The sequence below is a fragment of the Dolichospermum heterosporum TAC447 genome, from assembly GCF_024584745.1.
GTDB classification, from domain to species: Bacteria; Cyanobacteriota; Cyanobacteriia; order Cyanobacteriales; family Nostocaceae; genus Dolichospermum; species Dolichospermum heterosporum.
The window spans coordinates 5,315,066-5,430,408 of sequence record NZ_CP099464.1 but is presented as its reverse complement, the minus strand read 5'-3'; the positions used below and the strand labels follow the sequence as shown (position 1 = coordinate 5,430,408).

The following is a 115,343-nucleotide window of genomic DNA, read 5'->3' as shown; positions in this document are numbered from 1 at the left end:
AAACAAGTCTTCATTCCCAATAGGCATAAACTCAATAAATCGGACGTGCCATTGTTTATCAATAGTTAAAGCAGCTAAATCTAAAATTTCATGGTCATTAACACCAGGAATTACTACCACATTTAGTTTTAATGGGTCAAATCCTACATTATACGCAGTTTGGATACCTTGCCATACTTGTTGCCAACGTCCACGCCCATGATTACCGCTAATTTCTTCAAATATATGTGGATCTAAAGAGTCTAAACTAATATTAATTCTTGTTAAACCTGCATCATAGAGGCTTTGAGCAATAGGAGCGAGTAAAAACCCATTTGTAGTCATTGCTAAATCTTGAGTTTGGGGAAGATGAGCAATTTTTTCAATTAAATCAACTAAGTGGGGACGGAGTAAAGGTTCACCACCAGTTAAGCGAAAGCGGGTAAAACCGACAGGGATAAATACTTCTTGAATGAGGGTAAGCAGTTCTTCATCAGTTAACAATTGTTCCTTGACAATATAATCAAGTTCTGCACCTGATGGCATACAGTATTGACAACGAAAATTGCAGCGATCAATTAAACTGATGCGGAGATAGTCCACCTTGGTTATAATATCGCTAGTTGTCATAAGAACACCCGGTAAGTGGGAAACTCAGCGTCTTTAGACCTGAGAGGGAAACGACACGAGCGGTTTTAACCGCTGTGGATATTAAAATTGAAACCAGATTTTTGATTGGAATCTGGAAACCAACTCCCATTTCTGGGGTAATGTTAGCTAGATGCCTCCGGCACGCTGGCGCGAACGACCTGTTATAAGAGCTTGTTAGGCTTGCAACACTGTTCCAGTGACCTTAGAACTGTTTAATCACAAGCGACAGAGCAGGGAACTAGCTATGCCTGACGGCACGCTGGCGCGAACGCATTCCGGGGTGTCGTGACTCAAATAACGGCTACCATGAGAGTAAACTCAGGGTGGTCTGGTCAGTACGGCTTGCTTGATTACTCTTGCAAGCCAAGTCCCTTTAGGGCTGGGTTACTGACATTGATAAAAGGGGTTATAATTCAAACTATTTTATTATAGAGCCTTAATCATAAAATGAACCATTTATGATCAAATATAGAAATGTTGAATATGAAGAATAAAAGAGAAGTTATCTAAACCTAATCCAATTTAAATATATAATTATTTTGGGTAATTTATAGTTTTTTAGTGGGCATTGTTCACCCTACAAAGATGGAAAATAATAATTTGCAAATTCAAGAATATGTTCATCAAATGTCGTTATTATTGGATTTACCAATAAATGATGAATACAAAAATAGTGTAATTGCCAATTTTGAGAAAATCAAAGACATAGCTGAAATCGTCAATAACTTCCCTTTGCCAGAATCAATGGAAATTGCACCTATTTTTGAACCATAAATGAACCATGAAAGATGCTGTATCTATCGCCGAAAATGTGTTATCAGGTAAAATTAGCGCAGTGGATATTACCCAAGCTGCATTAACTAGAATTGCTGATAGAAATGATGAATTAAATTGCTTTACAACTATTACCACAGAAACAGCTTTACAAGATGCAGCAAATATTGATCAAGAAATTGCAGGAGGGAAAAATCCCGGTGTTTTAGCTGGTGTACCTTTTGCAGTGAAAAACCTATTTGATATTGCAGGTTTGACAACATTAGCAGGGGCAAAAATCAATGCTGAAAATCCCCCCTCTACCCAAGACGCAACCGCAATTAAGAGATTAAAAAAAGCCGGTGCGGTGTTAGTTGGGGCGTTAAATATGGATGAATATGCTTATGGATTTGTCACAGAAAATGCCCATTATGGCACAACTCATAACCCCCATGATTTAAACCGTGTTGCGGGAGGTTCTTCTGGTGGTTCTGCTGCTGCGGTTGCTGGGGGTTTAGTTCCTTTTACTTTGGGTTCAGATACTAACGGTTCTATTCGTGTTCCTGCGGCTTTATGTGGTGTTTTTGGGTTTAAACCTACTTATGGCAGGTTATCCCGTGCAGGTGTAAAATTATTTTCTAGTAGTTTAGATCATATCGGTCATTTTGCTAATTCAGTCCGAGATATTGCCACAATTTTTGATGTTTTGCAGGGTGAAGATGAAAAAGATCCAGTTTGTACAAAACGTCCGATTTCTAAATGTTTACCACAAATAAATCATGATATCTCTAATTTGAGAATTGCGATCGCCGATGATTATTTTACCCAAAATGCAGATATAGAGGCTTTGGAAGCCGTTCTCAAGGTGGCTAATGCTTTAAATGTAAGTGAACATATAACTATTCCCGAAACAAAAATTGCCCGTGCTGCGGCTTTTATCATTACCGCTTGTGAAGGAGCGAATTTACATTTAGATAAATTAAAAAGCCGTCCCCAAGACTTTGATTTTGCGACGCGAGATCGTTTTTTAGCAGGTGCATTAATTCCTAGTAGTTGGTATTTGCAAGCGCAGCGGTTTAGAAAATGGTATCGAAATCAAGTTAGAGAAATATTTGCAAATGTAGATATAATTATTGCCCCGACAACACCCATTACTGCGCCCTTAATTGGTCAACAAACTATGATATTAAATGGTGAGGAAATTCTGATTCGTCCTCATTTGGGTTTATTCACTCAACCATTATCTTTTATTGGTTTACCTGTTTTATCTGTTCCTATTCATCAAGAAAATTATTTACCTTTAGGAGTACAATTAATAGCAGCACCCTATAATGAAGCTTTAATTTTACGGGTTGCAGCAATTTTAGAAAAATATGGTATAGTTCAATAGGTTTCTGTTAGGAATAAAACTCTTTTTTAAAACAAACCGCAGAGGCACAGAGGACACAGAGAAAAAGCATTTTTAACTTAACTGTATTGTGGTGTAATTTATTTTAAATCTTAAATATCGAAATTATGAAAATTTACGACTGGATTGTTATTGGTGCGGGAATTACTGGTGCTGCACTTGCTTATGAACTAACAAAAGTCGGATTTTCTGTCCTTTTGTTAGAACAATATGAAATATCTCAAAATGCTACTCGTTATAGTTATGGTGGAATTAGTTTTTGGTCAGGAAAAACACCAATTACACAACAATTATGTGAGGAAGGTATTACCCGTTACCGTATCTTATCACAGGAATTAAATGCAGATACTCAATTTCGGGAATTAGATTTATTAATGACTATTCCTGTGGATATGAATCCTGAAATTATGCTTCAATCTTATCAAGAAGTTTTGACTCCTCCGCGGTTAATTACTATTCAAGAAGCTTGTGAATTAGAACCTTTATTAAATCCTCAAGTCATATCTGGTGCATTAACTGTTAAACATGGTCATGTTCACCCAGAAAAAATTACTCAAGCTTACATTCAAGCTATGGTAAATTTAGGAGGAGAAATTGAATTTGGGAATTTTTTAGAATTGATCACGACACCTTCCAAAAAATGTACAGGTGTGAAAACAAATACCACTACTTTTTATGGTGATAATGTTGTTATTTGTGCTGGAGGAATTAGTCGAAAATTACTAAAATCAATGGGTATTACTGCGAAAATATATTTTTCTCATGCAGAAATTATTGAAACACCACCTTTGGATATTAAATTACATACCTTAGTATCACCAGCAAATTTGCAAAGATTTCAATTAGAAGCAGAATCTACTCAAATTGATGAATTATGGGATAACCCAGATACTGAAATACTACCACCAATTTTAGATGTTGGTGTGGTGCAATTGTTGGACGGTAGTTTGCGCTTAGGTCAAGTTAGCCGATTTTTAGTAAATCCGCAAGCAGAAATTAACTCAGCAGCAAGTGAACAATGGTTACGAGAAAGCATCACGAAAATATTACCAAGTTTAGGAAATGTACTAGGAATATGGCATCATTGTTTAGTCGCATTTACTCAGGATAAATTACCTTTAATTGGTGCTATTTCTGAATTTTCAGGACTGCATATATTTTCAGGTTTTACTAGTCCTTTTATTTTTGTTCCTCCTTTAGCTGTCCGGTTTGCTAAGTTTGTATCTGGTTATGAAGATGAGATAATTAAACAGATGTCTCCTCACCGTTGGCATGATTAATAGTATTTTGTGAATCTGATTTTATGAGTTTAGCAGCTTCTTGTAATAAGTAATTGGACAAAAATATTTACAGTCATTGCGAGCGAAGGGAAGCAATCACAACCCTTGGAATTGCTTCATTTCACTTCGTTCCATATGGCTAACGCCACGCAACGTTTACGCAATGACATTGTGTAATTAATTTTGTCTCACTACTTAGTGATTGTTCTTGTTGATGAATAACTTCTAAACGAGGGGAAATTTCCGCTAAACGTTGCTATTTCCTGTTCTTGCACTTTTAGATCCCACAAGGGGATTGCGGGAAGGCTGGGAGCCGCGTCTCTTTAGAGCGCGGGGGAAAGCCTACCCGTGCGGTTTTAACCGCTGCCAATATTCTCAACTATGATGCGGGTCATTAATATATCTTTCTATTGTGTCGGCGGCAACACTCCCCGCAGTTGAAAAGAAATAGCTACTAGTCCAAAGTGACGGTAGCTTTTTTAATTCTGGAAACTCTTTTCTTAGATAATTAGATGAGCGTCCTTTAAATGCTTTAACTACCTGAAATATTGCATCGGTTGGATGAATCTCTACAAATAAATGAATATGACCTGGCGCAACTTCTAACGCACGAATATTCCAGTCTTTTTCAATAGCTAATGCCGAAAATATCTCAAAAATCCTATCTCTGATTTTCCCAACAAGTACCTTCTTTCGGCGTTTAGGTATCCAGACTAGATGAATCACGCTCAACCCGACAGCGTGATTATAATGCCGATATTCATAAGAACTTTTTTTCATAGATTTTAGCTATTGACTTCCTTTTAATTGGAGATTAACATAGTTATATCATCAATTACATCAACAAAATAAACCTGTGCAAATACGCTGGAGATTCAAGCTACAACCGAATATTGGGCAACAAGCCTTAATGTCTGAGTGGCTTGTTACTTTGCGGAAACACAGAAATTATTGTTTGGCAGAACGTCAGCGCGGTTTTGAGACTAATAACCAGAAATCAGATGAGTCCGTGATGTACTATTATGGTGCATTCTCAGACTTAGATAGTCGAATTGAATATGGTTCTTATTGCCCTTTGACCTGCCCTATTGTTAAACATGGCATCATGTATGCTGAGTTAACAAAAAATAGCAATGAAGTCCCGCTGCAAACCCAAAAGGCAGCAAGGACGATTTATGGCTAATGGTCAATCTGCAAAACGTGGATTAAATCGCTCTATTTCTGATGCCAGTTGGGGCGAATTATTTTCTAAGATTGCTTGGCTGGCATTGAAGTCTGGTAAACCAGTATTATCCGTTAATCCTCAATTTACTTCTCAAGAATGTTCGGCTTGTCATCATATTAGTAAAGCTAATAGAGATGGCGAAAAGTTCATTTGTGAACATTGTGGTCATATTGACCATGCTGATACTCAGGCTTCTCGGACAATTTTACGAAGAGCTAATTTAAAATTTGTCAGCAAAGACATTAAAAACCTACCGGGGGACTCTTTTGAAAGTTACGCTTGTCAGAGATGATTCTGCCAGTAATGGCAAACAGGATCAGGGCAAGAACCGTACATCTAAGGTAATACCTGAAAAGCGGATATTATTCGAGCAGTTGTCTTGACAATTATTCGATTAAGAATCCCCGCGTCTTTAGACCGGGGAGGGTCAAATTCAGCAGGTAAAACCAGAAAAAAGGTATTTTAATCTAAGTGGACTAAGGGACTTCCAATTAAAAAAATACCCGAAAATTTCTCGTGGTGCGGGCATACTATGGCTAACGCCACGCTATCGACAAGCTCAGTACAAGTCTTGCCTGCTAATCATCAAGGACGGGCAGGATGCCCATCCCACAAAATTGGGTAATTTATTTTTTGGTGTTCCCTTATGACTTCGACTTTTTGATAACATTAGTACCAAGACCAGCAGTAATCACATCAATACCGTCGCCATAGTAAATCGTATCATTACCAGAACCAGTAGTAATTCTGTCATTACCAGAGCCAGTAGTGACAGTATTATTGCCATGACCAGCATTAACAGTATTATTACCATCACCAGCATTAATTATATCATTACCACTTCCAGCAGTGATACTGTCAATACCAGAACCAGTCGTGACAGTATTATTGCCATTGCCGACATTAATATTATTGTCACCATTGCCAGCACTAATAACATCATCACCGCTACCAGTAAAGATATCATCACGTCCATCACCACCAGTAATATTTTTATTACCATCCCCAGTCGTGATGTAGTTGTAACCATTACCAGCGACGATTATATCCTTACCAATACCAGTGGTAATTCTATCATTACCAGCCCCAGTAGTAATCTCATTATCACCATTGCCAGCATTAATCGTATTATTGCCATCACCTGCCTGAATGATGTCCTTGTCACTGCCAGATGTGATGGTATCACTACCAGAACCAGTAGTAATTGTGTTTAGTCCATTACCAGCACTAATAATATTGTTACCTTCTCCAGCATTGATATTATCGTTACCAGACCCTGTAGTAATGTTATCATTGCCGCTACCAGCAGTAATAACATTACTACCATGCCCAGCATTGATAGTATTAGTACCTTCACCAGCCAGAATCATATCATTGCCACTACCACTGGTGATAATATCACTACCAGCACCACTATCTATGTAGTTATCACCGTCACCAGCATTAATTTGGTCAATTCCAGAGCCAGAAGAAATTGTGTCATTACCAGCACCAGTGAAGATGTTGTTATCGCCGTCACCTGCTTTGATATCATCGTCTCCAGAGCCGGTAAAGACATCATCTCGTCCTGTACCGCCAGTAATCTTATTTAGCCCATCCCCGGCAGTAATGTAGTTGTAACCATCCCCAGCAATGATCACATCATTGCCTGTTGTGGTAGTAATTGTGTCATTGCCAATGCCAGTAGTAATGTCATTTGCACCTGAACCAGCATTAATCGTATTGTTACCATCACCAGCCTTAATGATGTCATCGCCTGTGGTAGTGGTAATGCTGTCACTACCAGAACCAGTATAAATTTTATTATTACCAGCGCCAGCATTGATGATGTTGTCACCTCCGTAGGCGTAGATTACATCATTTCCTGAGCCTGTGGTGATTGTATCTTTACTACTACCACCGTAAATGGTGTTATTACCTTCCCCGGCATTAATGACGTTAATCCCTTCCCCAGCGTAGATAATGTCATCACCTGCTCCTGTAGTAATATTATCGTTACCATCACCGCAGTAAATCGTATTGTCACCAATACCAGCGGTGATAAAGGTGTTGATACCGCTACCTCCTTCCATGCTACTGCTACCCGTAGAACTGAGGAAATCAGCCCCATCACCACCATAGATTTTGTTGTTACCATCGAGTCCGTATAATTTATCATCTCCTCCTAGTCCAGATAAGAGGTTATCTCCTGCATCTCCTGTGGGAATTTCATTGTACTGTGATCCCAGCTTTGCGGAAGAGGAGGGGGAATCTCCTGTGAGAATGTCATTGTACTGTGAGCCTTCTAAGTTTTCTACCCCTGTATAGCGATCTCCATTAGCATCTCCTAACAAGCCGATACCAGTACTCAAATCAGCAATTACTCCCATGGTTGAGGTGTAGTAAGAGGCGGTATCAATGCCTGCTCCTCCATCTATTTGGTCAGTAGGTGAGTAAGATAGAAAATTATCGCCTATACCAGTACCACTGACAAGGAAGTCATCACCAGCTTCACCTTTGAGGATGTCGTTGCCATCTTCACCATAGAGTTCATCGTTACCATCACCACCGGAGATGATGTCGTTGCCGGCACCGCCGTAAATCCGGTTCTTGACTGTATTACCTGTCAATTGGTCGTTATAGGCACTACCAATTAAGTTTTCAATGTTGGTGAGGCTGTCGGTATTGGCAAAGCCATCAGTAGCAATGCCAGTGGTGAGGTTAGCAATTACTGCTAGTGGGTCGCGGCGGTAGCTGACGGTATCAGTCCCTTCGTTGCCTTCTAAGCTGTCATTGCCGGCGTTACCGATGAGGATGTCGTCTCCTGCTAAACCTTCTATTTTGTTATTAAGGGCATTACCAATGAGGATATCGTTATAGTTTGAACCGGTGATGTTTTCAAAGTTGGCTAGTTGGTCAAGGTTGCCAAAGCTGTCTTGGGCTGTGTTAGCGGCTATGTTAAAGACTGGTTCTAGGTTGGTAACCAGTGATGTGGACTGGGTGAGTGAGGTAAAGGTTATACCACCTGTGCCTTGATAGCCTTTGGTGCTGTCGATGTTGACGATTACGCCACTGGCAGAGCTTTGGTAACTCATGCGGTCTGTTCCTGCACCACCATCAATAAAGTCAGATCCTTCATCACCGCTCAATACATCGTCTCCGGCTTCTCCGTAGAGGCTGTCATCTCCTGCTTGACCATAAATGATGTCGTTACCATCCCCTCCTCTGAGAATATCGTTGTCTGTTCCTGTACCAGAGATGAAGGTGATTAAGGAGTTCCAAACACCGTTGAAGATGCGACGGATGCGGGCGTTACCTCCTGTGATTAGGTCGTTGCCTTTACCTGTGGTGATGTTGTCATTACCTATGCCACCTACTACTACTTTTTGGGCATTGTCTGGGGCTTGTACTGTGTCGTTACCACCGTTGTTGGGGTTAATGGAGGTGATATCGTAGCCGTCGTTGGTGACGATGAGGTCGGCTTCGTCTGTAAAGATGACATCGCTGTCATTGTTGCCTCTGTTACCTGGTGTAGCGTTTGTAATTGTGTCGCTGCCAGCCCCACCGATGACTAGGTTTTCTGTTCCTCCGTTCAACTGGATGATATCTTGACCACCAATGCTGTTATCTGTGCTGGTAATTTGGGTGAGGTTGCCGGTGCTGAATTTAGCTGTACCGTTGTCTCCTAGAAGAATGTTGCGGTTTGTGCCGTTGTTGGTCGTAATGGTGTCGGTTCCTGCACCTGCGAGGACTGTATTTTTGCCACTGTTTAGTGTAATGGTGTCGTTACCATTACCACTGTTACTGGTAATTTGACTCAGCCAACTATCTGTGTGTTGGATGCTGGCTTCATCTCCTACTAGGATTGTGTGGGTGTTGGTGGATTGCTGAACTGTGAGGCTGTCATTTCCGATTCCCCCGACTACGACTAGCTGATTCAAGCCGTTGATGTTTGTTACTTGCAGGTTATCGTTACCAGCACCAGCGTTAATTATGACTAAGTTACTGACGTTGGCAGTGGTGCTGTTAATGGTGAAGTTGTCTGCACCTGAACCTAAGTTAATATTCAGAGTTTCCGCATTGCTGTAGGTAATACTTCCAGCCATATCTAAACCAGTTACATTGGTGCTGGTTAATATGCCTGTATTATCGTTGGTATCACTAGAATCATTAACAGTGATGGTATCAGTTCCCGCATCCCCACTAATTGTTAATGAAGCAGCAATATTATCTACTGTGTTGCTGTCGTTGCCAACTGTGATGGTATCGTCTTCTGTACCTGAATTCACTGTTGTCGCGGCATTAATAGACTTGATGCGAATACTATCTTGTCCAGCAACAGTATCAATGTTAGTCGTAGCGCGAGTTGCATTGACTATTAGGTTATCATTACCATCGCCACTGTTAACTGATAATATACCACTCGCGTCATTAATCGTTACCGTATCTGCACCTGCGTTGGTATTTAGATTGGTTTGTCCAGTGTGGGTACTGTTAATGGTGAAGTTGTCTGCACCTGAACCTAAGTTGATATTCAGAATTTCCCCATTGCTGTAGGTAATACTTCCAGCCATATCTAAACCAGTTACACTGGTGCTGGTTAATATGCCTGTATTATCGTTGGTATCACTAGCATCATTAACAGTGATGGTATCAGTTCCCGCATCTCCACTAACTGTTAATGAAGCAGCAATATTATCTACTGTGTTGCTGTCGTTATAAATCTGGATATTATCGTCTTCTGTACCTGTGGAAACGTTGGTTGCACCACTGATGGTCTTAATGCGGACTGTATCAGCACCTGCATTAGTATTCAAGTTGGTTTGATTTGTGTGGGTACTGTTAATGGTGAAGTTGTCTGCACCTGAACCTAAGTTAATATTCAGAATTTCCCCATTGCTGTAGGTAATACTTCCAGCCATATCTAAACCAGTCACATTGGTGTTACCTGAGTTCGACGGAAGAGAATAACTTACAAGTGTTGACTGGAAAGAGTTTCAGGATTAAATGAATTTTTAGCGGTTATCAATAATTTCCGGTTATTGACAATTTCTTGGGAATAAATAATATAAATTGTAAATTTTTCTTAAAAACCATTAAATAACATTACTAATCATACTCAAGATTGCACCAAAGATTTAAGAATAAAGTAGTTGTTTGAGCAAGGAAAAATGGACAATGGAATTAGAACAATTATTTTGTGCAATAGATGATTTCTGTTTGGATTTTGAAGCAAAATTGAACTCAGAACTAATTTCGAGCCAGTCACAAAAAAGAAAAAGAAAAAGTCGCTTATGTTTAAGTGAAGTCATGACTATTATTGTTCATTTTCACCAATCAAGTTATCGTAATTTTCAGGACTATTATCAAAAAAGCATTTTAACAATCTACCACAGATATTTTCCATCTTTAGTGAGTTATAATCGCTTTGTTGAATTAATGCCTGATGCTTTACTGCCTTTAATTTGTTATCTTAATAGTCGAAAAGGTCAATGTAGTGGCATCTCTTTTATTGACAGCATGGGTATTCCTATTTGTCATAATAAAAGAGCAAAAAGAAATAAAGTTTTCCGTGGCTTATCGGGCTGGGGCAAGAGTTCTGTGGATTGGTACTTTGGATTTAAACTTCATTTAATTATTAATGAACAAGGCGAATTATTAGCTTTTCAAGTTACTCCCGGAAATGTTGATGACCGGAAACCAGTTCCTACTTTGGCACAAAATTTATGGGGAAGACTTTTTGGAGATAAAGGATATATTTCTAAAAGTTTATTTCAGGAACTATTGGAAAATGATGTGAAATTAATTACTCCTTTTAAGAAGAATATGAAGAATAAATTAGTTGAATTGTGGGAAAAACTTATGTTAAGAAAAAGAGCTTTAATTGAAACTGTCAATGACCAACTTCAAAATATTTCCCAAGTTGTTCATTCTCGTCATCGCAGTATTTCTAATTTTATGGTTAATATTATTGCTGGTTTAATTGCTTATACTTGGCAAGATAAAAAACCTTCTTTAAAATTAGATAAACATGAAGTAACTTCTCTACCAGCTTTATTAATTTAATTATTTTCATGCAATTAAATTGTGAGTCCAAAATATTCAATTTTGGATTGTTTTCTCTTGTTTATTTATTGTCAATAATCATTGCTAATTGAGAAAAGCCCGATATAATTAGTTTTCAGGATGATTATTTATATCGAACTCAGGTGGTGTTAGTTAATATGCCTGTATTATCGTTGGTATCACTAGCATCATTAACAGTGATGGTATCAGTCCCCGCATCTCCACTAATTGTTAATGAAGCAGCAATATTATCTACTGTGTTGCTGTCGTTATAAATCTGGATATTATCGTCTTCTGTCCCCGAATTTACTGTTGTTGCACCACTGATGGTCTTAATGCGGACTGTATCAGCACCTGCATTAGTATTCAGATTGGTTTGATTTGTGTGGGTGCTGTTAATGGTGAAGTTGTCTGCACCTGAACCTAAGTTAATATTCAGAGTTTCCGCATTGCTGTAGGTAATACTTCCAGCCATATCTAAACCAGTTACACTGGTGCTGGTTAATATGCCTGTATTATCGTTGGTATCACTAGAATCATTAACAGTGATGGTATCAGTTCCCGCATCTCCACTAATTGTTAATGAAGCAGCAATATTATCTACTGTGTTGCTGTCGTTGCCAACTGTGATGGTATCGTCTTCTGTACCTGAATTCACTGTTGTCGCGGCATTAATAGACTTGATGCGAATACTATCTTGTCCAGCAACAGTATCAATGTTAGTCGTAGCGCGAGTTGCATTGACTATTAGGTTATCATTACCATCGCCACTGTTAACTGATAATATACCACTCGCGTCATTAATCGTTACCGTATCTGCACCTGCGTTGGTATTTAGATTGGTTTGTCCAGTGTGGGTACTGTTAATGGTGAAGTTGTCTGCACCTGAACCTAAGTTGATATTCAGAATTTCCCCATTGCTGTAGGTAATACTTCCAGCCATATCTAAACCAGTTACACTGGTGCTGGTTAATATGCCTGTATTATCGTTGGTATCACTAGCATCATTAACAGTGATGGTATCAGTTCCCGCATCTCCACTAACTGTTAATGAAGCAGCAATATTATCTACTGTGTTGCTGTCGTTATAAATCTGGATATTATCGTCTTCTGTACCTGTGGAAACGTTGGTTGCACCACTGATGGTCTTAATGCGGACTGTATCAGCACCTGCATTAGTATTCAAGTTGGTTTGATTTGTGTGGGTGCTGTTAATGGTGAAGTTGTCTGCACCTGAACCTAAGTTAATATTCAGAATTTCCCCATTGCTGTAGGTAATACTTCCAGCCATATCTAAACCAGTCACATTGGTGTTAGTTAATATGCCTGTATTATCGTTGGTATCACTAGCATCATTAACAGTGATGGTATCAGTCCCCGCATCTCCACTAATTGTTAATGAAGCAGCAATATCATCTACCGTGTTGCTGTCGTTATAAATCTGGATATTATCGTCTTCTGTCCCCGAATTTACTGTTGTTGCACCAATGATGGTCTTAATGCGGACTGTATCAGCACCTGCATTAGTATTCAAGTTGGTTTGATTTGCGTGGGTGCTGTTAATGGTGAAGTTGTCTGCACCTGAACCTAAGTTGATATTCAGAGTTTCCCCATTGCTGTAGGTAATGCCACCATTGGTCATTCCCAGTCCTATTAATGTGGTGCTGGTGAGGATTCCGGTGTTAGCTGTGGTGTCTCCTGAATCTGTAATGGTAATCGTATCTGTATCATTTCCACCGATGAGAGTCAGGGCAGCCGCGATATTGTTGACAGTATTACTATCATTGTAAATCTGGATTGTATCATTTCCAGAACCAGCATCTACTGTTGTATCCGCATTAATGGCTTTCACCTGAATGATATCACTTCCTGCTTCTGTATTAATGAGGGTTTTACCTTGGCTACTGTTGAGGGTAACGGTATCGTTACCACTGCTGGTGTTTAATTCCAAATTGTTCGTGAAGTTGTTGGTGAGATTAATCATATCTGCACCGGCACCCAATTGTATTTTGAGAGTTTCAATTGTGGTGTATTGTAGACGGGTATCTAGTCCCAACCCACTGACGTAGCTGCCATTAACTGTGATTGCTTCATTAAAGCCTGATGTATTGGCAGAGAAGTCTAGGTTGAGGCGATCGCTACCTGCATTCCCTACAATAGAGAACATGGAATTAGATTTGAGGATAGGATTAACCAGCGTCACAGTATCATTACCAGAACCCAAAATCAGCCCAATTTGCTCAACATCGGCGTAATCAATGGTACTAGGGATAAAGTTTTGCAAATCAACAGTCAGGTTTAAATCATCAGTGCGGAGGGAGAAATCCTGTCCAAATGTATCTGTACCACCATTACCATCTACAAAGATAGCCGCTGTAACTGTGTTATTTGCTGTGATGGCATCATTGCCAGAGCCTAAGTACAGGTTGACTTTTTGCACGCTGTTGTAGTTGACTCCAGCCCCCACACCATTAATTGTTGTGGCGGTAAGACTGATATTCCGCCCAATGGTGTCCCCTTGATTAAGGATATTTAAGGTATTTACACCTATGCCACCATTAACAGTGACAGCGACAGTAAAGTCGTTGAGAGTATTACTAAAGTTACTCAAAGTGATGATGTCGTGACTCGCACCTGCATTAATAGTGGTAGCAGCTTTATTACTGTAGAGAGTAATCCTATCACCATCATCTCCTGTAGTAATGTTCACTGTTGCAGCATTAACAGTTCCATTTCCATAAAGATTGACATTGCTACCAACACCTACATCTGTAACACCCTGATCCGTGATGATATTTACTGCACCTGGCGTAGTCAATCTTGCAGTGCTAGTGAGGGTCAAATCATCTCCAGCTTTTAAGGTGATTGTGCCACCAGCACTAATACTTACGTTGGTATAAATGGTAAGGTTATCTCCAGCAGCAGCCGAGTCTCCAGCTTCCAGATTGATAGTGCCACTAGCGGACATATTGCCATTCTGCGCTAGCGCTAATAGACCCTGAGTAAATATTGCCAGATTACCACTATTAACTGTGACAGCACCCACCGTCAAAGCTCCCCAGTTTTCCAAATCTAGAGAACCAGTAGTGAGACTAGCATTATTAACCGTCAGTACGCCGACGTTATCAAGATAGATATCACCACTGCTAGGTGCAATTGTCAGAGTATTAACAGATGTTTGTAGAGCATTATTAGTTGTAGCAATACCAGCACTAGTCTTAAGGGTTAGTGCATTGGCGCGAATATCCGTAACCTCAGTACCGCCGAGAATACTGTTAGCAGTCAAAGTCACTGCGCCAGTATCAGTAGTGACATTTCTTATGGTTAAACCACCTCCTGCTGTGATAGTGACAGCACCATCATTAGCGATGACATTATTCAGGGTCAGGTCATTAGTCTCATTTACCGTAATTGTGCCACTGCCCATTACTGAAGCGTTTAAAGTATTGGCATTGGTAGCAATACTAATATTCTTAAGAGCCGAAACGTTGATATTGTTAGAATTTAACACTGTGCCACTGGAAGTGCTGATGCTACCACCCATTAAATTAGCACCATCATAATAACCCAGGGAACTAAGTACCAAGTTATTAGACACAGGAGAACCAGTTAAGACCATGTTATCCCCAGTGGTGATCTCTACATAACTAGCAGTAGTGATCATTTGCTGGAAGTTTAAACTACCTAAGTCTTTTTGAGCATTCAGAATTAAGTTATCAGCAGATAAGCCGAAACTCGTTTGTGCTGTTGCTAATTGCCCCGCAGATTGAGATAGTTTAATAGCACCTGCTAACTCAGACTGTAATTTTGCTTGCAGATTCAAACTACTAGCATTAGTTATCTTAGTAAAGTAAATCTGGACATCACTATAGGTTGGGTTTTGTTGTTTCAACAACTTATAGTCAGACTGGGTGGAGTAAATAATCTTATTAACAGGCACTTGTCCAGTAATATTTTCCGTGACAGCGTAAGCATAATAACCAGCAGCTAAATAAGCCCCAGATTGATTAATTTGACGACTGTAGATATTACCACTGAGGTTTGTATCTGCATAATATTCTCGTCCATCATTGCCAGTATAGATAAACTTACCGCTTTGAGGTTCACGCAGTTGATATTGCACGGTATTCAAGACAGGTGCGAGGGCAACATTTGCTTGTTCAGCAGGTGTTAGTGCCACCAAGGCAGAATTGTAAACCGTAGACTGAGAAATATCACCTTTATCGAGGTAATAATCAACTTGGGTAGCAGTATCACGGTATTTGTAATAACCAGCATAAGTACCCGTAATTTGTAAATTACCTCTAGCCTTCAGACTAACTGTGGTGGTACTTCCTGATGTTTTCTCCGTAAATTTGGCAAAGGATTCCGGGGAAATAATGATGTTATCAGAACCCACCTCAAAGGTGAGGTTATCTGTCTTAACAATCGGCAGTTTCACCCCACCTTGAACAACTCCAGAATCGCCAGCACTGAGGTTAACGTTAATAGCATCAAGGGTAATACTTGAATCAATTGTTAAGGCTTGAGTAGCACGAAGACTGATGCTTTGAGCATTTAAAAGTACATCCCCATTAATGACAGTAATTACTAAATCACCTTGCTTACTATTTAAGTCAATAATGCCTGTACCAGGGGCAACACTTAATTGAGCCGATGAAGTTAGAGAACCCAAGTTGGAAACCAGAATATTCCCTGTATTAGAAGTCATCTGAGGCATATTTAATGCCCGATTAGCAGTGCCGATTTTACCGATACCTTCAATTTGGATATTGCCATCAGCAAAGGCGGTAATTTCGGCTAAATCCACTTCTAATAAGCCAATTTCCCCACCTGTACCCGTAGCAGACAGGTTCGCTTTTACTGCAATTAAGTCAGCAATATCATCATTGGAATTGAGGGCGAGAATGTCACCTCCACCGTTAGCCGTGAGGTTAATTTGACTGTAGCTGACCAAATTACCGTTAGCATCATAGTCAGCGTAATTTCCAGCATCAATTTGACCAATGGTCAGATTACCAACGGAAGTTAAAGTAACATTCCGTCCCTGACTATTGTTAATTACTTTGACGAGATTAGCAGTGAGGATACCTGATGTGTTTAGGGTAAAGTTACCATCACCAATCAGCGCCGAAGTCAAGCTGAGATTGGCGGCTTTATTGTCAATGCTGACATCACCCGCAGCACCTGTTGTTAAGCTGAGGGTACTGACTTGAGTATATAGATTGAGACTACCACCAGATTTGATATCTAAAGTGGGGACATTAATCCGATTTGTGTTATTGCGGCTAATACTTGCAGCCGAGAGATTCATAGTTGTGCCGGCTGACAGGTAAGCATCATTATCTAAATCGAGAATCAATGCACCAGCAGCCTTTAAGCTGAGGTTATTGTAAGCTTGTAATCTATCAACGGTGACTGCACCACCGGAAATAATATTGATATCATTTCCACTCGCTAAGGCTGTGGCGTTGCGTAAACGAATACCACTAACTGATTTAATGTCAATATCACCATCGTTAGTATTAATAGCTGTAGCGTTGATGGTGCTGGTACTATCAAGAGTTAGGTTAATATCACCTGTACTGCTATTGGTAACACTCAAATTGGTGACTTTGAGATTAGCATTAATACCTGACTTACCAACTAGATTAATATTGTTAGCCGTAATTAAACCATTGGCAAAGACACTATTATTAACCTTGTAGTTGTTAATGCTTCCTTGTAATGCGGTTAAATTTGCTGTACCAGTGATTAACCAACCAGAAGGTAAATCAATATTACCTGTGGTTGCACCCGCCGTCAGGTTAATATTACCGTTGCTACCAGTTTGGATAAAGGTATAGTTATTACCTGTAATGTTACCAATACCACCGACTTGACCAGCATTAGCAATCACTCCATTACCGACATTCAGTAAACCGACCAGATTTAAGTCATTACCCGCATTTAATTGAACTTGAGTACCGGAAGTAGCGGTTGTACCTGCATTAATTGCACCTGCAAAGTTGATGTCACCTGTAGATGAGGTGCTGGTAATGTTAACTTGTCCGGTGCTGTTATTGGCGAATAATTCGCTAAAGTCGAGGACACTAACACTACTACCCGTGATATTGATCAGATTTTGGGCAGAAATATAGGATGGTGCGGCTAAGGTATCACTAGCACTGCTTCCTACGGGTAGTTTACCTTGAATCGTAATATCACCCAAGCTGTTGATATTGATATTACTGCTGGCACTGTTAGCGACTAATTTGCCAGCAATACTAATGTTACCAGTGGCATCAATGGTAATGCCATTAGCAGCACGAATGGTATCATTATTAAATGCACCAAACGGTAGTTTTTGATTGGAATTTTGACGTTCTGTTACCCAAATAGTTTGATCTTCGGTGATGTTTTCGGTGCGGAATTTATTATTAGTTTGGACGGAGACATTCTTGAGTTGAATATCACGGGTTTCGTAACGCGCCCGATTATCGTAAATATCTTCCTGATTACTTACCCATTGATATTGGAGGGTGAGGCGTTTGTCGTAGATTGTGGTGTTGGTTGATGTCCAATTATACCAGTAGTCATTATAATTTTCATAAAGCTGTGAACCAGCCCAAGTCTTTACCTTACGTTCAACCAGAATTGATGAAATATTATCATTCATACCTATAGAATCTAGGTGGTTGATGTCTATATCTTGTCCAGTAAATGTATATGACTTACCAGTCATATTAGGACCGTCATAAACCGTAGCTCTGTATTCATTAGGAGAAGATTCAGTCGGAGAGGTGACATTTCTTCCCCTATACCAGAATGCAGCAGAACTGTAAAAATTGTCCCAAGGTGCTCCACTAGTCCCTGTGCTAAACCACGAGGTCTCCCCGGCTCGGTTTGGATGTATAGCCAGAACAAGTACATATGCAGGTATGATCCCGATAATAGTATTAAAAGAATCATAGTTTGGGTCATAAGTTGAAGTCCAGCTATCGGCCAGATAATTATTAGGATCGTAACCAACATTTATGTTATTACGAGAACTGGAATAATATGCACCTGATGCCCGACTTGCGGTAGTGCTGAAGTATTGAGTTGGAGCGTAGCCGTAGGTTGATTTATTGTCGTTTTGAGCTACGAAATTGAGATCGGCATTCCAATCCGGTGTTTGACCGTGATTGATGCCACTAATCGGACTGCTAAGGGGATTAATGCCTTGATTACGTTCATTAATTGAATAGTTGCGTGTGCCACTATCATAATAACTCACAGCCCAACGGGTGGGACTATTATCATAATCTTGAACCCAAGCACCATTGTGATAGTAGGTTGTTAAAGTTGATTTATCTTGGGTATATTTAACATTGGCATTATCCCAATAGTAACCAACATTTTCATTCCAGGCTGTGGGCGAACCTTGGGAAACTACGCGCAGGACATTTTTCACATCCGTTTCTGAACCAGAAATAACACGAATATATTTATTTTGTCGGGAATCTGTAGAATTATTCCAACCATCAACCGGCACATTGATAATGGTTTTGGCTGTATTATTTGCCCAAGTAGGATTCCAAGTTTGTACAGTCGGATTACCATTGATAGTTTGGTTAATCTTGGCGTTAGTGTAACTGAAATCGTAGAGTTGATAATAACCCAGTTTATCTAAGACCACTAACCGTTGTTCATCACTCAATCCACCAAACACATGATCAACAGAGGGTTTACCAGAACTACCCCAGTTAACATTATAAGTTGACCCACCAATGATTAACTGACCACTGGCATTAACAGAATAGTCAACTTTATTGACAAAATATTCTCGTTCTGTTTGGGTAGTGGGATTCCAGAAACTATCTTGAGTTAATGTGACATCCATTGTGTAGAACTTACTACCAACTCTGACATTATCAACACCAACTTGTTCAGTTACTGTAGTAGGAATCCAATTTACCGATTCTACCAAAACCGTACCATCAGAAATTTGCTTCGTACCCGTCACCACAGGTACAGTAATGCCTTTTTGGGTAATAAATGGTAAAGGTACAGGTTTAGTACCATCACCCAAAATCACGTCCGCATCAACTGTCACTGTTCCACCCGCGACAACGGAAACACTACCTAAAGTAGCCGTTAACGTGCCTTTACCGTTGAGTAGTACATTACCACCATTAAGTTGAGAACGGGTAATTGTACCGCGCAGAGTATTAATGGACCAATTCGGATTAATTCCCGTGCGTAGGTTCAAATTACGATCTGCTGTCACTAAACCATTAATCGTGGCATCACCAACAACATTTAAGGTAATGTCACTATTACCACGACTTGCTAAATAGCCTTGAATCCAGAGTTTATTGGCAATAACCTCAATATCTTTGTGAGCATCAACCAAAGCACGGGTTAAAGGTGCTTGGCTCTTAGCAATAATCACCTCACCTGTACCTTGAATTTGAATCGCTGGGTCAGTTAGGGTGAGATTACCAGAGCCATAGGTTTGAATTAGGGCATTATTCGGCAGAATTGAAGCTTGTGGGTTAGTTTCTCGGTAGTCAACGAGATAGAGATTACGACCTTTAATAATGATTTGACTCTTAGCACCGACAGCATTATCAATAAACACATCTCCGGCGTTATTTTCGCTGATAATCGTCACTTTTTCGGGGTTAACGGTTGTACCGTTAAATGGTGCAACTTGACCACTAAGAACAATACCCGACTCAGCCGAAATATTAATGAAACCATTAGCAGCAGTGTCTAAAGTACCGCCACTCACACGGGTTAGATTAGCGGCTGCTTCGGAACTCGCTACAGGTGCAGCATTTAAAGCCAGTTTCACACCATTAGCATTAACATACTCACCGTCAGCATTAATATAGAAGCCTGCACTATTCACAAACCGCCCTTGAGGATCTTGATAGATTAATGGTGTCAACATTAAGCCATAACCTTGGCTACTGGTACCACCATCAACTGTCAATGTATCTTCGGCTTTGAGATAACCATTAATTAACAATAATCCGGCACTATCAATAGTAATGTCTGAATTATTGTCATAAGTCTGCATTAAACCATCAATTTCGACTTGACCCTGAGCGGTGAGATTAATGCTGCTATCGGTTATATCACTAAAGAGTGGCGTTCCTGTTTCGCTAAAGGCAGCCCTAGCATCACTCTTAATGGAACTTAGGCTATTTATCGAGAAATCGAGCAGATTTGCCCCACCATTGACCGTAATATTCACATTTCCGGTAGCTTGGGCTGAACCTCCACGAGTTACCATTGCACCTGTAACATTATCTGCACCTGCACCTCCAAAGGTGACAACATCGGCAGCGGTGAGGTTAACATTAGCAGTTTTACCTGTCCAGGTGACATTATTGTTATTGAGTGTTGCACCTGCTAGTAATGAACCAATCACATTGATGACATTAGCAGTAATGTCAATGTTACTGTTGTCAGCACTGCTCAAAAGACGAACACCAGAGCCAATATTGACTGTTCCCGCACTATTAACGGTAAGATTCGCAATACCCTGTAAATCAAAACCTTGTTGTTGATATTTACCATTAACTAAGATAGTGCGACCGAAGCTAATATTACCGTTAGCATTAGTTTGGTTAAGATTGAGAACTTCCCCTGTACCTTGGACTAAAACTTGACCGTTATAACCCTGAATTTGATTAACAGCGTTAATTTTTACTGTTCCTTGACTGATGATGTCTGTGTTCAAGGTGACATTATTCGTGGCATCAATTAAGACTTCTGTAGTATTGGCATTTGCATCACCTTGAGTATGACGTAAGACACCTTCAACGCTAATATTCTTACCTGTCAGGGTCAAATCAGCATCGGTGATAATCCGTCCAGAAGTCCTTGCTAGGGTTAGATCTCCATAGGTTGCTGCAATGTCAATGTTAGTCATGCCCACACTACCTTCACCGATAGTGCTGTCAATAATGACATCATTCAGACCAGTAATATTTACTAACCGTCCCTCAATTTTACTAGTACCAAAGGTGTGAACGGTGGTTTGTCCCGCAGCTATTGTGGTGCCGGCACTTAAACGGACTTGGTCTTCGGCGGTGAGACTGCCATATAGTTCGATGGTGTTGTCGGCAGTAATCACTACGTCTGAGCCTGTACCAGCAGCAATTACGTCGCCTTTGACGATGCCATAAGCACCAATATCCAAGATGATAGAACCATCACGGGTTTCTAGTAAACCTGTGTAGTCTAGGTCAATATCAATACCATCGGGGGATGTGCCACTGTTGAGGTTAATAGCTTCATAACCCAGGACTTTACCTGCAATATATAGTTTACCGTTTGGTCTGGTGGGTGAACCAATGGTAACTTGTGAACCAATTTCACCTGCTTTAATGGCGTAGGGAAGATTTGAGGTTAAATTTGTAGTTAGATTGGTAAAACCTAAGAGATTAGCATTGATAGAGCCGTTTTTCAGTAGTGTTGTTGCGTAGGAACTGGTCAGCATTAAGCGACCATCTCGCAATTTAACGGTCATGTCATATTGATCAAATCCTGTGTAGGTGCTACCAATAGGATTAACCGTACTGTCTTGGGTGTTAACCACTGTCCAAGTTGCAGCTTTAATGGTGTTATTTAAGTCATTAATGAGGTCAACAATATTGGTGTTATTGGTTGTCACCGATTTTGGTAAGGTGACGGTGGCTTCCATGACAAAATTCACCTTATCAATGCGGAGTTTAAGGGTGATATCTTGACTGACTACACCTGTAGCTAATTCGTAAAAACCAGCCGCTTCAATTTCGTTGGTATGTGCCGGGGCGAGGATGTCAATGCGTCCGGGGGCATCAAGGTTGATTTGGCTATTTTCGCGCCAGGTTTCCAACTGAGTTGAGCCATACACCACCATGCCTTTACCAGAATTTGCTACCCCTGGTTCTACGGGGTCTATACCGCCAATTAGGTCAATTTGTTTACCTGCTCGGAGAATTTGACCAATTCTGACTTGATTTTGCGCCGTGACTTTGATAGTGGAATTACCACCATAATTAGTGACATAGCGACCTAAATATTTACCATTAGCATCACGAACAGCTTGGATTTGACCACCAGGTAGTAGTAAACCTTGAATATCAACATCTTGAGCCGCATTAATTTCGATGGAACTGTCGGCGGTATGGGTGACTAATTCGCTGGCTGCTTGAATATACGCACCTGTGCCAGAACTATTGCTACCGCCATTGATTTCAATGCGATCGCCGGCATACAAATACCCACCAGTTTGGATCGCGTTACCTTGTTGATCAACGGTATTACCACCAATGAATGCCTGACCTACGGAATTAATGAGAATTTTGCCATACTCACCTGACCAGTCAATGGTCTGAGATAACATATTTCCGTTAGCATCAAAGGTTTGGTTTAATTTACCACCTGATACCAAAGTTCCCATCATCTCCATGTTACCTTGGTTGTTCATGGAAATTAATGCCCCGGAATTATCGGAGGTTAAGCCCAAGGCGGTTGCGCCACCTGCGGCAGTGACAATTAAACCTAGTCCATTGTCGTCTGCGCCCGCTGCACCACCATTAATTACTACTGATTTAGAAGCCAGTAACCCTGTATCTAAGTAGATTTGTTGTCCGGCGTTGACTGTTACCGTAGAATCCTGGGCGAAGGTGACACCATTTTCACCAATCACACCACCTGCAACTACTGCACCAAAGATGTCTACGTCTTGAGCGCCTTTAATATTGATTTTGCTGCCCGCTTGCTTGCTATTGATGCGTGATGTGCCGTGAACATAGACGCTAGAACCATCAGTATTTGCCCCATTGGTACTCGTACCCAATGAATTAAAGCCACCTAAGATATCAATGTTATTTTTAACGTCTAGGATGCTTTCGATATAAGCCCAGGTGGGGGTGCTAATTTTCAGGTGGGAATTTTGACCAAAAACATTAATGTTGCCCCGGATAATAATGTCATCTTGGGTGGCTAAGGTTAAGGTGGTATTATCCGCCAAGCTGGTTAATGTTCCCGTAATTAACATTCCAAATTGATCTTCATCAATGGCTGTTAAATAGTGGTCATTGCCGTGTTGATCTTTTGGTAACAGGCTAAAGTAACTGTCATTGTAGTGATTTAGTGGTGAACCTGCTGTTAGGTTCATTTGATCGGCAGTGGTGACTGTGCCTTTGATCACTAATTCATGGGGGGAAATCATGGTTACGTCTGCCCCATCACCAGTTTTAATGGCTGTGGGTTTACCGTCAATATTTTCAAACCGCGCCCCTGCAATTACGGCACTACCTGGGTCCATTAATATGACTTGTCCGGCTTCGATGCGAATTTGTCCGTCCCTGTCTTTGGCCTGGACAATTGAACCTTCTAAGTGTTGAATAACTGTGTCACTGTATATCTTGGCTGTGGAATTAGCACCTTTGGCATCCACTAAACCAGCCATTTTGATTGAGCCAACGGTGTCAATATCTACTAATCCATCGGCTAATAAAACTGCGATTTCGCTACCGATGTTAGTGCGGAGGCTATTGGGTCCTTCGCCTTCATAAGTACCCATTGCCCCAATGCCTGTAGAGCCATAAACATTGATTTTCAGATTTTCGGTAGCTCTTAACCAGCCGCTGACAGCCATTTGTTCCTTAACGTTGAAGGTTAAGTTGGCTGCTGTGACACCAGAATCGGTCGAACCAAAAGTATTGTGGATATTTTGGGAATCAATGAGGGCGTTACGGGTTTCTATATTCAGGATTTCACCTGTGGCGTGGACATCGCCTCGAATATGCAGATAATCGGTCTTGAGGGTGGTGGTGTTGCGGAATTCTGGCTGCTGGGCTTGGAGAGGACGAGCTACGTCTGGTACAAATTTGCCCCTAGTGCCATAGAATAAATCCCCGATTTCCATAACGTTACCAACATTGGTACGCCCAATGGTAACAGTATCGAAGTCGCCAGCGATCGCACCTAAGTCGAGATTCGACAATTCAAAGACATTGGCATTATCTACGCCGATAGCATTCAAATCTTGTCCAGAGCGATTTTCGGCAGCACCACCTAACATATAGTTCCAAGCTAGTTGGTTAGCTTGCAAGGTGAGATCACCAACCCCGTTGACTTGATTTGCGCCGGTGCGGAAGTTCATATCATCGGCAGTCAGAACGATGTTCGCGCCCGCGGTGCGTCCGGTAATCTCACCACTGAGTAAACTCAGGCGAGAATCCTGTGCTAACAAAGTAATTGCAATATTGCCGTTACCATTAGCTACTGCATATTGATTTGCACCATCAAGAATTTGATTACGCCAATCTGAAGTGAGGTTAGTAATCCAATTACTGTTAGTAACCCAAATTGGGTTCTTAGGGAGATTAGGCAGGATCAAGCCAGGATTCTCTTGTACAGGAGTCTCATCTCCATTGCTTAACAGATTGAGACTGTCTTTTTCTTGGATAACAATGTCACCCTGTCCATGGAGAGCGGTAGCTGCGGTTAATGCGCCAATATCCGTAAGAATTGGGGCGGCAACTGTCCCAATTTGATTTTTAACCTTAACAATCAGATGGCTATTACTCCCTAAAATCTCGGAAGCATTGGTATTGATTAGTGAACCATCGGCGGCTGTGAGGCGAATCCAACCACCACCTTGGGCATCTTCATTATTAGCACTGGATACCTTGAGATCGGCGGATAATTTAATATCTGTGAGATCGCGGTAGGTACGCAGATCAATATAACCATTATTAACAGCATTGAGGATCTTAGGTACTATAACGGTCTGGAAAGAATCAACAATGATAGCATCAGAATTAATCTGACTTTGGAAGTTTACGTTGTTAGCAATCACGCGCAGATCAGTTCTGCCTAAACGGGAAATCAGGTTGTTATCGGTATTGTTGAAACTGACATTGCCACCAAAGTCCAGGACAGTACCACGATTAAACTGAGCAGCTTTACCCAGGAAGGTGAGACGATCAACATCGCTGTTGTAATTCAAGATTTCCCGCCCATTCTTGACCTGATTTTGATTCAAAGCAATGGAGGTATTCATTGTTTGTTCAAGAATTACCTCATCAAAAGCACCGCTGCTATCGTTGAGGTTAATTACCCCATCAGCGAGTGTTGCCTGGGACCGTCCCATCCGTACCCTGTAGGTATCATCTCCGCCAATATCTTCAATATCAATGGTGCGATCGGCAAAGTCGCTAATATTAACTAGGTCATTACCACGACCTAATCTCAGCTTCACAACTGTTGCGCCATTGGCTTTAACGGCATTTGCGCCACCACCCTGTTCAGCACTGATACCGCGACGACCGACAGTAAAGTTAATACTCTGAGCGGCTTTGGTGAAGTCAAAAATGTTTGCACCCAAACTATCACTGAAGCGATCTAAACCAAACACATCGGCAAACATATAAGTATCATTGCCTTCACCACCGGAGAGGTTATCAGTACCTTCTCCGCCTTCTAGGGTGTCATTACCCGTACCACTAGAGAGGCGATCGTCCCCTGCACCACCGATGAGAATATCGTTACCAGCACCACCAGTCAACCTATCCTTACCATCGCCGCCGATGAGGGTAACAATATCAATAGCGAGAGAGGCATCTAAAACATCATCACCTTCACCACCATCGAGGGTACCACCCTTCCAGCCGGCAATCAGTTTATCTTTACCCTTACCACCCTTCAAATTAACAGTGGCATATTTCAAGCGAGAGGCATCAATGGTATCATCACCTTCACCGCCATCAGCGACAACACTGGTGACACCTGAATAGCTTTGGTAATAGCCTTCATACTCAACATTGACTGTACCTGCACCGTACTGATCATCCAGGGTAAATATTTCGCCGCCATCTTGGTTTTTATAAACCCGTTGACTAGCACTACTACCCATATTCAGATAGAGGACACCATTTCGCACCTCTCCCAGCACTGGCTGTACATTAGGAGCATTGTAGGTTAAATTGATTAGTTCAATATCAAATATCTGTAGATCCAAAACCCGGATGGTACCTATACCCAAATCTAGCTCTACAAAGGCAGAGGCACTTAAATTAATCGCTCCAGTTAAGTTAACTAGATTCTTCGGACCGCCTCCTTGGTAATTCCACATTGTTATCATTTCAGAAATGCGAATCTTACCATCACCTTCCCAGGTTTGGTTAGTTACATATCCTTCATTATTTTTATAAAGCGTCGGTTTCTTAATATCTTGCAGATCCACGCCCATAGTCATAGTAATGTTGCCTTGTAAGCCAACACTAAAAATGCCAAGGGATAGAGCTGCTGATATTCCTAAACTAGCCTTCAAAGTCAATTCATCTTTCTCTTGACCAAGTTTGAGTTTGCCCTTGTCATCTTTTTCCAGGGCATAGTCCATGATGAAGAAACCATCAAAGGCATCTAAAGGATTACCCGAATTAATTGCTTGTCTAATGCCGTAGGTGTCGTAACCAAAACCCAAATCCACACTGGCTCCAAAGGTACCAAATGCCCTGATTTTAATATCAAGCGGTGTAGGTGGCAAAGGAATGGTAGCCAGCAATATACTGAAGTCTGCTTCAAACTTCAAAATCGGCATTTCATAAGTAAATAACGTTGCATCACCACCTGTCAGAATCTTTGTCCAGTTGCCAATATCCTTAATGTAGGGGAGAACTTGGAAACCAGAGCGGGGAACCTTACTGAATTTTTGATTAGCTGTGGAAGGCTTTGTGCGCGTATTTTGATTGAGAAAGTTATCTATATCTGCGGGGATATTTTGGTTACTGGCGGCGATACCCTGAACATTCTTAGTGCCAAGTCCGACAATATCCCCCAAGGGGAGCCAACCTGTGGACTGAAGATTCGCTAACTTATCTACGAAATTTAGCATTTGTTGAGCTTCATCAAGAAATGCCCAATCAATAGGTTTGCGCCCTTTTAACTGGAGAACTATGTTAATTAACCCTTTAACTGTGTTATCTGGTATCAACATATCTAAGCCAGGAATCTTCGTTTGCAAAATCTCAATTAGAGGTCTAACTGGTTCTAGGGCGCTCTTAATATTGCTGGCAATGGGCGTGAGGAAATCGGTGACGAAACTACCGACATCAATACGTAAATTCTTGATTCCTACGGTGGGTGCAAGGACTTTTTTGCCTAGTTCCCAATTCCAACTAGCTTGGAAATCACCGCCCAAACGTGGTAATCCCTTAGCTCCATCTAGTTCCAAGGTCATGCCTAAATCTAAATTGGCATCGACACCAAATTTAAGATTAATTGTTTTACTCAGGCTACCAGAGAAAATCCGATCTAGGGTTAACCGACCACGGGCATCTCCTAGTAAATCTAACCCTAATTGACCATAGACACCACTGGCTTTGTCATTGGGATTGTTATCTACAAGAGTGGCTTTAAAGAATAATAATTTGCCCTGGGCGGAGAAAGGTGTGGTGACATTAGGATCTGTGGGTGTACCATCTAAGAAAGCACTTACATCTAAGTGCAATTCTGGTTTAGTGGTATCATCGCTGGCTGCTAGATAGAATGAATCCTGGAGACTCAGACCAAAACCAAAGTCAAAACCCCAACCAATATCTAAGCCAAAACCACCATTTACATCCAAACTGAAGCCGGGAAGTTTAAAATCTAAGGGTAAATCAATACCTGTTCCATAAATGCGTCCACCCATTTTCAGATCAAATTGGATGGAGTCTACCCCTGTGGGTAAAATATCTCCCTGATGCCAAGTTTGTAATTTTTGACCACTGGCATCAAACCAGTTAATCTGAACATCATTAATATCAAGTTGTCCATCATTATTAGCATCTAACAACAAGTTCAACTTGCTCGGTCCCAAAATATTCCACAGAGTTTCGCGGATATATGCTATGGCTTTACCGTTGCCACTGAGTTTGGCGCGGAGGTCTGCTAATACTCCTGTCCGCATATTTCGGAGGAATGAGGCGGCGGTGGCTAATTTTTCGCCTATTAGGGGTATATTCTGTGCCAAACCGGAATTCAGGACATCTTCTAGAGTCCCCACCGCACTATCCACGCCATTGAGAATGAAGGAAGGATCGTTAATTAGAGCTAGGAGGGAGAAGTTGCCACCAATTGATGCAAACTGACCGCGAATATCGGGGAATGACATTTGCAGCGGTTTTTCGATCCCTGCATCCGCTGATTTTGCTAAATGCTTAAATAGTTGGACTAACCCTTGATCTCCATAGGCAGGATTAGTTTGAATATGAATTGGATCAAGGTTGAAATCTGCTCCTAAAATGCTCAAGCTAATGGGCAGATTAATATCAAAACCGCCCAGGAGTTTCACGGAAAGGTTGTCTGTTAAGGATTCTGAGAGGATGTGATATAAACCGTCATCAGGCTGGGTAGAAGTGGCTTTTTGGTCAATTGCTATCAGTAATCCAGCATAATCCTTGGTGTTAATATTGCCATCGGCATCCAATACTAAACTTGCTTGATCTACAGCAATCTCCAAGGGACCTACTTGAAAGCCTAAGTTCAGGTTTTTACCTTCCAGACGCGCCCCTATTTGAGCGTGAGTTCCTTTACCGGTCATGGGATCATAATCCCGGAGGAAAATGTCGGGGTTCGATGTAGTCAGAGTGTTAATATCGATCCCCACATCAAAGCTAAGTCTGGCTAGGGCTTCAAAGAGAACATTACCACCACCATTGATATCAACTAGGGCATCAATGGCATCTAGAGCGGGAGCGAGGGCATTTCCAGACAAGTCCTTCAGGGTCTTGAGATCGAGATTGAAGTCAAACTGTTGGGAGAAAAGTGCCTGCCAGCCTAAATGGATATTGAGATAATGATCGCTCAAGGATAGGGAGAATATTTGTTCGTCAGCAGCCAAACTATTGTTATCTACCAGTCCTAAGGCATTCTCGATGGTCAGTTCTACTTCTTGTAGGACTCCAGCAGGATTTGCGGCGGCTAGTTCTAATTTGCTAGTGAGATCATCCAGGAACTTGAATGACTCTTGTAAGGATGTATTAATGACTGGGATGGGAGTGGTATAGAAGGGCTGGTCTGCCAGTGATTCCTGGATGAAGTCAATCCCCATCTGTACTCCTTGAATCACCTGTTCAAAGCTCAAATTCTTGAGGTCGAAGATGCTAGACAGATTGGGGATGACGACGACGATGCCTTTGTCCTGAATTGCCCCACTAGCTATTTGCGCCTGAAGATCGAAGGATTCAGTAACGGGTTGTTTAACTGTCTGGAATCCAGAGAGATTGAGGAGGTTGGGGGCATAAACTCCTAGTTCCAGATTAGGTGCTATGGAAATATTCCCGAAACCACCATTTACCTTCAATCCTTTTAATTTAGCGGAGCCTTCACCATCAATATCCAGGTAGAAGGAATCCATCAAATCGCCATTGATTAAATCATTAAAGCCAAAACGTCTGTCTCCGGGTGTATTGTTCTGGCGATCGCGGTCTAATCCTGTGGAAATACTAGCAGCCAGGTGAACGCCTGATCCTGTTCCTGCTCCCCCAGCGGTTAATCCCAAGAACCCTAGTTTGGCGGCTACTTCCAAATCACTCACATCAAAACTAGCATTTCCGTTGAGTTCGACGTTATCAACGTACAGATTTATGGGTTCTGCACCTGTGGGACCGTCAAAGTCAATAACTAAATCCATCCGTCCATCTACTGATGCCCTTAGTGATGTTTTCGCATTAGTAGAGAGGGATAATTCACCTAAATCTAAGCCCAAATCCAACGCCACATTATTCAGAACAGGTAAATCCTGTCTGAAACTGAAGGGCATAATAATGGCATTTTGGATTGGGTCATAACTCATCGGCACATTAACAGGGAGAATGCCGGAATTATTGACGGCAACGATCAATTCTTGATAGGTGCGAATCTGCTCTTTTTTATTATGAACAGAAAAGTTGAACCCTGTTTGTGAGATATTAGTGGCATTTTCTAGGGTTAAGGTATTGTTCTCGACTTTTAAAATATTGAAGTCCCCTAAACCTTGAATCGTGACTACTTTGCCTTTCCAGGTACTATCAAATGTTTGTCCTGTTTGTGTGAGTTGCCCAGCACTGAGAACTCCATTACTGCCTGTGAAAATATTAACGACAGGACGATATAAGTCAATTTTTGACAGAACATTATCGTTAATTGTGGTGGCAAAGTCTAAGGCACTTCCTACTGATAGTTCCGTAAAGGGTATCCCTATATTCATGAAATCGGACTGGCGATAGTCCTTAGCCCAGGAGATGATATCCTTGACCATCCCTATGGCATCAGCTACGCCAAAATTACGGAAATTCAGGAGTTTGTCGAAGTTTTCAGTACGGAAGGTCAGCCCAGATCCATTAAATATTTGCCCTTCTAAATATACTTTGGGTGTGACTCCATTACCAAACTCATATCCACCTAAAGAACCATAGAAAGGCAACATCACATCTATGCGATTGTTGTTGGTTGTGACGTTTAATTGGTTATTGACATAAGACAGTGAACCACCCACTGTAATGGCTGCTGTTCCTTTCTGTTTACCGATTTCGTCCGAACCAATACTCATGGATAATGGTCCGAAATATGCCCCTAATTGGATATCTGTGGCTGCGGCTGTGGCTTGGAATGCCAGTTTATTCAGATCAAATTTGGTGCTAAAGTTTTGCCAGTCAAAGCTGAGATCAAAGTCAATTCCTAAATCCACCCCTACATTGATTTGAGCTTTACCATCTAGTTCTATACCAAAGTCTGCGGCATTGGCATCAACGGCTAGATTTATGGCTTTTTGATAATGATTTTCTGAGGCGTAAGATATAGAAAAACCTGTTTTCCCAATCACAAAATCCAATCCATTGGCGATCGGTAATGTTGGTAGCCAATTGCTTCTGAGACTGGTTATTAATCCTTTTAGGGTTTGCGGTGTGGCACTGGGCTGAACAGGTTCTATGTATGCTTTGACAGAATCCCCTAGTGATAAATAACTACTGATCCCCAATATGCTGTCTAGGGTAGTATCAGTGCCAGGTAAGGACATTGTTAAGGGACTTTCCGATGTGGGTTGTCCTGCACTGTCATAGGTAGGAACTAGAGTCTGTTTCAAATCGATTAGTTGCTCTGCCCCATTTATGAGCGCGTCCTTAACAGCGTCCGTCAATACCATATCTAGGTTAGAGGCATTGAATCGGCTGACATCGGTAGGATTGATAAATTTAACGGCAACTGTCTGATTACCTATGGCAATGGTTTCATCAATAATTTTTCCGGTGCGATTAATCTCGACTCCTAAATCGCCTGTAAACGTGAGACCTGCCACACTTAAGTTAGCTGTACCGCTTCCTTGGAGGGCGTAAGTGCCGTCTTTGAGTAACACTAACCCAAGCGTGCCATCTTCTAAACTGCCTGTCATCCCATCAATGAGACTGACGGAGGCTAAGATATTTTTACCTGCGGCTAAAATTGCACCATCGGATTCGCGGATATTAAAAACCAAATCAGCACTCAGTTCAGTCAGACCAGCGATATTGAGAGTTAAGTCTGTGCCACTGACTTGATTAACTCCAGATGCGATCAATGTATTTCCTAAAGTGATGCTTGAGCCAGTCTTATTCGCAACAGCTTGTACATGACCACCAAGGGTCAGCCCGTTAATACCTACCAGACCAACATCTCCTGCGAAGGCATAAGCATAGGTCTTATCTGCATTGAGTATCAATGAAAAATCGGTATTGGCAATCTGTAACCCAACATCGTCGCTGGTGTTTGTAGTATTAGCACCATAACCAGCAAAGGCACTAATATTACTACCATTGAGGGTGACAGTCGTAGCAGTATTATCTTTGGCAATCTTTAAGCCTAAGTTGCCACTGAGTTTGGCATAGTTACCCAGGGTGATATCGGCATTATTAACTGTGAAGTTGAGTTCTCCGTCTGTGCCTGTGGCTGCAATTGTTAATGCTTGTCCGGCTTGGGCAGCAATGCTAAGAACGTCTGTGGGAATGCCTCTAAATTCTAGGGCAGTATTTGCTGTGTCGAGGCTATAGCTGTATTGTTTGTTGGAGTTGAGGCTGAGGCTAAATCCGACATTGGATACTGCTACCCCTATGTCATCTGTGGTGTCACTGGTTGCTGCACCATAACCAGCAAAGGCACTAATATTACTACCATTGAGGGTGACAGTTGTAGCAGTATTATCTTTGGCAATCTTTAAGCCTAAGTTGCCACTGAGTTTGGCATAGTTACCCAGGGTGATATCGGCATTATTAACTGTGAAGTTGAGTTCTCCGTCTGTGCCTGTGGCTGCAATTGTTAATGCTTGTCCGGCTTGGGCAGCAATGGTGAGAACGTCTGTGGGAATGCCTCTAAATTCTAGGGCAGTATTTGCTGTGTCGAGGCTATAGCTGTATTGTTTGTTGGAGTTGAGGCTGAGGCTAAATCCGACATTGGATACTGCTACCCCTATGTCATCTGTGGTGTCTGGTGTGGAGAGTCCATAGCCGGCAAATACTTCTACATCTGTGCCAGTAATATTGACTGATGTATTATCAACTTTAAAGTCAATATCTCCATTAATGGAGGCAACATTATTAAGATTTACTTTTGTACTGTTTAAAGAAATATTAGCCCCATTTTGATCACCTGTGGCGTTGATGGTGGTGCTAACGGTTAAGAAATCAATTCCTCGGCTTTCTACTGAGGCATTATTAATACTGTAGCTATAACTATGATCACTATTTAAGGTAAAGATCAAACTACCATTACTTAAAGCCAGACCCTGATCATCAGTTGTATCTCCGGTTGTTGCTGCACCATAGCCAACAAAGCCATTTAACTGTGTGGCGCTAAGTTTTATTTGATTGCTATCACTAGAGGTGACGTTAAACGTACCACTAAGGAAAACATTATTATTGATTGTTAGTTCTGCGTCGGCAATGGTAAAGTTCTCAGGAGTGCTATCTTGCCATGCAGCATATAACCCTTGCAATGTCAAGGAAGTGGGAGTAGCATCTAAAACATAGTTATAAGTATTATCCTGTATGGTTGTGGCTTCAATTGCCCCTGTTTGAAATTCTAACTTCCAATCACCACCCAAGGGGGATGCACCTGTTCTATCTGTAGACGCTGCTATGTCAGCCCCGCTAATTTGACTCAGGTGAGTGACAAATGCTTGTCCGTCTTCACCTTGAGCGATATTACAACCATAAAATAAGATATCTGCTGTACCTGTGAGTCCTGTACCCCATTCTTTTATCTGCTCTTCGTACAGACTTAAATTACTATCAGATAGGGTTGTTGTTCCTAGTTTTACTGTTCCCTCGCTACCGTGGGAAATAATATGGACTGCACTGATATCATGATAATTTTTTAATACTTCTCCAATTTGCCCAATTCCATCAAAATGGCTATCGAGTACAACTACCCCAGATGAGCTGAGGTTTGATAAAATTTGCCCGTAGTCTTGTACCAATGAATCAACAAAAACCAATGTGTCTAACCCGTAATTCGGTAAATTACTGGATTTATATGGTTTTTGATACAAGGGATCTTCTAATTCTGAATTTAGTGGCTGTAGTAGGTCAGAATTATAGGAATTTAGGTTTGTGATATCGTTTATGCTCATTTTAATTTAGTCCTTGTGAATTATATATATACTCAACACAGCTTATTCATTTGATTCTGTGGGTGGGGGTAAAGCAAAAGCTTAATGGTGTCAACTTAAGCTCAAATCCCTACCACATCTCGTTCCTAGTCTCTGACTAGGAATGCAGTTGATAAGGCTCTGTCTCTAATATCATTGAAGGCAGAGCGTTCTAGTAGTCCAGCTTCTAGCCGTTTTGAGTATACACAGACAAAACCCACCTATTCCTTCGGTCCCGTCAGGGATACGTGGGTTAAGAACCTTAATTTTGTGTTAGGGATCACCAAAAAATAAATTACCCAATTTTGTGGGATGGGCATCCTGCCTGTCCTTGGTAATTAGCGGGCAATTCGTCCCGCACTACAAGAAACTTTTGGGGATTTTTTTAATTGGAAGTCCCTAACTCCACGTATCCCTGACGGGAGCCGGAGGCATCTTTATAATGGCCGGAAACTTTTCAAACATCCTCTAAGTAGGTGAACAGAAAAATTTAAAGGTATATAACCCTATGTAAAGTTGTCTCAATGCGAGATTCTGATTGAGTTTTAGCCATTTTACAAAACGCAATACCCCTCATTTTTATTTTGTTTACCTACTTAATACGAGAGCAGAAATCGAAGAAATACGTTTCATTTTTTAATACCTAAAGTGGTGGAAGTAATACTTTGTTCAGATCAACTGGAGTTGAAAAGGTTATTGAGAAATTGAAACAAATAACTTAAGTAACACCACTCTATAATTTTTTCTATATGCTGTGGGCCTATTTAAGAAAGTTAAGTTAAGTTTATTAATTATGATTCTGGAAATCTCTTGATAATTCGGTTGTAGCTATTTATGAAGAAACAGAAGAAACAATAAACTTAGTGTAGTTCTCATCAACTTCCTTAAATTGATTATTTTCACGTTAATTCATGAAAATTCCAAGAAATCGCCATAATTAGATTGGCGTTGAAAAGGTTATTGAAACCTATAATTTTTCTATATGCTGTGGGCCTATTTAAGAAAGTTAAGTTAAGTTTATTAATTATGATTCTGGAAATCTCTTGATAATTCGGTTGTAGCTATTTATGAAGAAACAGAAGAAACAATAAACTTAGTGTAGTTCTCATCAACTTCCTTAAATTGATTATTTTCACGTTAATTCATGAAAATTCCAAGAAATCGCCATAATTAGATTGGCGTTGAAGATTGTCGTTATAGTCAGGACAAAGGCAAGAGTAAATAAGTTTTCAGCGATTTTACGTTTCTTTACAGAGTTTGGTTTTATTGTGTTCACCTACTTACATACTTATTAACCGAGTTGGGTGAGGAAAACCACGTGAACCCTAGTAATAGAATTACGTGGATACATAAACAGATGGAAAACAATGGTGAAAGTATAAGTAGCAATACGATTCCTAGAATTTTAACAAAACAGAATGTTGAATAGTATGCAATTAAATTACTAACGGTATTGGCACATTTAAGAAAGTCAAGTTAAGTTTATTAATTAAAATTCTGGGAGTCGCTTCATAATTTGGTTGTATACTGGAACTGGTTAAAAATTGGACTTTTATTTGGCGGCAAAAACAAGTACCGAAGAGCCATAATCAATAGAGTGCTATTAAAGGGTAAAGTCTGATGTTGAGAATAGATTTTATGGAATAAGATATGATACGCTGCATTGTTAAAGGTATCATCATCCTCATTCATTAGTACGGAAAAAGATGGAAGTTCTGTATTTAAAAAGTCAGGGTATAAAGAAATTTATAGTTTGTGCTAAATATCGAAAACAACATCAATTAGGAGAGTCCTATATTTTGAAAGAGTATTTTGAAAAATCCCCGCATTCAAGTATTGCAGACGCAATACCAAAAGTGTAACCGGGTACAAGATCATGCCAAAGGATTGGGCATACAGTTATTTTGTTTACCTTCTTCTTCACCACAGCTAAATTTAATTGAGCGATTTTGGAAGTTTATTAGAAATGAATGTTTGTACTCTAAATACTATATAGCGGTATGCACTTGCATGAGATACATCATAGCCCCCTCATCGCTTGCGGGGAGGGGGTTGGGGGTGGGGTTCTTGTATCTCACTCAATCGAGAACCGCTATAGTAACTTTACTGAGTTTAATGGAGCAATATCTAACCGTATTAACACCGCTAATACTGACAAACAAGAAAAGCTAGATAGCTTGCTGTCTCTGAATTTTGAGACCTTTCAAAAAGTCCAAGTTTTAATTGTTTAGAGTATAGCTATTTATGAAGAAAAATAAACCTAGTGTAGTTACAGTTAACTTCCTTAAATTGATTATTTTTACGTTGAGTTATGAAAATCCCAAGAAATCGCCATACATACTTATTAACCGAGTTGGGCGAGAAAAAAATAATTAATACCCTTACTGAAAACAATGTGAACCCTCGTAATAGAATTACGTGGATACATAAACAGATGGAAAATACTGGTGAAAGTATAAGTAGCAATACGATTCGTAAAATTTTAACAAAGCAGAATGTTGAAGAGTATGCAATTAAATTAGTGTTTAAGACATTAAACATATCATACGACCATAACGTAGATGCTATTCTAGTTTTAAAAGATACAAATAGTCCGAAGAGTTGCCATCAATACTTCTTTCCTGTTAACAACAAACATTCTAATTTTTTCGGTAGAGAAGATGACTTAGCAAGGCTTAATACTCTAATCAATCAACATCAAAAAATGATTGTTATTCAGGCACCAGGAGGACTAGGTAAAACAACTTTAGCCAGGCAATATTTAAATAGTCAAGGGTTTGATTTAGTTTTATCCCTAGAAATGGGTAGAGAGGCAGAGAACATCACTAATGTGGAAAGCGTAGTTGAAGAATGGCTGCAACAATACTTTGAACAAGAACCAGGAAGGGAATTTGGTATTACATTCGCAAGATTAAAAAAACACTTGCAAAATCGCCAAGTCGGGATATTAATTGATAACTTAGAAACCGCACTAGATAAAGATGGTAGGTTCATTCAAAATCATAGTCTTTATCTAGAATTATTCAGGGTTTTAGCTGATGCAACTGTCCAGTCATTTACGATAATTACTAGTAGAGAACATTTATTTGATGACCGTGTTGATATAATTTATCATTATTATTTAAGTGAATTAAGTGTATCAGCGTGGCAAGAATTTTTTGCATTTCACGAAGTTGAGATTAATATTTCTTTACTAAAAGAAATGTACATAAAATATGGGGGTAATGCAAAAGCTATGCACGTCCTAGTTACCTCAATAAAAACAGATTATAAAGGAGATGCAACTGCTTATTGGCAAGAAAATTGTGCTTTGGTGGAAAAAGGATTAAAAAATTTAGTTGTCAATCAATTTAACCGATTGCAAAGTTTAAATCCAAATGCCTATAAGTTACTGTGTCGCTTAGGGTGTTATCGCTATCAAGATATACCGAAAGTTACCGAAGATGCCTTACTGGCTTTGTTGTGGGATATTCCTGACCAGCAACAGCGTATGTATATAATTAGAAGTTTAAAAAATTTGCGTTTGTTTGAATTTGCCAAGGGCAAGTATTGGCTGCATACACTGATTAAGGAAGAGAGCGTAAAAAGGTTAAAATTAAGTCAAGAATGGGAAGAAGTTAACCAAAAAGCAGCCGAATTTTGGAGAGGTAGTGTGAAAGATATTCGCATAATGGAAGATGCTAAGAAAGCTTTTGAAGCCTATTATCATTATAAATCTATTTATGACTACAATAGTCAGATAAATTTTGATGAAGCCATAATATTATTTACAGCAGCGAAAGCTCCCCGGCAAGTTGAGAAAGTTGAAAAAGAGAAACTCAAAACCCCCAAGGAACCCGTAGAAACGTTCTATGAAACACCTCTACAAGGCTTCTCCGAGGATGTTTGAAAAGGTTTTAATGAAACAAACCCATAACCCAACTGGGAATGATAGCGTAGGGTGGCGTTAGCCATATTTCCAGGATTATTTACTAAGTAGACATCTCCGAAAATTAAATGTGCGTCGTTTGAAACCCTTGTAGAGACGTTCCATGGAACGTCTCTACAATCTTTACCGGAGAAGTCTAGTAGGTGAACACAATAAAACCAATCTGTGTAAAGAAAAGTAAAATCGCCCAAACCCTATTCACTCTTGCCTCTTGCCTCTTGCCTTGCTATAACGACGATTTTCAATGCTAACCTACTTAGTAATAATGATCGGAAAAAACTTCTGTTCTTCTCCCTCTGCTTGCCTTCACCCGTCATTTTTGGGTTGACAGACTACTAGGTATAGTGAGGGGAAAATTAAAAGGGAGAACATTTTGGTCAGTCTTAGAATTTAATGCCCAACCTTTATTAACCCAAACAAGTTTTCCAGAAAAATTATAAGTCCCAGCGGGAAGAGGCTTTTCATCCTTTGCCGGATAACTAATCGGGAATTTACGGCTACTTTCAGGTACTATTGATGTAGGTTCACTTACCTGACTGACAATTTCCTTATCCCCTTGTTTAAGTGTCCATTCAATATAGGGACGGGTTGAACCATTACCAGTATTTTGGACACCAAGTAATATTTGTCGTTCTTTAGGATTATATTCAACGCCTGTAATGTTGAAATTAGGGGCAATCTTACCTTGACGAGCATAAACGGTTGCCCCAATTCTCGTGGCCAGACCCATTGTTACAGTGACTACATCCTTAGGTGCATTGGGGTTATCAGGAGATTCAGTTAATGATTGAACATACACTACTGCCCGATACTCTTTATTAGTGATATCTTTGGGAATACGAGTCACGAGTCGCACCTGTCGAGATTGTCCTAGTCCGAGTGTTAGCTCACGGGGAGAAAATACAAGATAGGGAGTAAGGTCGGCTTTACTATTAGGTTCTGGACGGAATCCTCGATCCGTATAGGAAAAAGGTTCGGCATAGAGTCGAGCGCGAATAGGGGCAGTGGTGCTGGCATTCACGATGTTAAATACCCCTTCGGACTGGCCACCTTCGCTATTTAACTCGACAATGCTTGGAATCAAATTTAAGGATTGTGCTTGAGCCATTTGGTTAGATAGCACCAGAGGGAATCCAATAAAACTTCCCCAAGTAAGGGCGCGGATACCAAAATTAAGGATATTTTGCAGAGGAGAAGGGTAAATAGTAAACATAGGTATACTCAAAATAGCTCTACTGAGTTTGTCGGCTGTATTGCTTGTTATTAAGGTTAAATTAATCCAGCCATGCAGATAACTTTCATGGCAGGTATCTACATGGCTATGGGAACGCAGATTCAATTTTTACTAATCTCCAGAAATTAAATATGGGTATTCTAGTAGTCTGTCAACCCGAAAATGACGGGTGAAGGCAAGCAGGGGGGGGTAGGGGAGGTAGGGGAGGTAGGGGAGGTAGGGGAGGTAGGGGGGTAGGGGAGGTAGGGGGGTAGAGGGGGAGGGAAGAACAGAAGTTTTTTCCGATCATTACCCGTCAAAATAAATTTGACGAACTACTAGAACCCTTGTAGAGACGTTTCATGGAACCTCTCTACACTCTTTTCTGGAGATGTTTATTGAGGAACTGCGGTTATTAAAACTGTATATTTGTAGATACCTACGGGAATATTAGACGTAGCTTGAACGTTCATATCAACTGTCAGAGGCGTAGGCTCAGAAACAGGTACCTGCACGAAACCATCGCTTCTGACAGAGGTACCAGGAAGTCCTGTACCAGGGGATGCGGTATAAGCTTCTACAGAAGCTTCACCTGCTTTTAAAACTGACTTGGTACTAGCTAGAGTAATAGGACTATTGGCTGGATCAGCAACAGGAGTGTCTACAAAAAATGCTGTGCCTGAGTTGCATGAAACTGTAGCACCTGCTGCTTTTGGAGTTACACCAGCAGTTGCTCCTATTGAGGTGCCAGAGCTAGAAGAAATAGTTCCCAGGTCACGACCTCTTGCCACAATTGCACCGGATGTGAGGTTGGTGAACGAACAGTTAGCCTGAGCAATACCTGTAAAGTCCATATTCAAGGTTTGGTCAGCCTTGGCTACTGGTGCTAATAAAAAAGAACCGCCTAATACAAGAGCAGAAATCAAAGAGATACGTTTCATTTTTTTAATACTTAAAGTGGTAGAAGTAAGACCTTGTTCAAATGAACCGATGCTGGGAGTCGGTTATTGAGGAATTGAAACAAGTAACTTAAGTAGGTTTACTATATAATTTTTTCTATATGCTGTGGGCATATTTAAGAAAGTTAAGTAAAGTTCCTTAATTATAATTGTCGAAATCTCTTTATAATTTAGTTTTAGCTATTCATGAAGAAAAAATAAACTTAGTATAGTTATCTTAAAATTGATTATTTTTATGTTGAGTCATGAAAATCCCAAGAAGTCGCCATACATACTTATTAATCGACTTGGGCGAGGAAAAAATAATTAATACCCTTACTGAAAACCAAGTGAACTCTCGTAATAGAATTAAGTAGGTGAACACAATAAAACCAAACTGTGTAAAGAAACGTAAAATCGCTGAAAACTTCTTTACTCTTGCCTCTTGCCTTGCTATAACGACAATTTTCAACGCTAACCTACTTAGGTGGATATATGAACAGTTGGAGAACAATGCTGAAAGATATCCGCTCAATAAATGGGGGCAGACCACCTATTCGGGAACGATTTTACGCCATTTGAGGCTTGTCATTGAACGATTTACCCCGGATTATTGAGCGGATACCTAATTTTTTCGGTAGAGGAGCGGAAACTCCCCGGCAAGTTGAGAAAGTTGAAAAAGAGAAATTTAAAACACCCCAAGTAAGCCTTGTAGAAACGTTCCATGAAACATCTCTACAACGCTTCTCAGAGGATATTTGAACAGGTTTTAGGGAACACCAATAAATAAATTACCCAATTTTGTGGGTAAGTAATTGGACAAAAATATTTACAGTCATTGCCAGCCAAGGGAAGCAATCACAACCATTGGAATTGCTTCATTTCACTTCGTTATATATGGCTAACGCCACGCTGCGCTAACGCAATGACATTGTGTAATTAATTTTGTCTCACTACTTAACAGTCCAACTGTTTTGAGTATATTAGTAGGGTTTCAGAGTTTTGGCGAAGGTATTGTTTAAGCGACAGATGTTAACTCAAGACTTGCAGCAGGAGTCGCTGATTCTCCGTTATTGGTTGCAGACTGGTCTTCTGGAACATCTACATTTAAAACAGCACTAGGGGCGCTAGTTAGAAATTGAATTGCTCCTGCAACTTCTTTGTAAGGACAATTTTGCAGATAGCCAATCAATCCGTCCCGTTGACGATCTGTAATCAGATAAACGGTCTGTTTAACGTTACTCATAAAACCTCACGCTGTGTGGAAAACTTTTTGGGATTTTAGACATTCTGGCGTTTGTCCACCCTGTACGGGCAGAGTTGCTTGAAACACGGTAAGAGTACATTAGTTGTCTCTAAACATACCATTAACAAGCAAATAGATTTAACTGTTCAATAGACATCTCCAGAGATTAAAGATTCTTGACCTTGACCCCCTGTAGTAGAGACGTTCCATGTAACGTCTCTACCATCTTTTTTGGAGATGTCTAATACCTTCGCCAAGTTAAAAAAGCTTTGATTTGTAGCTTGGGTTAAGCGACAGCACGATTTAAAGCTTATGTTGAATTGTACATTTGGTACACCACGTAAACTTACCATTGCTTCGCAACGCTAACAACCCAAGATACAAAAAATTGCGATTGTTAATAACATACACCATAATTTATTTTATATCAATACTTTTTTTTGTATGTCTAACTCAGTTATATTACGGTTTAAGTCTCAAATTTAGCTGTTGATACGGTTCAGAGGATTGGCTTAGATCTATGGTTTTCGGTGCTGCGGGGATATTATTAATGAAAAGATTATAATTAGGGTCTATTAATCCTTCTAGATAATAGATACCGTCCGCACTAGTAATAGAAAAGACTCTGTGACTAGAGGTAGAAGACACAGCTTCAACTCTAGCACCAAAGATAACTTTTCCTTGAGAATCAGTTGCAGTTCCTGATATCGCATAGGATCTAGCAAAGGGAATCAAGACTTCTGTAAAACCTCCTCCGGTAACTTCAAGTGCTACAGCAGTATTTTTAGTAGGATACCAATCTAGAGGATAGCTAGAAGGATCTAAGTCAAGGCGATAAAGTCCTGGGTCAAGGGGTGTAACAATCCCATTATCAGTGAATTCTGGTAGATATTCGGAAATAGGCTTGTTATTAATAATCAAGAGTGAGTCGAATTTTTTGACAATTAAAGGCTCTGTCGGCTCTCTAATACCGTTATTATTTTTATCTAAAAATGGTTTAAGTAGAATACCACTAGAAATTTCGCCCATAGCTGAAGAAGAATCTTTTAGGTAAGCACCACGTTTGAAGTCAAAATTAGTTGATAGTAAAAGTTGAAATCTACCACTATTAGACCCCAAACCAACATTACTATAATTAGCTTGCAAAGATAAACCGGAAAAGATTTCGTGGGAGAAATTAGTCATAAATCCCGACCCATTTGAGCCAATAACATAACCTAATTCTACCCGCAATTTAGATTTATCTGGCTGAAAACGCCAATTGAGAGTTAGTAAAGAGTCTCCTTTAGAGTTGCTAGAACCAGGTGATACAAGAGTTTGATAACTCAAACCCAGAGAATTATAGGAACTGCCTGTTTTTGAACTAGAGTTACCTAAGAGATTGTAAGTGAGGTTAGTTTGGGTAAGAAAATTATTATGAGAATGTTGGAGTTGAAACTTACCTATTTTGCCATTTAAATCCCATTTTATTTTACTTACACTATTCCATTGCAGAGTTAGGGAAGCAGAAATTTTCCGTATTAATATATTAACTCGTGTGCCAATGTTGTACCTAAATGGCAAACTAGCAGTGTAGTCATAGTTAAAATCACTAAATAGCACTAGATAGGGTAAAACAGTTCCACGAATATTCAAACTACTGCGTTGTAAATCTGTAGCTAAATTGGTTTTGATTTTAGGAGTGGGATTATACTGAATATTAGCGTTAACGTCCCAATCTGTGTTCAGAGTTGGAGTTAAAGCCGAAGCTGTAATTTGTAGGGGAGTATTTTCGGGTTGAAACAATAACTCTGTTGAGGCGGAAAAACCATTGTCATAACTAGCGATCGCTCCCAATGTCAGTTGTTGGGATACCCCATAACGATAGCTTGCAGCTAAAGACAAATCGCTGAAAGTTCCTAAAAACTGTTTATTATTAGTAAAATTATTGCGTCGTGTCCCGGCTGATACCATTAGAGAAGAAGTGCGGGCAGGTGACTGTCCAGGGATAATTGAGAGCTTGACAATCCTTTCTTCGGGTTTAGATGTCAGTTTTCCTTGGGGATATAACAGTAATTGCACTTCAGAAAGGGTGACATCGTTAAAACTGTATTTTCCTGATTCATCCACTAAAACCTCGGCAACAAGCTGCTGATTAGACATAGAAAGTAATTGTACTAAAGTTCCTGGAGCGGCTTGACCCCTCACCGTTTGACCGAAACCTGTTGGTCGGACACGAGTAATTACGTCTCCACCGTTCCCCAGGCGCATGGTAAATCCCCAGCGTTTGACGGCGGTTACACCCCAAAAAGGTTTGGAGCTAGTGCTACGCCAAAAGGGCTGTTGTGAGCCTATAAATAAATCGCTGGAGTCTTTGTGGAGAGTATAGCTGGCTGAACCTAATCTCAAAATGGTTTCATTTTTATTTTTGGTTTGGGTTCGTGTTTGATTAAGAGTGAGAAGCCATGATCCGCCTAGCAAGCTACCACTACTGGTAAATATTCGGTTCTGACTACCACGAGAAGGGGAATTTTCGGTTGTTTCCTGTTTATTTATGGTAGTGACAGTGAATCGAGGCGCAGAAATATGGGGGATGCTCGTGAAGTCAATGGGCGGCTCAACGGGGACTTTGGTGGGGTCAGATTGGTTTGTAGCAGGATATTTGATTCGGATGGCATAATTATTAATGTCAAATTCTGGAGTAATACCAAACCAATCTTTAACATCCCGCATAGACAACACAGCACCAATTTCGGGGTCGAGTCTGAGGCGGCTAAGATCAAGATTGAAGATAACTGTGCGTGATCGTAATTGTACCTGACCATTAGGCAAATTAGTCACCTGAATATTTAACGCCTTGATCATGGCATCATAGGGAACAAGCCAATCATCAAATTGAATTGCCTGAGAACCATCCTCAGTTCCCCTTACCAATGTACTTTTAACAACCACACGTCCATCTACTTCAATTCCAACAGGCAAAACGCCCCATTGAGCAGCAATATTTTTAGGATCAATGGGGGGGATTAATGGGGGGATTGGTTGGGAGGAGAAGGGGCAGACTCATTAACTGGCGGGACTGCTGGAGTTTTAGGAACTTCTTGAGTAACTTCCTGATTTTTACTATTTGTTTCTTCTCTATTGAGTGGTTTGTTAGAGATTTTATCCGAGTATAGCTTATTTGAATCTATCACTCGCGGAATCTCTACTATATCTGTAAACTCTTTAACTCCAGGCGTTATAGCAGGCTTAATTTGAGTTTGTGCAACTACAGCGGCAGGGTTTATATGCTTACAGTAGTGGTTATAATTAGGATGGTAGTTTAAAAATTGGACAGATGGTAAAAAATAAAAAGCCATCTTTATATATTTAGGTAGATATAAGCTAAGAGGCTGTTTAAAAAGTTTTTAATGTATAAATAAATAGGGCTTGCTGAAAAAGTTGTCTGTGAGGGACTTACAATTAAAAAAATACTCAAAAATTTCTTGTGGTTCGGTCCGAAAAGCCCGCTAACCATCAAGGACGGGCAGGATGCCCATCCCACAAAATTGGGTAATTTATTTTTTGGTGTTCCCTTAACCCAACTACAGAAAGTGTACAAGGTATTGCTGCTAGTTAGCAAATAAGTCTAAATCTGTGACTGCACCTACACTGCTGGAATATACCAGTTTGGCGTATTTGGCAAGTACGCCTTTGGTATATCTGGGTGGTAGTGGTTGCCAATTGGGTAATTGGACAAAAATATTTATATATATAGGAATCCGGTTTGATTCCTCGTGACGTTTGTCCTATTACTTACAGCAAGGGGTTGAGCCTACAAAAAAAGATCTAGTCTAAACTCCAATTTATACAAGGGTTAAAGAATTGAACGCAGATAAACGCAGATAAACGCAGATAAAGATTGAATATTAACTCTGTTCTTCTTTTCTTTCTTCGTGTTCTTCGTGTCTTTGTGGTTCATTTAATTCGTACTTTTCTGACGCAAAGGGAATTTTCATGAGTTTTGCAGCTTCTTGTAATAGTGCTTGTTGTTCATTGTGAATAACTTCTAAACGCTGGGAAATTTCGGCTAACCTTTGTTGTTTACTGTGAGGTTTTCTAATTGGGAAAATTCCGAATCTAGCAAATTTTATCCAAAGAGATTTTAATATTTTTTGGAATAATATAAAAGGAATTTTAAAAATTGACCAACTAGCTGTTTCTATAATTTTAACAATTGCTTTGATAATACTCCAAAGTACAGCAATTGTAAATAATGAAATTACTACGCCTCTGACTGGGTGATTTATTCCCCATGTGAATATTTCTAATATTTGGAAAAACCAGGGATATTGTGATAAGAAATCATGAATAGTAGTATTAATATTTTTTTGGATTACTTCTGATGTATTGTCAGTAATTTTCTCGACATTTTGCCAATGATTTTCTAAATAAGCTTTAGTGTTATCTGTTGTTTGTGTGGCTTTTTGTTGTACAGATTGGGTGAAATTATTAACACCATTTTTTACTATTTGCCAATGTTGGGTAACTTTGTCTGGTAAGGTTGGATTTAGCTGCATAGGCTTGAAAATATTCAAGATAACGAACCACAGAGGCGCAGAGGACACGGAGGGTAAGAAGGAAGAGATGCTATTTTTAAAATTAATTTTATTCAATTACCCAACTTCTTTAAGAAGTCGGGTATCTGGTATAATTCTAATTAGCAAACAGGTCTAAATCTGTGACTGCACCTACACTGCTGGAGGATACCAGTTTGGCATATTTGGCCAGTACGCCTTTGGTATATCTGGGTGGTAGTGGTTGCCAATTGGCGCGACGGGTGGCTAATTCTGCATCTGATATATTCAGTTGCAACAGACGATTATGGGCATCTATGGTAATGCTATCACCTTCTTCTACTAGGGCGATCGCACCACCTACAGCCGCTTCTGGGGCAACGTGGCCGACTACCATGCCGTAAGTACCACCGGAGAAACGTCCGTCGGTAATTAAGCCTACGGAGTCTCCTAAACCAGCACCAATAATGGCGGAGGTGGGGGCTAACATTTCTCTCATGCCGGGTCCACCTTTTGGTCCTTCGTAACGGATCACAATGACATCACCGGCTTTGATTTTTCCGGCTAGGATGGCATCTAAACAGGATTCTTCTGATTCAAATACTCTGGCGGGTCCTGTAATAACTGGCTTTTTGACTCCGGTAATTTTGGCTACTGCCCCTTCTGTGGCGAGGTTGCCTTTGAGAATGGCTAGGTGTCCCTGGGCGTACATGGGGTTATGCCACGGACGAATTACGTCTTGGTCTGGACGTGGTTCGGCGGGGATGTCTGCTAATACTTCGGCGACGGTTTGCCCGGAAATGGTGATACAGTCTCCATGGAGTAAGTCATGGACTAACAGCATTTTCATGACTTGGGGAATGCCGCCGGCTTTGTGTAAGTCTGTGGCGACATATTTACCACTGGGTTTTAAATCACAAATGACGGGAACTCTACCGCGAATGGTTTCAAAGTCGTCTATGGTTAATTCTACTCCAGCAGCGCGGGCGATCGCTAGAAAATGCAATACGGCATTGGTTGAACCACCCACAGCCATAATTACAGATATGGCGTTTTCTATAGATTTCCGGGTGATGATTGTCCGGGGTAATATCTGCTTGCGAACGGCTTCGACGAGGACAACGGCTGATTGTTCCGTACTGTCGGCTTTTTCTGGGTCTTCGGCAGCCATTGTCGAGGAATAGGGTAAACTCATGCCCATTGCTTCAAATGCTGAAGACATGGTATTGGCTGTAAACATCCCACCACATGACCCTGCACCGGGACAAGCACCGCGTTCAACAGCTAACAGTTCATTTTCGTCAATTTTGCCAGCGCTGTATTGACCAACGGCTTCAAAGGAACTGACAACGGTTAAGTCTTTACCCTCATAATGTCCGGGTTTGATTGTTCCACCATACACAAAGATAGCAGGGATATTCATCCGCGCCATTGCTAACATTGCCCCAGGCATATTTTTATCACAACCACCAATTGCTAATACACCGTCCATACTTTGGGCGCTACAGGCTGTTTCAATGGAATCAGCGATGACTTCCCGTGATACTAGGGAGTATTTCATCCCTTCTGTTCCCATGGAAATCCCGTCACTGACAGTAATTGTTCCGAAAATTTGGGGCATGGCACCGGCGGTTTTAACTGCGGCTTCTGCCCTTTGTGCCAGTTTATTAATCCCCATGTTACAAGGGGTGATGGTGCTGTAACCGTTGGCTATACCGACTATGGCTTTGTTAAAGTCTTCATCTTGGAAACCTACAGCCCGCAGCATGGCACGATTAGGCGATCGCTGTACCCCTTGTGTGATAGTTTTACTTTTAAGATTTTCTGACATCTTTTTTCCTTGTTTACTATCTATTGTCGCTTAGTCTTCAGTCTTCCTTATACCAAATTAAGATGTAGCTGCATAGAATCAGATTTTTGGATTTATTAAACGCTGATAAACGCAGATTAACGCTGATAAAGACGGATAAAATGGTCAAATTATTTTTGTCGAACTTGCGTTAATTTTAAACCCATGAAGATGGGTTTTGTCTGTGTAGCTGTGGTTTCTAACCGCTCAACTTCTTCAACACCGCATCCGTAAAGGGATTTTTCCCCGCCTTCAAATTCTTCACCCAGCCTTATAGTTGCGCTTTTGACTCTTTATCATCAGTCCATTTAATATATGCCTCAAAATCCTCAATAGCGCCTGAATAGTTACCCGTTCACAGGGGGTGAGAATTTATTAAAAAACCTGAAAGCTTTGTCTGTTGGGTTTTTCAGGCAACTTGACATATTAACGAATGGTTCTTAAATTGGCTGGAAAACGATTTGCAAACCGATATAGAGATTTTGCGAATTTCAAATGACCTAAAAAAATCAAATCTATAACGTTTTTCATGCTGTTTTCGTGGAATCTCATATAGAGTGTTTTTTGTACCCCCCGTGAACGGTTACGTGAACGGTTACGTTAATTTGTGATAAACAATATCCCCGACTTATAAATTTTGTACTTGGTTGAGTGAGTAAGAACCCCACCCCCAACCCCCTCCCCGCAAGCGAGGAGGGGGCTATGATATATATACCTTAATCCTGTTAATCCTTAAATCCTGGATATCCTGATATGGCTAACGCCACGCTACGCTATCAGACGAAATATAAATCCTGTTAATTCTTAAATCCTGAATATCCTGATATGGCTAACGCCACGCTACGCTATCAGACAAAATATTAATCCTGCAAATCCTTTAATCCTGGAAATCCTGATTCAGACAATTTTTCCGATTCTGCTAAAATCGGATTTACGTCAAACCATAATTCACCTTGATCTCGATATTCAAAGACAAATCTACTGCGGATTAATTTCTGATATCCTTGATCATCACTAACTTCTTTAGTTTCTTTGACACGGCGTAATAATTCCCATTCTTCAGCAGAAATAGGTAAAGACATTTCATTACGTCGTTCACGAATAATCTGCTCTAAAGTATTACCCTGGAGAGGAAATTTTTTATCTTTCATAATCCAGGGATTTAATAACTTTAAAATATCGCGCACATGACCACCGCTAACCTGACACAAACGGTCTAAAGTTGCTGGAGTATCAAAAATGTCGGTAATTTTATTTAAGCGGTCTTCTGGGGCTAAATTAGGAAATGCTCTAGTATCCATCTTGTCAGTAGTATGATTGTCTTGGTAGTGATTAAGTATCCTTACTAGCAATAATACTTGTTTTTAAGTAATTAGAAAAGGCTTTTAAACCTAATTTTCTGGATAAAATGGGGACTAGAAGGGGAAAAACTGTAATAAGACTGAACCTAAACTCCCTACAAAGTCCATAAAGCTGGGTTTACCCGCACTCACTGTTTCTGAGTAAGGCGTTTTTAATTCTGTAATAAAAGCTTGCGTTGTTTTCAATCCTTCGGTATTTTTGTCTTTTTCAAATAATTCTGCTGCTATTTGGGCATCTTGTAAGGCCTTTTGTCTGTCTAAACTTTGATAACTAGCAATACCACGGGCTAAATATGCGCCGGCATAGTCTGGTTTAAGAGCGATCGCTTGGCTAAAATAATCAATAGCTGGTTTAAGATTTCCCTTTTCTGCCGCTGCTACACCCCAAGCATAAAAATCCTCTGATTTAGCAATTTGCGAAGGTATTCCTACCGCACCTTGAAAATTTGCACCTGTAATATTCGCACCTTTCAATTCAGCATTCATTAAATAGGTATCTCTTAAATCAGCACCAGTTAAATTTGCACCACTGAGTTTAGCCTCACTTAAATTCACACCAAATAAACTTGCACCGCTTAAATTTGCACCCCGCAAATCCGCACCGGCTAAATTTGCCCGACTTAAATTAGCACCCACAAGATTAGCACCGTTTAAATTTGCCCCAGCTAAATCAGCCATGACTAATCCAGCGTTACCAAGAAAGCATTTTGGACACTTTTTATTTGCCAATAACTGCCTAATATCCTCATAACTTGCAGCTTGAACTGCACCTGATAAGCTCACACTGAGTAAAAATACAGATGTTGCCAAAATTTTACTGTTCATAATTTATTTTTGTATTAATCCAAGTTTTTGGTTTAGGTGGTCAGTTGTCAGTTGGTAATTATTTCCCCCTGCTCCCTACCCCTCTATCTCTTCCCTATTCAGCCAAGTTTAAACCAATAATACTGATAATGATAAAAGACATAGAGATAATTTTTACAACTGCTGTTTTCTCCGCTACTTGATAAAATTACATTGCTAGTTATCTATCTTTGACAAATGTTCAAAATTTTTACTCATTTTCGCAATTTAGCAATTGTTAGCTTGATCTGTCTGATATTAAGCTGGTCACTTCCCGTCCAAGCTGAGACTAAAATAGACCCCCAACTAGAAAAACAAGTTCTAGAAATTATCCGCAAACACCCAGAAATAATTATTGAATCTGTGGGAGCATATCAGCAGCAACAGCAACAGAATATCCAAAAATCACGGCAAGAATTTATCAATAATTTTCAAGCAAATCCTCAATCCGTAATTGGTGATTCTCCCACAATTGGTGCAACCAAATCAAAAACGGTATTAATAGAATTTTCAGATTTTGAATGTCCTTATTGTGCCGAAGCACATCAAACACTCAAAGATTTATTGGCAAAATATCCGAATAAATTCACCTTAGTTTATAAACATTTTCCCCTTTATCAAATTCATGATCAAGCATTACCCGCAGCTACAGCAGCTACAGCAGCATATAAACAAGGTAAGTTTTGGGAATATCATGATGCCCTGTTTACCAATCAGAAACAATTGGGTGAGACTTTATATTTAGATATTGCCAAAAAGCTCAATTTAAACCTCACAAAATTTGACAATGATCGCAAATTAGCTAATAAATCCATCGAAAAAGACCTATTATTAGCCCAACAATTAGGATTAGGTGGTACACCATCTTTTATTATCACCAGTCCAAATTTTGCTGGACCTGTAAAACTCACAGAAGTAGAAGAAATATTGCAAGGTAAACAATAAAGTCTGATGGTTTGGCAATATTTTATACCAGTTTCATGGTTATTGCCAATAAATCTGCACCTTTAGCTAGAGGTGGCACTTATTAATTAAGTGTTCTAATTACAGTAAGTGTAAGGAGTAGTCTTATGAGAAGTGATGAGGATAACTTTTCGCTTCTCAATTCCTATTTTATTGAAGCAGGAGTCAGTAGTCAGAATAAATTAATGGGGGATTCCCACAAATCAAATATTAGCCCGATCATACTTTACATTTAATAGCAAACAAGATTACAACAGATCAGTAATTCTCATTTTGAAAAAAATAAGATAAGTAGGTGAACACAATAAAACCAAACTGTGTAAAGAAACGTAAACTCGCCCAAACCCTCTTGCCTCTTGCCTCTTGCCTCTTGCCTTTTGCCTTGCCATAACGACAATTTTCAACGCCAACCTACTTAAAATTCTCTTAATTTAAGTGTAAACCCTGGATTAAATTATTGAGAAATGGAGAGCGATTCCTACGGAATGCTACGCAAACGCACTTTTTGCTTTTTGCTCTTGAATAGCAGTTAAATTACCACAACGGCGTTTTAGTAAACGAATAGTGAAATTTGCTTCTCTTTGTTGCACGCCTTGTTGTAAACCTTTTTTCTCACCAATTTCTAACACCTCTTGATAAAACCGGGTTTGAGTAATATCAGGTCTGGGATAAACAAAGCGAACTGCTTGCAGCAGCGCGATCGCTATCGCAGTATGAAATTTTTAAGCGGGTTAATTGTTTTTACAACTACCATCAACACAATAAACAGATTCATAAGTATCACGTTTTCCAAATAGGGTATAACGATGATCACGGATTTGTTCATAGAATTTATCGCCTAACCATTTCATGCCAGGTAAGCCCCGATAAATATCAACAAAGCCCGCTGTAGGTAACAACCGTCCAATTTCTTCAATGGCATCGCTACCCTGCCAACGTTGTGAAAGTTGTTCAGCATTGATTAAAATCATGCCCTGCTCACAATCTTGGGGCGTAATCCCCCATCCTGATAATGTTTCTTTATCTTGCATGGGAACATAGTTAAACAGTTTTCCTTGATCTAAACTTTCTAATATACGTACTCCATTTACACAGAGGTTACACTGTCCATCATAAATTACGTAGTATTTCATTTCTCTGTAAGAATTTGTTGAATTGTTAATATAAGCAAACTATAACCTTTTCCTCTAAGAATTACAGCGTCAAGGTGTAAAGGTTTCTTTGTCAGAAATAACAGTGCGAATCGCTTGAGTAGTGAGACAGAATTAATTACACAATGTCATTGCGTTAGCCATATGGAACGAAGTGAAATGAAGCAATCACAACCCTGGCGATTGCTTCCCTTCCCTCGCAATGACTGTAACTATTTTTGTCCAATTACTTACAGCAAATTGTCATCAAACCCGGAACAAGAACCCCACCCCCAACCCCCTCCCCGCAAGCGATGAGGGGGCTAAGATGTACCTTATATGATTGGAAATTGCTGTAATTCCTGATATTGGCTATACAATAGGTATTTATGGGAAATAGCACATCTGGAACTGTACCACTTAACTTCTACACCCAAGGTCAAGGATTTCCCATCCTGGGCTTACATGGTCATCCTGGTTCGGGACCTAGCCTTGCCATCTTCACCAATCATTTATCACAACGCTACCAAACTATTGCCCCAGATTTACGCGGATACGGCAAAAGTCGGTTTCAGGGTAAATTTGAAATGCAAGACCATTTAGACGATATAGAAGCCTTATTAGATCGGTTGAAAATAGAAAAATGCTTAGTATTGGGATGGTCGCTAGGAGGCATTTTAGCGATGGAACTAGCCATGCGTCTACCCCAACGCATCACAGGCTTAATTTTAGTAGCCACAGCCGCTAGACCTTGGGGCAATCATCCCCGAATTTCTTGGCAAGACAATATTTATACAGGAATTGCTGGTATATTAAACTATATAAAACCCAGTTGGGAATGGAATATTAATACTTTTGGCAAGCGATCGCTCTTTCGCTACTTGATTCAACAACACACATCCACAGCTTACAATTACATAGCTAGGGATGCCCTACCAGCCTACTTACAAACCTCATCAGCCGCCACAAATGCCCTCTACAGTGCCATTAGAGCAGGTTATAATCGCACCCCAGACCTTTGGCAAATCCAATGTCCCAGCCTAGTGCTTGCTGGTGAACAAGATCGCCACATTACCGCTGATGCCAGTTTAGAAACAGCCCGACACATTCACAACTCCCAATGGCAATGTTACCCCAACACAGCCCATCTTTTCCCTTGGGAAATACCCCAACAGTTATTAGGAGACATTGACAATTGGTTAGCCATTAACCCCCAAATCATGAAAGTTTAAATTAGGCATAACTCGTTCCCAGGATTAGCCTGGGAACGATAACAGCCTCTGGAATTGGTAATTAGACTAATTTTGACCGCTAAAGACAGGCTTTACTTTACGGTCAATCCATTCCCCCAAATCTTCAGCAATTGTTAAAACAGTAGGCTTACAGCGTTTGATATTCACTATAATTCCCTGCGCCCCTTCAATTTCCAAATCTTCTACATAGCCATTACTGGCTTTAGTAGCTGCCGCAGAACTGAAAAATGGACCGAAGTAGTATGTACAACTGGGATTTTGTGTAACAACTTCTACCCACCAAGCAAGACCGAGTCCATTGAATGTACTAATTAACCTCTCTTGGAAGTTATGCCAAATCGTTGTCATAGTTTTCGCCGATTTATAAACGTGATAACTGGGCGTGTGCAAATAGATTAAATTTATTGTCTTTTACAGTTGCTGATTTCGTAGACAAATATCCACGAGATCAGCTTTTGTACTATTGTTTTTTCAAAGCAATTGTCTGTAGTTTATCAAGATACAGTGTATTCTGCGATTTTTGACGATAAATTTCGTAAAGTGCCATACCAGTTGCTACTGAAGCATTGAGGCTAGGAGTCTTACCTTGTAAGGGAATGGACACCAAAACATCACAAGAACGTTGTGTTAACATCCCCAGACCTTCGCCTTCACCACCCACAACTAAAACCACCGGTCCGCTAAACTTAACACTTTGTAATGGTTCGCTACCTGTAACCGCAGTTCCATAAATCCAAAAGCCTTGTTCTTTTAACTGTTCTAAAGCGCGACCCAGGTTGACAACTCTAGATACAGGAAAGGTTTCTAATGCACCTGCTGCCACTTTTACAACAGTAGAAGTAATTCCCGCTGCTCTTCTTTGGGGTATCACCAAACCATGAGCGCCAATAGCTTCCGCCGTGCGAATAATCGCCCCTAAATTATGGGGATCAGTAATACCATCAGCAACTACAATGACAGGATCAGTAATAGATTTAGACTTAGCAATGAGGTCTTCTAATTCAATATAGGTATAAGGGGCAATTTGAGCCGCTATGCCTTGGTGGTTAGCGCGACCAGTAATTTGGTCTAACCGTATTGGTTCAACTTCATCAATAACTGCGCCATTATCCTTGGCTTGTAAAATCAAATGATGGAATCTGGGATCATAACGAAGACGAGTAGTAATCCAGAGACGGTTAATACTGCGTTCATTTTCCAACGCCGTCAAAACTGGATGACGACCATAGATTAAATCAGTCTCTTCTGTGGATGTAATTTCTGGAAGTTGCTGGGAAGACTGATAAGAAGGACGATATCTACTGGTGAAGGATTTACCTTCATTTGCTAAGGTGATTTCTGAGGATGGTTCAGAACCATAGCGAGATGTCCGAGGTTTAACTGAGAATGATTTACCTTCTCTGTCTCCTCTACCTTCTGAGGATGGTTCAGAACCATAGCGAGATGTCCGAGGTTTAACTGAGAATGATTTACCTTCTCTGTCTCCTCTACCTTCTGAGGATGGTTCAGAACCATAGCGAGATGTCCGAGGTTTAACTGAGAATGATTTAGCTTCTCTGTCTCCTCTACCTTCTGAGGATGGTTCAGAACCATAGCGAGAGCGGGGTTTTGCAGAATAGGATTTACCTTCTCTGTCTACCCTAACCTCTGGGGATGGTTCTGAACCGTAGCGAGAGCGGGGTTTTGCAGAATAGGATTTACCTTCTCTGTCTCCTCTAACCTCTGGGGATGGTTCAGAACCATAGCGAGATGTCCGAGGTTTTGCAGAATAGGAGTTACCTTCTCTGTCTCCTCTAACCTCTGGGGATGGTTCAGAAGCATAGCGAGATGTCCGGGGTTTAACGGAAAGGGGTTTACCATCACTTTTGCCTTGATTACGGCTAGGTTGAGGCACAACGCGCTTACCCTTAATTTTTACTGGCTGACCACGTTTTGGTTGTCCGCCGGAATGATTTTTCTTTGGTTGACTTGTCATAACAGTATTGAGATTTGATTTAAATGAGTGAACAGCCCGATGACATTAATTTAATGAACAATTACAAATCAGTAACAATCGCCAGATGTAGCTTCTCACTATTTCTCTAGGGGAAGTTTTTGTAATAGCTCGGTTAAACGGGGGTAATCAGTAAGATATAGGTAGCCAACTAAGGTTTCTAAACTAGTTGCCTGTTGATAAATTTCGGGATTTAGTCGTTTATGACGACTCGTAGCAGAGTTACGACCTCTGCGAACAATTTCTAATTCGTTACTCCTCAAGTAAGGAGTTAACATTCGCAAATGTAGCGCTTGTGTTTCTGCTCTTACCTGATCCACTACGGAACGATGGTAATTTTCCAATCGTTGTTGTGGCCACAGATAAACCATTCTAACATATAATTCGTAAATTGCGTCCCCCAAGTAGGCTAATGCTGAAGGAGATATCTGTTTTATTTGGGCTGGGGATATTTGCTGGGGTAGTTGCGTCGCATTTACCAACCACGGGTAAATATCTGATGAATGCTGTGTAGCGGTTTCATCTTCTTCGTGTTCGCCTGTTTCCTCCTTGGACTTCACAGATTAATCATTCCTTAAAAAAGCACTACATCGGGAGACAATTTTTGCCGTCATTATCTAAAACAACTTAAATTATATTTAACTCTCAACATAATACATTAAATGGGGGTTCTTCTTTGAGATGGCGGTGTGTAGTTGAATGAGATCCAGAACCTGAGGTAAAAGCCATACGGAAAGAGACTCTTAACTTCTACTGTAATCCAAAAATTAAGCTATCCAGATTTGACATCGGATAGCTTAATTTAGATTTTCCATTCAAGCAATCAATCTGCTGGGATGTTTTCTAGGGCTGCCTCAACTGAAACTTGTAGGGAGAGAAACTTTTCTAAACGAACAAGCTTAACCGTTTGGGTGACACGAGCATTAGTGACAATTTGGAAACTGCCTTCACTTTTAGATTCAGGTTTAGCCAGTTTGGCTAGTCTTACAAGCGCACCTAAGCCAGAGCTATCCACAAAGTCAATGCGTGAGAGATCCAAAATAATGTTTTTTGGGCCTTCTTCAATTTTACTGCCAATTACTTTAGTGAATGTCGGCTCAGAGAAAGCGTCTAATAAACCTGTGAGGCGTAATAGCTGACAGCTATCGCGGACTTCGCGTGTACCTCTCAGGCTCACGGTTAGATTTAGTGGTTCAGCTATGATTTTCTCCTCGTTCTTTTTACTAAAAGTAAACGTTCTAGTGTAGATGGTTTTTGAGCAATTTGTCTATGTTGGAAACTGGCAAAATTTTTTACTAATTACCAATGTCCATCATCACCTGGGAATTTTAGATTTTAGATTTTAGATTTTAGATTTTTTGGGGTTTATGCTTTACCCCTGCTGGCATGAATCCAAGTTTGTGAATGTAAAATGCGAGTTCAATCTAAAATCGGCAATCCCAAATCTAAAATTTATTGCCGTGCTGCTTGCATTTTTAGTACAAACTGCTCAAATAAGTAATCGGCATCATGGGGTCCAGGACTGGCTTCTGGGTGGTACTGGACAGAAAACACAGGTAGGGTCTTGTGACGGACTCCAGCTATGGTCAGATCATTGAGGTTCAAATGGCTGATTTCAACTGTGGCTGTGGGTAAGGAGTCTGGGTTCAGAGCAAAACTGTGGTTTTGGCTGGTAATTTCCACTCTTTCTTGTAAGCCAGCAGGTTGATTTAAACCGCGATGTCCAAATTTTAGTTTAAAGGTTTCTGCTCCCAGGGCATGACCTAAAATTTGGTGTCCCATACAAATGCCAAATATGGGCTTTTGGCTCTCTAGTAAGGCTTTGGTGGTGTTGATACCTTCTGTGACGGCGGCGGGGTCTCCTGGTCCGTTAGAGAGGAAAATACCATCTGGATTGTATTTGAGAATTTCTTCTGGTTGTGTATCGGCAGGAACAACTATGACGCGACATCCATAACTGGCGAGACGGCGTAAGATATTCCGCTTGACTCCAAAGTCTAGGGCGACGACGGTGAAGGTTTCGCTAATTTTAGCTATGGCTTCGGGGTTGAATTCCCAAGGGGTGGCTGTGGCTTCCATCCATTCGTAAACGGTTGGTGTGGTGACTTCTTTGACTAGGTTTAAGCCTGTCATGTTGGGTGCTGCTTGTACCATTTCTAACAATTCTGTTTCGTCGAGAATTGCGGTGGAAATGCCGCCATTCATTGCCCCAAACATCCGAATTTTCCGGGTGAGGGCGCGGGTATCTATGCCGTAAATACCGGGAATGTGATGCTGTTGCAGGTAGTTGGGTAGGGATTGGGTGGAACGCCAGTTACTAGGTTTATGACATATATTGCGAGCGATCGCTCCCTTAACATGGGGTTGATTTGATTCTTCGTCTTCGGAATTAATACCAGTGTTTCCTAGCTCGGGATAAGTAAAAATGACGATTTGACCACAGTAACTGGGATCGGTTAACACTTCTTGATATCCGGTCATACCAGTGTTGAACACGATTTCGCCAATGGCGGTTCCTGTAGCACCGCAAGACCAACCACGATAAGTAGAGCCATCTGCTAGGACAAGTAGAGCAGGTACTGCGTCAGATAAGGACATAGGTTAGAGGGGCAGGGGGTAGGGGAGGTGGGGGAGGTGGGGGAGGTGGGGGCAGGAATTTTTACCAATTACCAATTACCCGTTCCCAATTTTGAATTAATTTTTTCCCAGTCTCGGACTGCGACTGTTTATTATCCCATGAGTTGAGGTTTTTAGATTTCTGACGGGAATTAATAAAAAATTAAATGATTCAATAGTCAAGCATTTTTAATTGGGTGGGAGGAGTACACTTGGGAAGAGCAGCCAGGGCGGTTAAAACATTCACTATGCTTCAGTATTTTTTATCCCGGACAGCCCTCATTTTTTGTTCCGTTAGTTTAGCGGTTTTGACTGTTGCCTGTGATCAAGATCAGCAGACAACGATAACTGGTGAGTCTAAACAATCTTTATCAACTGGGAGTTTGGCGGCTATCCGTTCTTCCAGTCAACGTAAACAACTGTTAGCTAGTCCAAATTCAACGCCACGAGCATCTGCTTCCACCCAATTAAGTTCTTTGGAAATGGCTCTAGATAAAGCTGCTGGTGCTAAGAGTATCAGCCAATCTGCTGTATCTGTGGATGATTGGAAGTTGGTGGTGAGTCAGTTCCAAGATGCGATCGCTCTGATGAAGCAAGTCAGGCGCAATAGTGGCAATTTTGCGTTTGCTCAACGTCAAATCGTTGAATACCGCCGTCAAGTTGCCTTAGCTCGCCGGAAGGCTTACCCCAAAAATTTAGCATCTTCTGTAACTCAGCCGCAATCAGTGGTCATTGAGGTTCCTCAACTACCGGGTAATGGGATAATTTCTGCCCGTCCCTCTGATAGTAAAGCTCTAAAACCATCCTTATCTAAGCCTAGTTTCTCACCATTAACCACCCTCCCTCGCAACCATGAGGTATTTATTGCCCCAATTAAACGGCGAGTTGGTGGTACACCAATTATTGAAGTTACTTTCAATGGGACACAGCAGTTTGAGATGATTGTGGATACGGGGGCGAGTGGAACTGTGATTACCCAGAAGATAGCAGCAGCTTTGGGTGTAGTCACTGTCGGTAAAACTAAAGCGAATACTGCCAGTGCTAAAGCTGTGGAATTTCCCATTGGCTATCTTGATTCTATGGAAGTCGGGGGCATGACAGTAAATAAGGTCCCAGTAGCGATCGCTGGTACAGAATTAGAAACAGGACTTTTAGGACATGACTTTTTCGGTAATTACGATGTAACTATCAAACGTAACGTCGTAGAATTTCGTCCCCAAGGCCACTCAGAAGCTAATCCTTCAGAAAATCCACTAAATGTTCCAGCTTTGTCCAAGGGCTACCGCTTTGTAAAATTTCTTTAGCTAGAGTCACCCCTTGGGCATGATTTAGCCAGGGAACAGCACCTGCTACTTGCAATGCCAGGGAAGCATTTAACGCCACTATATCCTGTTGCGCTTGTGTGCCTTTCCCTTGCAAAACTTTTTTAAGAATCACCCCATTTTCTTGTGCGTTACCACCCTTAACAGCGTTAATAGGAGCAGGGATCACACCAACTTCCTGGGGATCAACAGCAGTTAGGAATACTTTACCATCTTTTAAAATTGCCAAATCGGTAATATCGCCCAAACCAGCTTCATCTAATTTTTCTCGTCCATGGAGAACCACCGCTGTTTGTGTTCCCAGGAGATTTAAGGCCTCAGCAACGGTTTCTATCAGTTGAGGATCAAAAACACCAATTACCTGACCAGTAGGATTCAGGGGATTTACTAAAGGTCCTAGTAAATTAAACACAGTCCGCACTTTGAGATTTCGCCGTAATGGGGCAACGGCTTTCAGGGCTGGATGCCACCCAGGGGCGAATAAAAATGTAATTCCTACCTCTTGTACTGCTGCTTGTACCTTATCACTGGCAGCAGTCAAATTTACTCCCAAGGCTTCTAAAACATCCGCGCTTCCTGTGAGACTGGAAGCAGAACGACTACCATGTTTAGCCACGGGTACACCAGCAGCAGCCACTACAAAGGCTACAGCGGTGGAAATATTAAAGGTTGATGCCCCATCACCACCTGTACCACAAGTATCAATTAACCGTTGGGACGGTGTTTCCCCGCCTTTGTTCATGGATATAGAAGACAGGGATTTTAATACTTCTGCCATTCCTGTTAATTCTTCAGCACAAATTCCTTTAAAGTTCAAGGCCATTAAAATTGCCCCTGACAGTTCTGGGGGAATCGTTTCATTTATCCATCCTTGCATCAATTCTGCGGCTTGCGTCCGGGATAATGATTGCCGTTCTAATAATTGTTTGAGTAAGTTAGACCAAATAGTAAAATCCATTGTTCTGCTTTTTTATGATGTTGGATGTAATTTTACCGAAAAATGGCTTTCTGTTGCACGCAGAGGCGCTCCAGACGCAGAGAAAGAGCGCAAAGATGAGTTTTAAGCAATCAGTTGAGATTTTTTTAAGTTTTGGTTAATTTCATAGTTACTAATAAATAGTTCTTTGCCTTTTTCGGCTTTTTTTTGTTTATAGTTATTCATGCCATATTGTAATTCCCATGCGATGATATTTGCCCATTTAAAGTTTTCTCTGATTTCTGGGCAATCGTCGTATGTAATTAACCAGTTGTGGGGACATTGTTTTAATATCTCTGCAAATTTTTGATGATCAAATCCTGTATGTAAATCTCCTTTTTTTCCATATAATTTAGATTTTTCGGCTTTGACATAAGGAGGATCTAAAAATATGAATACTTCTTTCCCTGGTTCATTAATCAGATGGCTATAATCTAAGTTGGTAACTTGGATATCTTGTGTTAGGATGTTTTCTAATTTTTCTAGTCTATCTATTGATGAATTGGTAAATCTTTTATGAAAAGATTCTAAAGAAAATCCACCGGATTCTATAGTTCCAGAAAATGTAATTCTATTCAGAACAAAAAACCGGACTGCTCTTTCTAAGTCTGATAATGTGTTAACATTTACATGAGCTAATTTGGCAAAAAGTAATTTTCCATCTTGAGAATTTTCTTTAACTTGACGAACTGCGGAAACTAGTTTTGGTAAATCAGATTTTGCCAAATGCCAAAATAAAAATAATTCTGGGTTTAAATCGTTAATAGAAATCTTTAAATTGGGAAATCGTTGTTTGAGATAAATGAAAACTGAACCACCACCAACAAAAGGTTCTCTGAATTCAGAAAACTTTTCTGGAAGACATTCAGCGATACTTTTAATTGCTCTTGATTTTCCACCAGGATAACGGAGAGGACTTTTGATATTCATGTTATTTGAATTTCGAGAAGTGATACAGAAAGATTCAGAAGTAAAACTGGCTTGCTGTCAGGTTTTAAATTTAGATCCTCTACCTAATTAATCTGCAATCTGCTGTAATATAAATCCCATGTTTTAATATACTAGGACTTACGCATTAACCAAGTTTACCAAATATGTAATGTGGATTTTATCTCTTGTAGGGTGCGTCGGACCCGATAATTTGATAAGAAACAAATTTCCTCTATCTGACGCACCCTACTTTTATAAGTTATTCCCAAAGCTGAAAACGACGTAATTTCATTCATATTATGGTAAGTTAGTGAGTGTACGTAAGTCATATGTACTAAGCTAAAATTAGCCTTTTGGAAACCTTAATATATCAACTTATGAATCGTTCAGCCCCCTATCAACCATTAATATTCCGAATCCTGCATGGTATGAGCGGGATTTTAGGAATTGGTGCAATTATTAGCGGCTTCTTAGTTTACAACACTTTTGATAAAAGATTTGGATATATCCCAATTCCCAAAATCAATCCTATACAGGATATTCATGGGACATTGGCAGTATTTTTCTTGATTTTACTACCATTTTTTGCTGTTTATAGTTTTCATGCTGGAAAAAGACGACTATTACAACCAGACTCTATCCCAAACCTAACTCAATTTGGTAAACCAATTTGGTGGATAAGCCTACAACGTTTAGTAAATACTAAAATGTTGCTTGCTGCTGTTTTGGCGGTGGTATCTGGGAGAATGATGAAGGAAGAATGGCTACCTACAGGAGAACTTGATCATGTTTGGTATTATGCTCATCTCATGGCTTGGGTAATCATAATTTTTTGTTTAGCAATTCATGTTTTGATGTCGGCTAAAGTTGGTGGTGCGCCATTATTATTATCAATATTATCCTGGAAATTCCGCCCAGAAGATAGTCCTGCTAACTGGTATAGTCGTCTCTGTGTTTGGTTGGGTAATTTTTCCCATTATATTCAGGAAGAAATTAATCAGTTTATGAGGGGTGGTTTATTATTGCAAATAATTGAGGTAATTGTCTTAGGGGGAATTATCTCAGGGTTTATTTTACCTTTGTTTTTTTCTGGTGGTCAATAATTGACAAATTGAACAAAATTAAGAGGTTGTTTAAAAAGTGGTATCCCGTAATTTTCATCACATTGTTACCCCCCTTAATCCCCCGATGCTTTGGGGGGAAACCGGAAAAATTAGTTCCCTCCCCAAAGCATCGGGGAGGGTTAGGATGGGGTAATTTGAGGAATAATGGTGATTCGATAACTTGTGTGTACACCGTGGCCTTATAAAGGGGAGGGTTGGGGTAAAATATTTGATACAGCAATCATGACTTTTCAAACACCCTCTAAGAGTTATCCAATTAAAAAAATCCCCAAAAGTTTCTTGTGGTGCGGGCATCTTGCCTGCTAATAATACAAGGACGGGCAAGATGCCCATCCCACAACATTGGATTATCTTTTTTGGTAATCCCTAAGAGTCATCCAATTAAAAAAATATCCCAAAAGTTTCTTGTGGTGCGGGCATCTTGCCTGCTAATAATACAAGGACGGGCAAGATGCCCATCCCACAACATTGGATTATCTTTTTTGGTAATCCCTAAGAGTTATCCAATTAAAAAAATCCCCAAAAGTTTCTTGTGGTGCGGGCATCTTGCCTGCTAATAATACAAGGACGGGCAAGATGCCCATCCCACAACATTGGGTAATTTATTTTTTGGTAATCCCTAAGAGTTATCCAATTAAAAAAATATCCCAAAAGTTTCTTGTGGTGCGGGCATCTTGCCTGCTAATAATACAAGGACGGGCAAGATGCCCATCCCACAACATTGGATTATCTTTTTTGGTAATCCCTAAGAGTTATCCAATTAAAAAAATATCCCAAAAGTTTCTTGTGGTGCGGGCATCTTGCCTGCTAATAATACAAGGACGGGCAAGATGCCCATCCCACAACATTGGGTAATTTATTTTTTGGTAATCCCTAAGAGTCATCCAATTAAAAAAATATCCCAAAAGTTTCTTGTGGTGCGGGCATCTTGCCTGCTAATAATACAAGGACGGGCAAGATGCCCATCCCACAACATTGGGTAATTTATTTTTTGGTAATCCCTAAGAGTCATCCAATTAAAAAAATCCCCAAAAATTTCTTGTGGTGCGGGCATCTTGCCTGCTAATAATACAAGGACGGGCAAGATGCCCATCCCACAACATTGGGTAATTTATTTTTTGGTAATCCCTAAGAGTCATCCAATTAAAAAAATATCCCAAAAGTTTCTTGTGGTGCGGGCATCTTGCCTGCTAATAATACAAGGACGGGCAAGATGCCCATCCCACAACATTGGGTAATTTATTTTTTGGTAATCCCTAAGAGTCATCCAATTAAAAAAATCCCCAAAAATTTCTTGTGGTGCGGGCATCTTGCCTGCTAATAATACAAGGACGGGCAAGATGCCCATCCCACAACATTGGGTAATTTATTTTGGTAATCCCTAAGAGTCATCCAATTAAAAAAATCCCCAAAAATTTCTTGTGGTGCGGGCATCTTGCCTGCTAATAATACAAGGACGGGCAAGATGCCCATCCCACAACATTGGGTAATTTATTTTTTGGTAATCCCTAAGAGTCATCCAATTAAAAAAATATCCCAAAAGTTTCTTGTGGTGCGGGCATCTTGCCTGCTAATAATACAAGGACGGGCAAGATGCCCATCCCACAACATTGGATTATCTTTTTTGGTAATCCCTAAGAGTTATCCAATTAAAAAAATATCCCAAAATTTCTTGTGGTGCGGGCATCTTGCCTGCTAATAATACAAGGACAGGCAAGATGCCCATCCCACAACATTGGGTAATTTATTTTTTGTGGAGTTCTCTAAATAACATTATCTTCTGCTTTAACAAGTCATGTATTTTTTTTGTTAAAGATTATTTGTAAACCATTGCCTTAACCGAACAGTCTTGTCTGTTTTCGTTGTATCAGTGGTGGTGGTTTCTGGGTTTTGTGTTATAACCCAGTTGTGAAAATGAACTCAAACGAAAGACTACTCTATGGAACCAGACAAGCTGGCGCGATTGAAAGAGTACGGTGAATTTATCCTCCGCAAAATTGACTCAGTTCCCCAACGCCCTTCCCAAGAGGAAGATTGGGTTCCCACTAGCCTTGATGATTGTCTGTTGCGGCTGCGAGAGGCGGCACAGAAAACTGTTGAACTAGCCAACTCACCGGTGAAAATTGGTGTAATGGGGGAGTTTAGCAGCGGAAAAAGTTTGCTACTAGGCAGTCTGATTGGTTATGCAGATGCTTTACCTGTAAGTGAAAATCCGACAACAGGTAATGTCACAGCTATTCATATTAAACCCCAGGATGATTTTGCAACTACTCAAGTAAATAATTATACGGTGGAATATTTATCCCATGAAGGGGTAAATGAGTGCTTACACTTCATTCTCAAAGAAGCAAACCGTCGCGCTACGTCCGCTGGGGTGACACCTTTACAGGTAGCTAAAATTAAAACTGGTAAGGATATCAGTATTTGGTGTGAGGAAGTTTGGAAAAGCTCAAATAATTTAGAGTTGCGTTATTTGGTGCGGGAGTTAGTGCTATTTTTGCGGGCTTATCAGGCTTATGGTGAGGCTTTATGCGGTCGCTTTTACCAAATTGATGGTATTACTGCCCGTGAGGGTTTACAACTGGCAGAAATGCCAATGGCGATTCAATCTCTCAAGTTTGAGGATTTACCAGCGGCGAATGTTCGCTTACCAAATGCGCCACAACGATTAGGAACGCAATTATTACAAACCAGCTTTTTCTTAATTCGTCGCGTTGATATTGAAGTGAAAATATCACGGGAAATTTGGGATGTTACGGGTGCAGAAGAATTTGTGTTGTTAGATTTTCCGGGGTTGGGTGCTGCTAATTCAGGCGCTAGGGATACATTTTTATCGTTGCGAGAATTGGCACAGGTACAGACAATTTTAGTCTTACTGAATGGTAAATCGCCGGGGAGCGATCGCGCCCATAAAATCTTCACAATGATGCAACAACAACGCCCAGGACAAGACCTCAAGGATTTAATTCTCGTCGGTGTGGGACGTTTTGATCAACTGCCTTTAGAAAGTGAAGGTGGAGAAAGAGAACTAGATTTATTAATTAATAATCAATCTGATTCTCAACCGTTACAAACAAATACAGTTTTCCAAAAATTAAAAGTTCTCAAAACCATTATTGATGGAGCGGAAGCATTTACCAGTCAAAAAGACAGAATTGTTTTATTATCACCCCTGTTAGGATTAGCTGAATTAGCCAAACGTTCTGGTCAAGTGAAAGCAGGTTCTGAGGAATTTCTTGCTAATTTAGATTATCCAGAATATCTGGAAAGACCGAAAAAATTACAACAGAAATGGGGTGATTTAAGTGAATCTTTATTAGCAGCAGATGGGAGAAATCAATTAGGGAAACAATTGGGTTATTTTGCTCAAGATGGTGGTATTAGTAAATTAAGAGAACTAATTCAAACTCATGTTGCTAATCACGGACTAAAGCAATTATATGAAGATACCCGTCGGGCGGCTGATGGTATTCGTCAACAACAAGAATATCTCAAAGAAATTATTGCCGAAATTCACGAACAAGGCATACCCACACTTGATACTCCGGCTTTACTAGAATTGAGATTAGCTATAGAAAGTTTAGATAGAACCTACAGAAACTTTCAAAAAGATTTAGGTAAAGAACAGTTGAAAGACCGCCGAGGTATTGTAGTTAGTGATGTCATTAAAGATGAACTAACTTTAAAAGTTTTGAACTGGAGTCAGTGGACATTACTATTTAATAAAATCCAAAATGGCACAATTACCTTAGCAGAATTTAAAGGTGCAGCGGGGAAATTATTTGATAGAGGAAATCGGGTTAATACCTCCATACCGACTAAGAGTGATGACTTTTATCCAGCCTTTGAGAAAACAGTTAGAGAATTGGAAAACTTTGCGAGCGATCGCATTCGTCAAGCCGTGATAGACTTATTAAGCTCATTGGCACATCAAATCACCTTAGAACGGGAAAAACTACAAGCCATTCTTCAGCCAGAAATGGAACAAGAAATTGAATCAAAATTTGGACTTGAAGAAGCAGATTTATTTTATAAACTGTTACTAGGATCTGATCCTCGTCAATGGAAAGAAGCAATTATTGCCGAAATCAATAACCATAATCAAACCATCAAACCAGAAAGTATTTTTCCCCTAGCTAGACAAGACGAAAAACACAGTGTCGGGCAAATTTTTGATTGGTCACCAGAAAGAAATCAAAACCCATCAAGAAGTGTCAATCATCAACTTTTTGTATTACGACTGCGAGATGAAATTACCGCTAGTGCTAGTCTTCACCTTGTGCAATATGTCAGTGAAAGCAATCAGCAAGTAAATATAGAAATCAATGGAATTTTAGATCAAATTATTCCCAGCTTGCAAAACCTTTCCAAAAAAGAAGCACTACTAAGATATATTGCTGCAAGAGATTTACAAACCGAATTAGCCATTCCCGCTTGGCTAGAAATCTTAACCGATATTGCCACAATTAATGAAGAAGAATTATTTACCTGCATTTAATTGGTAATACCATTTCTTTATGAGACTGCGCTGAATTTTGTAACCTTGTCTTTTCCTCCTCTGTGTTCTCTGTGCCTCTGTGGTATGGCTAACGCCACGCTTCGCTAACGTTACTTTCTAAATTTGGCGCATCTTTATACAAAATTGGTATAACATCTAATAAAGTACAAATTCATCTGCGTTCATCTGCGTTTATCCTCCTCCATCTGCGGTTAGAATCTTCCTTATCTACCTCAATGAAATAGGAATTGATATAATCCGTACTCTTCTATTAGTTATCAAATAAATTTAGGGAAATGCACTATCAATGAAATATTAACAAACAAAAAAAGGAACACCAAAAATGCCTGTGGAAATTCAGCTTCTACCTAGCTTTAAATTAGGTATGAAAGAAAACGCACAGTTGCATCTACCCACCATCCAAATTGTCCCTATTAAAAGCAACATTCCCCACATTTCTCGAATTACCTGCATAGTCAGAGGTATACCAAATGAATTAGCAGCAAAAATTCAAAGCAGCTATAGACAATTTCACTCAGATACACCCAAACAAATTTATAATATTTCTCAACTAGGACAAAACTCCTGTCAGTTAGATGCACCTTTAATCACAATAGTTGATTGTACCTTAAAGGTAATTGTCGAATATTTTGATTCTGACGCTGCGGGAAAAGCAAATTTGTCCATATCTAATCATGTATGTGCTGAATGTGATCTTTGGTTTATACCCAATTTACAAACATCATCAAGTTCATCTACAAAAAATCATCCCCCCATGAATACTTCACAATTTGATCACTATTTGCATAATTTAAGTCAACAACTCAGTGAAAAACTCAACGAAAAACAAAGAAAAAGATTTCCTGGTTGGTTAGCTTTAGATTTTGGTACTTCCAATTCTACAGTGACACTTTTTGACCCCATAGAAGTTCCCATTGCCGAAGTTTTACCCAGAGAACAAGAACTGAGATTGAGAGAACGTATGGCGGAATGGTTTAATTCCTCCCCAGATTTAGCCTTACCAGATGTTAGTAGTGGTGAGTGGGAAAAATTCCTGGTTGATATTAGCAAAAACTTAGAAATAGAATCAGATCAATTAAGTGAAATTTTTGAAAGTGATAACAAAGAATTATTTTTAGAAGCAATTCGCCAAATTGAATTATGTCTAGGAACAAGTGATAGATTTCGGCGGGCTGTTAGCAAAAAGCTTTATGCTATATATCATGAAGTTTTTCGTGTTCCCACATTAGAATCACAAAATTTAATGCCTGTAGTTTTAGATATTGACCGACGCAGCACAGAAATTCCCAGTGAAATGGAAGTATCGCAATTAATCCCCTTAAAACTACGCATGGGTAGAGACGCAAGAGATAATAGAAGAAAAGCCATAGCCCAAGGCACAACTGTTTCAGTCAAAGAAATTATTAGCAGATTTCATCATTCACCCAAACGCTATTTTGGACAAGATCGATCTTTCCCAATTATCTTAGAAGACGACGAAGAAAATATTCAAGTTAATCGCCTCATTCAAGCAGCTTGGGCGCAATTAATTGAATTAACAGAAGATTATCGGCAAAGGGCTAGACGCAGATTTTCAGAAGGCGATTTTTTAACAGCAGTTGTTACCTATCCCACTGTTGCCCCTCCCATAGTTCGCAAAGAAATTAAGCAATTAGTCCAGGAATTAGGCATTGATGATGTACAAACTGCCTATGATGAAGCAGTTTCTGTGGCTATCTTTTTCCTGTGGCGAGAATTTGGCGGAAATCTGAATATTGGCATTGAATCTTTTAAAACTCGTTGTCGTCAAAATGGGAATAAATGGTCACAAAATGTCCTAGTTTTAGATATTGGTGGCGGCACAACTGACTTAGCTTTAATTGAACTAACTTTAGAAGATAAAACCCCTTTCTTTGCAGATCATGAAGATCGAGGTTTAGGCGGACGTTACTATAAACTGACTCCTAAATTATTAGGTTCTTCAGGACATTTACAATTAGGTGGTGAATTAATTACTTTACGAATTTTCCGCTTGTTAAAAGTAGCAATTTCTGATTTTCTCCTTACCGCAGTTACTACAGGTGACATCGAAAGCGATAAATTAGAAGACTTAATTAACTCCGAATTAAACGACCGTTTTTTAGAAGATGGGAAATTTAAAACTGGTAGTTTATTAAAATGTATAGATAAGGAAAATCCTGAAGGTGATGTTGCCTTTAAAGATGCCCTGGATACTGCGGAAAAAGTCTTACCAACTCGTTGGCAACAAGCAACCCAACGCCTACAAACCTTTTATACATTGTGGGATCATGCGGAAGCCGCCAAACTCAAATTAGGACAAAAAACAACCACAGATGGTTCTTTATTAACCTTCACTTTAAATGAACAACAAATTGGCGAACTGCTTGCCCAAAGTGCTGTTAAATTTCAAGTTAGAAGTTCTGAATCTATTTATTTAACTTTAGATCATCAGCAATTTGAACGGGCAGCAACTTCGTCAATTAAAGAAGCAATTGGCATTGCTAAAGGTTTAATAGAAAGCCGTCTCAGTTCAGAACCTAATCAAAAAGTAGATTGGTTAATTCTTTCTGGGAAAACCTGTAGTCTTGATCTTGTGCAACAACAAATTTACGAGGAATTTAGTCAATCACCATATTTTGTTTGGAATCCCGAACGAATTACTTTTGTTTTAGAATTTACTAAGCTTGCCACTTCCGCAGGTGCTTGTTATGCCGAAAAACTGCGCCGCTTTCGATTTGATCCTGAAGAATCTAAAAGTCTATTACGCAAAGGTGCAAATCAATTAGAAATTGATGTCAAAAACCTGTTTTATTATCTTCCTTGCAACTTTAAACGCAAAACCCAAAGTAACGATCCATTAGCCATTTTTAGTGCTGGACAAGAACTATATCAGCTTGCACCTTGGGATACGGTTGCTAAAGTGCGGACACCTTGGCAGGGCATTCAATTAACTAATATTATCCATCGTCAAGATTATGAAAATGGAACTTTTCGTCTGTGGGGGAGTTTCGACGGTAAAATATTGATGGATAAGTTGGGCATGGAAGAACAGGAATTTCTCAAAAAAATCAAAGTCCAATTTGAGATTGACCAAGCTTTACAATTTAGTATTTTACTATGTCGAGGTAATCCCCATTATTTAATAGACGTAGTTGGTATTGATATTAATTCAGTCATATCTAAATCTACTGAAAATGCCTTGTTTACTGATGGTAATTTAAAATGGAATATTGCCGTTGAAAATCATCAACACAACTTAAATGATGGTGATATTGCTATTAATGTTTTAGAATCTGCCACAGTTGATCAACCTCATGCTTATCATTTAGTATTTGCCGTTGATAATAATGAAGGTAAATCAATGGAAACATTTCATTATTTACAAGATGGGGTGAAGCAACCAGGAACAGGATTAATTAGTAAACCTTTGCCACCATTTCCTCAAAGTGGTCAACATACTTTCTACATTTATCAAACTGATAGTGAGACAAATACCAAAAAATGGTTACGGATTGGTACACTCAGTAAACCGGATATTGTCACAGATTATCCCTGTCAATATCATGTCACTCTTGATAATACAGGCATATTAAGAATGCACGCGGGGGCAGTTCCTTATTGGACATCTAATAATCAAGAATGTCTCGAACAAGAAGGATGTATTTATCGGGCAGAATTGGAACTACAACCCAATGAAGTTGATAAAGAACGTGATCCTTTTTGCGGTATTCATTAAGTTCAAGATCCCCGACTTCTTGAAGAAGTCGGGGATCTAAAATCTTTTATTTTCATCCTGATAAAATTATGCAGAATCTACATAAACTATTAACTATAGAAAACTCAGAATTAGCCAAAATATTGCGGTTTAATTTATATGGATTAGCTGCAACTTTAACAAAAGCAAATCAAGAATATCCATTTGATGCCGGATGTCAGGTATGCGAAGAACTTCTACAAGAACTTCATCAATTATTAGAACCATCATCCTCAGATCCCCGACTTCTTAAAGAAGTCGGGGATCTAAAACAACCTGAATTAACAAATGAATTAAAATTATTAAAATTAAAAGAAATTTTCAATAACAATTCAGAATTAAATTCTTATTTAGGTAATTCTCATATTCAAGGTCAAACTGATGCGGAAATATGGAACGAAATTCATAGAAAACTATTGCGAGTTCCTGAAGATGTAGCGACATCTTGGCGACATAAGGCTTTAGAATTAGCACAGGAAGTAGGGGCAGTTGTAGATAATAGAAATCTGGATGAATTGCCATTTGTGCGTGATGAAATTATTTATCCGGGGTTGAGTGGTACAGTTCAAGCCAAAGGACTATGTTTATCTCAAACAGCTTTGATAAATTCGGAAATTTCCCAAACGCATCTTGCCGATAATTTATATTTAATCGCCGGATTTTTACTTTTATATATTAAGTTTATAGAAATAGATGCAGATTTACATCATGCTTTAAAAAGTGTTTTTAGCTTTGATGTAGTTTCTTTATCTGCCAAATTGGAACAACGTCATCAATATATTGATGCTTTAAGCGATCGCTTGCACCGCATCCAAAAAATAGATGAAAATACTGATGTAGTTCTTAATTTATGTGCTTGGATTGACATAGATGAAGCCATTCATTCCTTAGTATTTATCCCTCCTGCTGAACGTTATTCTTGGTGGGGAAAATTACAAAAAGAATCCCGGCATCTGTTAAAAAAAGCCGCTGATAAAGCAGTTAAAGCAGGTAATGAAGTCCGACTCAAACAATTATCAGGGCTGTATGCTGATGTTTGTGAATTTTCTAAAGATGACCTACAATTAGACTGTGGTGGCAATCCTGGCGAGGTATTAACCTGTTTACGAGTCTATGCCAAAATTAATCAGCAACAGTATCCAGGAAGGGTAATATTTCGGACTTTACGCTAAAAAAAAGAACTTTGTCCGTAATACTGGAATAGCTGAGTAATCAAAATTCTCCTCCTAGTGAATCAAGTTCAGATATTGTACTAGTTTTGATATGTATAATTAGTCCCTTGATGGGAGCGATCGCCATCTATCTAACTGCTTTGTACCTATAGATTTAAAGTAATGGTCAAGTTATCTATGACTTAACGCAGTTAATAGAACCACCTGTACAAACATTAGAATGTTCTGAATTTGCAGACGCAATCATCAAACATTGGGGTTAATTTCTATTAACCGTGCCTTTGATACTATAATATATTTATCACCATCACTAACCAGGTTATTTGTATGGTTATCACTCCTTTGAAACTAAACTTCAACACAGTTAATTTTACCGATGAACAGTTTTATCAACTATGTCAAAAAAACAGCGATTTAAAATTTGAACGCACATCTACCGGAGAATTAATTATTATGCCACCAATGGGAGGAGAAAGCGGCAATCGAGAAGCAGAATTCATTATAGATTTAGGTATTTGGAATCGTCAAACAGGACTCGGTTACACCTTTAGTTCTTCCACTATATTTAAATTACCCAATGGTAGCGATCGTTCCCCTGATGCAGCTTGGATTAAAAAAGAACGTTGGGAAGCACTCACCCCCGAACAAAAATGCAAATTTCCCCCCATTGCACCGGATTTTGTCATTGAATTAAGGTCAGCAACAGATGATTTAAAAACTCTGCGTCAGAAAATGCAAGAATATATAGATGCAGGAGTGAAACTGGGATGGTTAATAAATCCTCAACAGCAACAAATAGAAATTTATCGTTTAGGAAAAGATGCGGAATTGCGAGATTTGCCTACAGAATTATTAGGAGAAGAGATATTACCAGGATTTAGTTTGAGTTTAGATTGTTATTAAAATCTCAAGTAAAGTGTTATAATTTCCATACCTCAACTAGTGGATACAATCATGATTGACCAACTTCTCATCAAAACTGAAATTGATAATTGTGATGTACCAGATGCCAATCTCCTAGTCACTGAAGATGATACACCTGTGGATAATCTTGCATCTGCCAAACAACAACGTCTTTTAGTCGGTTCTCTTTACAGTTCTTTACAAAATCAGGTTTTTTTAGCGGAAGCCAATGTTGGTGTTTACCATACTTTCGGCGAACCTGCCATAGTTCCTGATGTGTTTATTAGTTTTGATGTACAAATTCCTGAAAACTGGTGGGAAAAACAAAATCGTTCTTACCTAGTTTGGAATTTTGGTAAATTCCCGGAACTCGTACTGGAAATTGTTTCTAACAAAGATGGGAATGAATTAGCTAAAAAGCTGCAAATTTATGAGCAAATGCGAGTTTCTTACTATATTGTCTATGACCCAAATAAAAATTTAGGAGAAGAAATTCTCAGAATTTATACTCTCCAAGGTAGACGTTATATAGAAACTACAAATAACTGGTTAGAAGATATTGGTTTAGGAATAACTTTATGGACTGGAGAATTTGAAGGTAGAAATGATTCTTGGTTACGTTGGTGTGATCAAAATGGTAATATTTTACTAACCGGTGATGAACGGGCTAAAAATGCCGAAGCACGCGCTCAATTATTAGCAGAAAAGTTAAAGGCTTTGGGTGTAGATCCTGATAGTATTTAAATCTGATTTAATGATTTTTAGCAAAAGTAGCAAAAGTAGGGTGTGTTAGCGACAGCGTAACGCACCATTCCAGCTTAAATAAGAATTGCAGGTTATTAAATTTGCATTCATAAATACTAATTACAAAAAGTACAGGATTAAAGGATGAACAGGATTGGATTGAGAAAATGTATAAAAATTCTATTTGAGTCATAATATTAATAATATATGTATTGAAAAGGAGAATAGATGATTATGGTAATGACACCAATTAAAGAAGATGTATTAAAAAATTATTCCCTAGAAGATTGGATGCAAAGTTCCCCAGAGGGCACAGAATGGGTAAATGGGGAATTATTGAAGAAAGAAGAAGTGACACTGAAACATAGCCGCATACAGGGTAATTTATACTTTTACTGGAGAAGTTACAAAGATTCTAGTGGTCAAGGTGGAGAAGTGTATACAGAAGCACCCTGTCGCACAAATCAACAAGGCCGTCGTCCTGATGTTGCTTATATTACGCCAGAATTGATACAGCAGTTTGGTGAACCTGCTGTTTTACCCCAAAGTTTTCCCCTCGTAGCAGAAATTATTTCTCCCACAGATTTAGCAGAGGATATGATTGCTAAATCTCAAGAATATTTGCAATCAGGAAGTGAGGAAATTTGGTTAGTTTTTCCTGAAAATCGGTGGATTATTGTAATTACTAAAAATCAACGTCTTGTGTTTATTGCTGGTGAAATAGTGAGGACTCAAACTGTACTAACAGGTTTTAATATTGCAGTAGATGAATTATTGGGTTAAGACAACAGAATTGCATTTAGTTTGAGTTTCACGTCGGAGAGGGGTTGGGGAAAGCTTTATCGAACTCACTCACGTTGAGTTTAGATTGTTATTGAAATACTCAATTTAAGGATGTGATTTTTCAACCCAACGCTGAAATAGTTCTACTATTATTCTCCAGCGTCCCTGATTTTCTACAACGACATCATGACGTTTCAAAACTTCTAAAGCATTCTGTAAATCAGTTTCATCTATTCCCGTCAACGTAAACGTTCACGGGGGGTACAAAAAACACTCTATATGAGATTCCACGAAAACAGCATGAAAAACGTTATAGATTTGATTTTTTTGGGTCATTTGAAATTCGCAAAATCTCTATATCGGTTTGCTAATCGTTTTCTAGCCAATTTAAGAACCATTCGTTAATATGTCAAGTTGCCTGAAAAACCCAACAGACAAAGCTTTCAGGTTTTTTAATAAATTCTCACCCCCTGTGAACGGTTACTAATAAAGATGATTTACCAATTGCTTGTTCACCAATAAGCACAACACTACTAGCATTATTGAGAAGTTCAAATATCTGCTTTATTTCTGGTTCTCTACCAAAAAACTTTTCTAGGTTCTCTATTCTTCCCGTTGTGGGAACAAAGGGATTTTGATTATCTGAATAACTGATAGGATTGTGGTTTAGTTTTTCTTTATTGTCTATTGTCGAAGATAATATAATACTTGTAGAATTAGTATGACAATAATCTTCTATTTGTTTTCTAAAGTTATTTTTATTAAAATTTGTGTTTATACTTAATGCTGTTTTGATTTTTTTCCATAAATTAGAACCTACTTCTCTCAAAGTAGTTTCTGCATAACCTGTTTTCGCCGCAATATATCCATATTCTTGTTTTTCCCAACTACCCAAGAAAATATTTTCTTCTAATTCAGTTAAAGGTTCTTGTTTATTTCTGGAAAATATATCTTTGATAAAATTTAAGGCTTCTTGAGAGTCCATGAAACATACTTGAGTAGGTAAATTATATTTAACACTTGGCTATCAGTGTTACATTCTACCCTACAAACCTACATCAGCCTACATTTCCCTACGTAAACTTTTGTGCATAATTACCTACAATACCCAACCTATTCAGCATAGACAACAAGCAATGATAGAGACATGAAAAAAAGACACATATCCCAGGAGTGTAAACCCATGTCTCAACAACCAACAGAAGAAAATCTTGCTACCCAGTCCAACAACACAACCAAAATTTTAGACACTGCGGAGAAGATAGTTGATAAATTCACTAAATCGGAAACCGTAGAATTAACAGAAGTTGCAGCCAAAACAACAGAGAACATTTTTACAGTGTTAGTCACATCTGGAGGTAAACCGGTTGCTGTGATTTTAGCGATCGCCATTTTGATTGTAGCAACTGCAATACCTATTGTGGCTATGAAACTATCCCCAAGTCAAATCAATCCACCTACAAATAATTCCCATTTGATTCGGTGACTCCTAACTCCTACCATCATAAAAAACCTTGGCAAGACCTCGAAAAATATCAAGTCCTGCCAAGGTATTTAGTTATCAGTAATTACTATGAAATCCCAGCTTGAATTAAACTAGGACAAACTGATTAGAATTAGCCACACTCAAAGCGCTGGCTTGAATACCAGTTAAAGTAGCTAAAGTTTGACCACCAAAAATAACCGCAGTATCAGCACCAACTTGAGTCAAAGTTAGATTGGCGGTAGTGATGCCTAAGCTCTTAGCGCCAGAAATACCAATTACATCAGTACCAATTTGGAAATCTAGAATGGTGTTAGTAGCTTTGGTTAATTCACCAAAAACAATCCAGAATTGGTCAGCGCCAGCACCACCAGATAGGGTGTGACCACCACCAAGACCAATTTCAAAGGTATCATTACCATCACCACCCAAGGCACGACCATTAGAACCATTACCCAGGAAGAAGATATCATTACCAGCGCCACCGGAGGCACGGAAATTACTGGCTTCATCTCCAAAGAATGTGTCGTTATCAGCACTACCAAAAGCGCGATCGCCATTGGCTAAAAACACGGTATCATTGCCGCTACCAGCATCAATAGTGTTATTGCTGGCAAGAGCGCCCGCAGCCGCACTATCAATCTCGTCATTACCAGCACCACTAAACACGACATCATTAATACCACCAAAGCCAGGAGTTTGTTTGGCTACAATTGTATCGGCATTAGGTGTAGCAGCAAAGAATTGTGTGTCCTGAATCAAACTGGCATTAGGCGCGATCAAGAAAGATAACTGACCACCTTCAACCAGGTTTTCTTGTCTAGTTTTTGTGCCATCACCATTACCATCAATATTTGTGGCGGTAATAATTGTTCCAGAACGAATACTATGCGCCTGGACATCAAACACAAACTGTGTACCAGGAGCGTTACCAAACAGAGTAGAAACATCAAGGATACCGGAAGTTTCCCAGTTACCGATATCAGTGGGGCTAGAGTCAGTTTGACCAGAAGGAACAGCCGAGCGATCAACTTGTGCAATTTTAGTTAAGCTATCCGCTGGATTGGCAGCAGCAGGATCAAGAACGTAAACAGAGGCTTCTTGCTTAGAAGTTGCACCCCAGATATCTGCTCCTAGTGCGCGGTCTTCTTGTAAGTAAATTTTGCCATTATCAGCCCAGTCGAGGTTATCAGGACTACGCATACCGAAATCTTGTTTACCAGCGTCGTTGCCATCGTAAAGGATGTCAATTTTTGCGGTGATTTGAGGCGCTGCTGTGATCTTCCACAGAGCATCATTTCCAGAGGTGGGGTGTTGAATGGCAACGATAAATTCATTGGGATTGTTTGTAGAAATCAACCCAGTAGGTTCAGATCCTGCAACTCCCAAACTAGCCCAACGAGTGATGGATTCAGCTACACCATCCTTATTGCTATCAGATGCTTTCCAGATATCGCCAGGACCGTTGTCTTCGATAATGTAAAGATTACCAGCAGCATCACTAGCCAAGTTGTCAGGGTTATTGAGGTTGGTACCCGCAGCTAAAGCAGTACCACCATCAATTGTGCTACGACTAGCAAAAAGCTTAACTTCATTGGTTTTGAGGTTAATGCCATAAACTGCGTTTTCGCTAGTTGTAGCTACATAAAGAGTGTCACCAATAATTTCTAAGTCTTCTGGACGACCGTAGGGTGTACCACCAACTTCATCTGCTGCCGCACGTCCACCTGTAGTAGCACTGCTAAAGTCAAAGGGATCGGCGGTGGTGGTTTTCACGCCATTAGCATCAGTAATAGCGACCCAAGTAGCTGCACCAGTCCGAGTTTTACCTGTATTTGTAGCAGAGTCCCAGTTTTCCGAAGCAATACCTGTAAAGGCAGTTACCTTCAAGACAAAACTTTGTCCAACACTCAAATCACCAACAGTCTTAGGTACAAACTTGTAGATAGAACCAGTGTTACTCTCATCAATAAAGTACAAAGTACCAGAGGTATCAAACTTCAAGCCTTCATGGGAAACCGCAGGAATATTGCTGCGCCAAACCACATTGGCTGGATCACCAGCAGCCATCAAGGGGTTAAGCCACTCAAATAGACGACCATTGGTTCTTTCTTCGGCGGTAAGAACTGTTCCGTGAGGAGTATATTCCGCAGGGTCAAAGGGTCCAAAATCATCGGCATTCTTATCCCAAACCGCAGGATTGGTGGTGTAGGGTAAGGCCGCTTGACCAGTCAGGGCTGAAACAAAGTCACCAGTTTGGGTGTCGTAGCGAGCTAAACCAGCGCCTTGACCTACTTCCATCGGAATGTAGATGTAGCGGTTGGTGGGATCGAGTGCCACCATGTCCCAGTTACCAAAGGTGGCAGCAAATTGAGGATCTAGATTAGCTTTGTTGCGGTCAACAATTTCTGTCTGAGTGAATCCTGTTGGTAGTAAAAAGGGTGCAGTGTCTTCTGCTGTAGGAACAGTAGCAGTAGTAGAAAGAAGTTGGCTAAAGTCAACATCAATTTTGTAGGTTGTACCCCAAACATCAGGACCTGCAGTAATACCAGTGGAGGCTAAAACAGCTTGAGTACCATCGAAAGGATTGGTGGCAACGTCTTCAGGACGAGAGAATCTGAAGGCATTAACGGCGGTTGCTAACTCGTTTTGTTTTGTTTGTGTAGCAAAACCTTGAGCGTCATAACCTGTAGTACTTGCTTTTGTTGGATTATAGTAAGAAATTTCTACAAATTGACCGTTTGTGCTGTTACCACTGCCTTTGAACTGGCTAGGATTAGCTTCAATCGCATCAGTAGCACTGCTAGGATCATCTGCTACCCAAACAAACAATTTACCCTGTGCTAAACCATTGCGTTCCAGGAAACCACCAGCTTTTTTATCGCCAACATAGAGATATAAAGGCGCGTTATTGCTATCATCACCAATTAAGAACGCAACTTTATCAGTGCGGCTTGTATTTAGTTCTGTGACGTTTTCCCACGAAGCGCGACCAAATGCGGGTACTGCATATAAAGTATTTGTTTGTGTATCCAAGGCGAATTGTGTACCATTACTGGTTTCTTCACCAGAGAAGAAAATACGATCAGCTAAACCAATACCTGCACCAAACTGGTTGGCTTCAAATAAAGCAGCAGAACAAAAACGTTGAATACCACCAAATTCTAAATCAGCAGCAGCATCAACAACTTCACCTTTGCGGTTGATAATGGTGTCATGGGCTAATCCAGCATCAACGATTTGCAATGTGCGCTTGTCAACATCAAAATAGTTAACTCTTGCACCGGGGAGTTGAGTACCGTTTTTCAGGGTGTACTTATAACCATCAGCAGCCCCTACCTCATTAACAACTAATACACGAACAGTTGTATCGTTGAGTGAGTAAGCGCCAATACCGTCAAGAATCCCAGGAGCAACATAGTTGCCAATTTTGTCGCCAACTGTAAAAATTGGGTCAACTGTGTAACCGTTTAATCCTTTGACTTGAGACGGTTCGGTTGTATCGAATGATATAGCCATAAAATCCTTCAATTCTCTGTGTAGTGCTTACTGAATGCTTGGCAAATTTAGGAAACCCTATATTTACCGGATATGAATATTACTTCTTATTAAGTTCTCACACAGAGGTTAAGAAGGTACTATGATTTAGCTATTTCTTGATTAAAAATCCTTCTGAAAAGTTATTTTTTGGTTATGGAAAGATTATCTATTTATAGGTACTATGCCAATATTAAAACTAATACATACCCGATCTTCATCACTCATATTCATTTCCACACCATGTAACAGCCAACTGGGAAATATTAACATCGTCCCTTCACGAGCTTTGTAAGTTATTCTGGGGAAAGTCCAGAGATTAAACTCTATGGAAGGTGGTACGATCATTTGTGAAGCTGGTCGAGGATCGGAGAAAAATATGCCACCACAATTTTCAGGAGTTTTCAGATAATAAACTCCACTTAAAATTGAGTTGGGATGATTATGTACAGAGTTGGAGGCAAGTTTACGATTAATAATTCCCCAACAAGTTGTAATTTTGAGACTAAACTTTTGTAAGTCCCATTGTAAAAATGTGGCAACTTCTAAGACATTTTGATTAATGATTTGTATCAGGTTGTCAAAACTATCCATTTCATGCAATTTATCCCCACTATGCCATCCTAATATATTTGACCATTTCTCACCCTGACTATCCCGACGTTCTTCCCCATAGATAGTTTCTAAGAGTGGAGGATTTAATTGCTGATAATTTTCTAGGGAAAAATGCCAAACAGACGTGGGAAACCAATCATTTCTAGAACCAGCCATAATTTTGATTTACGTTTATATTGACTTGTAATCTCTGTAGTGGGGCAAAAACATGGACGGCTAAAAACAAAAAAAGCCGAAGTCCTGTTAAGCTCAATAAGTAACTTTCTGGAACTGAACTGTTTTATGCACCTACCTTCCTTTCTATGGTTATGGAAAATAGCCGCTTGGTCAATGGGATTATCTTTACTAGCCTATTTATTTTTAGCCATAACTGGTATTTGGATGTTACGGGTCAGAACAAACCCAGAATCTTTCGGTATTCTCTTACCTTGGTATCGTCAGCAAGTGCGATCGCTCCATTATATAATTGGCATAACTATGGTTAGCCTAGTATTACTACTCCTAGCCGTTGGCATTGTTGGTACATTAGGACACTTCGGTTCACTAGGACATTCACCACATTTACTCGCTGGTTTAATAGTCGTCATCTTAGTTTTAGTATCCGCCTTTAGTGCCACTCAAATTAGTACCATCAAGCCTTGGGCTAGACCACTACATCTTGGTTGTAATCTCTGCTTATTACTAGGATTTGCCTGGGTATCTCTCAGTGGTTGGACTGTGGTGCAAAAGTATTTACCTTAATTCTCAGTTTCCACCATGCTTCTGTTATGGCTAGGAAATTCTGCAAATAATACACAAATAATTTATCCTGAAAATCCTGATTCAGCCCTTGACAAAATTCTCAGTTTCGATTACACTTATGTTATGAGTGGAAAAGTGTGCGCTCATATATATAAGGTTTTTATTTATCAAATTATTCAAAGCAGTAAAACAGGTAAATGTCTGAATCAGGATATCCAGGATTTGAGGATTTACAGGATGTGATGGCAAGATTGTTTTTGAGGAAGTGGTGATGATTTTGTCTGAATCAGGATGTCCAGGATTTGAGGATTTACAGGATGTGATGGCAAGATTGTTTTTGAGGAAGTGGTGATGATTTTGTCTGAATCAGGATATCCAGGATTTGAGGATTTACAGGATGTGATGGCAAGATTGTTTTTGAGGAAGTTGAGATGATTTTGTCTGAATCAGGATGTCCAGGATTTGAGGATTTACAGAATGTGATGGCAAGATTGTTTTTGAGGAAGTGATGATGATTTTGTCTGAATCAGGATGTCCAGGATTTGAGGATTTACAGAATGTGATGGCAAGATTGTTTTTGAGGAAGTGATGATGATTTTGTCTGAATCAGGATGTCCAGGATTTGAGGATTTACAGAATGTGATGGCAAGATTGTTTTTGAGGAAGTTGAGATGATTTTGTCTGAATCAGGATATCCAGGATTTGAGGATTTACAGGATGTGATGGCAAGATTGTTTTTGAGGAAGTGATGATGATTTTGTCTGAATCAGGATGTCCAGGATTTGAGGATTTACAGGATGTGATGGCAAGATTGTTTTTGAGGAAGTGGTGATGATTTTGTCTGAATCAGGATGTCCAGGATTTGAGGATTTACAGGATGTGATGGCAAGATTGTTTTTGAGGAAGTGGTGATGATTTTGTCTGAATCAGGATGTCCAGGATTTGAGGATTTACAGGATGTGATGGCAAGATTGTTTTTGAGGAAGTTGAGATGATTTTGTCTTAATCAGGATATCCAGGATTTTCAGGATTTACAGAATGTGATGGCAAGATTGTTTTTGAGGAAGTTGAGATGATTTTGTCTGAATCAGGATATCCAGGATTTTCAGGATTTTCAGGATGTTGTTGGATGATTGTTTGTGGGAAGTTGAGGATGATTTTGTCTGAATCAGGATATCCAGGATTTGAGGATTTACAGGATGTGATGGCAAGATTGTTTTTGAGGAAGTGATGATTTTTGGAAGTTGGGATATTTTAAAGATGTTGTTTTATGCTCTTCTTTAGATAGTTAGTTTACAGCATTTTCGCAATTACCAATTACCCATCCTGAAAATCCTTAAATCCTGATTCAGACGAAATCATCACCACTTCCTCAAAAACAATCATTAAACAACATCCTGAAAAATCCCAACTTCCCACAAACAATCATCCAACAACATCCTGAAAATCCTGAAAATCCTGGATATCCTGATTCAGACGAAATCATCTCCAAAATCCCAACAAACAATCATTAAACAACATCCTGAAAAATCCCAACTTCCCACAAACAATCATCCAACAACATCCTGAAAATCCTGAAAATCCTTAAATCCTGATTCAGACAAAATCATCTCCAAAATCCCAACAAACAATCATTAAACAACATCCTGAAAAATCCCAACTTCCCACAAACAATCATCCAACAACATCCTGAAAATCCTGAAAATCCTTAAATCCTGATTCAGACAAAATCATCTCCAAAATCCCAACAAACAATCATTAAACAACATCCTGAAAAATCCCAACTTCCCACAAACAATCATCCAACAACATCCTGAAAATCCTGAAAATCCTGGATATCCTGATTCAGACGAAATCATCTCCAAAATCCCAACAAACAATCATTAAACAACATCCTGAAAAATCCCAACTTCCCACAAACAATCATCCAACAACATCCTGAAAATCCTGAAAATCCTGGATATCCTGATTCAGACAAAATCATCTCCAAAATCCCAACAAACAATCATTAAACAACATCCTGAAAAATCCCAACTTCCCACAAACAATCATCCAACAACATCCTGAAAATCCTGAAAATCCTGGATATCCTGATTCAGACAAAATCATCTCCAAAATCCCAACAAACAATCATTAAACAACATCCTGAAAAATCCCAACTTCCCACAAACAATCATCCAACAACATCCTGAAAATCCTGAAAATCCTGGATATCCTGATTCAGACAAAATCATCTCCAAAATCCCAACAAACAATCATTAAACAACATCCTGAAAATCCTGAAAATCCTGGATATCCTGATTCAGACAAAATCATCTCCAAAATCCCAACAAACAATCATTAAACAACATCCTGAAAAATCCCAACTTCCCACAAACAATCATCCAACAACATCCTGAAAATCCTGAAAATCCTGGATATCCTGATTCAGACAAAATCATCTCCAAAATCCCAACAAACAATCATTAAACAACATCCTGGAAAATCCCAACTTCCCACAAACAATCATCATAATTATGTTGGTGGTTGAAAAGCCTATATATATGGGCGCACACTTTCCCACCTATGACATAATCATAATACAAGCTTTGCGTTTTGTCAAGTCTTGATTGTCTGAATCAGGATGTCCAGGATTTGAGGATTAACAGGATAAATTTTAACCTCTTACCTTTGCGTCTTTGCGCCTTTGCGTGAGACTAAAATTCCTACCCTTAATCAGCAACGCTTTTTTATTAATCAGGTTTTATTTTCAAAATCTAAGTAGTGAGACAGAATTAATTACACAATGTCATTGCGTAAGCGTAGCGTTAGCCATATGGAACGAAGTGAAATCAAGCAATTCCAAGGGTTGTGATTGCTTCCCTTCGCTCGCAATGACTGTAAATATTTTTGTTCAATTACTTATACTGTTCCCTGTCACCTGCTGTTTACTACCTATCCACCAAGCTAGTCCACCCATAAACAGCACTCCCATAACTCCCTGCAAAGGATTATTATTTACACCAGTCACCCAATCAGGAACTTGACCCGAATATTTGGTTAATTGCCCTACATTAATAATGTAATAACCCCAAACTAACCCGCCATGTAAACCAATTGGTAAGCCTAAACGTCCCCGTCGCCAACGTTTTCCCCATACTTGCGTGAAACCCAACAACACCAAAGCCGGAAACTGGGGTAAAGTATGAATAATTGCCTCCAAAGGTTTAATAAAATGAGATACAGCAAATAAAATTGCATCTATCCTCATAGCGATATTTAATTTATAATCTCGTTGTAACTCATCCAACAACCAACCCCGAAATAATAATTCTTCTGCAAAACCCACACCCAAACTAACTAACAAACCTTCTAAAATTATTTTGACTAGAAATACTTGAGGTTGTTGCCATATTAACCAACCTAGTACACCTTCTAAACCAAATAAAACTAAAACACTAGTTAGTCCAATAGCTAACCCCTGCAACACATTCACCCCATTAAGACGCGTAAATTCTAACCCATAATGGCTGAATATTTTTGGTTGCTGATAAACTTGTGTACCCCAAATATTCAGCAGGAAAATAAACTCTACATATAATATAACCAGAGTTAAAATACTTTCTAAATTAGTATCTTCAACTAGTAAATAAATTGGTACAGCTAAGGGTAGCCATAAGAATAGTAAGGCCAGTATAAAACAAACTAGCCTCACAGGAAAGGGGTATTGGGTAAGTTGAGTAAGATTAATTTTCATAAAGTTAGTCAATTATCATCAGTCAACAATATACTGCTAATGACCAATGACTAATGACCAAAAACTATTCTTCTGGTTCAATTGTACTACTTAAACCATGATTGTTGAGGGTTTCAGAATAGAACTCCGCGTGTTCTTGAGCGCAAGTAATAACCAAAGCTAACCCGTTATGGTGAGCTTCCATCATGATACTAACAGCTTGCGGTTGGGTGATGCTATTAACAGTAGTCATTAGCACTTGTACAACGTACTCCATCGGATTATAATCATCATTATGGAGCAAGACGCGATACTGAGGCGCAAGCTTGCGGGATGTAGAACGCTTCTCAATGGTTTCGACTGACACGGTTCTTTGCTCTTTTATCGTTGATTTACTAGAATATGTTCCTGTTCAGCATTTGCTTAACAGTTATTTACTTCTGCATTGCCGTATTCCCATCTTAAAATACCTTTGGCACTGCTTAGAAGCTTTTCCTATGACATCATAGCACAAACACAAGAAATTTACATTAATAATTGGGACAGAAAAATTTTCCCTTATTTTCTATCTCATCACTGACAACGGGAATTATTAAAATTAAGGAAACTGCCACACAGAAGTCAATACTCTAGATAGTTATGGATATCAGCCCAAAATTTCAACCAGGACAAATTGTATCTTTGGATTATAGCCATCAGCATCTTTATGCAGAAGTTATTGAAATCGTCGTTTCCCGACAATTGTGCTGGGTGCGCCCTTTACTGCTTGTGAACTCTACCTCAGAATTACCACTCATAATTGATTTACAAGGTGTATCAGATTTGTTCTGGCCACTAGATTTGTTTAGACCGGCTTTAGATACAGAAGTTATTACTTTTTTAGGGCAACTTTTTCCTAAAGAACTAAAATTTGAGCCTGATTTAGTAGCTAAACAACAATTTAATTTATTTATTCATCAACTGTGGCAAGCATATCAACAAGGACAAGAAACATAAAGAGACTTAATTGCATAGGCAATACTAGCAACAATAGGATGTTAGTACGCAGCGTCAATACCTTCCATTACGAGTATTATCCCCAGGTAGGAACTAACTGTACCCGACCAGCATCCATCTCTGCCATTAGTAATTCTAAAGCTTCATAGTCAACATCAGAGATATGACCTAGCTTTGTTAATTCCGAGTTAATCTCATTTTCGATTTCTGGCGTTAGCTTGCGGATATGCAGGGCTTTTTCTACCAACTGACGAATCACGTATCGAGTTTTCATAACAAATAAACCAAATTGCAGTTACTAGTCATTATCTAAGACAATGCTCGGTATAAAAGGTGATTTATACCTCTCGACCCTGTGATTTAGATCACTACTAAATAATCAAGACCAGTTATTCGGTAACTCTGTTTTTATCAATGATAAGGGTAAAAGTCAAGGTGGACAATTACAGAGAAATTTTCCTGGAACTACCTCCATTCACAGTTTCAGCAAGAGTAACTGCTATAGGGACAGATGATGAATCTGCATTCAGAAGGCATAAGTAGATTGTTTTTTAACTTGCTAAAAAAAAATGTATATATAATTACACTTTACCATTGACTTATGACAATCTTTAAATAAACCCAGTCAAGCTATAAAGATTGAGTAAAGAGACTTCCAACTTGTAGCCAAGTCAGAAAAAAAGTTGATCTGCAAACAAGATGCAAATCTACACTTATAAAAGCTTAGAGGATAATGTCAATATAATTCCTAAAACTTTGCGCCTTTGCTTCTGGAAGCCTCTGCACGTGCCTCTTTCAGAGGAACTTCGTTAACGCGCAGCGTGCCGTAGGCATAACCTAATTCAGGCAGCACCAAATTTGCAAGATAAAATTATTGAACTTCAGTCAAAATCTCTAATTAATGCTAGTCTTGGGGTGGTTAGCTGTAATTTATGGTAGCTAGAAGATAGCAAAGTGGCTGTTTTAGTTGAACAATTAATAACATCGGATATTTTAAAACCTGCCCGTTACCTGGGTAATGAGCGTTTAGCAGTCCATAAACCTTGGGATACGGCAAAAATCCGTTGGGTTTTGACCTATCCAGAAGTGTATGAGGTAGGGGCATCAAATTTAGGGCATATCATCTTATACAATATTTTGAATGTCCAGCCTCGCCAGTTGTGCGATCGCGCTTATCTACCAGGAGCGGATTTAGCCGCCAAACTTCGCACCACGCAGACACCCCTGTTTGCAGTGGAATCTAAACGGTGGTTGACGGACTTCGATATTTTAGGCTTTAGTCTCAGTTACGAATTAGGATGCACCAATATTTTAGAAATGTTGGACTTAGCCGGAATCCCCGTGACTAGAGAAGAACGGTTACAGGGAAATTACCCGCTAATTTTTGCTGGTGGACAAACAGCAACCTCTAACCCCGAACCCTATACAGATTTCTTCGATTTCATGGTTTTGGGAGATGGTGAAGAACTACTTCCCGAAATTGGCTTGGTTTTAGAAGAAGGGAAAGAATCAGGCTTGAGTCGTCAAGAACTATTATTAGACCTGGCGCAAATTCCTGGTGTCTATGTGCCGCAGTTCTATGAGATGGGTGTAGGTGGGGCTGTATATCCCCTGCGTCCAGATGTACCCAAAAGAGTCCTCAGAAGAGTCGCCACACCCATTCCTGCCTATTCTATCGGCTTAGTTCCCTATGTAGAAACAGTCCATGATCGCCTCACCATTGAAATTCGTCGCGGTTGTACTCGCGGTTGTCGCTTCTGTCAACCAGGAATGCTAACTAGACCAGCGAGGGATGTCGAACCGGAAAAAGTGGTAGAAGCTATAGAAAAGGGAATGCGGGAAACTGGTTACAATGAGTTTTCCCTTTTGTCTTTAAGTTGTTCAGATTATTTAGCCCTACCAGCGGTGGGGATGGAAATAAAAAATCGCTTAAAAAATGACAACATTTCCCTCACCTTACCTAGTCAAAGAGTAGATAGGTTTGATGAAAATATTGCCAATATCCTGGGAGGTACGCGCCAAGGTGGGTTAACCTTTGCTCCAGAAGCGGGTACACAAAGAATGCGGGATATTGTCAATAAGGGGTTGACAAATGAAGAGTTACTGCGGGGTGTAAAAACAGCGTGGTCACAAGGTTGGGATAAAATCAAGCTGTATTTTATGATTGGTTTACCCGGTGAAACCGATGCCGATGTGGTTGGCATTGTGGAAACGGTAAGATGGTTAAAGCAAGAATGTTGGGAAAAGGGCAGAAGATCCTTAAACTTCACTTTGACCATTTCTAACTTTACCCCCAAACCCCATACTCCCTTTCAATGGCATTCAGTTTCCACAACGGAGTTTGCGAGAAAGCAAAACCTCCTGCGGGAAGAATTTCGGGGAATGCGGAATGTGAAAGTAAATTTCACGGATTTTCGGATCTCGGCGATGGAAGACTTTATTGGTAGAGGCGATCGCACTCTGGGGAAAGTGTTACATCGGGCTTGGAAATTGGGTGCAGGCATGGATGCTTGGTTTGATAATGTAGATAAAGCCTTTACAGCTTGGGGAACAGCCATTACCGAAGCCGGTCTAGACTGGAAATACCGTCAAGTGGAAAATGGCGAATGGAATCTGTTTGCTGTCAGCAACAACGAACAAGAAACTCTATCACCTCTGGATACTCCCTTACCTTGGGATCATATTGATACTGGCATTGATAAAAAGTGGCTGCAACAAGACCTACAACGCGCTCTAGAAGCTGCAATTGTCCCTGACTGCTCTTTTGAAGGTTGTTCTCATTGTGGAGTCTGTGGCACTGATTTCGGTCATAATGTGGTTATGGCTGCACCACCCATTCCCAGCTTTGCCGGCGATTTTGTTCCCAACACCACCAAAGCCCAACGATTGCGAGTATGCTTTGGTAAACAAGGAAATATGGCTTTAGTCAGTCACTTAGATTTGATGCGTCTATTTGATCGAGTTATGCGCCGTGCCGGTTTACCCATCACCTTCACAGGTGGTTTTCATCCTGGACCGAGGATTGCTTTAGCCAGTGCTTTAAGTTTAGGTGCTACCAGTAGTGGAGAAATAGTTGATTTTGAGTTGACTGAACCAATTGATGTGGCAACTTTTCATACCCAATTGGTTAAACAACTACCTGCTGACATTCCTGTGTATAATGTGGTAGAAATAGACATCAAGTCTCCCTCCGCTACCCAAAAGCTAGAAGCAGCCGAGTATTTACTCACATTGTCTACAGCCCAAAGCGAGGGACAATCGGCACAATGGCAAAACTGGATTGAGACTATTAAACATCAAGAGGAGATTTTATCGGCACATACAACCAAATCCGGTAAACAGCAATTAATAAATCTGCGCGATCGCCTGTGGGAGATAGAATTAATTTCAGTCTCTCATCAAGAATTGGACTCAATAGCCGTTGTGCGTTACTTGGGTAGCTGTCGTCCTGATGGAGTAATCTTGCGTCCTGAGCAAATCTTGTCTATGCTAGAAACAGTAGCAAATGTAGAATTTCACATCTTGCATATCCACCGCCAGCGTCTAGTAGTCTGTCAACCCGAAAATGACGGGTGAAGGCAAGCAGGGGGAGAAGAGAAGCAAGGGGGGCAGGGGAGGGAAGAACAGAAGTTTTTTCCGCTCATTACCCGTCAAAATAAATTTGACGAACTTCTAGTTATTGGCTAAGTTGCTAGTAGTTGTCAAAAATTAGCACATTGTAGGAATTGATTTTTGGCAAGGTTGCGTTAGAATAATGATCAAGAGAAATTTTCTGGCACTGCATTGAATGACTTGATTCACTCCCTGCGATCATCACAGGAACGAAGGCAAAGATATACAGTAGATTGCAAATTAATGAGGTACAGGATCTAAATTCAAAGCCGGACAGCAAGCCAGTTTTACTCCTGACTCGGTGAATTCTGCTGTAAGAATGTCACTTCTAAGATTGTATCCCAGAGAAACTCTACTGCTGATTACAAATCACAAGAAATAACGAATGGCACGGAAGCCATTTGGCTTTAGATAATGGAGGAAGTGCCAACGGCGAATTTATTCGCAGTGACATGATATAATTAATGAGCTAGTAGGAGTAACTATCAACGCAAAGAAGTGTTTTATTAAGGAGAAACCCCTGATTTATCTCGTCTCGGCATAGCCGTAGCCTGGGTAAACAAGCAATGGTGAAGCATGGAGCGTTTAACACTAAAAACTGATGGCATCGGAAAGCACTAAATCAATCTAAAAGTAAGCACAATTGCAATACCTGTCGTACTAGTAATTGTTTTGAGTGTCTAAGGGGTACTTGACTGTCCCTTTTAAGCAAGTCTTAAAGAATCCGCGTGTCTTCAGACCGCAGAGTGTCAATAACAATAGCTTTCCTTAACTTCTCCATTGACCGATCCAAGTCCATCTCTTAAATAAGACTTGCTTTTATTGCGGGCTTTTAAGCAATTGCTATGAATGCAAGTGTGTTCAATTGTAAAAATACAACATAAATATTGACAGGGATTACAACCCTGCCATAATTCTTACAATGATGACCACATGAGTTATCTGCACCTAGCTAGACTTTCTAGTAAAAACACGGATAGTGAATCCAGTGATTAAGGCAGATTTCCCTACATCGGCAGATGGTAAACCCAAAGAGATACCGTGTCTAGACGCAGAGGTTTTTTACCACGCGTGTGTTATTTCAGAAGTCAGGAGTCAGCGAGTCAGGAGTAAAAACCTGGTTGGGGATGAGTTTCATGATTAATTGATGTCCTAACTACCTTGTGTGTTGCTATATTTAGATATGGTCAGCTTTACTTAATGAATCTTAACTTTGAAACCGATATCTACGGATATCCAAAGTTTAAATAGCAGCGTATAGTAGGGGAAATCAGCCAAGGGCGGTTGATGAAAGTTCTTAGACTATATACAGCTATTCAGGAATAATCCGGCGTGTAAACGCAATCACAGTATCATTAGCTCTTCACAACTTTGCAGAGCTACTCAAATTGAAATTTTTTATTACTAGTAGCGTCTTGTAGCAGCGACCGTTAGGACAAGCGGGATAACAAAGAAATTCCTGGTAATTCCCGGCGGTGCTGCCAATTTTTGAGGAAATTGAATGCCAAAACAAATTATCATCGCGGAGCAGCATCAAATTGCTGCTGTATTTTCAGAAGATCAAATACAAGAACTCGTTGTAGCTACGGGTCATCACCAAATTGGTGATATCTATCTGGGTGTAGTAGAAAATGTATTACCTGGGATAGATGCGGCTTTTGTCAATATCGGCGATCCAGAACGCAACGGATTTATTCACGTCACTGATTTAGGTCCATTAAGGCTGAAACGTAGTGCAGCAGCAATCACAGAACTGTTGACACCACAACAAAAAACCTTAGTGCAGGTGATGAAAGAGCCAACCGGATCAAAAGGTCCCAGGCTCACAGGTAACATCACATTACCTGGACGTTATGTAGTGTTAATGCCCTATGGACGAGGGGTAAATTTATCGAGACGGATTAAAAGCGAAAGTGAACGTAACCGGCTGAGAGCTTTGGCTATTTTAGTGAAACCAGCAGGGATGGGGTTACTTGTACGCACAGAAGCAGAAGGAAAGCCAGAAGAAGCCATTATTGAAGATTTGGAAGTGCTGCAAAAGCAGTGGGAAATTGTCCAGCAAGAAGCAGTGACTTCCCGTGCGCCGGCTCTACTGAATCGTGATGATGACTTTATTCAGCGCGTTCTTAGAGATATGTATGGTAGTGATGTGAATCGCATAGTTGTTGATTCCAGCACTGGTTTAAAACGAGTGAAGCAGTATTTACAAAACTGGAGTGGTGGACAAACACCCCAAGGATTGTTAATTGATCATCACCGCGATCGCTCACCCATCTTAGAATATTTCCGCATCAATGCCGCCGTCCGTGAAGCCCTCAGACCCAGGGTAGATTTACCATCAGGCGGTTATGTGATCATCCAACCAACGGAAGCTTTAACCGTCATAGATGTGAACTCCGGTTCATTCACCCGTTCGGCAACTGCCAGAGAAACAGTGCTGTGGACAAACTGCGAAGCAGCAGCGGAAATTGCTCGTCAGTTACGGTTGCGGAACATTGCAGGTGTGATTGTGGTTGATTTCATTGATATGGAATCCCGACGTGATCAAATGCAAGTTTTAGAACACTTTAACAAAGCTCTTAAAGCTGATAAAGCCCGTCCCCAAATTGCCCAACTGACTGAACTAGGTTTGGTGGAACTTACTCGTAAGCGTCAAGGTCAAAACATTTATGAATTGTTTGGCGAAACTTGTCCTACTTGTGGCGGCTTAGGACATACCGTCAGATTACCTGGAGAACTAGAAAACCGTCTGCCTATACCGGCTGCGGACATCCCAGAGCGATTTGTACCCATACCGCAAAGAGAATCTCGTCCACCTGCACCCACTACTCGCATACCAGATATCGGTAGTGTGCCACAAGGGACACCAAAAGATGTCTATGATGGCTTTGGTGATGGATTTGAAACTGAACCGGAATTTAGTTCTCTGCATCTGATCAATCATCCTAGTTACCAAGAATTAAATGATAAGCGTCGTACCCGGACCCGCCGTAGCCGCATTAGTGTGAATGGTGGTAACGGTAAGGATGAATCCCGCTTACCTAGTAATCCTCTAGCTTTTGTTAATGATTCAGATTTAGACTTAGAAGAACCTGAATTACCAATACCAGAAATCTCTCCCCCAACTATTAATAAATCAGGTTGGACGGAAAGACCAGAACGGACAAAGGTAAAATTAGACCCGATTAAGGTAGAACCACCAGAGGTGATTACGGTGGAAATGTCAGCAAAGGAACAGGATACTTATGCTGAAATGGGAATTTCTCCTTTACTCAAGTTAGATCGGGAAGGAAAAAATCCTAGATCGGTGATTATCAATGTTGTGCAACCAGGACAATCACCTATTGAAGAATCTGAAGTTGTCCCTGAACCAATTGTTACTGAAAAAACACTTCCTGAAGTTGTCGCTATTAAACTACCGACATCGAAATTTGAGATAGAAGAAGATTCATCCTTTCCACCATTAGCAATATTTCCAGAATTGACAGAAATTCTTGGAGAAAAAGCAACTAAATCTGAAGGAAAAATAGAACCTGAGAAAGAAACTAAAGTTGAAGAAAAAACGGAAATTGAAAAAGAAATAGAATCTGATAGTAATAGTAGTTCTATTCCTAATCGTCGTCGTCGTCGTCGTTCATCAGCCCTAGATACAGATGGTTTCGGACTGTGATTTTCATGATTTGTGTGATTTTTGTGATTGATTAATTAATTAATTGATTAATTGATTGATTGATTAATGAATTAATCAGGTAAATCAAATCAATGAGATAAATCATAGTTCCGATTAATCATCTACATCAAATAAATCAAACAAATCATAGTTTAGACAATGGCAGACATTAAACCTGCATCCTGGGATAATTCGAGTTGGTTAGAGTTTTCTACTTACTCAAATATGCAGGGTGCAGTTGGGGGTGTAGATGAGGTAGGTAGGGGTGCTTTATTTGGGCCTGTGGTAGCAGCGGCAGTTATATTACCAGTAGACGCTTTATCAATACTGATGTTAGATAACATTAAGGATAGTAAAAAGTTGTCTAGTTCTCGGAGAACTAAACTGGCTCAAAAAATTGCCACGTTGGCTGTAGATTGGAGAATTGGTTATGCTACAACGAAGGAAATAGATGAGTTGAATATTTTACAGGCGACTCTTTTGGCAATGAAGCGGGCTGTTTTGAAGTTGCGGGTAAAGCCGGAACTGTTTTTGATTGATGGTAATCAGTTGGTGAAGAATTTGCCAATACCTCAAGAAACAGTTGTCAAAGGTGATGAGCGATCGCTTAATATTGCCGCAGCTAGTATCATGGCAAAGGTTTGGCGTGATGATTTGCTGCAACGGTTAGCGTTAAAATATTCCCTGTATGATCTAGAAAAAAATAAAGGTTATGGAAGTCCGCGTCATTTACTGGCGCTTCAAAAATACGGACCTTCATCTTTACATCGTCGCTCTTTTCGTCCCTGCCAAACAATTTTAGATTTTAGATTTTAGATTTTGGATTCCCAGTTTTTGAGGACAATTGCCAAATTTGCCTTATTTTCCCATAAACTACTCAAAATTTAAACTTGGTAATATGGCTTGCACCACGCTACCGCTATCAGGGATGTTGTGATCAGTTTCGTTATTTTGATTTTGCGAGATTACCCAATGACGATAATCTGCTAAGAGGTGATGTAACAATCTTTGCTTAATTGTTAGTAGTACACTTTTGAGCAATCCATTCCCTGTAGTTTCTAAAATTGATTTGGGTGTAAAGGAAAATGGTTGCGGTATGTCTACTAAAACTTCCAAATCAGCTTTTCCTTGCAAGTAAGTTTCACCATTGAGTTGAACTGGTGACAAATAGCCTTTTAAATTCAGTGCAAACCTTTCGTTAATATACTCAAAACCCAGTATCTCACAACCGAGCGATCGCAAATAAATTGTTCCGGTTGCATCCGCCCAGACCCTCATGTCTACAGTTGGCTGAATACTCAGTGACATAAAAGACAGAGGACGCATTTTTAATCGAAAACCTTCTTCAGAAAGTTGTTGAATTCTTGTATTATCAGCTAAGGCATTGACTAAACGTTGAGGCTGCCGCAGGTAGTGTTGAATAGGAATAGATTGCTTAGGAAGGGAAATTTCCACCGATTGAGAGGCAATAAACTTAGTAACCATGAGCAAATTAAACCATTTGTTTTTAATTGTAATATTTTTTAACAATTTGAATTGCCAAAAATCTAACTATTAATTCATTATTCATCAAATTCGCCAAATTTAACAGCATGAACCAGAAAATCGCTCATTTGGGTCCGCCAGGAACTTATGCCGAACAAGCGGCTTTTTTTTATCTCAACTGGTTAAAAACCCATTCGGACATTAATTCTCAAAGAAGCTTTGAATTATGTCCATATTCTACCATTGCTCAATCCCTGCAAGCGATCGCCGATAAACGGGCAGAAATAGCTGTTGTCCCGGTAGAAAATTCTATTGAAGGTAGTGTCAATATGACAATGGATAGCTTATGGCAATTGGGGAATTTAAAAATTCAGTTAGCTTTAGTTTTACCAATTCAACATACATTAATTTCCTATGCTACAAATTTAGATAATATTAAAACTGTCTATTCTCATCCTCAAGCGTTAGCGCAATGTCAAAAATGGATATCACAGTTCTTGCCAAATGTCAATTTAATTCCCCGAAATTCAACCACTGAAGCACTACAGGGATTAGAAACGGAAGTCACTACAGCAGCTATATCTTCTAGTCGGGCGGCACAATTGTATAATTTACCTATTCTTGCCAGAGGGATTAATGATTATCCAGAAAACTGTACTCGGTTTTGGGTAGTAAGCAGGGAAGAAAATCATCCCGTTGATTGTACTCATACATCTTTAGCCTTTAGCGTGCCAGCCAATATACCAGGTGCATTAATGAAAGTATTGTCAGTATTTGCTCATTTGGGTATTAATCTGAGTCGGATTGAATCGCGTCCGACAAAACGTTCTTTAGGGGAATATTTATTCTATTTAGATATTGAAGCAGATGTAAATGCACAAATCATGAAATCTGCTTTGGAAGAGTTGCGAAATTATACGGAAATTTTGAAAATTTTTGGTAGTTATAGTGTGTTACCAATTAGTTTATAATTGGGGAAATGCAAAAAATCAATGATTGGGCGCAAGTCCTGCGCCCCTACTTTGTGGTAATAGTGTAAAAATATATAGAATATTCTAGAAATATCCATTACATTACTTTTTGAAATGCCAAGTTTTCCGACTTCTACCTTAATGCAAATATCTGTAGCGCCAAAACTTTGTCAACCTTTAAAGATTGTCGCCTTGGGGGATAGCTTAGTATATGGATACGGTGATCCAGAGAAAGGCGGTTGGGTGGAACAATTGCGACGGTGGTGGATGTTACCGGACAGTGTGGGTCATGTGCTTTATAATTTGGGGGTAAGGGGCGATCGCACACAGCAAATATGCCAACGTTTAGAAGCAGAATTTCGTCACCGGGGAGAAATCCGCAATCGTGTTCCTGACTTGATTATTTTGTCTGTCGGTGTTAACGACACACCTCGGTTAAGAAGTCCTAACGGCAGAAATTACACAGATTTTAGTCAGTTTGAATCAGAAATCGCCACATTGCTGGATCAAGCTCAAAAACTCTGTCCTGTGCTGTTTGTGGGGATGGTTCCCGTAGACGAAAGCAAAATGCCCTTCCTTGATTGTTTATTCTATAATCATGCCGACCAATACCGCTACAAAGAAGCAGCACGACAAGCTTGTGAACAAAGACAGATTCCCTATTTAGATATTTTTGATCAATGGATGCAGCGGAGTCAAGGATGGAGAAGCGATCGCCTCACCAGTGACGGACTCCACCCCAACACCCTGGGTTATCAAGACTTATTAGAAGCCGTACTCAACTGGAAAGAATTATCCCAATATCATTGTCAAGCTGATTATCAGGCAGAATTACAGCAGGAATTTAGATAAATTGGCTGTCAGAATCAGGTGGTTATCGAGCGATAGCCTGCGTGGCGTAGCCATAGTCGAGATAATGTCCAGGATTAAAGGATGAACAGGATTAAAACAGGGATTTTACAGCACTTCCCGATGTTATGCAGAGTTTGGGTTTATGGTCATTGTCATTGGTGTCAACTTAACGTAAAACCTGTAGCCCGCCTGGGAATGATAACGTAGCGTGGCGTAAGCCATATTTCCAGTCTAATAGCAAAAGTTGTCTTTTGATGACTAAAAATCCCCAGTTTACTTTAGTAAACTTTACTTAAGTAATTGGACAAAAATATTTACAGTCATTGCGAGCGAAGGGAAGCAATCACAACCCTTGGAATTGCTTCATTTCACTTCGTTCCATATGGCTAACGTCACGTTGCGCTAACACAATAACATTGTGTAATTAATTCTGTCTCACTACTTATTAGCCCGGAAATATGGCTTACGCTTGTAAACCCCTACCCCCCAAGATTCCACCCGATTAACCCTCCCGTACCGCTACCGTAAAAAGATATTTTGATAGTAGAAAAATATTTCTTAACGACGCTATAATAAAAAAATCTATACTTCAATGAATAACTAATTGTCAGTAACCCAGCCCTAAAGGGACTGGGCTTGCAAGAATAATCAAGCAAGCCGTACTGACCAGACCACCCTGAGTCTACTCTCATGGTAGCCGTTATTTGAGTCACGACACCCACCGAATGCGTTGCCAGTTCCCTGCTCTGTCGCTTGTGATTAAACAGTTCTAAGGTCACTGGAACAGTGTTGCAAGCTCAAGCAAGCTCTTATAACAGGTCGTTCGCGCAGCGTGCCGTAGGCATCGGCTAACATTACCCCAGAAATGGGAGTTGGTTTCCAGATTCCAATCAAAAATCTGGTTTCAATTTTAATATCTACAGCGGTTAAAACCGCTCGTGTCGTTTCCCTCTCAGGTCTAAAGACTCTGAGTTTCCCACTTACCGGGTATTCTTATGAAAAAAATAGAAATAGAACTAGATCAAGAAACCTATGACAAAATACAGCAACTAACCCAGACTAATCATTGTCAAATCTCAGATTTAATTAAAGCAATGATTGAGCAATTGACTCAACCAGAAATTCTCAACGATTCATTTATTGGCAAATGGTCAGATGATGCAGAATTAGTTGATCAAATGATTGAAGATATGTTAAAACATAGAACCTAAAAAATGCCTTGACAGTGAAAAATTAAACTTTAATTGATACAGATATTTTGTCAGAAATTCGCAAAGGTAAAAATCCCCAAGTTATAGCTAAAGCGATTGCTTATAAAACTATTTTTAAACATTATACGATATCTGTAATTACAGTTTCAGAAGTTATCAAAGGATGGAGAAAATTAAACCGCAATGATCGGATTCAGGAATTTTTAATAGATTTACCACAAATGGAGATCTTATCTTTAGAACAAAAAAGTGCTGAATTATCTGGATTAATTTACGCTGATTTAGAAAAAACTGGACAAACCATAGGATTAGCAGATGTATTAATTGCTGCAATTGCCATAGAAAATAATTTAATTCTAGTAACAGGAAATACTAAACACTATCAAAAAATTCAATCATTAGGCTATCCTTTGCAATTAGATAATTGGAGAGATTGATTTAGAATCAGCCACTTCTGAGAGCGACAATGGGGTCTAACATAGCAGCTTGTCGGGCGGGAAAGACACCGAAAACTAAGCCTATACTACCAGATATTGTCACAGCCACAGCGATCGCATATAGGGGAAATTGAGGAGTTAAAGGCGTGAAAAATGCCAAGGGGATAGTTCCCCCAACTCCTAAAATTATCCCCAGCAAACAGCCAGAAAGAGAGAGAATAATTGCCTCAATTAAAAACTGCGCTAAAATATCATTCTGAGTTGCCCCAACTGCCTTGCGTAAACCAATTTCTTGAGTGCGTTCAGTCACAGAAACTAACATAATATTCATAATGCCAATTCCACCTACTAACAGAGAAATGGCAGCAATTAAAGCTAATAATAAAGATAAAATACTAGTCACCTGAACTACCAATTCTTGAAACTTTTTATTAGCGAAAACAGCCACATCTTTCTTACCATGTAGTCGAGCCAGAATATTAGTAATTTGAAAACCTGCCGCGCGAACACTATCTCTATTTTTGGCAGTCACTAAAATATAACTGAGAGGAATATCAGATATTGATCTACGTCCAACTAATCTATTAGCAAATGTTGTCAGTGGGACAATTGCAGTTTGATCCAAATTCTCCCCAGCAAATGCACCCTTTGATTGCAATAAACCAATAACTTGAAACGAGATATTATTAATCATCACTTCTTGTCCCACAGGATTTTCATCACCGAACAACTTGCGGCTAGTTTCTGCACCCAAAACAGTGACTTGAGCCTGTTGTTGCTGTTGTTTTTGATTAAACATTCTACCAGTGGCAAGCACAAGATTTTGCACAGCGAGCAAATCAGACGTAGTTCCTTTAACAGTTGTGGATGTTAATTTATTATTAAAGCTAATTGGCATTTTCTGCTCATCTATAGGAGCAACTTTGCTAACACTAGGAACTTGAGCTTTAATTGCTTCTGCGTCTGATAACACCAATTGGGCATCAGGAAATTTCATGCCTTCATCATCTTCAAAATTACTATATACCGTGAGTTGATTTGCGCCAAACGCCTCAAGTTTTCCCAACACAAGATTCTGTGCGCCCTGTCCAATCCCAATCATACTAATAACAGAAGCATTGCCAATAATTATTCCCAGCATAGTTAGTCCGCTACGGAGTTTATTAGCAGCGAGAGTTGCAAAAGCCATGTTCACACTTTCTAGCAAATTCATAATTTAAAACGATAAAAAGATAAATTTCTTCTGCTGACTCCTTACACCAAGAAACCTGCAAATAAAAAACACCCAACCACCTAAAGCAAAAAATTTCTTAAACTCTCATTCCTCCGCGTTCTCTGTGTCTCTGTGGTTCGTTTATTTAAGTATTTTTTTAATTAGAAATCCCTAAGATCCCATAGGACGATCAACACCATCAATTAATTGATTAGCTGGTGGTTGGATAAAAACCCGTTCACCCTCAGAAAGTCCGCCCAAAATTTGCGTTTTATCACCAGAAGTAATTCCTACCTGTATGGGATGAAATTTGGCTTGATTATCCTTATCTGGTAACAATACACCCACTTGCCCCTCTTTACCAGAAACCACAGCAGCCGAAGGAATTACCAAAGCATTGCGAATGTCATTTACTAGAAAAGTTAACTTCACATTTAGCCCTACCTTGAGTTTATCTTGACCCGTTGCCAAAGCAATCTTGACTCGCATAAATGTGACATTTTCTTCCTTAACTCCTCTGGGGGCAATCAAACGGACTTTCCCTTGAAAAACTTGATCAGGAAAAGCATCAAGGCGAATTTCTACAGGCTGATTTTTCTGAATCTGCGCCATATTTACTTCGGGAACTTTAGCTTCTATTTCCAAACCACTGGATAATTCAGCAATGGAGGCGCTAGTTCCCCCTTCATTAGTGGAAACAGAAGTATTTGGAGTTACAAAGTCCCCCGCTTGGGCAAAACGTCGGGTAATTAAGCCAGAGAAGGGAGCGCGAATGAAAGTATTTTCTAACTGATTTTCGTAAAATTGTAATTGGGCAGTTGCTTGAGCTACTTCAGCACCGGCTTTGGTAATTTCCTCAGTTTGATAACCGGAAAGTAGTTTTTTCAGTTGTTGTTGGGCAGATATCAGACTAAATTTAGCTTGTTCTAAGTTATCTTTAGCACTTTTTTCTTCATTTAAAGCCGCATCTAGTTCATCACGGGAGATTGCTCCTTGAGATACAGGATATTGCCTACGCTTAACTCGTTGAGAGGCTAATACTAAGCGAGATTCAGCTTCCCGGACTTGGGCTGTATACTTACGTACATCAGCTTGAGCGATCGCAATTTCTTCTGGTCTATAACCCTTACGCTTTTCTTGTAATTCGGCTTTTGCCTTCCATAACAGCGCTCGATACTGATTCACCTGGGCTTGAAAGGCTTGACGCTCCATTTCTGCAACTAATTGTCCTTTTTGGACAAAACTACCTTCATCTACATAGAGTTTGGCAATTCGACCGGCTTCTCTTGGGCTAATGTTAATTTTGCGAACTGGTTGCACGACTCCATTGGTTTTGATTTTAATTTTTAAGTCGCTGGTAGTGACAGGAACTGTTAAATCTGTAATATCTTTTTTGCTGGGTTGATACCAATGGCTGAAATAAGCAATACCCATTCCAGATAAACTCAGTGCGGTCAGCCCAATGAGCCAAGGAATCGGATTTTTGATGTTCATGACTGATGGAATAACGAACCACAGAGGCGCAGAGGACACAGAGAAATGAGATTGGAAGATGATTTCTGCGTAAGTCCTAGAATTAAGTTTTTTTGTATTACACTCCGTACTGTTCTACTTGCATATTCCAGAGGGCGGTATATTCGCCTCCTAGTTGTAACAGTTCTTGGTGAGTGCCATCTTCAATTAAATGACCATCTTTAAGAACTAAGATGCGGTCAGCCCAATGAGCCAAGGAATCGGATTTTTGATGTTCATGACTGATGGAATAACGAACCACAGAGGCGCAGAGGACACAGAGAAATGAGATTGGAAGATGATTTCTGCGTAAGTCCTAGAATTAAGTTTTTTTGTATTACACTCCGTACTGTTCTACTTGCATATTCCAGAGGGCGGTATATTCGCCTCCTAGTTGTAACAGTTCTTGGTGAGTGCCATCTTCAATTAAATGACCATCTTTAAGAACTAAGATGCGGTCAGCCCAATGAGCCAAGGAATCGGATTTTTGATGTTCATGACTGATGGAATAACGAACCACAGAGGCGCAGAGGACACAGAGAAATGAGATTGGAAGATGATTTCTGCGTAAGTCCTAGAATTAAGTTTTTTTGTATTACACTCCGTACTGTTCTACTTGCATATTCCAGAGGGCGGTATATTCGCCTCCTAGTTGTAACAGTTCTTGGTGAGTGCCATCTTCAATTAAATGACCATCTTTAAGAACTAAGATGCGGTCAGCCCAATGAGCCAAGGAATCGGATTTTTGATGTTCATGACTGATGGAATAACGAACCACAGAGGCGCAGAGGACACAGAGAAATGAGATTGGAAGATGATTTCTGCGTAAGTCCTAGAATTAAGTTTTTTTGTATTACACTCCGTACTGTTCTACTTGCATATTCCAGAGGGCGGTATATTCGCCTCCCAGTTGTAACAGTTCTTGGTGAGTGCCATCTTCAATTAAATGACCATCTTTAAGAACTAAGATGCGGTCAGCCATTCGCACTGAGGCTAATCTGTGGGTAATGAGGATGGTAGTTTTCCCTTCCGCTAGTTCCACAAAGCGTAGGTAAAAATCACACTCGCTGCGGGGGTCTAGTGCTGCGGTAGGCTCATCTAGAAGGAGTAGTTGGGCTTCTTGACGGACAAAGGCACGAGCTAGAGCTAATTTTTGCCACTGTCCTCCAGAAAGTTCTGTACCACCAAACTGCTTACCCAATTGTGTATCTTCTCCGCTGGGAAAATCATCCACTAGTTTGACGATATCGGCTTTTTCTACCGCATATCTGAGAATTTCTCGATCTTCTAGGGCGGCTAGGTTTCCTAAGGCGATATTTTCTCCCAGGGTGAGCGAGTAATGTCCAAAGTCTTGGAAAACCCCCGCAATTTGCTGTCGCCACTGCTCTAAGTTCAAATCTCTCATATCTATACCATCAACGATAATCCGTCCTGTGGTGGGGTCGTAGAGCCTGGTTAATAGCTTAACTAGAGTGGTTTTACCTGCGCCATTTTCTCCAACTATGGCTACTGTTTTTCCTGGGTAAAGGGTAAAGGAAATATCCTTGAGCGCTAATCTACCATCTGGGTAGTGAAAATCAACTTTCTCAAAGGTAATACCTGCACGAATCGGAGTGGGGATTTTTTCTCCAGGTATGTTCAATACCATTGGGGTGGGACTGTCGAGAAAGTTGAAAAACTGCTGCATATAGATAATATTCTCGAACAAATCCAACCAATGACTGACAAATCTTTCTAAATTATTCTGGAAGTAAGTTAGTGATTGTACGAATAAAAGCACACTTCCTGGGCTTAACTGTCCTCTGAAAGCTTGCTTGACTACCCAATAGAAAGAAAATCCATTTCCTAATGTACTCAAAATAGCTAAACTAGATGACCAAAATGCTTGTTTACCTCGCAAATGCCGCATAGATTGATGTAAAGATTGAAATGCTTGTCCGTAAAGCTGCATAAAAAATGCACCTAGCTGAAACAACCTAATTTCTTTGGCATAGGTATCAGTGAGCATTACAGAGGTGTAATACTGCATTTTTCGAGCTTGGGGACTGTTTTCAAATAAAGTGATCCAAATCTCTCTACCATATTGGGAAGAAACTACGATCTGGGGTATAGTGGCGATCGCAATTACCAATGGTATCCAAACAGCCAGGGGAATTAATAGCCCAATTACCACAATTAAAGTAATCAATGAGCGGCTTAATTCTACCAAATTCTCGACTAAGTTTAAGGGTTTATAGCTAACCTGTTGTTGGAGAAGTTGCAACTCATCATAAAATTCAGCATCTTCAAATCGGCTCAAGTCGGAAAAACTATCAGCTTTTCGCATTAATAATAAACTAATATGAGCGGCTAATTTATCATTGAGATTTCCTTGAAGTGCCAATATCCAAGGATAGAGAAGGTTTTCTAATAGCAAAGCTCCCACCCATGCTGCTACTAAAAGCCACAAAATTGAATCATCTAATGCTTTACCAGTTGTTAAGGCTGTAGCAACAGTATCTACCACTAGTTTGGTAATCCAAACACTCACTCCAGGAAGAAACCCCTGTAATAAGGTTACAGCAATTAAAAACACCATTTCTTGAGGTGCTGCTGTCCATAACAAGGGTAAGGAACGCCATAAAACTCTACTATAATCTTCCACCCAAATTCTTAAATCACTCATTAATTAACCCTGATTTTTTTATAAGCTGTTAGATAATTCCCTGATTTTCAAAAGTTTGATATTTTCTAAGTAATAACTAGATTTATTACTTGGGAGAGATTCTTCAAAAATAAAATATGCAGTGATCAAATTTCATCCCTTTTAGTGCGTAGTTTGAAACCCTTGTAGAGACGTTCCATGGAACGTCTCTACAATCTTTACCGAAGAAGTTTAATCATTTACTAGCAAATTTATCAGAGATTTTTCGGATTCTGCTGTCTATTAATTTAAGATCTTACTTTTGAAAATTTTTGTTCTCCACTTCTTAAGGATGAATATTTTAAAATTTTTCAACTGTATGCTGTCTGACAATCTTACTAAAGGAGTAACTATAAAGAAATAGAACTACTCTTTTAAATCAGCTAAGTAGGTTATACTGAAAACGGTTCATAGTTTAACCAAATATGAAACCCCTCTGGTAAACCTCTCCTTTGCACCCCTCCCTGACCCTCCCCTACAAGAAAGGGAAAAGGAGCAGCTTTTATAATTGGAGAGGCTTTGAACTTGTTCTTTGTAAGCTGTTACGCAGCTAAATTTGATAACCATAATTTACTTGAACTTTGTAGTGCGGGCATCTTGCCCGCTAGAATTATACAAACTAAATGCACAACAGCTTATGATAAAAAAGTCCAGCTTCTAGCCGTTTTGATTATGGCATTGAAAATTGTCGTTATGGGAAGGCAAGAGGCAATCATGCAAGAGTGAAGAAGCTTTAGGAAATTTTACTTTTCTTTACACACTTTGATTTTATTGTGTTCACCTACCTATAAGTATTATTTTAAATTCGCTTTAACTATAAAATTACTTTAAATTCTCAGAATTTGATTCATCATTAGCACAATTTTACAAATTGAGCCTGAATCTATTAAGAGATAAAATAATACTACTCAAGAAAGAAGAAAATTGTCTAGAAAAAGATATTCTTGTAGAAGTTGGATAAGCGAATGAAGACATAATTGGCAATTCTGACAAGAGCAATTTTCCTAACAGATAAGGTTTTACGAAATATAAATCTCATCTGATACTTCCCCGCATTGATTATAAATTGGTTCTGCTCTTTTGTGGACTAGTGAAATCTTAAGAATGAGTCTTCATGCTTTTTAACTATATCTGTATCGGGATAATAGTTAGGCATTAGTGATTGCTTGATTTTTTGATTGTTCTTCAAACTTGTGAATACTGAATGACTCAAAAAATCATCACAGCTTTTCATAAACTCAAATACAGATGTGTACACAGGTTATTGAATTCAATTTAAAAGGAGTAGGTGACAATGCTGGCAGAAAAAACACTGAGTCAACCAACAATAGAAATGCGTTTGGTAGATCAAGCCGACAAATTAGAACGACTTCTGTTGTCTGAGGAGGAAATAGCAACTTTAGAAAAATTAGCAATGTCAGGAGTATTTGACTCTGAAACCACCCAAAGATGGTTTGCTAATTGCGGTGGATGCGTTGGCTGCGGTGGATGTCGTGGATGTCGTGGCTGTGGATGTCGTGGCTGCGGGTGTCGTGGCTGTGGTGGCTGTGGTGGCTGTGGTGGCTGTAGACCTTGCGGCGGCTGTGGTGGCTGTGGTCATACAACAGTATCAGGTGTGTTGGAAGACACTGATGAGGTCGGATTTGGATACTAACTAAACTCAGCGATATAACGATAGTTTAGTAATTCTAGAAACCGAGTTTCTTGAGTTGAAAATCATTGAACTTGGCTAGAAAAGTCAACGAAAACCCTGCTTTTATCCAATATTTTTTGAGTAGAAAAACAGGGTTTTTCATGTTTCTGATTGCCATTGATAGCAAGATTCAATTTTTGCAATAAAGTCTATGAAATTAAATGATAGTCAGCGGCTCCGGCTACTAGAACACGTTGTTATCAACGTGATGCCGGCAGATTGCAGTGGCGAAGAAAGTATGATATTTAATACAACACGGCGAACCCTGAGAGTACAGGGTCAATCTCTGCATAACGTAGAAAAAATTGTTTTACCTTTACTAGACGGCTCTCGCACAATAGGAGAAATCCGCGATGCTATTGGCGAACAATTGACCGATTCTTCTCTAAATCAATGTTTAGAGTTTTTGATGGACAATCGCCTAGTGGAAGAGTCTTTGGAAAATCCAGATGATTTAGATAGTCGTGCTTATTTACTGCCTCAAATTAGTCTTTATCATGAATTAGGCTTTAACCAAAAAGATGCTCGGAAACACTTAGCCAATGCTAGGATTGCTGTTTTTGGACTGGGAGGTTCGGGACTGATAGCAGCAATTAATCTGGCTACTGCTGGTATTGGTTTTGTCCGTTTGTGCGATGATGCCTCTATCCTGCCGTCGGATTCCTTGATGATGTCAGGCTCAGTATTGAATAAAATTGGTGCTTTTCGGGGTGTGGAAGCGGCTCGACAAATTGAAGCCATTGGTGGAGTTACTCAAACTGAGATTGTTACAGATAATTTAAATGACGATGCAACCATCAATCCTTTGTTGGCGGATGTTGATCTAGTGATTGTTGCTACTGATGCCGTATCTGTAAATCTAGCCTATCGTCTAAATAGACTATGCCTGAAGATGCAGCGCCCATTGCTACCGGGTGGGGCGGCTGGGATTGAGGGAAATGTCGGTCCACTGATTTTTGCCAAGGATGGACCCTGTTATCTATGCTATCGAATGCGGTCTATGGCTTGTGCTAAGTTTCCAGAGGTGGAATTGGCGGTTGAACAGTTGCTCAACCGGGAACGGCGTTCTCAACCACGACTACGGGAAAATTTACCGATAGGTCAGATGTTGGTGGGAAGTTATATGGCTCTTGATGCGGTGAAGATGATGCTCGGTCTACCTATGGCTACTGACGGAAAATTACTACATATAGACTTACTTGGTACAAAGCTGACTCACAATGTTGTTCTCAAGAAACCAGGTTGTCCCCATTGTTCAGTAAAACAGGTGACAGGTTACAGGTGACAGGTTACAGGTGACAGGTTACAGGTGACAGGTTACAGGTGACAGGTGACAGGTGACAGGTTACAGGTTACAGGTGACAGGTGACAGGTTACAGGTTACAGGTTACAGGTGACAGGTGACAGGTTACAGGTTACAGGTTACAGGTGACAGGTGACAGGTGACAGGTTACAGGTGACAGGTGACAGGTGACAGGTGACAGGTTACAGGTGCTACGCCACGGGGACAGTGTAAAAAGTCAAAACTCAGCACTGTTTATGATTAGGAGAAAACACAGTGAATACAGCGATTTCGCAGAGCGCAGTACCAGGGGCGATCGCCAGTCCCCGCTGGCAAGATTTAGTCAGCCCCCATACTGGCATTATTCGATCCTTAGATAGATTCACCAAGCCTTATACAGAGTTCGATTTTCCCGTTTTGTGGCAAGCCGAATTAGCCAATTTCCAGCTTCGTAAACAGCAGGATGATTTACGCTACGGTGTCGGCAGAGGCATGACAGATGAACAAGCCATTTTTGGGGCTGTAGGCGAAGCTATAGAAAGATACTGCGGCGGTATTGTTGATTATCGGCAACTAATTGTTAGTAACTATGAAGAATTAGGTAATCGTGCGGTTTCTCCTGCGGTTTTTTCCCCCTTTTCCGACCAACAATACTCTGACCCAAACTTCCCTTTTCCAGCTTTCAATCCGACAATGCAGACTTCGTGGATAAATGCCCTTTCTTTATCCAGTAACCAAGAGGTTTTAGTTCCAGCCTTCTTGGTTTATTTGGACTGGGACGGCAACCAACCAGGAGATCATATTTTACCTGTTAGTTCTAACGGTATGGCTAGTGGACCGACTTGGGAGTTTGCAGCCTACAGGGGTTTGTGCGAATTAATTGAACGTGATGCTTTCATCATTACTTGGTTAAATCGTCTCCCCGCTCCGCGCATCTATTTTGACCACTTGCCAGGAATTGAGACGGAAATTGCCCGCCACTATGCCAGATTTGGCATTGAGTTAGTTGTCTTCCAGTTGATTACTGATATTCAAGTCCCAGTTTTCATGGCCATGTTAATTGACCGTTCGGGCAAAGGTCCCGCTGTTTCCACTGGTATGGGATGTCATCTTGATGGAGCAACGGCTTTTCACAAGGCAGTTTTTGAGGTTTGCCAGGCTCGCTTTGGCGACATAGAACGGATGAAAACTGGGGCTGGGTCTAATCTCCATCAATATAGTGATGTTCAGAATTTGGATGATCACAACGCTTTTTTCTATACAACCTCTCGGTTGAGTGAGTTGGATTTCTTATTTCATCATCATCAATCTTGCCAAGTTGAAGATTTACCAATTTATGAACCTAAATCAGAAGCGGAGAATTTGCAATCAGTAGTTGCCAAGTTGAATTCAGTGGGTGTTGAACCTTATGTAGTGGAAATTACCGCCCCTGATATCGCCTCTCTTGGTTTCCGAGTCGTGCGGACTTTAGCCAGTGAATTAGTTCCTATCTATTTTGGTTATGGACAAGAGCCACTGGGAACTCGACGGTTGTTTGCAGTCCCAGAAAGGTTAGGTTATGGTGGCCGACGTACCAAAAATGACTTGAATCCCTGCCCACATCCCATGGCTTAAAACGAGGAAATTAGAACAATGCACACAGCCAATGAACCTCTGGAGTTAGCTCTTCTCTATCATTTGAACTCTCCAGTCCCGAAAAGTTATGTCAAGCGTGTTCCGGCTACTGAACTGCGATATCTGCCAGAAGCTCCTTTTCTGGAATTGCCACCAGCACCACGGGATAACCCGCTGTCTGAGCTTTTAGCACGGCGTACTTCTGTGCGATCATTTGATAATCAGGTGATGCCACTCGTCTCTTTGGCTCAACTGCTTGATGCAGGGTGTGGACTCAATGGACTGCGTGAAGTGGATGGTCAATGCTATGAGGCTCGCAACTCTCCTTCTGCGGGCGGATTGTATCCCCTGGAGGTGTTCGTATCTACACAAGCAGTGGAGGGTTTGGTTGCCGGACTTTATCACTATGAACCTCGCGGACACGGTTTACATTGGGTGAATGATGCTGTACCAACAGATTTTGTAGAAGCATTTTTGCAGCAGGATTATATTGTCAATGCCAATGCTCTGTTTGTGTTCACGTCGGTTTTTATGCGCTCAATGGGCAAATATGGAGCGCGAGGCTATCGTTTTGCGCTTTTGGAAGCTGGTCATCAAGCTGAAAATATAAGTTTAATGGCTGTGCAATTGGGGCTGGACAGTCTTTGTCTCGGTGGATTTCATGATATGAGTTTGAACGCTATGTTGGGGATTGATGGGCAACGTCATGCGGCTATTTATTCTGTTGCTGTGGGTAGGAAAGGTTGAATTTTTGCACGCAGAGGCGCAGAGAGGAAGAGTTTGAGGAATTATTCTTTACTGCCTGTAAAGGTAATACCTTGAATTAAGTAGCGGTTAAAGAAGGCATAAATGGCTAAACCGGGCAGGGTGAATATCATTGAGGCTGCCATAATGTAGTTCCAATAGCTGATATATTGACCTTTAAAGGTGTTTAGTCCTAAGGGTAAGGTGAACATTTCTGGGTCGAAAAGAATGACTACGGGCAGTAAAAAATTATTCCAACTGCCCATAAATACAAAAATCGCTTGTGCTGCTAATGCTGGTCTGGCTAGAGGTAAAACTATGTGCCAAAAAATTCCCCAGGCATTTAAACTATCTAGTTGACCGGCTTCTTCTAATTCTCTAGGGAAATTAACAAAGAATTGCCGCATCATGAAAATAAAAGTAGCATTAACCATACTCGGAACTATCATCCCTGGGTATGAATTTAACCAGCCGATGGTTTTGAGAATTAAAAATGTGGGAATTAGGGTAATTTGCGCTGGAACTACTAAGACTGTCAAAATTAGGAAGAACCAGAAACTTTTACCATGAAAATGCAATCTGGCTAGGGCATAACCTGCCATTGAGTTAAATAGTAAGTTTAAAATTGTGACGGTAACGCCAATAATTACACTATTAAATAGCCATCGCCAAAATAAGGGTTCTTGCAGAAATATCTGTTTGTAATTATCAAGAGTAAAATGTTTGGGGATGAAATTAAACTCACCACTAATGATTTCAGGAAGGGGCTTAAATGATGCGGAAAATGCCCAAAGAAAGGGAATTATGGTGATAATTCCGTAAGCTGTAAGGAAGATATATAATAGAACTTTAAGCCAGAAATTATTAAGGATTTTATTCAAATTTTATAACCTCCGAAGAATTGTCTCTGAATTAATGTGAGGATAATAATTACAGATGCTAGTAAAAAGGCGATCGCTGCACTATATCCCATCTGTAAATTCCGAAATACGGTTTGATAAATTAGCAAAACTAAGGTGAGAGTGGCGTTATTTGGTCCGCCAGTTCCTCCAGAAAATATATAAGATTGATCAAATAATTGAAAAGTCCCAATTATCCCCATCGCTATAACGAAGAAAGTCACAGGTTGCAATAAAGGTAAGGTAATATAAAGAAACTGTTCCCAACTATTAGCACCATCAAGTTCTGCTGCTTCGTAAAGGGTTTGGGGGATGTCCTGTAAAGCTGCTAAATAAATCACCATAAAAAACGGTGCTGTTGACCAAATATTCATGATCATAATTCCTTTAAGAGCAACAGATGGATCTCCTAACCAATTATAAATAGGTAATTTTAGGAAAGCTAAAAAGTTGTTTAGGAGTCCATTTGTGTTATAAATCCACATAAAAATTAGTGTCAATACGGCGGAAGATGTGACTGTTGGTAAAAAGTAAAGAATTCGCCACCAATTTTTCCCGCGAATGCCAGAATTAAGTGTTACTGCTAAACCTAAAGCTAAAATAGTTTGTGTGGGAACAACAACGGCTACATATTCGGCGGTATTTTTTAAAGCAATTCCTATTCTTTCATCTGTTAGTAATCTTTGGAAATTACCTAATCCGAAAAACTGGTAATGAATCCCTCCCAACATTTGCACTTTGTGTAAGGAAAGAAATACGGCATAGAGAATAGGTGAAATTACAAATGTGCCTAAAACTAAAATACTGGGAGTTATGAATAAATAAGCTGTTAAATTTTCTTTGATTTGTCTATTACAGTGATTTTCTAGTAAATGAAACACATTTTTATATCTCACGCAAAGGCGCAAAGGAAGAAAGGAATAGAAAAATTGGAGTCGGGTACAAGTTTTAATTACAAACTCTACATATCTGCCTGAATTTGTTGATTGGCTGCATTTTGCGCTTTTAACATTGCTTGTTTTAATGGTTGTTGTCCTAGCAAAACACTAATAAATTGATTATCAAAGTTGTTGATAATTGCGGCGGGATACTTGCCTAATTGCCAGGGTGTGGCATAATTAACTCCTGCTACTAATGATGCTCTAAGAGGGTCTTGATCATAGCCTAATTGTTGTGCTACTGATTTACGGGCTGGTAATGCAAATCCTTTCCTTGTCCATTTTTTCATGCCTTCTTTACCTGTTAAGTAGGAAATGAGTTTCCAGGCTGCAAGTTTATGGGGCGCTTGTTTATTCATGACATAAGCAACGGTAAAAACCATTGTTGCTTGCTGATGATTAATTTTAGGGATCTCTGCTGTCGCAAATTCTAGTTTGGGAAAGGTTTCTTGCAAATAGGGAATTGCCCAATTCCCCTCAATTACCATTGCTACCTTATTTTGTCCAAACATTTCACTCCCTGAATTTGTACCGACATCAGATTTTTGAGCGGAAGAACGGTCTTTTTGATATTGATTAATGACTAATTCTAAACCTTGCAAACCTGGATCATTGGCAAAGGTAGCATAACCATTTTTATCAATAATTTCTCCGCCAAAAGCTGTAATTTTATATGCCTGACGGGCTAATTCGGGAATTTCACCAAAGCCATATTTATTTAGTTTGCCTGTTAGTTGTTTGGCATAGGTACGGAGTTGTTCCCATGTGGTTGGTGGATTGGTTAAACCAATTTGAGTAAATGCTTGTTTGTTATAAAATAGGGCTAGGGTGGAATAGTCTTTAGGTAAACCATAAATATGATTTTGGTAGGTAAAATTGTTGAGGAGGTTGGGTTCTATGTCTGTGATGTCAAATTTGGGGTTAATGTATTTATCAAGGGGTTCTAGGACATTCTGACCCATTAAAAAAGGGGCTTCTAAAGCGTCAAGATAAAATACATCTGGTGCGGCTTCTCCTACTAGGCGGGTTTTAATCACATCCATATATTGATCGGCGATCGCTTCATATTTAACTTTGATCTGGGACTCCTGCCTTTCAAAGTCTTGGATTACCTGTTTTAACAGTGTTTGTTCTAGAGGATTACCTGTCCAACCACTGAGTTTGACGGTAATGGGTGGGGGTAATTTTGGTAATAGCAAATTATGACAACTAATCAGAGCGATCGCTATTGTTATTACCAATCCTAAAAATTTAAATAATCTCTTTTTTCTCACAATTTAATTGAGATTAATTCTGAGTTGATATGGTTACTAATTTATTTCCCCTGCTGATATAGATCATCTTTCTAGAGGATGGTTTTATAGCAATAAGATACCCGACTTCTTAGAGGGTGTTTGAAAAGTTATGGTTGATGCAATACTTGTCGGTTAAGGAAATGTAGGTTGGGTTGAGCGATAGCGAAACCCAACATTATCAAGGATTTTGTGGGGTTTTGAGGCTTAACCGAGCAGTATTGATGGTTGATGTATCAAATATTTTTTACCCCTCCCTAACCCTCCCCTTGTAAGTAATTGGACAAAAATATTTACAGTCATTGCGAGCGAAGGGAAGCAATCACAACCCTGGGAATTGCTTCATTTCACTTCGTTCCATATGGCTAACGCCACGCTGCGCTAACGCAATGACATTGTGTAATTAATTCTGTCTCACTACTTAAAGGGGAGGGAACTGGATTTTTATTGTTTCCCCCCTTTATAAGGGGAAAGGGGGGTAGCAATGTGATGAAAATTACGGAATACCACTTTTAAAACATCCTCTTTAAGAAGTCGGGGATCTCACTCTGGCAATCAAATAAGATTACTATACTCAAAACGGCTAGAAGCTGGACTTTTTTATCATACAAAGAACAAGGTTCAAAGCCTCTCACCGCACCTCTCTAGGAGAGGGAAAAGGAATAACATTTAATACTGGAGAGGTTTACCAGAGGGGTTTCATATTTGATTAAACTATGAACCGGTTGCAGTATATATTTCCTTTGAGATTTAAGTCAAACTTAAACAGGCTTGATGACAACGACACCATAGGCATCTGGAGACAGATAATCTTTTGTAGCTTGGATTAAATCAGTGGCTGCTTGTGCTTGAATATATTGGGGATAATTAAAGGCTGGTTCTAAGTCACCAATCAATGACTGATAATAACCATACAACCCAGCGCGATCGCTTGGTGTTTCATTTCCAAATATAAACCGATTAGCTACCCGTTGTTGAACACGAGCAATTTCTGATTCTTTGACAAATTCTGTTTGTAATTTGCGAAGATGTTGAATAATTCCTGCTTCCACAGCCGCTAAATTTTCTACATCACATTTAGCAGAAATCGAAAACACACCTTGCAATAGATTATTCATATTACTCACAGAAATTGAAGATACCAGTCCCTGTTCTTCCCGTAGATCTTGCACTAATCTAGATGTTCTCCCATGTCCTAAAATACCCGCTACAACATCAAGCGCATAAGTTTCATCTAACTCCATCAATCCAGGAACTCGCCACATCATCACTAATCTTGCTTGTTGGAGAGTTTCATCAACAACTTCCCGACGGACTATTTGTGTAAATGCAGGTTCAGGAATTGCTGCTGTTTGTGTTAGTTTATTGGTAGTTTGTTGATAATTTTTATTAAATTCTGCCGCAATAATTTCTACTAATTCTTCTACTGGTAAATTACCCACAGCAACTGCTGTAATTGACTGAGGTTGATACCAATGAGCATGAAAATCTCGCATCTGTTGCGGTTTAACTTGAGAAATAACAGATTCAGGTCCCAGTACAGGACGACGATAGGGTAAGGAATCAAAAGCAGTTTCCATGACATGACGATAAATTCGTCGTCTAGGATTATCTTCAGAACGTCTAATTTCTTCTAAAACTACTAATCGTTCCCGTTCAAAAGCATCATCAGGAATACTCGGATTACAAACAACATCTATTTGCAAAGGAGCTAATTCGGCAAAATCTTTAGGCGCAGTTGTGGTGTAATAGTGGGTGTAATCTTGGCTAGTAGCAGCATTAGTCACCGCACCACGTTCTTCAATCCGGCGTTCAAATTCACCACTAATGAGTTTCTGCGTACCCTTAAAAATCATGTGTTCTAAAAAGTGAGCCATACCATTAATAGCATCTGACTCCATTGCAGAACCGGTTTTTACCCAGAGGTTAAGATTAACCGCGTCTATCGGCATTTGTTCGGCGATAATCGTCAAACCGTTGGGTAGAGAGTGCAGCGTAGGTGCATTAAGGCGTGGAAATTTCAGCAGAGTTGATGTCATTGGTTGTGGTGAGTGAAGAGCTATTTCTATATTACAACTTTCTTGATGGTGTAAACCTTTCGCGTACAAGAAGTCAGAATTAAACGCAGATAAACGCAGATGAACACAGATAATTTTAGTCCTTTAGATTTCTAATTTTCCAGTTTTGTTGTATTTTTGCAAAATCCCTATCACAACTGCTGGTATTTCTAAATGGGGCAGAATTCCCGTATCGGGTATTTCATGAAAACCCTGAATTGCTTCAGTATTTAAATTTGCTAACCGTCGTCCTAATTGCATATTTGTAAATTGGGCATTTTCACCCCACAACATCACAGTGGGAACTTGAAGTTGTTGAATATATAAACTCAAATCAAAATACAAATTTCCTCGTAAAAAAGACAAAGCTGCAAATTTAGCTTGATATTTTTGTGCAGAACTTAAATAAGCTGACACCATTTCCTGTGTAACTCTTTCCGGTTTAGCAAATAGAAAACTCTGCAAAAAGTTTCTCACTGCAATTTCATTTTCTGCACCTAAAGCATAAATTAAATTATCTACTAACGGTGTATTAATTAAAGAAAGCGGTAATCTTCTCCCTGCACCTTCTCCAAAATCATTAAAACCCGCAGGACAAACTAAAAATAAAGCGTTGAATAAATCGGGATAAGTAACAGCCAGACGAATAGTAAAAGCCGCAGTTAAAGAAGATGCTATGACAGTTACAGGTTGATCACAAGTTTGCGAAATAAACTCAAGAATCGTCGTTAAATAATCTTCAATTTGATAATCTCTCACAGGGTGAGCAGATTTTCCCCAGCCAATTAAATCCGGGGCTAAAATTCGATATGTTGACGCATAAGCTGGGTAAATTTTTGACCATTCATAAGCAGACGCACCACCACCAAAGTTATGTAGAAACAATAATGGTGGTAAATCTTGATTTTTGGTATTTTCCCAAGGATTGCTAATTTGGGTATAATAAACCATTGCCCCCAAAGATGTATGAATGAATTTACTACCAAAACCCGGAGGTTGAAATTTCAGCATAATTATGAAAGTGAATCCTTGGTAATTTGTACAAGTTGATTTATATTGTCGTTACTAATATTATACGCAGCCCCAAAGCCAATTACAAAACGTCCAGTCTTCGGTGTCAGTTGCAAAATCCGAAAATCTGGTAAACTGCGTAATGTAGAAATCAGTTCCCCAAAACGAAGCTGAAATTTATCAACAATTTGCTGCCATTTTTCAGTTTCCCTTTCTATCAAATTTGCGGTACAATCAAAGCTTAACCGCCGACGAGCAAAAATCTGGTTAGTTTTAACTTCGTCATCAATAAATAGAACACTCACAAAAGGATGATTTTGAACATTTTGCGTATGAGTAGCTAGTCCACTCACATAAATATAGATGTTCTTATCATCGTCCATCACAAAAGGAGCATAACTAGCATTAGGGATGCCTTGTTTATTTACCGTACTAATAATAATGCTGGTAAATTCTTCAGGAAATTTCTCATATTCAGCTTGGGCGTTAGCAAATTGACTCATCACGGCAATTATCATATTGTATGAGCATTATACCAAAAAATAGTAATCTGGCTATCCAGATTCCCGATTTCTTTGAGAAGTCGGGGATCTAAATCTACAAAAAATTGATACAATAACACTAAAATACCATGTTTAAATCGTAACTATGAATAATAACAACCGCTCTCAATGGGATTTATGCAGGTTTATTAAAACCCTAACTTACTTTGAAGTATTTCCGATTCTTAATTGGATTCAAAAATTATTTCCAGGTAGTTCCACAGATTATCAAGATAGACCAAAACAAGGAGAAAATATGGCTGTAATTTTGGTAGCTGGTGCAACGGGTGGTGTGGGTAAACGAGTTGTTAAGAAATTAATAACACAGGGTTATAATGTGCGCTGTTTAGTTCGAGATATTGAAAAAGCGCGGCAAGTTCTGGGTGATGATATTAATTTGGTAGTTGGAGATATTACCAAACCAGAGACTTTGACAAATTTAGTTATGGCTAATATTCAAGCTGTAATTTGTTGTACGTCAGTGCGT

General features: G+C 39.8%; 74 protein-coding genes and 3 pseudogenes (2 of these 77 running past the window's edge). 34 read left to right on the top strand and 43 right to left on the bottom strand.

The window, feature by feature from the left end:
* A protein-coding gene (moaA, locus tag NG743_RS24690) for a GTP 3',8-cyclase MoaA (protein ID WP_257122177.1) crosses the window boundary here: on the bottom strand, positions 1 to 591 show its 5' portion. Its footprint begins 396 nt before the window's first position; the window shows 591 of its 987 coding nt (coding positions 1–591); its start codon is at positions 589 to 591; its stop codon lies off the left edge, out of view.
* A 624-nt stretch (positions 592 to 1,215) separates the two neighbouring features.
* Here moaA and NG743_RS24685 point away from each other — a divergent pair.
* From NG743_RS24685 to NG743_RS24675, 3 genes are all read left to right on the top strand, one after another.
* A complete protein-coding gene (locus NG743_RS24685) occupies positions 1,216 to 1,404 on the top strand; it encodes a DUF4089 domain-containing protein (RefSeq protein WP_027401394.1) in 189 nt (62 codons plus the stop codon).
* Between the two features lie 7 nt (positions 1,405 to 1,411).
* A complete protein-coding gene (locus NG743_RS24680) occupies positions 1,412 to 2,773 on the top strand; it encodes an AtzE family amidohydrolase (protein WP_257121090.1) in 1,362 nt (453 codons plus the stop codon).
* Positions 2,774 to 2,898: 125 nt separating this feature from the next.
* Positions 2,899 to 4,071: an NAD(P)/FAD-dependent oxidoreductase gene (locus tag NG743_RS24675; RefSeq protein WP_027401396.1), complete on the top strand. Its 1,173-nt coding sequence runs from the start codon at positions 2,899 to 2,901 to the stop codon at positions 4,069 to 4,071.
* A gap of 375 nt (positions 4,072 to 4,446) precedes the next feature.
* Here the strand turns inward: NG743_RS24675 and tnpA are convergent, their stop codons facing one another.
* Positions 4,447 to 4,851, bottom strand: coding sequence for an IS200/IS605 family transposase (gene tnpA / locus NG743_RS24670; protein WP_193962874.1), 405 nt, complete (start codon positions 4,849 to 4,851; stop codon positions 4,447 to 4,449).
* A 130-nt stretch (positions 4,852 to 4,981) separates the two neighbouring features.
* On the opposite strand from tnpA, the gene NG743_RS24665 reads away from it, so the two are divergent.
* Together NG743_RS24665 and NG743_RS24660 are read left to right on the top strand one after the other, a co-directional pair.
* Complete coding sequence (locus tag NG743_RS24665; protein ID WP_257120677.1) at positions 4,982 to 5,254, top strand: hypothetical protein; 273 nt, start codon at positions 4,982 to 4,984, stop codon at positions 5,252 to 5,254.
* Positions 5,205 to 5,588 (top strand): zinc ribbon domain-containing protein, encoded by a 384-nt coding sequence (locus NG743_RS24660; RefSeq protein WP_257121088.1) that lies wholly within the window; start codon positions 5,205 to 5,207, stop codon positions 5,586 to 5,588. The genes NG743_RS24665 and NG743_RS24660 overlap by 50 nt, the downstream gene beginning before the upstream one ends.
* Before the next feature lie 352 nt (positions 5,589 to 5,940).
* Here NG743_RS24660 and NG743_RS24655 read toward each other — a convergent pair whose 3' ends face one another.
* Positions 5,941 to 10,212, bottom strand: a complete 4,272-nt coding sequence (locus NG743_RS24655) for a beta strand repeat-containing protein (protein WP_257121087.1) — start codon at positions 10,210 to 10,212, stop codon at positions 5,941 to 5,943.
* 241 nt (positions 10,213 to 10,453) lie between these two features.
* On the opposite strand from NG743_RS24655, the gene NG743_RS24650 reads away from it, so the two are divergent.
* A complete protein-coding gene (locus tag NG743_RS24650; protein ID WP_027403600.1) occupies positions 10,454 to 11,341 on the top strand; it encodes an IS982 family transposase in 888 nt (295 codons plus the stop codon).
* A 139-nt stretch (positions 11,342 to 11,480) separates the two neighbouring features.
* Here the strand turns inward: NG743_RS24650 and NG743_RS24645 are convergent, their stop codons facing one another.
* Positions 11,481 to 33,938: a DUF4347 domain-containing protein gene (locus NG743_RS24645; RefSeq protein ID WP_257122190.1), complete on the bottom strand. Its 22,458-nt coding sequence runs from the start codon at positions 33,936 to 33,938 to the stop codon at positions 11,481 to 11,483.
* A 1,863-nt stretch (positions 33,939 to 35,801) separates the two neighbouring features.
* Between NG743_RS24645 and NG743_RS24640 the strand changes: the two are divergent.
* Together NG743_RS24640 and NG743_RS24635 are read left to right on the top strand one after the other, a co-directional pair.
* Positions 35,802 to 35,945, top strand: a pseudogene (locus NG743_RS24640) (transposase); the annotation flags it as partial.
* Positions 35,946 to 36,390: 445 nt separating this feature from the next.
* Positions 36,391 to 37,845 carry an ATP-binding protein gene (locus NG743_RS24635; protein ID WP_257121086.1) on the top strand — a complete coding sequence of 485 codons (1,455 nt, stop codon included), beginning with the start codon at positions 36,391 to 36,393 and terminating at the stop codon, positions 37,843 to 37,845.
* 352 nt (positions 37,846 to 38,197) lie between these two features.
* On the opposite strand, the gene NG743_RS24630 is transcribed toward NG743_RS24635, so the two are convergent.
* Positions 38,198 to 39,223 (bottom strand): fimbrial biogenesis chaperone, encoded by a 1,026-nt coding sequence (locus NG743_RS24630; protein ID WP_257121085.1) that lies wholly within the window; start codon positions 39,221 to 39,223, stop codon positions 38,198 to 38,200.
* 269 nt (positions 39,224 to 39,492) lie between these two features.
* The gene (locus NG743_RS24625) at positions 39,493 to 40,038 is read right to left on the bottom strand and encodes a hypothetical protein (RefSeq protein WP_039201628.1); all 546 of its coding nucleotides are present in this window, start codon (positions 40,036 to 40,038) and stop codon (positions 39,493 to 39,495) included.
* A 588-nt stretch (positions 40,039 to 40,626) separates the two neighbouring features.
* On the opposite strand from NG743_RS24625, the gene NG743_RS24620 reads away from it, so the two are divergent.
* Positions 40,627 to 40,797, top strand: a complete 171-nt coding sequence (locus tag NG743_RS24620; protein WP_257121084.1) for a hypothetical protein — start codon at positions 40,627 to 40,629, stop codon at positions 40,795 to 40,797.
* 256 nt (positions 40,798 to 41,053) lie between these two features.
* Here NG743_RS24620 and NG743_RS24615 read toward each other — a convergent pair whose 3' ends face one another.
* The 8 genes and pseudogenes from NG743_RS24615 to NG743_RS24580 all read right to left on the bottom strand — a co-directional run bounded on the left by NG743_RS24615 (position 41,054) and on the right by NG743_RS24580 (position 49,851).
* On the bottom strand, positions 41,054 to 41,281 hold the full coding sequence (locus NG743_RS24615) for a hypothetical protein (protein ID WP_193963307.1): 228 nt from the start codon (positions 41,279 to 41,281) through the stop codon (positions 41,054 to 41,056).
* 146 nt (positions 41,282 to 41,427) lie between these two features.
* Positions 41,428 to 41,634, bottom strand: coding sequence for a hypothetical protein (locus NG743_RS24610; RefSeq protein ID WP_152540417.1), 207 nt, complete (start codon positions 41,632 to 41,634; stop codon positions 41,428 to 41,430).
* 109 nt (positions 41,635 to 41,743) lie between these two features.
* Positions 41,744 to 44,242: a carboxypeptidase-like regulatory domain-containing protein gene (locus tag NG743_RS24605; protein WP_257121083.1), complete on the bottom strand. Its 2,499-nt coding sequence runs from the start codon at positions 44,240 to 44,242 to the stop codon at positions 41,744 to 41,746.
* 44 nt (positions 44,243 to 44,286) lie between these two features.
* Positions 44,287 to 44,619, bottom strand: a complete 333-nt coding sequence (locus NG743_RS24600) for a hypothetical protein (RefSeq protein ID WP_257121081.1) — start codon at positions 44,617 to 44,619, stop codon at positions 44,287 to 44,289.
* Positions 44,620 to 45,168: 549 nt separating this feature from the next.
* On the bottom strand, positions 45,169 to 45,819 hold the full coding sequence (locus NG743_RS24595; protein ID WP_052149894.1) for a hypothetical protein: 651 nt from the start codon (positions 45,817 to 45,819) through the stop codon (positions 45,169 to 45,171).
* 136 nt (positions 45,820 to 45,955) lie between these two features.
* The gene (ilvD, locus tag NG743_RS24590) at positions 45,956 to 47,647 is read right to left on the bottom strand and encodes a dihydroxy-acid dehydratase (protein ID WP_027401401.1); all 1,692 of its coding nucleotides are present in this window, start codon (positions 47,645 to 47,647) and stop codon (positions 45,956 to 45,958) included.
* An 878-nt stretch (positions 47,648 to 48,525) separates the two neighbouring features.
* A pseudogene (locus NG743_RS24585) lies at positions 48,526 to 48,957 on the bottom strand (ATP-binding protein); the annotation flags it as partial.
* A 123-nt stretch (positions 48,958 to 49,080) separates the two neighbouring features.
* A complete protein-coding gene (locus tag NG743_RS24580; RefSeq protein WP_027401403.1) occupies positions 49,081 to 49,851 on the bottom strand; it encodes a pentapeptide repeat-containing protein in 771 nt (256 codons plus the stop codon).
* A 216-nt stretch (positions 49,852 to 50,067) separates the two neighbouring features.
* On the opposite strand from NG743_RS24580, the gene NG743_RS24575 reads away from it, so the two are divergent.
* Positions 50,068 to 50,814: a DsbA family protein gene (locus NG743_RS24575; protein ID WP_193963191.1), complete on the top strand. Its 747-nt coding sequence runs from the start codon at positions 50,068 to 50,070 to the stop codon at positions 50,812 to 50,814.
* A gap of 506 nt (positions 50,815 to 51,320) precedes the next feature.
* Here the strand turns inward: NG743_RS24575 and NG743_RS24570 are convergent.
* Positions 51,321 to 51,461: a DUF4351 domain-containing protein gene (locus NG743_RS24570; protein ID WP_193963192.1), complete on the bottom strand. Its 141-nt coding sequence runs from the start codon at positions 51,459 to 51,461 to the stop codon at positions 51,321 to 51,323.
* Between the two features lie 102 nt (positions 51,462 to 51,563).
* Positions 51,564 to 51,965 carry a thiol-disulfide oxidoreductase DCC family protein gene (locus NG743_RS24565; RefSeq protein WP_027401406.1) on the bottom strand — a complete coding sequence of 134 codons (402 nt, stop codon included), beginning with the start codon at positions 51,963 to 51,965 and terminating at the stop codon, positions 51,564 to 51,566.
* A gap of 386 nt (positions 51,966 to 52,351) precedes the next feature.
* Between NG743_RS24565 and NG743_RS24560 the strand changes: the two genes are divergently transcribed.
* Complete coding sequence (locus NG743_RS24560; RefSeq protein WP_257121079.1) at positions 52,352 to 53,194, top strand: alpha/beta fold hydrolase; 843 nt, start codon at positions 52,352 to 52,354, stop codon at positions 53,192 to 53,194.
* A 66-nt stretch (positions 53,195 to 53,260) separates the two neighbouring features.
* Here NG743_RS24560 and NG743_RS24555 read toward each other — a convergent pair whose 3' ends face one another.
* From NG743_RS24555 to carA, 5 genes and pseudogenes are all read right to left on the bottom strand, one after another.
* A complete protein-coding gene (locus NG743_RS24555; RefSeq protein ID WP_027401408.1) occupies positions 53,261 to 53,563 on the bottom strand; it encodes a DUF1816 domain-containing protein in 303 nt (100 codons plus the stop codon).
* Between the two features lie 112 nt (positions 53,564 to 53,675).
* Positions 53,676 to 54,461 (bottom strand): annotated as a pseudogene (gene rlmB, locus NG743_RS24550) (23S rRNA (guanosine(2251)-2'-O)-methyltransferase RlmB); the annotation flags it as partial.
* Between the two features lie 827 nt (positions 54,462 to 55,288).
* Complete coding sequence (locus NG743_RS24545; protein WP_027401410.1) at positions 55,289 to 55,768, bottom strand: Mini-ribonuclease 3; 480 nt, start codon at positions 55,766 to 55,768, stop codon at positions 55,289 to 55,291.
* 263 nt (positions 55,769 to 56,031) lie between these two features.
* Positions 56,032 to 56,385: an STAS domain-containing protein gene (locus NG743_RS24540; RefSeq protein ID WP_035081402.1), complete on the bottom strand. Its 354-nt coding sequence runs from the start codon at positions 56,383 to 56,385 to the stop codon at positions 56,032 to 56,034.
* A 275-nt stretch (positions 56,386 to 56,660) separates the two neighbouring features.
* Complete coding sequence (gene carA / locus NG743_RS24535; protein ID WP_027401412.1) at positions 56,661 to 57,806, bottom strand: glutamine-hydrolyzing carbamoyl-phosphate synthase small subunit; 1,146 nt, start codon at positions 57,804 to 57,806, stop codon at positions 56,661 to 56,663.
* Positions 57,807 to 58,072: 266 nt separating this feature from the next.
* Between carA and NG743_RS24530 the strand changes: the two genes are divergently transcribed.
* Complete coding sequence (locus NG743_RS24530; RefSeq protein ID WP_027401413.1) at positions 58,073 to 59,128, top strand: retropepsin-like aspartic protease family protein; 1,056 nt, start codon at positions 58,073 to 58,075, stop codon at positions 59,126 to 59,128.
* Here the strand turns inward: NG743_RS24530 and trpD are convergent.
* Both trpD and NG743_RS24520 read right to left on the bottom strand, forming a co-directional pair.
* The gene (gene trpD, locus NG743_RS24525; protein ID WP_027401414.1) at positions 59,058 to 60,104 is read right to left on the bottom strand and encodes an anthranilate phosphoribosyltransferase; all 1,047 of its coding nucleotides are present in this window, start codon (positions 60,102 to 60,104) and stop codon (positions 59,058 to 59,060) included. The genes NG743_RS24530 and trpD overlap by 71 nt on opposite strands.
* A gap of 102 nt (positions 60,105 to 60,206) precedes the next feature.
* On the bottom strand, positions 60,207 to 61,052 hold the full coding sequence (locus tag NG743_RS24520) for a DNA adenine methylase (RefSeq protein ID WP_257121077.1): 846 nt from the start codon (positions 61,050 to 61,052) through the stop codon (positions 60,207 to 60,209).
* Positions 61,053 to 61,429: 377 nt separating this feature from the next.
* On the opposite strand from NG743_RS24520, the gene NG743_RS24515 reads away from it, so the two are divergent.
* The 7 genes from NG743_RS24515 to NG743_RS24485 all read left to right on the top strand — a co-directional run bounded on the left by NG743_RS24515 (position 61,430) and on the right by NG743_RS24485 (position 74,051).
* Positions 61,430 to 62,155: a cytochrome b/b6 domain-containing protein gene (locus tag NG743_RS24515; protein WP_027401416.1), complete on the top strand. Its 726-nt coding sequence runs from the start codon at positions 61,430 to 61,432 to the stop codon at positions 62,153 to 62,155.
* Between the two features lie 1,960 nt (positions 62,156 to 64,115).
* Entirely contained in the window at positions 64,116 to 66,674 is a 2,559-nt protein-coding gene (locus tag NG743_RS24510) for a dynamin family protein (protein WP_257121076.1), read from the top strand.
* A gap of 343 nt (positions 66,675 to 67,017) precedes the next feature.
* Complete coding sequence (locus tag NG743_RS24505) at positions 67,018 to 70,431, top strand: acetate and sugar kinases/Hsc70/actin family protein (protein WP_257121075.1); 3,414 nt, start codon at positions 67,018 to 67,020, stop codon at positions 70,429 to 70,431.
* A gap of 68 nt (positions 70,432 to 70,499) precedes the next feature.
* Positions 70,500 to 71,621 carry a hypothetical protein gene (locus tag NG743_RS24500; protein ID WP_257121073.1) on the top strand — a complete coding sequence of 374 codons (1,122 nt, stop codon included), beginning with the start codon at positions 70,500 to 70,502 and terminating at the stop codon, positions 71,619 to 71,621.
* 327 nt (positions 71,622 to 71,948) lie between these two features.
* Complete coding sequence (locus NG743_RS24495) at positions 71,949 to 72,524, top strand: Uma2 family endonuclease (RefSeq protein ID WP_257121072.1); 576 nt, start codon at positions 71,949 to 71,951, stop codon at positions 72,522 to 72,524.
* A 51-nt stretch (positions 72,525 to 72,575) separates the two neighbouring features.
* Complete coding sequence (locus NG743_RS24490) at positions 72,576 to 73,268, top strand: Uma2 family endonuclease (protein WP_257121071.1); 693 nt, start codon at positions 72,576 to 72,578, stop codon at positions 73,266 to 73,268.
* A 234-nt stretch (positions 73,269 to 73,502) separates the two neighbouring features.
* Entirely contained in the window at positions 73,503 to 74,051 is a 549-nt protein-coding gene (locus NG743_RS24485; RefSeq protein WP_039203691.1) for a Uma2 family endonuclease, read from the top strand.
* A 105-nt stretch (positions 74,052 to 74,156) separates the two neighbouring features.
* Here NG743_RS24485 and NG743_RS24480 read toward each other — a convergent pair whose 3' ends face one another.
* Positions 74,157 to 74,294, bottom strand: coding sequence for a hypothetical protein (locus tag NG743_RS24480; protein WP_160170603.1), 138 nt, complete (start codon positions 74,292 to 74,294; stop codon positions 74,157 to 74,159).
* Between the two features lie 220 nt (positions 74,295 to 74,514).
* Positions 74,515 to 75,036: an ATP-binding protein gene (locus NG743_RS24475; protein ID WP_257121070.1), complete on the bottom strand. Its 522-nt coding sequence runs from the start codon at positions 75,034 to 75,036 to the stop codon at positions 74,515 to 74,517.
* 198 nt (positions 75,037 to 75,234) lie between these two features.
* Between NG743_RS24475 and NG743_RS24470 the strand changes: the two genes are divergently transcribed.
* Positions 75,235 to 75,537 (top strand): hypothetical protein, encoded by a 303-nt coding sequence (locus NG743_RS24470; RefSeq protein WP_193964042.1) that lies wholly within the window; start codon positions 75,235 to 75,237, stop codon positions 75,535 to 75,537.
* 105 nt (positions 75,538 to 75,642) lie between these two features.
* Here NG743_RS24470 and NG743_RS24465 read toward each other — a convergent pair whose 3' ends face one another.
* A complete protein-coding gene (locus tag NG743_RS24465; RefSeq protein ID WP_257121069.1) occupies positions 75,643 to 79,053 on the bottom strand; it encodes an alkaline phosphatase PhoX in 3,411 nt (1,136 codons plus the stop codon).
* Between the two features lie 183 nt (positions 79,054 to 79,236).
* Complete coding sequence (locus tag NG743_RS24460) at positions 79,237 to 79,842, bottom strand: TIGR02466 family protein (RefSeq protein WP_039200548.1); 606 nt, start codon at positions 79,840 to 79,842, stop codon at positions 79,237 to 79,239.
* A 126-nt stretch (positions 79,843 to 79,968) separates the two neighbouring features.
* Here NG743_RS24460 and NG743_RS24455 point away from each other — a divergent pair, with 126 nt between their 5' ends.
* Positions 79,969 to 80,427, top strand: a complete 459-nt coding sequence (locus NG743_RS24455; protein WP_027401427.1) for a DUF4079 domain-containing protein — start codon at positions 79,969 to 79,971, stop codon at positions 80,425 to 80,427.
* A gap of 2,893 nt (positions 80,428 to 83,320) precedes the next feature.
* On the opposite strand, the gene NG743_RS24450 is transcribed toward NG743_RS24455, so the two are convergent.
* Together NG743_RS24450 and clpS are read right to left on the bottom strand one after the other, a co-directional pair.
* Positions 83,321 to 84,163: a CPBP family intramembrane glutamic endopeptidase gene (locus tag NG743_RS24450; protein WP_193962361.1), complete on the bottom strand. Its 843-nt coding sequence runs from the start codon at positions 84,161 to 84,163 to the stop codon at positions 83,321 to 83,323.
* Positions 84,164 to 84,227: 64 nt separating this feature from the next.
* Positions 84,228 to 84,509, bottom strand: a complete 282-nt coding sequence (gene clpS, locus NG743_RS24445; protein ID WP_027401430.1) for an ATP-dependent Clp protease adapter ClpS — start codon at positions 84,507 to 84,509, stop codon at positions 84,228 to 84,230.
* Positions 84,510 to 84,781: 272 nt separating this feature from the next.
* On the opposite strand from clpS, the gene NG743_RS24440 reads away from it, so the two are divergent.
* On the top strand, positions 84,782 to 85,138 hold the full coding sequence (locus tag NG743_RS24440) for a hypothetical protein (protein WP_173401695.1): 357 nt from the start codon (positions 84,782 to 84,784) through the stop codon (positions 85,136 to 85,138).
* 76 nt (positions 85,139 to 85,214) lie between these two features.
* Here NG743_RS24440 and NG743_RS24435 read toward each other — a convergent pair whose 3' ends face one another.
* Positions 85,215 to 85,412: a hypothetical protein gene (locus tag NG743_RS24435; protein WP_015078743.1), complete on the bottom strand. Its 198-nt coding sequence runs from the start codon at positions 85,410 to 85,412 to the stop codon at positions 85,215 to 85,217.
* A 680-nt stretch (positions 85,413 to 86,092) separates the two neighbouring features.
* Between NG743_RS24435 and NG743_RS24430 the strand changes: the two genes are divergently transcribed.
* From NG743_RS24430 to NG743_RS24420, 3 genes are all read left to right on the top strand, one after another.
* Positions 86,093 to 88,714 carry a TIGR03960 family B12-binding radical SAM protein gene (locus NG743_RS24430; RefSeq protein ID WP_257121068.1) on the top strand — a complete coding sequence of 874 codons (2,622 nt, stop codon included), beginning with the start codon at positions 86,093 to 86,095 and terminating at the stop codon, positions 88,712 to 88,714.
* Positions 88,715 to 90,251: 1,537 nt separating this feature from the next.
* Positions 90,252 to 92,420: a ribonuclease E gene (rne, locus tag NG743_RS24425; protein WP_027401433.1), complete on the top strand. Its 2,169-nt coding sequence runs from the start codon at positions 90,252 to 90,254 to the stop codon at positions 92,418 to 92,420.
* Between the two features lie 159 nt (positions 92,421 to 92,579).
* Positions 92,580 to 93,236, top strand: a complete 657-nt coding sequence (locus tag NG743_RS24420; protein ID WP_027401434.1) for a ribonuclease HII — start codon at positions 92,580 to 92,582, stop codon at positions 93,234 to 93,236.
* Between the two features lie 57 nt (positions 93,237 to 93,293).
* Here NG743_RS24420 and NG743_RS24415 read toward each other — a convergent pair whose 3' ends face one another.
* Positions 93,294 to 93,905 (bottom strand): DUF1997 domain-containing protein, encoded by a 612-nt coding sequence (locus NG743_RS24415; RefSeq protein ID WP_027401435.1) that lies wholly within the window; start codon positions 93,903 to 93,905, stop codon positions 93,294 to 93,296.
* 107 nt (positions 93,906 to 94,012) lie between these two features.
* Here NG743_RS24415 and pheA point away from each other — a divergent pair, with 107 nt between their 5' ends.
* From pheA to NG743_RS24395, 4 genes are all read left to right on the top strand, one after another.
* Positions 94,013 to 94,876 carry a prephenate dehydratase gene (pheA, locus tag NG743_RS24410; RefSeq protein WP_257121067.1) on the top strand — a complete coding sequence of 288 codons (864 nt, stop codon included), beginning with the start codon at positions 94,013 to 94,015 and terminating at the stop codon, positions 94,874 to 94,876.
* 114 nt (positions 94,877 to 94,990) lie between these two features.
* Entirely contained in the window at positions 94,991 to 95,728 is a 738-nt protein-coding gene (locus NG743_RS24405; RefSeq protein WP_228043710.1) for a GDSL-type esterase/lipase family protein, read from the top strand.
* A gap of 995 nt (positions 95,729 to 96,723) precedes the next feature.
* Positions 96,724 to 96,939, top strand: a complete 216-nt coding sequence (locus tag NG743_RS24400; protein WP_027401438.1) for a hypothetical protein — start codon at positions 96,724 to 96,726, stop codon at positions 96,937 to 96,939.
* A gap of 47 nt (positions 96,940 to 96,986) precedes the next feature.
* Positions 96,987 to 97,376, top strand: coding sequence for a PIN domain-containing protein (locus tag NG743_RS24395; protein ID WP_174783536.1), 390 nt, complete (start codon positions 96,987 to 96,989; stop codon positions 97,374 to 97,376).
* A gap of 7 nt (positions 97,377 to 97,383) precedes the next feature.
* Here the strand turns inward: NG743_RS24395 and NG743_RS24390 are convergent, their stop codons facing one another.
* The 6 genes from NG743_RS24390 to NG743_RS24365 form a co-directional block, all read right to left on the bottom strand.
* Positions 97,384 to 98,589 (bottom strand): ABC transporter permease, encoded by a 1,206-nt coding sequence (locus NG743_RS24390; RefSeq protein ID WP_027401440.1) that lies wholly within the window; start codon positions 98,587 to 98,589, stop codon positions 97,384 to 97,386.
* A 171-nt stretch (positions 98,590 to 98,760) separates the two neighbouring features.
* Positions 98,761 to 100,083 carry an efflux RND transporter periplasmic adaptor subunit gene (locus NG743_RS24385; RefSeq protein WP_257121066.1) on the bottom strand — a complete coding sequence of 441 codons (1,323 nt, stop codon included), beginning with the start codon at positions 100,081 to 100,083 and terminating at the stop codon, positions 98,761 to 98,763.
* A 97-nt stretch (positions 100,084 to 100,180) separates the two neighbouring features.
* A complete protein-coding gene (locus NG743_RS24380; RefSeq protein WP_193962358.1) occupies positions 100,181 to 100,363 on the bottom strand; it encodes a hypothetical protein in 183 nt (60 codons plus the stop codon).
* Between the two features lie 75 nt (positions 100,364 to 100,438).
* Positions 100,439 to 100,621: a hypothetical protein gene (locus NG743_RS24375; protein WP_193962358.1), complete on the bottom strand. Its 183-nt coding sequence runs from the start codon at positions 100,619 to 100,621 to the stop codon at positions 100,439 to 100,441.
* Between the two features lie 75 nt (positions 100,622 to 100,696).
* Positions 100,697 to 100,879, bottom strand: coding sequence for a hypothetical protein (locus NG743_RS24370; RefSeq protein WP_193962358.1), 183 nt, complete (start codon positions 100,877 to 100,879; stop codon positions 100,697 to 100,699).
* Between the two features lie 75 nt (positions 100,880 to 100,954).
* Entirely contained in the window at positions 100,955 to 102,766 is a 1,812-nt protein-coding gene (locus NG743_RS24365; RefSeq protein ID WP_257121065.1) for an ABC transporter ATP-binding protein, read from the bottom strand.
* 1,312 nt (positions 102,767 to 104,078) lie between these two features.
* Here NG743_RS24365 and NG743_RS24360 point away from each other — a divergent pair.
* The 4 genes from NG743_RS24360 to NG743_RS24345 all read left to right on the top strand — a co-directional run bounded on the left by NG743_RS24360 (position 104,079) and on the right by NG743_RS24345 (position 108,120).
* On the top strand, positions 104,079 to 104,438 hold the full coding sequence (locus NG743_RS24360) for a hypothetical protein (RefSeq protein WP_193963495.1): 360 nt from the start codon (positions 104,079 to 104,081) through the stop codon (positions 104,436 to 104,438).
* Between the two features lie 190 nt (positions 104,439 to 104,628).
* The gene (locus NG743_RS24355) at positions 104,629 to 105,762 is read left to right on the top strand and encodes a TOMM precursor leader peptide-binding protein (protein WP_257121064.1); all 1,134 of its coding nucleotides are present in this window, start codon (positions 104,629 to 104,631) and stop codon (positions 105,760 to 105,762) included.
* A 273-nt stretch (positions 105,763 to 106,035) separates the two neighbouring features.
* On the top strand, positions 106,036 to 107,373 hold the full coding sequence (locus NG743_RS24350) for a YcaO-like family protein (protein ID WP_257121063.1): 1,338 nt from the start codon (positions 106,036 to 106,038) through the stop codon (positions 107,371 to 107,373).
* 18 nt (positions 107,374 to 107,391) lie between these two features.
* On the top strand, positions 107,392 to 108,120 hold the full coding sequence (locus NG743_RS24345) for a SagB/ThcOx family dehydrogenase (protein WP_027401445.1): 729 nt from the start codon (positions 107,392 to 107,394) through the stop codon (positions 108,118 to 108,120).
* 41 nt (positions 108,121 to 108,161) lie between these two features.
* Here the strand turns inward: NG743_RS24345 and NG743_RS24340 are convergent, their stop codons facing one another.
* The 6 genes from NG743_RS24340 to NG743_RS24315 form a co-directional block, all read right to left on the bottom strand.
* Positions 108,162 to 108,998 carry a carbohydrate ABC transporter permease gene (locus tag NG743_RS24340; RefSeq protein ID WP_027401446.1) on the bottom strand — a complete coding sequence of 279 codons (837 nt, stop codon included), beginning with the start codon at positions 108,996 to 108,998 and terminating at the stop codon, positions 108,162 to 108,164.
* Complete coding sequence (locus tag NG743_RS24335; protein WP_257121062.1) at positions 108,995 to 109,897, bottom strand: carbohydrate ABC transporter permease; 903 nt, start codon at positions 109,895 to 109,897, stop codon at positions 108,995 to 108,997. The genes NG743_RS24340 and NG743_RS24335 overlap by 4 nt, the downstream gene beginning before the upstream one ends.
* A gap of 80 nt (positions 109,898 to 109,977) precedes the next feature.
* Positions 109,978 to 111,228, bottom strand: a complete 1,251-nt coding sequence (locus NG743_RS24330; RefSeq protein ID WP_027401448.1) for an ABC transporter substrate-binding protein — start codon at positions 111,226 to 111,228, stop codon at positions 109,978 to 109,980.
* Between the two features lie 779 nt (positions 111,229 to 112,007).
* A complete protein-coding gene (locus NG743_RS24325) occupies positions 112,008 to 113,285 on the bottom strand; it encodes a M16 family metallopeptidase (RefSeq protein ID WP_027401449.1) in 1,278 nt (425 codons plus the stop codon).
* Positions 113,286 to 113,408: 123 nt separating this feature from the next.
* Positions 113,409 to 114,314, bottom strand: a complete 906-nt coding sequence (locus NG743_RS24320) for an alpha/beta fold hydrolase (protein WP_027401450.1) — start codon at positions 114,312 to 114,314, stop codon at positions 113,409 to 113,411.
* 2 nt (positions 114,315 to 114,316) lie between these two features.
* Complete coding sequence (locus tag NG743_RS24315) at positions 114,317 to 114,817, bottom strand: HugZ family pyridoxamine 5'-phosphate oxidase (protein WP_027401451.1); 501 nt, start codon at positions 114,815 to 114,817, stop codon at positions 114,317 to 114,319.
* A 145-nt stretch (positions 114,818 to 114,962) separates the two neighbouring features.
* Here NG743_RS24315 and NG743_RS24310 point away from each other — a divergent pair, with 145 nt between their 5' ends.
* A protein-coding gene (locus NG743_RS24310; RefSeq protein ID WP_193963604.1) for a CIA30 family protein crosses the window boundary here: on the top strand, positions 114,963 to 115,343 show its 5' portion. It continues 1,104 nt past the right edge of the window; 381 of the gene's 1,485 nt are visible here — the first part of the coding sequence; its start codon is at positions 114,963 to 114,965; the stop codon falls past the right edge of the window.

What these genes read in the sequence shown, in the direction of transcription:
- NG743_RS24460 (WP_039200548.1), bottom strand. Translation starts at nt 79,842, where the DNA reads ATGGCTGGTTCTAGAAATGATTGGTTTCCCACGTCTGTTTGGCATTTT.
- NG743_RS24595 (WP_052149894.1), bottom strand. Translation starts at nt 45,819, where the DNA reads ATGCAGCTAAATCCAACCTTACCAGACAAAGTTACCCAACATTGGCAA.
- NG743_RS24625 (WP_039201628.1), bottom strand. Translation starts at nt 40,038, where the DNA reads ATGAAACGTATCTCTTTGATTTCTGCTCTTGTATTAGGCGGTTCTTTT.
- NG743_RS24485 (WP_039203691.1), top strand. Translation starts at nt 73,503, where the DNA reads ATGGTAATGACACCAATTAAAGAAGATGTATTAAAAAATTATTCCCTA.
- NG743_RS24450 (WP_193962361.1), bottom strand. Translation starts at nt 84,163, where the DNA reads ATGAAAATTAATCTTACTCAACTTACCCAATACCCCTTTCCTGTGAGG.
- NG743_RS24675 (WP_027401396.1), top strand. Translation starts at nt 2,899, where the DNA reads ATGAAAATTTACGACTGGATTGTTATTGGTGCGGGAATTACTGGTGCT.
- NG743_RS24645 (WP_257122190.1), bottom strand. Translation starts at nt 33,938, where the DNA reads ATGAGCATAAACGATATCACAAACCTAAATTCCTATAATTCTGACCTA.
- NG743_RS24365 (WP_257121065.1), bottom strand. Translation starts at nt 102,766, where the DNA reads ATGAGTGATTTAAGAATTTGGGTGGAAGATTATAGTAGAGTTTTATGG.
- pheA (WP_257121067.1), top strand. Translation starts at nt 94,013, where the DNA reads ATGAACCAGAAAATCGCTCATTTGGGTCCGCCAGGAACTTATGCCGAA.
- ilvD (WP_027401401.1), bottom strand. Translation starts at nt 47,647, where the DNA reads ATGTCAGAAAATCTTAAAAGTAAAACTATCACACAAGGGGTACAGCGA.
- trpD (WP_027401414.1), bottom strand. Translation starts at nt 60,104, where the DNA reads ATGGATTTTACTATTTGGTCTAACTTACTCAAACAATTATTAGAACGG.
- tnpA (WP_193962874.1), bottom strand. Translation starts at nt 4,851, where the DNA reads ATGAAAAAAAGTTCTTATGAATATCGGCATTATAATCACGCTGTCGGG.
- NG743_RS24360 (WP_193963495.1), top strand. Translation starts at nt 104,079, where the DNA reads ATGCTGGCAGAAAAAACACTGAGTCAACCAACAATAGAAATGCGTTTG.
- NG743_RS24680 (WP_257121090.1), top strand. Translation starts at nt 1,412, where the DNA reads ATGAAAGATGCTGTATCTATCGCCGAAAATGTGTTATCAGGTAAAATT.
- NG743_RS24420 (WP_027401434.1), top strand. Translation starts at nt 92,580, where the DNA reads ATGGCAGACATTAAACCTGCATCCTGGGATAATTCGAGTTGGTTAGAG.
- NG743_RS24440 (WP_173401695.1), top strand. Translation starts at nt 84,782, where the DNA reads ATGGATATCAGCCCAAAATTTCAACCAGGACAAATTGTATCTTTGGAT.
- NG743_RS24515 (WP_027401416.1), top strand. Translation starts at nt 61,430, where the DNA reads ATGAATCGTTCAGCCCCCTATCAACCATTAATATTCCGAATCCTGCAT.
- NG743_RS24505 (WP_257121075.1), top strand. Translation starts at nt 67,018, where the DNA reads ATGCCTGTGGAAATTCAGCTTCTACCTAGCTTTAAATTAGGTATGAAA.
- NG743_RS24555 (WP_027401408.1), bottom strand. Translation starts at nt 53,563, where the DNA reads ATGACAACGATTTGGCATAACTTCCAAGAGAGGTTAATTAGTACATTC.
- NG743_RS24615 (WP_193963307.1), bottom strand. Translation starts at nt 41,281, where the DNA reads ATGAGTAACGTTAAACAGACCGTTTATCTGATTACAGATCGTCAACGG.
- NG743_RS24325 (WP_027401449.1), bottom strand. Translation starts at nt 113,285, where the DNA reads ATGACATCAACTCTGCTGAAATTTCCACGCCTTAATGCACCTACGCTG.
- NG743_RS24355 (WP_257121064.1), top strand. Translation starts at nt 104,629, where the DNA reads ATGAAATTAAATGATAGTCAGCGGCTCCGGCTACTAGAACACGTTGTT.
- NG743_RS24580 (WP_027401403.1), bottom strand. Translation starts at nt 49,851, where the DNA reads ATGAACAGTAAAATTTTGGCAACATCTGTATTTTTACTCAGTGTGAGC.
- NG743_RS24650 (WP_027403600.1), top strand. Translation starts at nt 10,454, where the DNA reads ATGGAATTAGAACAATTATTTTGTGCAATAGATGATTTCTGTTTGGAT.
- NG743_RS24665 (WP_257120677.1), top strand. Translation starts at nt 4,982, where the DNA reads ATGTCTGAGTGGCTTGTTACTTTGCGGAAACACAGAAATTATTGTTTG.
- NG743_RS24565 (WP_027401406.1), bottom strand. Translation starts at nt 51,965, where the DNA reads ATGAAATACTACGTAATTTATGATGGACAGTGTAACCTCTGTGTAAAT.
- NG743_RS24600 (WP_257121081.1), bottom strand. Translation starts at nt 44,619, where the DNA reads ATGGCTTTTTATTTTTTACCATCTGTCCAATTTTTAAACTACCATCCT.
- rne (WP_027401433.1), top strand. Translation starts at nt 90,252, where the DNA reads ATGCCAAAACAAATTATCATCGCGGAGCAGCATCAAATTGCTGCTGTA.
- NG743_RS24465 (WP_257121069.1), bottom strand. Translation starts at nt 79,053, where the DNA reads ATGGCTATATCATTCGATACAACCGAACCGTCTCAAGTCAAAGGATTA.
- NG743_RS24405 (WP_228043710.1), top strand. Translation starts at nt 94,991, where the DNA reads ATGCCAAGTTTTCCGACTTCTACCTTAATGCAAATATCTGTAGCGCCA.
- NG743_RS24635 (WP_257121086.1), top strand. Translation starts at nt 36,391, where the DNA reads ATGGAAAATACTGGTGAAAGTATAAGTAGCAATACGATTCGTAAAATT.
- NG743_RS24315 (WP_027401451.1), bottom strand. Translation starts at nt 114,817, where the DNA reads ATGAGTCAATTTGCTAACGCCCAAGCTGAATATGAGAAATTTCCTGAA.
- NG743_RS24510 (WP_257121076.1), top strand. Translation starts at nt 64,116, where the DNA reads ATGGAACCAGACAAGCTGGCGCGATTGAAAGAGTACGGTGAATTTATC.
- NG743_RS24435 (WP_015078743.1), bottom strand. Translation starts at nt 85,412, where the DNA reads ATGAAAACTCGATACGTGATTCGTCAGTTGGTAGAAAAAGCCCTGCAT.
- NG743_RS24390 (WP_027401440.1), bottom strand. Translation starts at nt 98,589, where the DNA reads ATGAATTTGCTAGAAAGTGTGAACATGGCTTTTGCAACTCTCGCTGCT.
- NG743_RS24520 (WP_257121077.1), bottom strand. Translation starts at nt 61,052, where the DNA reads ATGAATATCAAAAGTCCTCTCCGTTATCCTGGTGGAAAATCAAGAGCA.
- NG743_RS24490 (WP_257121071.1), top strand. Translation starts at nt 72,576, where the DNA reads ATGATTGACCAACTTCTCATCAAAACTGAAATTGATAATTGTGATGTA.
- NG743_RS24320 (WP_027401450.1), bottom strand. Translation starts at nt 114,314, where the DNA reads ATGCTGAAATTTCAACCTCCGGGTTTTGGTAGTAAATTCATTCATACA.
- NG743_RS24610 (WP_152540417.1), bottom strand. Translation starts at nt 41,634, where the DNA reads ATGGTAAGTTTACGTGGTGTACCAAATGTACAATTCAACATAAGCTTT.
- NG743_RS24415 (WP_027401435.1), bottom strand. Translation starts at nt 93,905, where the DNA reads ATGGTTACTAAGTTTATTGCCTCTCAATCGGTGGAAATTTCCCTTCCT.
- NG743_RS24685 (WP_027401394.1), top strand. Translation starts at nt 1,216, where the DNA reads ATGGAAAATAATAATTTGCAAATTCAAGAATATGTTCATCAAATGTCG.
- NG743_RS24385 (WP_257121066.1), bottom strand. Translation starts at nt 100,083, where the DNA reads ATGAACATCAAAAATCCGATTCCTTGGCTCATTGGGCTGACCGCACTG.
- NG743_RS24475 (WP_257121070.1), bottom strand. Translation starts at nt 75,036, where the DNA reads ATGGACTCTCAAGAAGCCTTAAATTTTATCAAAGATATATTTTCCAGA.
- NG743_RS24500 (WP_257121073.1), top strand. Translation starts at nt 70,500, where the DNA reads ATGCAGAATCTACATAAACTATTAACTATAGAAAACTCAGAATTAGCC.
- carA (WP_027401412.1), bottom strand. Translation starts at nt 57,806, where the DNA reads ATGTCCTTATCTGACGCAGTACCTGCTCTACTTGTCCTAGCAGATGGC.
- NG743_RS24575 (WP_193963191.1), top strand. Translation starts at nt 50,068, where the DNA reads ATGTTCAAAATTTTTACTCATTTTCGCAATTTAGCAATTGTTAGCTTG.
- NG743_RS24455 (WP_027401427.1), top strand. Translation starts at nt 79,969, where the DNA reads ATGCACCTACCTTCCTTTCTATGGTTATGGAAAATAGCCGCTTGGTCA.
- NG743_RS24660 (WP_257121088.1), top strand. Translation starts at nt 5,205, where the DNA reads ATGAAGTCCCGCTGCAAACCCAAAAGGCAGCAAGGACGATTTATGGCT.
- NG743_RS24530 (WP_027401413.1), top strand. Translation starts at nt 58,073, where the DNA reads ATGCTTCAGTATTTTTTATCCCGGACAGCCCTCATTTTTTGTTCCGTT.
- NG743_RS24560 (WP_257121079.1), top strand. Translation starts at nt 52,352, where the DNA reads ATGGGAAATAGCACATCTGGAACTGTACCACTTAACTTCTACACCCAA.
- NG743_RS24495 (WP_257121072.1), top strand. Translation starts at nt 71,949, where the DNA reads ATGGTTATCACTCCTTTGAAACTAAACTTCAACACAGTTAATTTTACC.
- NG743_RS24400 (WP_027401438.1), top strand. Translation starts at nt 96,724, where the DNA reads ATGAAAAAAATAGAAATAGAACTAGATCAAGAAACCTATGACAAAATA.
- NG743_RS24470 (WP_193964042.1), top strand. Translation starts at nt 75,235, where the DNA reads ATGTCTCAACAACCAACAGAAGAAAATCTTGCTACCCAGTCCAACAAC.
- NG743_RS24345 (WP_027401445.1), top strand. Translation starts at nt 107,392, where the DNA reads ATGCACACAGCCAATGAACCTCTGGAGTTAGCTCTTCTCTATCATTTG.